The sequence below is a fragment of the Serratia sp. CoH_122_TC_1 genome, assembly GCF_058191755.1.
Genome location: NZ_JBXWLA010000009.1, coordinates 1 through 115343, shown reverse-complemented (window position 1 = coordinate 115343; position 115343 = coordinate 1). Strand labels below are relative to the sequence as shown.

At 53.4% G+C, this 115343-nt stretch carries 106 protein-coding genes, 1 pseudogene and 1 other annotated feature (1 of these 108 running past the window's edge); of the genes and pseudogenes, 36 read left to right on the top strand and 71 right to left on the bottom strand.

Annotated elements, in window-relative coordinates:
- The 5 genes from cra to leuO form a co-directional block, all read right to left on the bottom strand.
- A protein-coding gene (cra, locus tag AC2FC2_RS13405) for a catabolite repressor/activator (protein WP_020825201.1) crosses the window boundary here: on the bottom strand, nt 1-110 show its 5' end (the start). 895 nt of this gene lie to the left of the window's left edge; 110 of the gene's 1005 nt are visible here — the first part of the coding sequence; it begins with the start codon at nt 108-110; its stop codon lies beyond the left edge, outside the window.
- Nucleotides 111-450: 340 nt separating this feature from the next.
- Nucleotides 451-942: an acetolactate synthase small subunit gene (ilvN, locus tag AC2FC2_RS13400; RefSeq protein ID WP_004950121.1), complete on the bottom strand. Its 492-nt coding sequence runs from the start codon at nt 940-942 to the stop codon at nt 451-453.
- 2 nt (nt 943-944) lie between these two features.
- Nucleotides 945-2663, bottom strand: coding sequence for an acetolactate synthase 3 large subunit (gene ilvI / locus AC2FC2_RS13395; protein WP_209635057.1), 1719 nt, complete (start codon nt 2661-2663; stop codon nt 945-947).
- A 322-nt stretch (nt 2664-2985) separates the two neighbouring features.
- Nucleotides 2986-4788 (bottom strand): AMP-dependent synthetase/ligase, encoded by a 1803-nt coding sequence (locus AC2FC2_RS13390; protein WP_490308629.1) that lies wholly within the window; start codon nt 4786-4788, stop codon nt 2986-2988.
- 466 nt (nt 4789-5254) lie between these two features.
- Entirely contained in the window at nt 5255-6202 is a 948-nt protein-coding gene (gene leuO / locus AC2FC2_RS13385; protein ID WP_490308631.1) for a transcriptional regulator LeuO, read from the bottom strand.
- 889 nt (nt 6203-7091) lie between these two features.
- Between leuO and leuA the strand changes: the two genes are divergently transcribed.
- From leuA to leuD, 4 genes are read left to right on the top strand one after another with little or no spacing between them, the layout of a single operon-like run.
- On the top strand, nt 7092-8666 hold the full coding sequence (gene leuA / locus AC2FC2_RS13380) for a 2-isopropylmalate synthase (RefSeq protein WP_209635051.1): 1575 nt from the start codon (nt 7092-7094) through the stop codon (nt 8664-8666).
- A 2-nt stretch (nt 8667-8668) separates the two neighbouring features.
- Nucleotides 8669-9760, top strand: a complete 1092-nt coding sequence (gene leuB / locus AC2FC2_RS13375; RefSeq protein ID WP_209635049.1) for a 3-isopropylmalate dehydrogenase — start codon at nt 8669-8671, stop codon at nt 9758-9760.
- 1 nt (nt 9761) lies between these two features.
- Nucleotides 9762-11162 carry a 3-isopropylmalate dehydratase large subunit gene (gene leuC / locus AC2FC2_RS13370; RefSeq protein ID WP_265555791.1) on the top strand — a complete coding sequence of 467 codons (1401 nt, stop codon included), beginning with the start codon at nt 9762-9764 and terminating at the stop codon, nt 11160-11162.
- Between the two features lie 9 nt (nt 11163-11171).
- Entirely contained in the window at nt 11172-11774 is a 603-nt protein-coding gene (gene leuD, locus AC2FC2_RS13365; RefSeq protein ID WP_037420776.1) for a 3-isopropylmalate dehydratase small subunit, read from the top strand.
- A 111-nt stretch (nt 11775-11885) separates the two neighbouring features.
- Here the strand turns inward: leuD and AC2FC2_RS13360 are convergent, their stop codons facing one another.
- The 3 genes from AC2FC2_RS13360 to sgrT form a co-directional block, all read right to left on the bottom strand.
- Entirely contained in the window at nt 11886-13358 is a 1473-nt protein-coding gene (locus AC2FC2_RS13360; protein WP_209635043.1) for a DASS family sodium-coupled anion symporter, read from the bottom strand.
- A 142-nt stretch (nt 13359-13500) separates the two neighbouring features.
- Entirely contained in the window at nt 13501-14706 is a 1206-nt protein-coding gene (locus AC2FC2_RS13355; RefSeq protein WP_490659378.1) for a sugar efflux transporter, read from the bottom strand.
- A 159-nt stretch (nt 14707-14865) separates the two neighbouring features.
- The gene (gene sgrT / locus AC2FC2_RS13350) at nt 14866-15039 is read right to left on the bottom strand and encodes a glucose uptake inhibitor SgrT (protein ID WP_490659377.1); all 174 of its coding nucleotides are present in this window, start codon (nt 15037-15039) and stop codon (nt 14866-14868) included.
- A gap of 90 nt (nt 15040-15129) precedes the next feature.
- Here sgrT and sgrR point away from each other — a divergent pair, with 90 nt between their 5' ends.
- From sgrR to ilvN (AC2FC2_RS13315), 7 genes are all read left to right on the top strand, one after another.
- The gene (gene sgrR, locus AC2FC2_RS13345; RefSeq protein WP_209635037.1) at nt 15130-16791 is read left to right on the top strand and encodes an HTH-type transcriptional regulator SgrR; all 1662 of its coding nucleotides are present in this window, start codon (nt 15130-15132) and stop codon (nt 16789-16791) included.
- Between the two features lie 317 nt (nt 16792-17108).
- Nucleotides 17109-18095, top strand: coding sequence for a thiamine ABC transporter substrate binding subunit (gene thiB / locus AC2FC2_RS13340; protein ID WP_490308634.1), 987 nt, complete (start codon nt 17109-17111; stop codon nt 18093-18095).
- Nucleotides 18071-19678 carry a thiamine/thiamine pyrophosphate ABC transporter permease ThiP gene (thiP, locus tag AC2FC2_RS13335; protein WP_490659376.1) on the top strand — a complete coding sequence of 536 codons (1608 nt, stop codon included), beginning with the start codon at nt 18071-18073 and terminating at the stop codon, nt 19676-19678. The genes thiB and thiP overlap by 25 nt, the downstream gene beginning before the upstream one ends.
- Nucleotides 19665-20369 (top strand): thiamine ABC transporter ATP-binding protein ThiQ, encoded by a 705-nt coding sequence (gene thiQ, locus AC2FC2_RS13330; RefSeq protein ID WP_490659375.1) that lies wholly within the window; start codon nt 19665-19667, stop codon nt 20367-20369. The genes thiP and thiQ overlap by 14 nt, the downstream gene beginning before the upstream one ends.
- Nucleotides 20370-20457: 88 nt before the next feature.
- Nucleotides 20458-20571 carry an ilvB operon leader peptide IvbL gene (gene ivbL, locus AC2FC2_RS13325; RefSeq protein ID WP_218167600.1) on the top strand — a complete coding sequence of 38 codons (114 nt, stop codon included), beginning with the start codon at nt 20458-20460 and terminating at the stop codon, nt 20569-20571.
- A gap of 111 nt (nt 20572-20682) precedes the next feature.
- Nucleotides 20683-22377, top strand: a complete 1695-nt coding sequence (gene ilvB, locus AC2FC2_RS13320) for an acetolactate synthase large subunit (RefSeq protein WP_490659374.1) — start codon at nt 20683-20685, stop codon at nt 22375-22377.
- 3 nt (nt 22378-22380) lie between these two features.
- A complete protein-coding gene (gene ilvN / locus AC2FC2_RS13315) occupies nt 22381-22674 on the top strand; it encodes an acetolactate synthase small subunit (protein WP_037420755.1) in 294 nt (97 codons plus the stop codon).
- A gap of 27 nt (nt 22675-22701) precedes the next feature.
- Here ilvN (AC2FC2_RS13315) and AC2FC2_RS13310 read toward each other — a convergent pair whose 3' ends face one another.
- Nucleotides 22702-23472 (bottom strand): DedA family protein, encoded by a 771-nt coding sequence (locus AC2FC2_RS13310; RefSeq protein ID WP_209635028.1) that lies wholly within the window; start codon nt 23470-23472, stop codon nt 22702-22704.
- Nucleotides 23473-23656: 184 nt separating this feature from the next.
- On the opposite strand from AC2FC2_RS13310, the gene AC2FC2_RS13305 reads away from it, so the two are divergent.
- From AC2FC2_RS13305 to rluA, 3 genes are all read left to right on the top strand, one after another.
- Nucleotides 23657-26020 (top strand): DNA polymerase II, encoded by a 2364-nt coding sequence (locus tag AC2FC2_RS13305; protein WP_404760398.1) that lies wholly within the window; start codon nt 23657-23659, stop codon nt 26018-26020.
- A 269-nt stretch (nt 26021-26289) separates the two neighbouring features.
- A complete protein-coding gene (gene rapA, locus AC2FC2_RS13300; RefSeq protein WP_209635024.1) occupies nt 26290-29196 on the top strand; it encodes an RNA polymerase-associated protein RapA in 2907 nt (968 codons plus the stop codon).
- Between the two features lie 57 nt (nt 29197-29253).
- Nucleotides 29254-29904 (top strand): bifunctional tRNA pseudouridine(32) synthase/23S rRNA pseudouridine(746) synthase RluA, encoded by a 651-nt coding sequence (rluA, locus tag AC2FC2_RS13295; RefSeq protein WP_209635023.1) that lies wholly within the window; start codon nt 29254-29256, stop codon nt 29902-29904.
- 121 nt (nt 29905-30025) lie between these two features.
- On the opposite strand, the gene djlA is transcribed toward rluA, so the two are convergent.
- Entirely contained in the window at nt 30026-30847 is an 822-nt protein-coding gene (gene djlA, locus AC2FC2_RS13290) for a co-chaperone DjlA (RefSeq protein ID WP_209635021.1), read from the bottom strand.
- A 228-nt stretch (nt 30848-31075) separates the two neighbouring features.
- Here djlA and lptD point away from each other — a divergent pair, with 228 nt between their 5' ends.
- From lptD to apaH, 6 genes are all read left to right on the top strand, one after another.
- On the top strand, nt 31076-33439 hold the full coding sequence (lptD, locus tag AC2FC2_RS13285; protein WP_490659373.1) for an LPS assembly protein LptD: 2364 nt from the start codon (nt 31076-31078) through the stop codon (nt 33437-33439).
- Nucleotides 33440-33504: 65 nt separating this feature from the next.
- Complete coding sequence (gene surA, locus AC2FC2_RS13280; RefSeq protein ID WP_209635017.1) at nt 33505-34803, top strand: peptidylprolyl isomerase SurA; 1299 nt, start codon at nt 33505-33507, stop codon at nt 34801-34803.
- The gene (gene pdxA, locus AC2FC2_RS13275; RefSeq protein WP_490659372.1) at nt 34790-35782 is read left to right on the top strand and encodes a 4-hydroxythreonine-4-phosphate dehydrogenase PdxA; all 993 of its coding nucleotides are present in this window, start codon (nt 34790-34792) and stop codon (nt 35780-35782) included. The genes surA and pdxA overlap by 14 nt, the downstream gene beginning before the upstream one ends.
- Nucleotides 35775-36593, top strand: a complete 819-nt coding sequence (gene rsmA / locus AC2FC2_RS13270; protein WP_037420728.1) for a 16S rRNA (adenine(1518)-N(6)/adenine(1519)-N(6))-dimethyltransferase RsmA — start codon at nt 35775-35777, stop codon at nt 36591-36593. Before pdxA ends, rsmA begins: the two co-directional genes overlap by 8 nt.
- 12 nt (nt 36594-36605) lie before the next feature.
- On the top strand, nt 36606-36983 hold the full coding sequence (gene apaG, locus AC2FC2_RS13265) for a Co2+/Mg2+ efflux protein ApaG (RefSeq protein WP_012005174.1): 378 nt from the start codon (nt 36606-36608) through the stop codon (nt 36981-36983).
- Between the two features lie 4 nt (nt 36984-36987).
- Nucleotides 36988-37839: a bis(5'-nucleosyl)-tetraphosphatase (symmetrical) ApaH gene (gene apaH, locus AC2FC2_RS13260; protein WP_490659371.1), complete on the top strand. Its 852-nt coding sequence runs from the start codon at nt 36988-36990 to the stop codon at nt 37837-37839.
- Nucleotides 37840-37878: 39 nt separating this feature from the next.
- On the opposite strand, the gene AC2FC2_RS13255 is transcribed toward apaH, so the two are convergent.
- The 4 genes from AC2FC2_RS13255 to AC2FC2_RS13240 all read right to left on the bottom strand — a co-directional run bounded on the left by AC2FC2_RS13255 (nt 37879) and on the right by AC2FC2_RS13240 (nt 41851).
- Complete coding sequence (locus tag AC2FC2_RS13255) at nt 37879-39768, bottom strand: PhoX family protein (RefSeq protein ID WP_490659370.1); 1890 nt, start codon at nt 39766-39768, stop codon at nt 37879-37881.
- Between the two features lie 195 nt (nt 39769-39963).
- Nucleotides 39964-40446, bottom strand: coding sequence for a type 3 dihydrofolate reductase (gene folA, locus AC2FC2_RS13250; protein WP_037420718.1), 483 nt, complete (start codon nt 40444-40446; stop codon nt 39964-39966).
- Between the two features lie 143 nt (nt 40447-40589).
- A complete protein-coding gene (locus AC2FC2_RS13245; RefSeq protein ID WP_209635013.1) occupies nt 40590-41054 on the bottom strand; it encodes a threonine/serine exporter in 465 nt (154 codons plus the stop codon).
- The gene (locus AC2FC2_RS13240; RefSeq protein WP_265555800.1) at nt 41051-41851 is read right to left on the bottom strand and encodes a threonine/serine exporter family protein; all 801 of its coding nucleotides are present in this window, start codon (nt 41849-41851) and stop codon (nt 41051-41053) included. Before AC2FC2_RS13240 ends, AC2FC2_RS13245 begins: the two co-directional genes overlap by 4 nt.
- A gap of 174 nt (nt 41852-42025) precedes the next feature.
- Between AC2FC2_RS13240 and AC2FC2_RS13235 the strand changes: the two genes are divergently transcribed.
- Nucleotides 42026-42640 (top strand): LysE family translocator, encoded by a 615-nt coding sequence (locus AC2FC2_RS13235; RefSeq protein WP_209635011.1) that lies wholly within the window; start codon nt 42026-42028, stop codon nt 42638-42640.
- A 138-nt stretch (nt 42641-42778) separates the two neighbouring features.
- Here the strand turns inward: AC2FC2_RS13235 and kefC are convergent, their stop codons facing one another.
- From kefC to pvcA, 8 genes are all read right to left on the bottom strand, one after another.
- Nucleotides 42779-44632: a glutathione-regulated potassium-efflux system protein KefC gene (gene kefC / locus AC2FC2_RS13230; RefSeq protein ID WP_404760394.1), complete on the bottom strand. Its 1854-nt coding sequence runs from the start codon at nt 44630-44632 to the stop codon at nt 42779-42781.
- Complete coding sequence (kefF, locus tag AC2FC2_RS13225; protein ID WP_209635009.1) at nt 44625-45182, bottom strand: glutathione-regulated potassium-efflux system oxidoreductase KefF; 558 nt, start codon at nt 45180-45182, stop codon at nt 44625-44627. Before kefF ends, kefC begins: the two co-directional genes overlap by 8 nt.
- Before the next feature lie 179 nt (nt 45183-45361).
- A complete protein-coding gene (gene carB, locus AC2FC2_RS13220; protein WP_209635007.1) occupies nt 45362-48586 on the bottom strand; it encodes a carbamoyl-phosphate synthase large subunit in 3225 nt (1074 codons plus the stop codon).
- A gap of 14 nt (nt 48587-48600) precedes the next feature.
- Nucleotides 48601-49749 carry a glutamine-hydrolyzing carbamoyl-phosphate synthase small subunit gene (gene carA / locus AC2FC2_RS13215; RefSeq protein ID WP_265555804.1) on the bottom strand — a complete coding sequence of 383 codons (1149 nt, stop codon included), beginning with the start codon at nt 49747-49749 and terminating at the stop codon, nt 48601-48603.
- Between the two features lie 470 nt (nt 49750-50219).
- On the bottom strand, nt 50220-51041 hold the full coding sequence (gene dapB, locus AC2FC2_RS13210) for a 4-hydroxy-tetrahydrodipicolinate reductase (protein WP_265555805.1): 822 nt from the start codon (nt 51039-51041) through the stop codon (nt 50220-50222).
- A 369-nt stretch (nt 51042-51410) separates the two neighbouring features.
- Nucleotides 51411-52670: a glycosyltransferase gene (locus tag AC2FC2_RS13205; RefSeq protein ID WP_265555865.1), complete on the bottom strand. Its 1260-nt coding sequence runs from the start codon at nt 52668-52670 to the stop codon at nt 51411-51413.
- A 21-nt stretch (nt 52671-52691) separates the two neighbouring features.
- Complete coding sequence (locus tag AC2FC2_RS13200) at nt 52692-53555, bottom strand: TauD/TfdA dioxygenase family protein (RefSeq protein ID WP_209635000.1); 864 nt, start codon at nt 53553-53555, stop codon at nt 52692-52694.
- 90 nt (nt 53556-53645) lie between these two features.
- Nucleotides 53646-54611 carry an L-tyrosine isonitrile synthase gene (pvcA, locus tag AC2FC2_RS13195; protein WP_209634998.1) on the bottom strand — a complete coding sequence of 322 codons (966 nt, stop codon included), beginning with the start codon at nt 54609-54611 and terminating at the stop codon, nt 53646-53648.
- 192 nt (nt 54612-54803) lie between these two features.
- On the opposite strand from pvcA, the gene AC2FC2_RS13190 reads away from it, so the two are divergent.
- Nucleotides 54804-55727 (top strand): LysR family transcriptional regulator, encoded by a 924-nt coding sequence (locus tag AC2FC2_RS13190; RefSeq protein WP_209634996.1) that lies wholly within the window; start codon nt 54804-54806, stop codon nt 55725-55727.
- A gap of 307 nt (nt 55728-56034) precedes the next feature.
- Here the strand turns inward: AC2FC2_RS13190 and ispH are convergent, their stop codons facing one another.
- The 5 genes from ispH to ribF all read right to left on the bottom strand — a co-directional run bounded on the left by ispH (nt 56035) and on the right by ribF (nt 61861).
- Complete coding sequence (gene ispH / locus AC2FC2_RS13185; protein WP_209634993.1) at nt 56035-56988, bottom strand: 4-hydroxy-3-methylbut-2-enyl diphosphate reductase; 954 nt, start codon at nt 56986-56988, stop codon at nt 56035-56037.
- A complete protein-coding gene (fkpB, locus tag AC2FC2_RS13180) occupies nt 56969-57439 on the bottom strand; it encodes an FKBP-type peptidyl-prolyl cis-trans isomerase (protein WP_209634992.1) in 471 nt (156 codons plus the stop codon). Before fkpB ends, ispH begins: the two co-directional genes overlap by 20 nt.
- Before the next feature lies 1 nt (nt 57440).
- The gene (gene lspA / locus AC2FC2_RS13175; protein ID WP_209634990.1) at nt 57441-57950 is read right to left on the bottom strand and encodes a signal peptidase II; all 510 of its coding nucleotides are present in this window, start codon (nt 57948-57950) and stop codon (nt 57441-57443) included.
- Nucleotides 57950-60766, bottom strand: coding sequence for an isoleucine--tRNA ligase (gene ileS, locus AC2FC2_RS13170; RefSeq protein ID WP_490659369.1), 2817 nt, complete (start codon nt 60764-60766; stop codon nt 57950-57952). The genes lspA and ileS overlap by 1 nt, the downstream gene beginning before the upstream one ends.
- Before the next feature lie 156 nt (nt 60767-60922).
- On the bottom strand, nt 60923-61861 hold the full coding sequence (gene ribF / locus AC2FC2_RS13165) for a bifunctional riboflavin kinase/FAD synthetase (RefSeq protein WP_061807386.1): 939 nt from the start codon (nt 61859-61861) through the stop codon (nt 60923-60925).
- A gap of 390 nt (nt 61862-62251) precedes the next feature.
- On the opposite strand from ribF, the gene rpsT reads away from it, so the two are divergent.
- Entirely contained in the window at nt 62252-62515 is a 264-nt protein-coding gene (gene rpsT, locus AC2FC2_RS13160; protein ID WP_037420676.1) for a 30S ribosomal protein S20, read from the top strand.
- A 70-nt stretch (nt 62516-62585) separates the two neighbouring features.
- Here rpsT and nhaR read toward each other — a convergent pair whose 3' ends face one another.
- The 5 genes from nhaR to AC2FC2_RS13135 all read right to left on the bottom strand — a co-directional run bounded on the left by nhaR (nt 62586) and on the right by AC2FC2_RS13135 (nt 68495).
- Nucleotides 62586-63485 carry a transcriptional activator NhaR gene (gene nhaR / locus AC2FC2_RS13155; protein ID WP_037420673.1) on the bottom strand — a complete coding sequence of 300 codons (900 nt, stop codon included), beginning with the start codon at nt 63483-63485 and terminating at the stop codon, nt 62586-62588.
- 194 nt (nt 63486-63679) lie between these two features.
- The gene (gene nhaA / locus AC2FC2_RS13150) at nt 63680-64846 is read right to left on the bottom strand and encodes a Na+/H+ antiporter NhaA (RefSeq protein WP_209634986.1); all 1167 of its coding nucleotides are present in this window, start codon (nt 64844-64846) and stop codon (nt 63680-63682) included.
- A gap of 235 nt (nt 64847-65081) precedes the next feature.
- Entirely contained in the window at nt 65082-66212 is a 1131-nt protein-coding gene (gene dnaJ / locus AC2FC2_RS13145; protein WP_037420667.1) for a molecular chaperone DnaJ, read from the bottom strand.
- A gap of 106 nt (nt 66213-66318) precedes the next feature.
- On the bottom strand, nt 66319-68232 hold the full coding sequence (gene dnaK, locus AC2FC2_RS13140) for a molecular chaperone DnaK (protein ID WP_209634985.1): 1914 nt from the start codon (nt 68230-68232) through the stop codon (nt 66319-66321).
- A 92-nt stretch (nt 68233-68324) separates the two neighbouring features.
- Entirely contained in the window at nt 68325-68495 is a 171-nt protein-coding gene (locus tag AC2FC2_RS13135) for a hypothetical protein (RefSeq protein ID WP_209634983.1), read from the bottom strand.
- A gap of 61 nt (nt 68496-68556) precedes the next feature.
- Between AC2FC2_RS13135 and satP the strand changes: the two genes are divergently transcribed.
- Nucleotides 68557-69156, top strand: coding sequence for an acetate uptake transporter (gene satP, locus AC2FC2_RS13130; protein WP_209634981.1), 600 nt, complete (start codon nt 68557-68559; stop codon nt 69154-69156).
- Nucleotides 69157-69205: 49 nt separating this feature from the next.
- Here the strand turns inward: satP and AC2FC2_RS13125 are convergent, their stop codons facing one another.
- The 3 genes from AC2FC2_RS13125 to tal all read right to left on the bottom strand — a co-directional run bounded on the left by AC2FC2_RS13125 (nt 69206) and on the right by tal (nt 72329).
- The gene (locus AC2FC2_RS13125; RefSeq protein ID WP_265555809.1) at nt 69206-70513 is read right to left on the bottom strand and encodes an MFS transporter; all 1308 of its coding nucleotides are present in this window, start codon (nt 70511-70513) and stop codon (nt 69206-69208) included.
- Between the two features lie 124 nt (nt 70514-70637).
- The gene (mog, locus tag AC2FC2_RS13120; protein ID WP_209634977.1) at nt 70638-71225 is read right to left on the bottom strand and encodes a molybdopterin adenylyltransferase; all 588 of its coding nucleotides are present in this window, start codon (nt 71223-71225) and stop codon (nt 70638-70640) included.
- Nucleotides 71226-71375: 150 nt separating this feature from the next.
- Entirely contained in the window at nt 71376-72329 is a 954-nt protein-coding gene (gene tal / locus AC2FC2_RS13115) for a transaldolase (RefSeq protein ID WP_209634976.1), read from the bottom strand.
- A gap of 381 nt (nt 72330-72710) precedes the next feature.
- On the opposite strand from tal, the gene AC2FC2_RS13110 reads away from it, so the two are divergent.
- Together AC2FC2_RS13110 and yaaA are read left to right on the top strand one after the other, a co-directional pair.
- On the top strand, nt 72711-74135 hold the full coding sequence (locus AC2FC2_RS13110; protein ID WP_209634974.1) for an alanine/glycine:cation symporter family protein: 1425 nt from the start codon (nt 72711-72713) through the stop codon (nt 74133-74135).
- A gap of 105 nt (nt 74136-74240) precedes the next feature.
- On the top strand, nt 74241-75014 hold the full coding sequence (gene yaaA / locus AC2FC2_RS13105; RefSeq protein ID WP_265555810.1) for a peroxide stress protein YaaA: 774 nt from the start codon (nt 74241-74243) through the stop codon (nt 75012-75014).
- Between the two features lie 63 nt (nt 75015-75077).
- Here the strand turns inward: yaaA and thrC are convergent, their stop codons facing one another.
- The 5 genes from thrC to AC2FC2_RS13080 form a co-directional block, all read right to left on the bottom strand.
- On the bottom strand, nt 75078-76367 hold the full coding sequence (thrC, locus tag AC2FC2_RS13100) for a threonine synthase (protein ID WP_209634970.1): 1290 nt from the start codon (nt 76365-76367) through the stop codon (nt 75078-75080).
- Between the two features lie 3 nt (nt 76368-76370).
- Entirely contained in the window at nt 76371-77300 is a 930-nt protein-coding gene (thrB, locus tag AC2FC2_RS13095; protein ID WP_265555812.1) for a homoserine kinase, read from the bottom strand.
- Between the two features lies 1 nt (nt 77301).
- Nucleotides 77302-79761, bottom strand: coding sequence for a bifunctional aspartate kinase/homoserine dehydrogenase I (thrA, locus tag AC2FC2_RS13090; protein WP_404760391.1), 2460 nt, complete (start codon nt 79759-79761; stop codon nt 77302-77304).
- A 25-nt stretch (nt 79762-79786) separates the two neighbouring features.
- Nucleotides 79787-79905 (bottom strand) — a sequence feature (Thr leader region).
- Nucleotides 79844-79912 carry a thr operon leader peptide gene (gene thrL / locus AC2FC2_RS13085; protein WP_071998276.1) on the bottom strand — a complete coding sequence of 23 codons (69 nt, stop codon included), beginning with the start codon at nt 79910-79912 and terminating at the stop codon, nt 79844-79846. It overlaps the preceding feature by 62 nt.
- Before the next feature lie 212 nt (nt 79913-80124).
- The gene (locus AC2FC2_RS13080; protein WP_209634963.1) at nt 80125-80811 is read right to left on the bottom strand and encodes a tRNA/rRNA methyltransferase; all 687 of its coding nucleotides are present in this window, start codon (nt 80809-80811) and stop codon (nt 80125-80127) included.
- Between the two features lie 633 nt (nt 80812-81444).
- Here AC2FC2_RS13080 and arcA point away from each other — a divergent pair.
- Nucleotides 81445-82161, top strand: coding sequence for a two-component system response regulator ArcA (gene arcA, locus AC2FC2_RS13075; protein ID WP_004949989.1), 717 nt, complete (start codon nt 81445-81447; stop codon nt 82159-82161).
- 43 nt (nt 82162-82204) lie between these two features.
- Here the strand turns inward: arcA and creA are convergent, their stop codons facing one another.
- On the bottom strand, nt 82205-82684 hold the full coding sequence (gene creA / locus AC2FC2_RS13070) for a protein CreA (protein ID WP_209634961.1): 480 nt from the start codon (nt 82682-82684) through the stop codon (nt 82205-82207).
- A 345-nt stretch (nt 82685-83029) separates the two neighbouring features.
- On the opposite strand from creA, the gene robA reads away from it, so the two are divergent.
- A complete protein-coding gene (gene robA, locus AC2FC2_RS13065; protein ID WP_209634959.1) occupies nt 83030-83899 on the top strand; it encodes an MDR efflux pump AcrAB transcriptional activator RobA in 870 nt (289 codons plus the stop codon).
- Here robA and gpmB read toward each other — a convergent pair.
- Nucleotides 83896-84543, bottom strand: a complete 648-nt coding sequence (gene gpmB, locus AC2FC2_RS13060; protein ID WP_037420628.1) for a 2,3-diphosphoglycerate-dependent phosphoglycerate mutase GpmB — start codon at nt 84541-84543, stop codon at nt 83896-83898. The genes robA and gpmB overlap by 4 nt on opposite strands.
- Before the next feature lie 110 nt (nt 84544-84653).
- On the opposite strand from gpmB, the gene yjjX reads away from it, so the two are divergent.
- Nucleotides 84654-85193, top strand: a complete 540-nt coding sequence (gene yjjX, locus AC2FC2_RS13055) for an inosine/xanthosine triphosphatase (protein ID WP_209634957.1) — start codon at nt 84654-84656, stop codon at nt 85191-85193.
- Between the two features lie 17 nt (nt 85194-85210).
- On the opposite strand, the gene trpR is transcribed toward yjjX, so the two are convergent.
- Together trpR and sltY are read right to left on the bottom strand one after the other, a co-directional pair.
- Nucleotides 85211-85540, bottom strand: coding sequence for a trp operon repressor (trpR, locus tag AC2FC2_RS13050; protein ID WP_209634955.1), 330 nt, complete (start codon nt 85538-85540; stop codon nt 85211-85213).
- A 55-nt stretch (nt 85541-85595) separates the two neighbouring features.
- Nucleotides 85596-87524, bottom strand: a complete 1929-nt coding sequence (sltY, locus tag AC2FC2_RS13045) for a murein transglycosylase (protein WP_265555814.1) — start codon at nt 87522-87524, stop codon at nt 85596-85598.
- 383 nt (nt 87525-87907) lie between these two features.
- Between sltY and AC2FC2_RS13040 the strand changes: the two genes are divergently transcribed.
- From AC2FC2_RS13040 to AC2FC2_RS13015, 6 genes are all read left to right on the top strand, one after another.
- The gene (locus AC2FC2_RS13040) at nt 87908-88282 is read left to right on the top strand and encodes a hypothetical protein (RefSeq protein ID WP_265555815.1); all 375 of its coding nucleotides are present in this window, start codon (nt 87908-87910) and stop codon (nt 88280-88282) included.
- The gene (gene yfiR, locus AC2FC2_RS13035; protein ID WP_490659368.1) at nt 88266-88880 is read left to right on the top strand and encodes a regulatory sequestration protein YfiR; all 615 of its coding nucleotides are present in this window, start codon (nt 88266-88268) and stop codon (nt 88878-88880) included. The genes AC2FC2_RS13040 and yfiR overlap by 17 nt, the downstream gene beginning before the upstream one ends.
- Nucleotides 88877-90124 carry a diguanylate cyclase DgcN/YfiN gene (gene dgcN, locus AC2FC2_RS13030; RefSeq protein WP_209634944.1) on the top strand — a complete coding sequence of 416 codons (1248 nt, stop codon included), beginning with the start codon at nt 88877-88879 and terminating at the stop codon, nt 90122-90124. The genes yfiR and dgcN overlap by 4 nt, the downstream gene beginning before the upstream one ends.
- Nucleotides 90125-90284: 160 nt before the next feature.
- Complete coding sequence (yfiB, locus tag AC2FC2_RS13025; RefSeq protein ID WP_037420612.1) at nt 90285-90782, top strand: outer membrane lipoprotein YfiB; 498 nt, start codon at nt 90285-90287, stop codon at nt 90780-90782.
- Between the two features lie 500 nt (nt 90783-91282).
- Nucleotides 91283-91525 (top strand): DinI family protein, encoded by a 243-nt coding sequence (locus tag AC2FC2_RS13020; RefSeq protein WP_490659367.1) that lies wholly within the window; start codon nt 91283-91285, stop codon nt 91523-91525.
- Between the two features lie 10 nt (nt 91526-91535).
- The gene (locus AC2FC2_RS13015) at nt 91536-91775 is read left to right on the top strand and encodes a DinI-like family protein (protein ID WP_490659366.1); all 240 of its coding nucleotides are present in this window, start codon (nt 91536-91538) and stop codon (nt 91773-91775) included.
- A gap of 32 nt (nt 91776-91807) precedes the next feature.
- Here AC2FC2_RS13015 and AC2FC2_RS13010 read toward each other — a convergent pair.
- From AC2FC2_RS13010 to AC2FC2_RS13000, 3 genes and pseudogenes are all read right to left on the bottom strand, one after another.
- Nucleotides 91808-93160, bottom strand: a pseudogene (locus tag AC2FC2_RS13010) (phage tail fiber protein).
- 23 nt (nt 93161-93183) lie between these two features.
- Nucleotides 93184-93768, bottom strand: a complete 585-nt coding sequence (locus AC2FC2_RS13005; RefSeq protein WP_490659365.1) for a tail fiber assembly protein — start codon at nt 93766-93768, stop codon at nt 93184-93186.
- A gap of 8 nt (nt 93769-93776) precedes the next feature.
- Nucleotides 93777-94691, bottom strand: coding sequence for a phage tail protein (locus AC2FC2_RS13000; protein ID WP_490659364.1), 915 nt, complete (start codon nt 94689-94691; stop codon nt 93777-93779).
- A gap of 250 nt (nt 94692-94941) precedes the next feature.
- Here AC2FC2_RS13000 and AC2FC2_RS12995 point away from each other — a divergent pair, with 250 nt between their 5' ends.
- The gene (locus AC2FC2_RS12995) at nt 94942-95199 is read left to right on the top strand and encodes a hypothetical protein (protein ID WP_490659363.1); all 258 of its coding nucleotides are present in this window, start codon (nt 94942-94944) and stop codon (nt 95197-95199) included.
- Here the strand turns inward: AC2FC2_RS12995 and AC2FC2_RS12990 are convergent.
- The 24 genes from AC2FC2_RS12990 to AC2FC2_RS12875 all read right to left on the bottom strand — a co-directional run bounded on the left by AC2FC2_RS12990 (nt 95196) and on the right by AC2FC2_RS12875 (nt 115230).
- Nucleotides 95196-95477, bottom strand: a complete 282-nt coding sequence (locus tag AC2FC2_RS12990) for a TonB family protein (RefSeq protein ID WP_490659362.1) — start codon at nt 95475-95477, stop codon at nt 95196-95198. The two genes, AC2FC2_RS12995 and AC2FC2_RS12990, sit on opposite strands and share 4 nt — an antisense overlap.
- Nucleotides 95478-95537: 60 nt before the next feature.
- Nucleotides 95538-96185, bottom strand: a complete 648-nt coding sequence (locus AC2FC2_RS12985; protein ID WP_490659361.1) for a hypothetical protein — start codon at nt 96183-96185, stop codon at nt 95538-95540.
- Between the two features lie 330 nt (nt 96186-96515).
- Entirely contained in the window at nt 96516-99701 is a 3186-nt protein-coding gene (locus tag AC2FC2_RS12980; RefSeq protein WP_490659360.1) for a TipJ family phage tail tip protein, read from the bottom strand.
- A gap of 56 nt (nt 99702-99757) precedes the next feature.
- On the bottom strand, nt 99758-100375 hold the full coding sequence (locus tag AC2FC2_RS12975; RefSeq protein WP_490659359.1) for a tail assembly protein: 618 nt from the start codon (nt 100373-100375) through the stop codon (nt 99758-99760).
- Nucleotides 100368-101087, bottom strand: a complete 720-nt coding sequence (locus tag AC2FC2_RS12970) for a C40 family peptidase (protein ID WP_490659358.1) — start codon at nt 101085-101087, stop codon at nt 100368-100370. Before AC2FC2_RS12970 ends, AC2FC2_RS12975 begins: the two co-directional genes overlap by 8 nt.
- 2 nt (nt 101088-101089) lie before the next feature.
- Nucleotides 101090-101827, bottom strand: coding sequence for a phage minor tail protein L (locus AC2FC2_RS12965; RefSeq protein ID WP_490659357.1), 738 nt, complete (start codon nt 101825-101827; stop codon nt 101090-101092).
- Nucleotides 101828-101893: 66 nt separating this feature from the next.
- On the bottom strand, nt 101894-102235 hold the full coding sequence (locus AC2FC2_RS12960) for a phage tail protein (protein WP_490659356.1): 342 nt from the start codon (nt 102233-102235) through the stop codon (nt 101894-101896).
- Between the two features lie 12 nt (nt 102236-102247).
- A complete protein-coding gene (locus AC2FC2_RS12955) occupies nt 102248-105562 on the bottom strand; it encodes a phage tail tape measure protein (protein ID WP_490659355.1) in 3315 nt (1104 codons plus the stop codon).
- A gap of 231 nt (nt 105563-105793) precedes the next feature.
- Nucleotides 105794-106159 (bottom strand): phage tail protein, encoded by a 366-nt coding sequence (locus AC2FC2_RS12950; protein WP_490659354.1) that lies wholly within the window; start codon nt 106157-106159, stop codon nt 105794-105796.
- A 9-nt stretch (nt 106160-106168) separates the two neighbouring features.
- A complete protein-coding gene (locus AC2FC2_RS12945; protein ID WP_490659353.1) occupies nt 106169-106423 on the bottom strand; it encodes an immunoglobulin domain-containing protein in 255 nt (84 codons plus the stop codon).
- Nucleotides 106424-106428: 5 nt separating this feature from the next.
- Nucleotides 106429-106884, bottom strand: a complete 456-nt coding sequence (locus AC2FC2_RS12940) for a phage tail protein (protein ID WP_490307810.1) — start codon at nt 106882-106884, stop codon at nt 106429-106431.
- A gap of 34 nt (nt 106885-106918) precedes the next feature.
- The gene (locus tag AC2FC2_RS12935) at nt 106919-107311 is read right to left on the bottom strand and encodes an HK97-gp10 family putative phage morphogenesis protein (RefSeq protein ID WP_490307808.1); all 393 of its coding nucleotides are present in this window, start codon (nt 107309-107311) and stop codon (nt 106919-106921) included.
- Nucleotides 107308-107697 carry a hypothetical protein gene (locus AC2FC2_RS12930; protein WP_490659352.1) on the bottom strand — a complete coding sequence of 130 codons (390 nt, stop codon included), beginning with the start codon at nt 107695-107697 and terminating at the stop codon, nt 107308-107310. The genes AC2FC2_RS12935 and AC2FC2_RS12930 overlap by 4 nt, the downstream gene beginning before the upstream one ends.
- Nucleotides 107684-108013: a phage head closure protein gene (locus tag AC2FC2_RS12925; protein ID WP_490659351.1), complete on the bottom strand. Its 330-nt coding sequence runs from the start codon at nt 108011-108013 to the stop codon at nt 107684-107686. Before AC2FC2_RS12925 ends, AC2FC2_RS12930 begins: the two co-directional genes overlap by 14 nt.
- Nucleotides 108010-108324 carry a head-tail connector protein gene (locus AC2FC2_RS12920; protein WP_490659350.1) on the bottom strand — a complete coding sequence of 105 codons (315 nt, stop codon included), beginning with the start codon at nt 108322-108324 and terminating at the stop codon, nt 108010-108012. The genes AC2FC2_RS12925 and AC2FC2_RS12920 overlap by 4 nt, the downstream gene beginning before the upstream one ends.
- A gap of 42 nt (nt 108325-108366) precedes the next feature.
- Nucleotides 108367-109584: a phage major capsid protein gene (locus AC2FC2_RS12915; RefSeq protein ID WP_490659349.1), complete on the bottom strand. Its 1218-nt coding sequence runs from the start codon at nt 109582-109584 to the stop codon at nt 108367-108369.
- Between the two features lie 15 nt (nt 109585-109599).
- Nucleotides 109600-110253: an HK97 family phage prohead protease gene (locus AC2FC2_RS12910; protein WP_490659348.1), complete on the bottom strand. Its 654-nt coding sequence runs from the start codon at nt 110251-110253 to the stop codon at nt 109600-109602.
- Nucleotides 110240-111469 carry a phage portal protein gene (locus tag AC2FC2_RS12905; protein WP_490659347.1) on the bottom strand — a complete coding sequence of 410 codons (1230 nt, stop codon included), beginning with the start codon at nt 111467-111469 and terminating at the stop codon, nt 110240-110242. Before AC2FC2_RS12905 ends, AC2FC2_RS12910 begins: the two co-directional genes overlap by 14 nt.
- Nucleotides 111469-111663, bottom strand: coding sequence for a hypothetical protein (locus AC2FC2_RS12900; protein WP_490659346.1), 195 nt, complete (start codon nt 111661-111663; stop codon nt 111469-111471). The genes AC2FC2_RS12905 and AC2FC2_RS12900 overlap by 1 nt, the downstream gene beginning before the upstream one ends.
- Nucleotides 111664-111676: 13 nt before the next feature.
- Nucleotides 111677-113389: a terminase large subunit gene (locus AC2FC2_RS12895; protein WP_490659345.1), complete on the bottom strand. Its 1713-nt coding sequence runs from the start codon at nt 113387-113389 to the stop codon at nt 111677-111679.
- 42 nt (nt 113390-113431) lie between these two features.
- Nucleotides 113432-113929, bottom strand: coding sequence for a phage terminase small subunit P27 family (locus AC2FC2_RS12890; RefSeq protein WP_490659344.1), 498 nt, complete (start codon nt 113927-113929; stop codon nt 113432-113434).
- Between the two features lie 222 nt (nt 113930-114151).
- Nucleotides 114152-114337, bottom strand: coding sequence for a hypothetical protein (locus tag AC2FC2_RS12885; protein ID WP_129543850.1), 186 nt, complete (start codon nt 114335-114337; stop codon nt 114152-114154).
- The gene (locus AC2FC2_RS12880; RefSeq protein WP_490659343.1) at nt 114334-114684 is read right to left on the bottom strand and encodes an HNH endonuclease; all 351 of its coding nucleotides are present in this window, start codon (nt 114682-114684) and stop codon (nt 114334-114336) included. Before AC2FC2_RS12880 ends, AC2FC2_RS12885 begins: the two co-directional genes overlap by 4 nt.
- Nucleotides 114685-114693: 9 nt before the next feature.
- Nucleotides 114694-115230: a hypothetical protein gene (locus AC2FC2_RS12875; protein WP_490659342.1), complete on the bottom strand. Its 537-nt coding sequence runs from the start codon at nt 115228-115230 to the stop codon at nt 114694-114696.
- Nucleotides 115231-115343: the final 113 nt, after the last annotated feature.

Here is a 115343-nt window from a genome sequence, read left to right as displayed (position 1 = left end):
TTTTCGACGGTTTTATCGCTGACACGATACTGCTTCGCCTTGCCGTTGATGACATAACTGGCCGTGGTGCGCGAAACGCCTGCGAGACGCGCGATTTCATCCAGTTTCACGTTAACCCCTTTTGACGCTAAAAATAGAAGTGAAAGCGATACCCGTCATACTTGAAACTGCCCCTGCGTTGACTACGCTCACTTATACGAATCACTTACCACAGTAAGCTCATCGGGATGCGTTCCCTTGCCGCCTTGATGCAGCTCCAATTATCTTGGGTATATACTTGGATTAACCATCGCATCCTGTGCGGGTATTCAATCCAGCCTCTGCGATCTAACAGCAGAAAACACTGCTGAGCAACCGCTTTTGCCGAAAGGTGCCAGCAAACAGGCAAAAAACACCGAAAAACAAAGGGCGCAGCCCGTGCCGCGCCCCTAAATCCTACTACGTCGAACTTCAACGCATGATTTTGTCGCCACGCGACACGCCAACCACACCGGAGCGCGCCACCTCAACGATCTCGGCCACCTCACGCACCGCGTTAAGGAAAGCATCCAGCTTATCGCTGGTACCGGCCAACTGAACGGTGTAAAGCGTGGCGGTGACATCAACGATTTGGCCGCGGAAAATATCAGCGCAGCGCTTCACTTCTTCACGGCCATAACCGCTGGCTTGTAACTTCACCAACATGATTTCACGTTCAACGTGTGCACCCTGCACCAGTTCGCTAACGCGCAGCACGTCGACCAGCTTATGCAGTTGCTTTTCGATCTGCTCTAGCACTTTCTCATCACCGACGGTTTGAATCGTCATGCGTGAGAGCGTGGGATCGTCAGTCGGTGCAACCGTCAGGCTTTCGATGTTGTAACCACGCTGAGAAAACAACCCCACCACACGCGATAACGCACCAGACTCGTTTTCCAGCAATACAGATAAAATACGGCGCATGATCAGGTCCTCTCCGTTTTGCTTAACCACATTTCGTCCATGCTTCCACCACGAATCTGCATTGGATAGACATGTTCGGTTTCATCGACGGTCACATCGACAAATACCAGGCGTTCTTTTTCGGCCAGCGCCTGCGCCAGCTTGCTTTCCAGCTCATCCGGCGTACGAATGGCAATGCCTACGTGGCCGTACGCCTCTGCCAGCTTGACAAAGTCCGGCAGGGAATCCATATAAGATTGAGAGTGGCGGCCGGAGTAAATCATGTCTTGCCACTGTTTCACCATACCCAGATAACGGTTGTTCAGGTTCACTACGATCACCGGCAGGTTGTATTGCAGTGCGGTGGACAGTTCCTGAATGTTCATCTGGATGCTGCCGTCGCCGGTCACGCAGACCACAGTTTCGTCAGGCAACGCCAGTTTTACACCCAGTGCCGCCGGCAGACCAAAGCCCATGGTGCCAAGCCCACCGGAGTTGATCCAACGACGCGGTTTGTCGAATGGATAGTAAAGTGCGGCGAACATCTGGTGCTGACCGACATCGGAGGTCACATAAGCATCCCCTTTTGTCAGCCGGTGCAGGGTTTCGATCACTGCCTGCGGTTTAATGGTACCGCTGTTTTTGTCGTAGCCCAGGCAGTCGCGCGCGCGCCACTGCTCAATTGACTGCCACCAATCACGCAATGCGTCGTGATCCTGCGCTTTGTCTTCCTGCGCCAACAGCTCCAACATCTGGGTCAACACCTGTTTGGCATCGCCGACAATGGGAATATCGGCGTCAACCGTCTTGGATATTGACGTAGGGTCGATGTCGATGTGCAGTACGGTTGCGTCCGGACAGTATTTGGCCAGATTATTGGTAGTACGATCGTCAAAACGCACGCCGACGGCAAAGATCACGTCGGAATTGTGCATGGTTTTGTTGGCTTCATAAGTCCCGTGCATACCGAGCATGCCAACGCTCTGGCGATGCGTACCAGGAAACGCGCCCAACCCCATCAGGGTACAGGTGACCGGCAGACTCAGTTTTTCTGCCAGTTCCAACAGTTCTGCGTCGCAGGCGGAGTTGATCGCGCCACCACCGACATACATGACGGGTTTTTTGGCCGACAAAATGGTGTGCAATGCGCGTTTGATCTGCCCACGATGCCCCTGCACCGTTGGATTATAGGAACGCATACTCACTTCATCCGGGTAAGCATAAGGCATTCTCACCGCAGGGCCCACGATGTCCTTCGGCAGGTCAATCACGACGGGACCAGGACGGCCCGTAGAAGCCAGATAAAAAGCTTTCTTCAGTACGCCGGGAATATCTTCGGTGCGTTTCACCAAGAAGCTGTGCTTTACCACCGGACGGGAAATCCCGACCATGTCACATTCTTGGAAAGCATCGTAACCAATCAGTGAGCTGGGAACCTGGCCGGAAAGCACCACCATAGGGATAGAGTCCATATAGGCAGTCGCAATACCCGTGATCGCATTGGTTGCCCCGGGGCCGGACGTCACCAACACCACCCCCACTTCACCGGTCGCACGTGCATAGCCATCGGCCATATGCACGGCACCTTGCTCATGACGAACCAATATATGATCGATTCCTCCAACCGTATGCAGGGCGTCGTAAATATCGAGCACCGCCCCGCCGGGATAACCGAATACATGCTTAACGCCCTGATCAATCAACGATCGGACGACCATCTCGGCTCCTGACAACATCTCCATGGGTTTGCCTCCAGGCTAACTTATTCTTATCTGGCGCCGGAACGTGACGCCTGCTGTGGGGCAATACCCCAAAATTTTTATGGATTGACTATAACCCATTAACATAACGTCAGAATATGAGGCAGGCAAACGGCAAAATGACGCAACGAGTGAAGGGTTACTGCTACAGGCTGGGGATCGGGGAATTTACAGAAACAATGCACTAGCCACGGGCAAATCAAGCTAGGCATTGTTTCAGTCAGGCGAGGAATTACAGAACTATATCAGGCAAGGATTATGCTGTTTTTTTCGCCGAACAATCCGCCCGGCGACAATAGCGGATCTACTCCTGGTACATAGAATCGATTTCACGCTGATAGCGCTGTGAAATGACCTTGCGGCGCAGTTTCAGCGTTGGCGTCAATTCGCCCAACTCCATAGAGAAAGCGGCAGGCAACAAGGTAAACCTTTTTACCTGTTCAAAACGCGCCAGCTCTTTTTGCATCTCACGCAGGCGGCTTTCAAACATGTCCAGGATATGGCTATTGCGCAACAGCTCGATACGATCCTGATACTTCAGGTTGATGGACTTGGCGTACTCTTCCAGAGACTCAAAGCTGGGCACAATCAAAGCAGAAACAAATTTACGCGCATCGGCGATGATAGCCACCTGTTCGATAAAACGATCCTGTGCCAACGTGCCTTCCAGCATCTGCGGCGCAATATACTTACCGCCAGAGGTTTTCATCAGATCTTTAAGGCGCTCGGTAATGAACAGGTTACCGCCTTCATCAATGGCGCCGGCGTCACCCGTTTTCAGCCAACCGTCTTCAGTAAAGCTGTCAGCCGTTTCCAATGGTTTATTGAAATAACCACGCATCACTATTGGACCACGTACCTGGATTTCATTCTCCTGCCCAATACGCACTTCAATTCCCGGTAAGGGTTTACCAATTGAGCCAAAGCGGAAGTCACTTTCTTCCCAACAGGAAACGGTGGCGCACGTCTCAGTCATGCCATAACCGTACTTGATGTTAACGCCCATCGCCTGAAAGAACAGAATGACGTTGTCGTCAAGTTTGGCACCTGCCGCTGGCAAGAAACGCACCCGCCCGCCAAGAATGCCACGTAGCTTACTCAGCACTAGCTTATCGGCCCAGCGATGGGAAAGATCAAACAGCTTACCTAAAGGTTTACCGGCGCGTTCCTGCAAGAATTTGCGCTCACCGCAGACAATGGCCCAATGGAACAGCGCACGACGCAGCCAAGGCGCACGTGCCACCTTTTCATGCACTGCACTGAAGATTTTTTCATAGAAACGCGGCACGGCGCACATCAGTGTCGGACGCACCGACGCCATGGCTTCACGCACCCAGTCGGTATTGGGCAAAAATACGTTCTGGGCGCCGGAATGCATGATAAAAAAGCTCCAGGCGCGTTCAAACACATGTGACATTGGCAAGAAACTGAGAGAAACATCCTCTTCATTCACCGTCAGTCGCTCATCGTGCAGGTAAAGTTGCGCAGCCAGATTACGATAATCCAGCATGACCCCTTTTGGTTCACCGGTGGTGCCAGAGGTATAGATCAGTGTGAACAGATCGCCCAAATCGCAATCGGCGATACGCTGCTGCCGCTGCGATTCAACAGCGGCAAGGTCAGCTTCACGCTCGAAGGTACTCAGGTGCTGTGCAATTTCACAGCCGTGCAGATCGACAGCGTCATCAAACACAATAATGTGGCTTAGTTGCGGGCATACGCCACGCAATGCAATAGCGGCATCCAATTGGGCCTGCTCACCAACAAACAGAATGCGTACATCAGCATCATTGATGATAAAAGCCGCCTGAGCCGCCGTGTTAGTGGCATACAGCGGCACGCTAACGCCACGCAATTGCAGAATCGCCAAATCAACCAGTGACCAAGCCATGCAGTTGTTGGCAAAAATGGCGATACGTTCCTGTACGTCAATGCCCAATGCCAGTAACGCACTCGCGATGTGACTGATATGCGCGTCGACCTGTCGCCAGGTCAGCTGTGTCTCACCATCAGGTGACCATTGGCGAAAAGCTGTGCGATCGGCACGGTGGGAAACTTGATGCTGTATACGGTGAGTTAAATGGTATTGCAGCAGATTATTGATCATAGCGCTCTAAGCCTGAAATGAATCAAACAGTTAACCTTGGGCAGGACGACATATCCCGCATCTCAGCTTACACGTGTTTACTTTTTTTCGCGCAGTCTACCTACTCTCTGGCAGCGGGAAAAGAGATTTCAGCGTCGAAGTGTGCGCCAAAACCAAGATTAATTTCATCACGTCCATTCATTTGGACAGAAAGAAGGTTAAAAGGTTTGATTCAGGCTACGAAATGCATGTCAGGCAGCAGCACCTTACCAACAGGTAAAAACACCAATCGTAATTAAAATATCAGGATATAATTTCGCATTGAAAAACTTTGCTAAAACTATCGAAAAAATAAAGAAGTGGTTAATGAAAAAGACTTAACTCAAGATATATCTTAGATAAGCCCAAGGTAATTCCTAATAAACAAACAGCAAAAATTATTCCCCCAATCGGGAGATAGCCGCCTTAGGGGGTAATAACCCGTTACTTACTCAGTGGTCTCGGGCTGACTCAGCATGGATTTCAACCATTGATGCCCCTTATCGCGTTCGGCTGATTCATGCCAAGAAAGATAGCATGTTACTTTTTCCTCAATCCAAGGCAAGGGAATACATCTTAACTGTAATTTTTCGGCTTGCTGCTGAGCTAACCAAGCAGGAACAATAGCCACCATGTCTGTATTGGAGACAATGCTCAGTACACTATATAAGTCCGTACACTGCTGGGTGATGACACGCCGCATCGTTTCTTTTATATAGTAAGGTTTACTGAATGAATAGAACCCCTCAAGCGATACTACAGCGTGCTGTTCCGATAAAAGTTGTTCCTGTGTGATGTTAGCGTCAATTCTCGGATGTTTCTGGGCTAAGACTAACGTCAGCTCATCCTCAAAAAGCACAACATTGTTAAACTCTGTAGATTCAAAGTTTGCATAACCAATGACAAACTCCACATCCTGATAACGCAATTGGTTGTCAATGTTACTTGTTATATAAGAATTTATTTTCAAATGTATTTGCGGTGCCATTTCTTTCACGCGGTTGATTATTGCCGCCCCCAAACGCAAATCAAGCGGGCTGCACAATGCAACAGAGAAAATGCGCTCGCTGGTCACAGGCTCAAATTCCGCCCCTGGCAATTCATTTTGCACAAGCTGCAACGCCTGGCGCATCGGGCCAAACAGCTGTTTGGCACGCACTGTGGGCTGAATGCCGCGCCCACATCGCACAAAAAGCTCGTCATTAAACATCAGTTTCAAACGCGCGACAGCGTTACTCACCGCGGGTTGTGACATCCCCAAAAAGCTTGCCGCCCGCGTAATGTTCTGCATTTGCATAACCGCGTCAAACACCGTGAGCAGGTTCAGATCGACGCTACGCAGGTGTATTTCACTCACACATTGATCAATAACAACCTCTGAATTTAATTCCGACATATCTCACTCCACTAAGTCCTATTTAGATAACTCAAACGAATATAATCAAAACAATGATTGAAACATCACTCTCTGAATCACACACGAAAAGTTAGTTGCCCATCGCCCTCTATTTAAAAATTGGCTTGAGCATCATCCCATATAAAAACGTGATTAAAGATTAAATACTGACGTATATCTCGATTATTTTCTTGGTTGCAGACAGAAAAACCGCATTAAAAACCCAACAAACAGTCACAATATAACTCGCAGTTATAACATCACCTGACACACTCACCATTAACTGTTCATACCCAAGAAAATAAAATACAAAAGCATAACCTGTCAAACATCTGATTCTTACCTATTGATAGCCAGATCGTCTAACACATTCACTGGAACAATAAAAAGCACAAACACATTGACAATAGGAATGCAAAAAATCAAAAACACTCTTTTAGTCTCGCGAGAGCGATGGTTACGCACTTTCAATATTAACCAAATGTAAATCAGAAGCAATTACGACAATATATATTCAGTTAATTTATGCTAAGAGGCCCGCAAATCACTCATGATTTTTTCTCTGGCAACATCATTTTTTACCGAATTATCGTCTAAAGCGTTACGCCGTTAACCACGTATGTAAAGACTATCCCCATTTTCAATCAGGTGTTGACAGCGCCAAGCCAATAACGTATCAAATTAGACAACGACATTATTTTGAGAACGTGAACCGCTATGAACCGTACACATCGTCTACTAGGCCTACTACTTAACGCATCTTCTTTGCGCGGTATGCCAGTGGACGAAGTTCAGAGCTGATTCAGCCCACGACATAACAAACCCGCGCTACTGCGCGGGTTTTTTTTTACCCGCTTAGCGTGAAATAAACACGATAAGGAACGCCCTGATGAGCCAACAAGTCATTATTTTCGATACAACGCTGCGTGATGGTGAACAAGCGCTGCAAGCCAGTCTGAGCGTGAAAGAGAAGATTCAGATAGCGATGGCACTGGAAAGAATGGGGGTCGACGTCATGGAAGTCGGTTTCCCAGTCTCTTCACCGGGTGATTTCGAATCGGTGCAAACCATCGCCCGTCAGATCAAAAATAGCCGTGTGTGTGGATTGGCCCGATGCGTCGATAAAGATATCGACGTCGCGGCCGAAGCATTGCGTGTCGCCGAAGCCTTTCGTATTCACGTCTTCCTGGCCACCTCAACCCTGCACATCGAATCAAAGTTGAAGCGTTCGTTCGATGAAGTGCTGGAGATGGCGATTCGGTCAGTGAAACGTGCTCGCAATTACACAGACGACGTAGAGTTCTCTTGTGAAGATGCAGGCCGTACTCCCATCGATAATCTGTGCCGTGTGGTGGAAGCGGCGATTAATGCTGGCGCGACAACGATCAATATCCCGGATACCGTGGGTTACACCACGCCGAACCAGTTTGGCGGCATCATCAGCACCCTGTACAACCGCGTCCCCAATATCGATAAAGCCATTATTTCTGTCCATTGCCATGACGATTTGGGTATGGCAGTCGGCAACTCTATCGCCGCGGTGCAGGCAGGTGCGCGCCAGGTTGAAGGGACGTTGAACGGCATTGGTGAGCGTGCAGGCAACACCTCGTTGGAAGAAGTGATCATGGCGATCAAAGTGCGCCAGGACATCATGAACGTGCACACCAATATCAACCACCAGGAAATTTTCCGCACCAGTCAAATTGTCAGCCAGTTGTGTAACATGCCGATCCCGGCCAACAAGGCGATCGTGGGCTCCAATGCTTTCGCACACTCATCCGGTATCCACCAAGATGGTGTCCTGAAGAACCGTGAAAACTACGAAATCATGTCACCGCAGACCATTGGTCTGAAAGATGTGCAACTGAACCTGACCTCCCGTTCCGGTCGTGCTGCGGTAAAACACCGTATGGAAGAAATGGGCTATAAGGAACAGGACTATAACCTGGACAACCTGTACGCCGCATTCCTGAAGCTGGCCGACAAGAAAGGCCAAGTGTTCGATTACGATCTGGAAGCATTGGCCTTCATTAATAAGCAGCAAGAAGAACCAGAGCATTTCAGCCTGGACTATTTCAGCGTCCAGTCAGGTAGCAGCATCATGGCGACCGCATCGGTGAAATTGATCTGTGGTGAAGAAGAAAAAGCCGAAGCGGCCACAGGCAACGGCCCGGTTGACGCAGTTTACCAAGCTATCAATCGCATTACCGGTTACCCAATCGAGTTGGTGAAATACCAGTTAACGGCCAAAGGTCAAGGCCGTGATGCACTGGGCCAGGTTGATATTGTCGTGTCCTACAACGGTCGTCGCTTCCACGGCGTGGGCCTTGCGACCGACATCGTGGAATCCTCAGCCAAGGCGATGGTTCACGTATTGAATAATATTTGGCGCTCTCAGCAGGTAGAAAAAGAAAAACAGCGTCTGCAGCAAAGCAAACATCAAAATAATCAGGAAACGGTGTGAACATGACGAAGACTTACCACATTGCCGTCTTACCCGGAGACGGAATCGGCCCAGAAGTAATGGCCCAGGCGCGTAAAGTGTTGGACGCAGTGCGTCAGCGCTTTGATATCCGCATCACCGAAGCCGAATATGACGTCGGTGGCATCGCCATCGACCGTCATGGCAGCCCACTGCCCCAGGCTACCCTTGCGGGTTGTGAGCAAGCCGATGCTATTCTGTTTGGCTCCGTGGGTGGCCCGAAATGGGAACACCTGCCCCCCGCCGAACAACCAGAACGCGGCGCGTTACTGCCACTGCGTAAGCACTTCAAGCTGTTTAGTAACCTGCGTCCCGCGCGTTTGTACCAAGGCTTAGAAGAATTCTGCCCACTGCGCGCCGACATCGCCGCCCGGGGATTCGATATTTTGTGCGTGCGCGAACTGACCGGCGGTATTTACTTTGGCCAGCCGAAAGGCCGTGAAGGCCAAGGCATGCAGGAACGTGCTTTCGACACTGAGGTCTATCACCGTTTCGAGATTGAACGCATTGCACGCATCGCCTTTGAATCCGCCCGTAAGCGTCGCAACAAAGTCACCTCTATCGACAAAGCCAACGTCCTGCAAAGCTCAATCCTGTGGCGGGAAGTGGTCAATCAGGTTGCTAAAGATTACCCGGACGTGTCGCTGTCGCACATGTACATCGACAACGCCACCATGCAGCTGATTAAAGATCCGTCCCAATTCGACGTGCTGCTGTGCTCCAACCTGTTCGGCGACATCCTGTCCGACGAATGCGCCATGATCACCGGTTCAATGGGCATGCTGCCATCCGCCAGCCTGAACGAGCAAGGTTTCGGTCTGTATGAGCCGGCTGGCGGTTCTGCGCCAGACATCGCGGGTAAAGGTATCGCTAACCCAATCGCTCAGATTCTGTCGGCCACCCTGCTGTTGCGATACAGCCTGGGTGCCGCCGACGCGGCTGATGCCGTAGAGCGCGCGATAAACCAGGCGCTGGAACAGGGCTACCGCACCGCCGATCTGGCCGGTACAGGTAACGCCATCAGCACCGATGAAATGGGCGACATCATCGCCCGCTTTGTAGCTCAGGGGGCATAACATGGCCAAGACCTTATATCAAAAGCTGTACGATGCCCACGTGGTGTACGAAGCCCCAAACGAAACGCCGCTGTTATACATCGACCGTCATTTGGTGCACGAAGTCACTTCGCCACAGGCGTTTGATGGCCTGCGCGCCATGGGCCGCAAAGTTCGTCAACCGGGCAAAACGTTCGCCACCATGGATCACAACGTCTCGACCCAAACCAAAGACATCAACGCCAGCGGCGAGATGGCACGAATTCAAATGCAGGAGCTGATCAAGAACTGTGCTGAATTCGGTGTCTCCCTGTACGATCTGAACCACCCGTTCCAGGGTATCGTGCACGTCATCGGCCCTGAACAGGGCATGACGCTGCCGGGCATGACCATCGTGTGCGGAGACTCCCACACCGCAACGCACGGCGCCTTTGGCTCGCTGGCATTCGGTATTGGCACCTCGGAAGTCGAACACGTACTGGCGACCCAGACCCTGAAACAGGGTCGCGCCAAGACGATGAAAATTGAAGTCGCCGGCGACGCAGCCGAAGGCATTACCGCCAAGGACATTGTGCTGGCGATCATCGGCAAAACTGGCAGCGCTGGCGGTACAGGTCACGTAGTGGAATTCTGCGGCAAAGCGATTGAAGCGCTGAGCATGGAAGGCCGCATGACCCTGTGCAACATGGCGATTGAAATGGGGGCCAAGGCCGGGCTGGTTGCACCGGACGACACCACCTTTGATTACCTGAAGGGCCGCCAGTTTGCGCCGACCGGCAGCAACTGGGAACAGGCTGTCGCTTACTGGCGTACGATGAAGTCCGATGATGACGCCAAATTCGATACCGTGGTGACCTTACGCGCAGAAGATATTGCGCCACAGGTCACCTGGGGTACTAACCCAGGCCAGGTGATCGCCGTCAATCAGGTGATCCCTGCACCGGAATCCTTTAGCGATCCTGTCGAACGAGCCTCTGCCGAGAAGGCACTGGCCTACATGGATCTCAAACCGGGTATCAAACTGACTGAAGTGCCGATCGACAAAGTGTTTATCGGTTCTTGCACCAATTCGCGCATCGAAGATCTGCGTGCCGCAGCGGCGATCGCCAAGGGACGCAAGGTTGCCAACGGCGTTCAAGCTATCGTGGTGCCCGGCTCCGGCCCAGTAAAGGCGCAGGCAGAGGCTGAAGGCTTGGATAAAATCTTTATTGAAGCCGGTTTTGAATGGCGTCTGCCGGGTTGCTCAATGTGCCTGGCAATGAACAACGACCGTCTGAACCCCGGCGAACGCTGTGCATCCACCAGCAACCGTAACTTTGAAGGGCGTCAGGGCCGTGGTGGCCGTACGCACCTGCTCAGCCCTGCTATGGCTGCTGCGGCTGCCGTTGCCGGTCATTTCGCCGATATCCGTGATATTCACTAAGGGGCTAACGTGTCTAAATTTACTCAGCATATCGGTTTAGTCGTCCCTCTGGACGCGGCTAACGTCGATACCGACGCCATCATCCCAAAACAGTTTTTACAGAAAGTCACGCGCACAGGTTTCGGCCAGCATCTGTTCAACGACTGGCGTTTTCTCGACGATGCCGGTCAACAACCGAACCCAGAGTTCGTGCTGAACAAACCGCGTTACAAGGGGGCCAGTATCCTGCTGGCGCGTGAAAACTTTGGCTGTGGCTCCTCACGTGAGCATGCGCCGTGGGCACTGACCGATTACGGTTTTAAAGTCGTGATTGCACCAAGCTTCGCTGATATCTTCTATGGCAACTCGTTCAACAACCAGTTGTTACCTGTCACACTGAGCGAACAAGAAGTCGATGAATTGTTCAAACTGGTGGCAGACAATGAAGGCGTCGAGTTCGTGGTCGATCTGGAAAATCAGACCGTCAACGCTGGCGGTAAAAGCTATCCATTCGAGATTGACAGCTTCCGCCGCCACTGCATGATCAACGGGCTGGACAGTATTGGTTTGACGCTGCAACACGAGGCCGATATTTCCCGCTACGAAGCGCAGCAGCCTGCGTTTCTGAACTGATCATCGGCTAAGACTCCCAATACGGCAAGGCGCCCCCTGGAGCTGAGTAAACTCAGTGGCAGGGGGCCCCTTACACAACCCAAACAGCGGCAGTTTCAAGTATGACGGGTATCACCAATAACCCAGCCACTTCCACCACGCCCCACCAATCAAAATCCAAATCAACAGGTTAACCACGCTCATCACCCAACCGGCTTTCCACCACTCCCCTAGCGTCACATAGCCAGAGCCGAAAATAATCGGTGCTGTTCCCGTGCCATAGTGAGTCAGTGACATCATCAGTGAAGAAGAGAACGCCAGGATCAGTCCCAGCAATGCAGGCGGGGCACCCAGCGCAACACCAGCAGCAAAGAACGCGGCGAACATGGCAGTGACGTGTGCGGTGGTGCTGGCGAAAAAGTAATGCGAGTACAGATAGATAATGGTCAGCAGTACCGTGCCACCGACCCAGCTCATGCCCATGTGATCGATACCGTTGCCCACCGTTTGCGACAGCCAACTGATCAATCCCAACTTACCAAGGAAACTGGCCATCATCACCAGCGCTGAGAACCACACGACGGTATCCCAAGCGCCCTTGTGTTTCAGCACGTCTTCCCAGCTCAACACCCCCGTAGCCAATAGCACCGCCAGGCCAATCAGCGCCGCAGTGGTTGGGTTTACCGACAAGGCCGGTCCAAAGATCATCGCCGGGATACCTGCCCACATCACCAATAACAAGGCAAACACCGCCAAGGTGATTTTCTCGGGTAATGTGATGTGTCCCAATGCCTGCAGTTTTTCACGGGCGAAAAGTGGTGCATCCGGGGTACTTTTCACGTCCGGTGGATACAACAGGTAAATCACCAATGGCATAACGATAAGCGAGCACAATCCCGGTACCAAAGCCGCAACAGCCCACATAGACCAGGAGAGTTCAAAGTTGCCATGGGTGCCTTTGGCAATCAAACTGACGATCAAGGGGTTAGGTGCCGTAGCGGTAATAAACATCGCAGAAGTGATAGGGTTGATATTGTAATTTACCAATGACAGATAGCGGCCAATTTTACCGGAGGTATTCAACTCGGGTTTGGAGCCAAAGCTATCGGCGATCGATCTCATGATCGGGTGGATAATCCCGCCGCCACGGGCCGTATTGCTTGGCGTTACCGGTGCCAACGTGGTCTCAGCCAGCGTCAATGCATAGGCGATCCCCAGCGTCTTTTTGCCAAACAGCGAAATAAAGTAATAGCCAATACGTGCACCTAACCCGGTTTTGTTCAGGCTAAGAGAAATCATAATCGAGAAACCAATCAGCCAGATCAATTGGTTGGAAAATCCACTCAGCGCGTCATTCAGCGCCGCGCCTGGATTGCCGGGATGGGTAACGCCGGTCACGGCCACCAGCGCAATGGCCACCACTGAAACGGCACCGATCGGCATCGCTTTGCCGATGATGGCAATAATGGTGCCGATAAACAGCGCCAGCAAATGCCAGGCATTGGGCTCTACCCCATCAGGCACAGGGATCACAAACCAAATTAGCAAAGTCGCAGCGAGGGCACACAGAGAAGGGACAGGTTTGAGCGGTGTTAGTTTATCCATAACATACCCACTTTTCTAAACGGATCGGCATCTCAGCAACAAGATGGGCGGGAGCGCAGCAGTCACGCTCCGTGTTCCATTTAGCTTGGGGGGTTGGCGTCATGTTCTCAATGACATGCGTCAATGTTGCTGACGTTAAAACTCACACTTCCGGCACGCGAGCGCTCACCCATAACGCCACTACAGCCAGGACGGTCGCGAACCAATACACCGCATAATGGCCCAGATTTTCCACCAATGCCCCCTGCAGTACACCCGCCAAAATCACACCGGTAGAAATGCTGTTGGTAAACAACGTCGTCGCTGCCCCCGGCCGTCCCGGCATCAGGTCCTGGAAATACAGCATGCCGATGCCAGCGATAATGCCAATAAATATGGCGTTGAATAGCTGTAGCACCATCAGTGCCAGCTTGAATTTAAACATCACCAACCCGGCATAAAACAAAATACCCGCTGCCACAGCAAACAGCATCATGTTGCGCTTGCCGAAGCGTTTGACGTAATAGCCAGCCAGCAGCATTGCCGGGATCTCCAACCCCGCCGCTGTCCCCATCAGCAGACCCGCCAGATTCTCCGGTAGCCCCAAATCCGCGGTAATGTAGAGCGGCATATCGATGATATACATCGTATTGCACGTCCACATCAGCATCGAGGCGATAAACAAGCGCCGCACATCAGGGTTACGCCAGGCACTCACGGGGGCAATAGGGGCAGAGGCCGTATTGGCAAGCGCATCGTCCTGTGCTTGCTGCCCAGCACGCGGCACTGATGGCAAGGTAAACCACACCAATAGTGCACAGACAGCAAAGGTTGTCGCCGCAATCACGAACATCACGGTAAATCCATAAGTCAGCGCCAGCGTAAACGACAGCGGCGGACCAATCACCCATGCCAGCGACAATTGCGCACGCATCACCGAGCTGAACATCACGACTTCACGCGCCGAGCTGTCAGCATATTCTCGCGCCAGCGCGAAAATTTGCGGCATCGCCGTATTGGCAATAGCCGACAACAGCACACCGGCGGTAATCAGCGTCAAATAGTCACGATTGAAGGCAAACAGCAGACAGTTGCCGATCGCCATAACACAGCACATCAGAATCAACTTACGCCGGTCACCCTGCGTATCCGAACGCTTGGCCAACAGAAAACTGACGGCAATACCGACAATGGCATTAACGGTGTAGAACAGGCCAACCCATAACGGTCGTACCTTAACTTCAGTGGTCAGGAACAGGCTCAGCGTCGGCGCCAAGAGTGCCCCGGCAATGCCGGAAAGAAACGCGATCAGCAGGAAAGCGGCAAAGACAGGATTAAAGCGGCGTGGCAGCCAGCGCTGGCGTTTCATATCATCGTTCCCTGGCCCTAAAGCGGAAGACAGAACCTTAGGCTACGGGAGAAAAATTGCAAGAACATCCCCATGGCCCACAATAAAAAAACCAGTGGGTATGACCCCACTGGCTGGTGAACAACACCATTACTCAGAAACACTTTCATTACCGTAGCCTCAGAGGTGCTCGCGGTATTGCTTGTCCGTCATGCTCTTAATGTCCCACTGGGTCAGGTGGGCCAACATGTCCAATCGTGCCTGTTCAGGCACCTGGCCCAGCCAGTCGGCGTGCTGCCGGCGTACCGCACTGAAGTAGCGCTGATAGAACTGTTTTGACAAGAAAACTTTCATCCGTCGCCCTCCCCCTTTCATTGAGGAAAATTATCGGCGTAATATAGGGAAAGATAAATTGATGAGTTGATGCCGGAGCGTTCCTCTTTTATGTCCACCTCCAGATTGCAACAGCAGTTCATTCGCCTGTGGCAACGCTGCCATGGCGAGCCGACAGAGACCACGCTGCAAGAACTGGCCGACGCGCTCACCTGCTCACGTCGTCACGTGCGTTCGCTACTTGGGGCCATGCAGCAGCAAGGCTGGCTGACCTGGCAAGCGGAATCGGGTCGCGGCAAACGTTCGCGGCTCACCTTCCACTATACTGGCCTGGCATTGCAGCAGCAGCGGGCGGAAGACCTGTTGGAACAAGACCGCATCGATCAACTGGTGCAATTGGTCGGCGATAAAAATGTGGTGCGACAGATGCTCCTCTCGCAACTGGGGCGCAGCTTTCGTCAGGGTAAACACATTCTGCGTGTGCTCTACTATCGCCAGTTATACAACCTGTTGCCCGGTTCGGCGTTACGACGTTCGGAAACCCATTTGGCACGGCAGATTTTCAGCGGACTGACGCGTATAAATGAGGAAAACGGGGAACTAGAATCAGATCTCGCGCATCATTGGCAAGCGTTAACACCGCTGCACTGGCGTTTTTATCTACGTCCGGCGATCCATTTTCACCATGGCCGTGAACTGGAAATGGAGGATGTCATCAGCACGCTCAGTCGGTTGACACCGCAGCCCCTGTTTTCCCATATCGAGCGAGTGACGTCACCGACGCCATACGTGATTGACGTGCACCTGCTCAGCCCCGACTACTGGCTCCCCTGGTTGCTGGGCTCTGTGCACGCCATGATCCTCCCACGTGAGTGGCAGAGTCTGCCAGAGTTCTCACGCCATCCAATCGGCACCGGGCCGTACAGTGTGGAACGGAACCACCGCAGTCAGATGAAAATTCACGCCTTCGACGATTACTTTGGTTACCGGGCACTGATCGATGAGGTAAATATCTGGGTATTGCCGGAAGTGACAGAAGAACTGGTACATTCAGGCGTACAACTGCAAGCTGACGATACCGGCAAAAATGAGCTGGAAAGCCGATTGGAAGAAGGCTGCTATTTCCTGTTGTTCGATCAACGTTCCCCATTGGCGGCAGATCCGGCCATTCGCAGTTGGCTGTGTGAGTTGATTAACCCCATTTCACTGCTGAGCAACGCCGGGCCTATCTACCAACGCTATTGGTCTCCCGCCTATGGCATTTTGCCGCGCTGGCATCATAACCGTGCGCTGGCCCTGCAACCCAAACCACCTGGATTAACCGAACTGACGCTGACCTTCTACAGCGAACACTCGGAATTCCATGCCATTCAACAGGCGATCGAACCTTTGCTGGCGCAGCAGGGTATCAAGCTGAAGATTCAGAGCGTCGATTACGACACCTGGCACAAAGGCGATGCGATCAGCGATGTGTGGCTAGGCAGCGCCAACTTCTATCTGCCGCTGGAATTCTCACTGTTCGCCACGCTGTATGAGTTGCCGCTAATGCAGCACTGCATGAATGAAGATCTCGCAGAGGATGCGATGTTATGGCGCGCCAATGCCTTACCGCTGGCCGATTTTGGTCAACGCCTGGTCAGCAGTCATCAGTTGCATCCGCTGTTCCACCACTGGCTACAGCTACACGGTCAACGGAGTATGCGCGGCGTGCGGATGAACACCCTCGGCTGGTTTGATTTTAAATCCGCGTGGTTTGCGCCACCGGAAGCATAAGCATCTTTCACCAGCGCGCGTTAGTCTTTACAATGGCGCCGTCTCAACGGGGTGCAAAAAACGAATTATTGCTGAGATATACCCAAAATAATTGAAGTTGCAGGTAGGCGGCAAACGAGCGAATCCCCAAGAACATAAAATTCCTATGTGACTGGGGAGAGAGAGAAGCCAACACCGCTGCAACGTCAAGTATGAAGGGTATAAACCCGTCGAACCTGATCCGGTCAATACCGGCGGAGGGATTTGAGCCTAGCGAACCGGCAGCCGCCATTCGCCCCCTCAGATACCTTTGCCCCCTAAATGTTCAGGAGTGCAAAGTGGTCAAAAAAAGCCTGCCCTTATTACTGTTGTTGAGCGCCGCACCGGTGTTCGCCAAACCCACGCTGACGGTCTATACCTATGATTCTTTCGCTGCCGACTGGGGCCCTGGCCCGGCAGTCAAAAAGGCCTTTGAGGCCCAGTGCGACTGTGAGCTGAAATTCGTTGCCCTGGAAGACGGTGTCTCACTGCTTAACCGTTTACGCATGGAAGGCAAAAACAGTGCCGCCGACGTGGTTCTGGGATTGGACAACAACCTGCTGCAGGCCGCGCAACAAACCGGTTTATTCGCGCCAAGCGGCGTTAACAGCGCAACCTTGAGTGTGCCTGGCGGCTGGCAGGATAAAACCTTCGTGCCTTACGACTACGGTTACTTTGCCTTTGTTTACAATAAAGAAAAACTGAAGAACCCACCCACAAGCCTGCGAGAACTGGTCGACAGCGATCAAAAATGGAAAGTGATTTACGAAGATCCGCGCACCAGTACTCCGGGCCTGGGCCTGCTGCTGTGGATGCAGAAAGTCTATGGTGACAAAGCCCCCGAAGCTTGGCAGAAACTGGCGAAAAAAACCGTCACCGTGACAAAGGGCTGGAGTGAAGCTTACGGTTTGTTCCTGAAAGGTGAAGGCGATCTGGTGCTCAGCTACACCACCTCCCCTGCCTATCATCTTATTGAAGAGAAGAAAGACAGCTACGCTGCGGCCAATTTTAGCGAAGGCCACTATCTGCAAGTCGAAGTGGCGGGCAAACTCAAAGCCAGCAAACAACCGGCGCTGGCCGAGCGCTTTATGCAATTTATGGTCACTCCGGCGTTCCAGAACACCATTCCAACAGGCAACTGGATGTACCCGGTGATCAAAACCCAATTACCCGCAGGTTTTGAGCAAATGACTGTACCGCAGACAGCGCTGCAATACAGTGCAGAAGACGTGGCTAAACAACGCGGCAACTGGATCCGAGCATGGCAAACCGCCGTCAGCCACTGATCCCGCATTGGCTATGGCCGGGGCTACTGGCCGCCGGTCTGATCCTGACCATCGCCGTATTGGCGATGGGTTCTCTGTGGCGACACGCGCCGGAAAGCGACTGGCGCGGCCTGTGGCAAGACAGCTACCTGTGGCATGTGGTCCGTTTCACCTTCTGGCAGGCGTTGCTGTCTGCACTGATTTCGGTGCTGCCCGCAATCCTATTGGCACGTGCGCTATACCGCCGCCGTTTTCCTGGTCGTCAACTGCTGCTGCGGTTGTGTGCCATGACGCTGGTGCTGCCCGTACTGGTAGCCGTATTCGGCTTGCTCAGTGTGTATGGCCGACAAGGCTGGTTGGCCGCGCTATGCGGCTGGCTCGGCATCGACTACAGTTTCTCCCCTTACGGCCTGCAGGGCATCCTGTTAGCCCACATGTTCTTCAACCTGCCTCTAGCGACCCGGCTACTGTTACAGGCACTGGAAAACATTCCGGTCGAGCAACGCCAACTGGCGGCCCAGCTTGGCATGAGCGGTTGGCAGCAATTCCGCTTTGTCGAGTGGCCAGCGCTGCGTCGTCAAATTCTGCCGAGCGGTGCGCTGATCTTTATGTTGTGCTTCGCCAGCTTCGCCACCGTGCTATCACTGGGAGGCGGGCCGCAAGCCACCACCATCGAACTGGCTATCTATCAGGCACTCAGTTATGACTACGATCTCAGCCGTGCAGCACTGCTGGCTCTTATCCAACTGGCATGCTGTCTGGGCCTGGTGGTGCTCAGTCAGCGTTTGAGTCAGGCGCTGCCCGTTGGCAGCACCCATGCCCACCGTTGGCGCAATCCGGAAGATAGCCTGTGGCGACGCACCAGTGATGTTCTGCTGATTACCGCCGCGCTGCTGTTACTGTTACCCCCGCTGCTGGCCGTCATTACCGACGGGGCCAATCAAACACTGGTCAGCGTTCTACAACAACAGGTGCTCTGGCAGGCGTTGTTCACCTCGCTACGCATCGCGCTCGGTGCAGGCGCACTCTGTGTCATGCTGACGATGATGCTGTTGTGGAGTAGCCGTGAATTAAAGCTGCAACAGCGATTACGCTTTGGCCATACGTTGGAACTGAGCGGCATGGTGATCCTGGCAATGCCGGGTATCGTGCTGGCTACCGGCTTCTTCTTGTTGTTAAGCGATACCCTGGGGCTACCGCAATCGCCCTATGCGCTGGTTATCCTCACCAATGCGTTGATGGCAGTGCCTTATGCGTTGAAAGTGCTGGAAAACCCCATGCGCGACCTCGCTGAACGTTACAACCCGCTGTGTTTGTCACTGGATATCCACGGTTGGCAACGGCTACGCTGGATCGAACTCAAAGCGTTACGCCGCCCACTGGCACAGGCGTTAGCCTTCGCCTGCGTATTGTCACTCGGGGATTTTGGCGTGGTGGCCCTGTTCGGCAACGAGCACTTCCGTACGCTACCTTTTTACCTGTATCAACAGATTGGCGCCTATCGCAGTAATGACGGCGCGGTCACCGCACTGTTGCTGCTACTGTTGTGCTTCCTACTGTTTACCTTGATCGAACGTTTACCAGGCCGCCATGATAGATCTTGAAAAACTGACCTACCTGTATGAACACCTGCCCATGCGCTTTGATCTGCGCATTGAGCCGGGCGAACGTGTCGCGGTGCTTGGCCCCAGCGGGGCAGGAAAAAGCACGCTTCTTAGCCTGATCGCCGGATTCCTGTCTGCCACCTGCGGCAAGCTGCGGCTCAATGGCAGCGACCACACCACTACGCCACCGGCTAAACGCCCCGTCTCTATGCTGTTTCAGGAAAATAACCTGTTCGCCCATTTGACGGTGGCACAGAACATCGGATTAGGTCTGGATCCCGGATTGCGGCTGAAGGAAGAACAGAAGCAACAGTTGGCACACATCGCGCGACAAGTGGGATTGGAAGAACATTTGACGCGCCTGCCGTCACAGCTATCCGGTGGCCAGCGCCAGCGTGCAGCCTTGGCCCGCTGTCTGATCCGTCAACAGCCTATCCTGTTGCTCGACGAGCCTTTCTCAGCGCTCGATCCCGCACTGCGCAATGAAATGTTGCAGCTACTGCAGGAGGTTTGCGACCAGCGATCCCTGACATTACTGATGGTTTCCCACAATCTGGATGATGCCGCGCGGATCGCGCCGCGCACCTTACTCGTGGTTGACGGTCGCATTTATTATGACGGCCCGACGCTGGCGCTACTGGACGGCAGCGCCCCAGAGGCCAAGGTACTCGGCATCGCGAACAAAGCGTGATCTGACGCGCGTTTTTTATGCTGTGAAAATAAACCTGTTGTGCGAATTTTGCGCCTGTGGTTTTATAAAAACCTGACTTTTTTTACTGATGATAAGGTTCCCTGTGATCGCATCCTCGCTGACTTCGACCCTACTAATTACCGCGCTACCAGCCGCGGTGGTCGTCGTGCGTGTGGTGGTGGTCGTCGGCAATGCGCCGTAGGGTCCGAATCAACGCATCGATTCCCAAACCCCGCCGGCGCAAACCGGGCGGGGTTTTTAGTTTTAGCCCCCTGCCCAGAAAAGCGAACCGGCCTTGAGAAAGGATAGGAACATGGCAATTTCGGGCACGCCACATCAAGGTAACCGCTTCACTGGCGCACAGCTGATCGTTCATCTGCTGGAACGGCAGGGTATTACCACCGTCGCCGGCATTCCCGGTGGTGCAGCACTGCCACTGTATGATGCACTGGGCCAAAGCACTCGCATTCACCACGTACTGGCACGCCACGAACAGGGCGCAGGCTTTATGGCACAAGGCATGGCGCGTGCTAACGGCAAAGCGGCGGTGTGCATCGCCTCTAGCGGACCGGGTGCAACCAACCTGGTCACCGCCATCGCCGACGCCAAGCTCGATTCCATTCCGCTGGTATGTATCACCGGCCAAGTGCCTTCCTCGATGATCGGCACCGACGCTTTCCAGGAAGTGGATACCTACGGCATCTCGATCCCTATCACCAAGCACAACCATTTGGTACGCGATATCCGCGAATTGCCGCAAGTGATCTGCGATGCATTCCGTATCGCAGAGTCCGGTCGCCCAGGTCCAGTGTGGATCGACGTGCCTAAAGACGTACAAACTGCGGTTATCGATTTGGATGAGTTGCCCCCGATCGCCATTCCCGATGCGGCTCCCGCCTTTGAAGCCTCCGCGGTGGCTCAGGCTGCGACAATGATCAACCAGGCCAAGCGCCCGGTGCTGTATCTGGGTGGCGGTATCATCTGCGCCAATGCCTACCAACAGGCGGTTGAATTGGCCGAACGCGCCAACTTGCCCACCACCATGACGCTGATGGCACTCGGCGCCATGCCGGTTCAGCATCCGCTGTCGCTGGGTATGCTGGGGATGCATGCGGCACGTAGCACTAACTTTATCCTGCAAGAAGCCGATCTGCTGATCGTACTGGGCGCCCGCTTTGACGATCGGGCGATTGGCAAAACCGAACAGTTTTGCCCGAACGCCAGCATCATCCATGTGGATATCGACCGTGCCGAACTGGGTAAGGTAAAACAGGCCAATATTGCCATTCATGCCGACGTTGGTCAGGTGTTGCAGCAACTGTTACCACTGATTGAGGCACAGCCACGCAGTGAATGGCTGGACACCGTCAACGGCCTGAAGCGCGAGTTCCCGTTCAGTATGCCGAACGCCGAAGACCCGCTGAGCCATTACGGGCTGGTGCTCGCTGCCGCACGCTGTGTAGATGACAGCGCCATTATCACCACCGACGTGGGCCAGCATCAGATGTGGGTAGCACAAGCCTATCCGCTGAGCCGTCCGCGCCAGTGGCTGACCTCTGGTGGACTCGGGACCATGGGCTTTGGCCTACCAGCCGCAATTGGCGCCGCGTTGGCAGAACCACAGCGTAAAGTGCTGTGCTTTTCCGGTGACGGTAGCCTGATGATGAACATTCAGGAAATGGCTACTGCCGTCGAACACAATCTGGACGTGAAAATTATCCTGATGAACAACCAGGCGTTGGGGCTGGTACATCAACAGCAAACCCTGTTTTATCAACAGCGCATTTTTGCCGCCGCCTACCCCAAGCGCACCGACTTTATCAAGATTGCTGCCGGTTTCGGGTTGGACACCTGCGATTTAAACGCCGCGGAAGATCCACAGGCAGCTCTCGCAGAAGCGCTCCAGCGCCCAGGGCCTTGTCTGATCCACGCGCTGATCGATATCAATGAAAAAGTCTTCCCGATGGTGCCGCCGGGTGCCGCTAATATCGACATGATTGGAGAATAAGCCATGTCAGAACAATACAATAACCCGCAGGTGATCCTGGAACTGACGGTTCGTAACCATCCCGGCGTGATGTCGCATGTGTGCGGTCTGTTCGCCCGCCGCGCCTTTAACGTGGAAGGCATTCTGTGTCTGCCGCTGAAAGACGGTAAACAGAGCCGCATCTGGCTATTGGTGGCGGACGATCAACGACTGATGCAGATGATAAGTCAGGTAGAGAAACTCGAAGATGTATTGCAAGTAAAACGCCACAGCGAGGACGTGCGGGTGTTCGAACAGTTAGAGGCATTCTTCCAGTAATGCACAAAGGGGCGTTACGCCCCCTTGTTATTGTCCTGCTAATACCTTCCACAAGAGGTGCCGATAAACCGGCATCAGTGGTTGCAGGGACAGATAATAAAAGGTACCGAGCGCCAGGATCCAACTCAGCACGCAGGCCATCCGCAGGCGCACCGGCGACAGCCAGTTGCTCAAGCGGTCGGCGCTGCGCTTGCCTTCACGCCACCAACGCCAGCTCAGCCAGACGGCAAGCCAAACCAGCATCACCACCGCAAACAGCAACCATTTGAATAACGCACTGTTGGCGCTGGCAGGAATGTCGATCGCCACGCCGGCCAGAATACCCGGGAAAAAATAGACCGGTGGCCAGGTGATGCAGCCGATAATGTTCGGCAATGCGAATTTGTACGGCGGTAAATCCAGCATCCCGGCGACCATCGGCACCAGTGGACGCGTCGGGCCAATAAAACGGCCAATCAGAATGGTCGCCATACTGTGCTGATGTAGCGCATGCTCGGTTTTGTCGAGCATCGCCTTGTTCTTTTTCAGGAATGACCACCGGTGCAACGGCCCCTTGAAGGCACGACCGATAAAGTAAGAGATCCAGTCGCCCAGCAAGCAACCGGCAATGCCTGCCGCCCAGGCGTAATAGAAGTCAACCTGACCACTCCCAATCAAGGCGCCGATACTGGCCATCATCACCGTGCCGGGCAACAACAACCCAACCAACGCCAACGACTCCAAAAACGCGACAAGCATGACGACCATCAGAGTGAAAGCCAAAGACTGGGTAATTAAATGCTGTAAATAGGCTTCCATTAAACCTCTGCTGGTTATCCAAAGCGCGTGGGCGTGGGATTGTCAGGTGCAGCCGGGAACGAGTCAACCGGTGAATTGTAGGGTTTTTTGGCAGGACTGCACGGCAATGGACAATGACTGTATAAAAACCCATACTGTAATTTATGTCCTTCTCCCTTTAGCTTAGCCTCTCAGGAACAGCGTGATGTCACTCCAACAGGGTTTCCTGCTCACCCGCCACTGGCGTGATACGCCGGCTGGCACCGAGGTGGAGTTTTGGCTGGCGACCGACAATGGGCCACAGCAAATTCGCCTGTCGCCGCAGACCTCCGTCGCCTTCATTCCTGTCGAACAGCGCCAACGTGCTGAGCTGTTGCTGCGCGAAGAGCGGCAATGGGAGCTAAAACCCTTACCGCTGACTGATTTTCATCACCGCCCGGTCCTGGGGCTGTACTGCCGCCAACACCGTCAGTTGATCAAACTGGAAAGGCTGCTGAAAGACGGCGGCGTCAATGTCTACGAAGCCGATATTCGCCCGCCGGAACGCTACCTGATGGAACGCTTTATCACCGCGCCGGTGTGGTTCAGTGGCCAACCGAATGGCAGTGGCCCCCTGCTCAACAGTAAAATGAAACCCGCACCAGAATACCGCCCTGTACTGAAGCTGGTCTCGCTGGACATTGAAACCACCGCTCACGGTGAGCTGTACTCTATTGCACTGGAAGGCTGCGGACAGCGCCAGGTCTACATGCTTGGGCCAGCCAACGGTGGCAATGAGACGCTAGATTTTGCTCTGGAGTACTGCGTAAGCCGCCCGCAGATGTTAGAACGCCTGAACCAGTGGCTGGAACAGCACGACCCCGACGCCATCATTGGCTGGAATCTGGTGCAGTTTGATCTACGCGTACTGCAAAAACACGCCGAGCGCTACCAGATCCCATTACGGTTAGGCCGTGGGGGTAACCCGCTCGAGTGGCGTGAACACGGTTTCAAACAAAATCACTTTTTCGCCTCCGCCGCCGGTCGATTGATTATCGATGGCATCGAAGCGTTGAAATCTGCCACCTGGAACTTCCCTTCTTTTAGTCTCGAGCACGTGTCTCAGACACTGCTGGGGGAAGGCAAGTCTATAGACAACCCTTATCAGCGGATGGCCGAAATCGACCGACGCTTCGCCGAAGATAAACCGGCACTGGCACGCTACAACTTAAAAGATTGTGAGCTCGTGACGCGGATTTTTGCCAAAACCGAGTTGCTGACCTTTCTGCTGGAGCGCGCCACGGTCACCGGGTTAGCGGCTGATCGCAGTGGCGGTTCGGTCGCGGCCTTCAGCAATCTGTATATGCCACGCATGCACCGGCTGGGTTTTATCGCCCCCAACCTCGGCGAACAGCCAGAAGAACACAGCCCCGGCGGTTTTGTGATGGATTCACAACCCGGCCTGTATGATTCAGTGCTGGTGCTGGATTACAAAAGTCTGTATCCGTCGATCATCCGCACCTTTCTGATCGATCCGGTCGGGCTGGTGGAAGGCATGCAACACCCGAGCGATGTCGATTCAGTGCCCGGTTTCCGCAACGCGCGCTTCTCACGTAGCAAACACTGCCTGCCGGCGATCGTCGAGCAGATCTGGCAGGGGCGTGAAACGGCAAAACGTCAGCAGAACAAAGCGTTATCCCAGGCATTGAAGATCATCATGAATGCGCTGTATGGCGTATTGGGATCGAGCGGTTGCCGCTTTTTCGATCCCCGCCTGGCCTCGTCGATCACCCTGCGTGGCCACGAGATCATGCGCCAAACGCGTGAACTGATCGAAGCACAGGGGTACCAGGTCATCTACGGCGATACAGATTCCACCTTCGTTTGGCTCAAGCAACCCCATGACGAGCAGCAGGCCGCCCAAATCGGCAGGACGCTGGTTGAGCACGTAAACCAATGGTGGCAACAACATTTACAGGCGCAGTATGGGCTGGATAATGCCTTGGAGCTGGAGTTCGAAACCCATTACTCGCGCTTCCTGATGCCGACCATTCGTGGTGCCGAACAGGGCAGTAAAAAACGCTATGCTGGGCTGATCGCAAGCGCTGATGGCCGTGAAGAGATGGTTTACAAAGGCCTTGAAACCGTGCGCACCGACTGGACACCGCTTGCGCAGCAGTTTCAGCAACTGCTCTACCAACGCATTTTTAAAAGGCAGCCGTATCAGGATTTTGTGCGGGAATACGTGAGCCAAACACTGAACGGCGATTTCGACGATCGGCTCGTTTACCGCAAGCGCCTGCGCAGGAGACTGGACGAATATCAGCGCAACGTACCGCCACATGTCCGTGCTGCACGCATCGCCGACGACTATAATCGTCAGCAGGGCCGGCCGCTTCAATACCAGAATGGCGGCTGGATCAGCTATGTCATGACCGTTGCCGGGCCAGAGCCGCTGGAGACCCAGCAATCGGCAATTGATTACCCCCATTATCTGGAGCGCCAGTTACAACCCGTGGCAGACGCTATACTCCCATTCTTGCACGACGATTTTACCACGCTGGTGACCGGGCAAATGGGGTTGTTTTGACATTCAGCCCGTCCCGCGGGCTTTGGCGAAGGGTTAAGAAAAATCATCAGGTTTTGCAGGTGACGAACGCGTCGCCTTCCATTACCATAGCGCCCTTCCCAAATTCTGGACCACACTTCACCCATGCCGTCTAACGATGTATGCATGGGATGAATAGCTATTGCCCGCCATATAAAAATAAATCGGGATTAGCAGACGTTTGATACGGGTACCGCGGTGTTCTAAACCCGGTAACAAGACTTACTTAAAAAGAATCGAGCCGACAATATATGCCTTTTACACTTGGTCAACGCTGGATCAGCGACACGGAAAGCGAATTAGGATTGGGTACTGTCGTGGCGCTGGATGCGCGCATGATTACCCTGCTTTTCCCCGCAACCGGCGAAAACCGCCTTTATGCCAGAAATGACTCGCCAATCACCCGCGTGATGTTCAACCCAGGCGACACCATCAGCAACCACGAAGGCTGGGAGCTGCAGGTGGAAGAGGTCAAAGAGGATAACGGCCTGCTGACCTATATTGGCACCCGCCTGGACACCCAGGAAAGCGGTGTGGCAATGCGTGAAGTGCTGCTGGACAGTAAGCTGACCTTCAGCAAGCCGCAAGACCGCCTGTTTGCCGGCCAGATCGACCGTATGGATCGCTTCGCGCTGCGTTTCCGCGCCCGTAAATACCAGAGCGAACAGTATCGTCTGCCGTTTGCCGGTCTGCGCGGCATGCGAGCCAGCCTGATCCCTCACCAGTTGCATATTGCCTATGAAGTCGGCCAGCGCCATGCCCCACGCGTTCTGTTAGCAGATGAAGTAGGCCTGGGTAAAACCATTGAAGCCGGTATGATCATCCACCAGCAACTGCTGGCAGGCCGTGCCGAGCGCGTATTGATCGTGGTACCAGAAACGTTGCAGCACCAGTGGCTGGTCGAAATGATGCGCCGCTTCAACCTCTATTTCTCACTATTCGACGACAGCCGTTACTCAGAGGCCAAACTCGACAGCAGCAACCCGTTTGAAACCGAACAGTTGGTCATCTGCTCGCTGGACTTCGTGCGCCGTAATAAGCAGCGCCTGGAAGAACTGGCCGATGCCCAATGGGATCTGCTGGTCGTCGATGAAGCACACCACCTGGCCTGGAGCGAAGACGCACCAAGCCGCGAATACCAGGTGATTGAACAGCTGGCCGAGCATATCCCCGGCGTACTGCTGCTGACCGCAACCCCAGAACAGCTTGGCCAACAGAGCCACTTTGCGCGTTTACGCCTGTTGGATCCGAACCGTTTCCACGACTACCACGAATTCGTCGCAGAACAGCAGAAATACCGCCCGGTGGCGGATGCTGTCACCTTGCTGCTCAGTGGTGAGCGCCTGGCGGATGACAAGCTGAACCTGCTCGGCGAGCTGATCGACGAACAAGACATTGAACCGCTGTTAAAAGCCGCCAACAGCGACAGTGAAAACAGCGAGCAGGCGCGTCAGGAGCTGGTCACCATGCTGATGGACCGCCACGGTACCAGCCGCGTGCTGTTCCGTAACACCCGTAATGGGGTCAAAGGCTTCCCGCACCGTAATCTGCATCAGATCAAGCTGCCGCTGCCAACTCAGTACCAGACCGCCATTAAAGTGTCTGGCATCATGGGTGCAAAGAAAACCGTTGAGGCACGTGCACGCGACATGCTCTATCCAGAGCAAATCTATCAGGAATTTGAAGGCGAAAACGCCACCTGGTGGAACTTCGATCCGCGTGTTGAATGGTTACTGAATTACCTGGTAAGCAACCGCAACGAAAAAGTCCTGGTGATCTGCGCCAAGGCCGCCACTGCACTGCAACTGGAACAGGTGTTGCGCGAGCGAGAAGCTATCCGTGCCGCCGTGTTCCATGAAGGCTTGTCGATTATCGAGCGCGATCGCGCCGCCGCTTACTTCGCCTCAGAGGAAGACGGTGCCCAAGTGCTGCTGTGCTCGGAAATCGGCTCTGAAGGCCGTAACTTCCAGTTCGCCAGCCACCTGGTGATGTTCGATCTGCCGTTTAACCCGGACCTGCTGGAACAACGTATTGGCCGTCTGGACCGTATCGGCCAGATGCATGACATTCAAATCATGGTGCCATACCTGGAAAACACCGCTCAGGCGGTACTGGGCCGTTGGTTCCACGAAGGGCTCGATGCCTTCGAACATACCTGCCCAACCGGCCGTACCATTTATGACAGTGGTTATGAGCAACTGATCGGTTTCCTGGCGTCACCCACCGAGCAGGAAGGCCTGGATGAATTCATTCACACCTGCCGTCAGCAGCACGACCAACTGAAGGTGCAACTGGAGCAGGGCCGCGATCGCCTGCTGGAAATGCACTCCAATGGCGGCGAAAAAGCGCAGGCGTTGGCTGAAGCCATTGCCAATCAGGACAACGACGTCAACCTGGTGGGCTTTGCGCTTAACCTGTTCGACATCGTCGGTATCAACCAGGACGACCGCAGCGATAACCTGATCGTCCTGACACCGTCCGATCATATGCTGGTACCTGACTTCCCGGGCTTGCCACAGGATGGCTGCACCGTCACCTTCGATCGTGAGCAAGCGCTTTCACGTGAAGATGCCCAGTTCGTCAGTTGGGAGCACCCGATTATCCGCAACGGCCTGGATCTGATCCTGTCTGGGGATACCGGTAGCTGTGCCGTTTCTCTGCTGAAAAACAAGGCGCTGCCTGTCGGCACCTTGTTGGTTGAGCTGGTGTACGTGGTTGAGGCGCAAGCGCCGAAGCACCTGCAACTGACCCGCTTCCTGCCACCGACGCCAATCCGTATGTTGATGGACCGCAAAGGTACCAATCTGGCGGCGCAGGTTGAATTCGAAAGCTTCAACCGCCAATTGAACGCAGTTAACCGTCACACCTCCAGCAAGCTGGTCAATGCCGTGCAGCAAGATGTGCATGCCATGCTGCAACAGGCAGAAAGCCTGGTTGAAGAACAGGCCCGTGCCTTGATCGAGCAAGCAAAACAGGAAGCGGATGACAAGCTAAGCACCGAGCTGGCACGTCTGGAAGCCCTGAAGGCCGTCAACCCGAACATCCGTGATGACGAAGTCGAAGCGCTGGAGTTCAACCGTAAGCAGGTGTTGGTTAACCTGAATGAAGCGGGATGGCGTTTGGACGCGATCCGTCTGGTGGTTGTCACTCACCAGTAACCTGGCGCAAGGGGGAGCTGCGGTTCCCCTATTGTGACTTTCAGCGGAGCCAACAAGATGGAACCCTACAATCCCCCACAGGGCCCGATGCATATCCTGTATCAGGATGAGCACATTATCGTGGTCAACAAACCGAGCGGTCTGCTGTCGGTACCCGGCCGTGCGCCGGAAAACAAAGACAGTCTGATGACACGCATTCAGGCAGACTTTCCGGCCGCCGAGTCGGTGCATCGTCTGGATATGGCAACCAGTGGCGTGATTGTGGTGGCGTTAAATAAAGCCGCTGAACGTGAGCTAAAACGCCAGTTCCGCGAGCGTGAGCCGAAAAAGTCCTATATCGCACGGGTCTGGGGTCATCTGGAGCACGATGAAGGTCTGGTGGATTTGCCGCTGATTTGCGACTGGCCTAATCGGCCGTTGCAGAAAGTGTGTTTCGAGACGGGTAAAGCAGCGCAAACGGAGTATCTTGTGCTGTCACGAGATGCCGATGGAAGCACACGCGTAAAACTCATGCCGATCACCGGTCGCTCACACCAGTTGCGCGTTCATATGCTGGCATTGGGCCACCCGATCCTCGGTGACGGTTTTTATGCCACACCAGAAGCCAAGGCCATGGCGCCACGTTTACAGTTGCATGCGCAAGAGCTGCGCATTACCCACCCTGCTTTCCAGACGCCGATGCATTTCCGCGTTGAACCGGATTTCTAACACCATCGGACGGCGATACCCTAAACGGCAACCTTGCTCACCCCAGGAGCCTGGTCAACCAGGTGACCGGGGTGAGCAGGCGCAGCCAACAAAGAGGCAGCTTCAAGTATGACGGGTATCGTTATTTGAAGCCTTTCTCACGCTTGATCAGGTCGTAGGCCGCCTGAATTTCCTGCGCCTTTTGCTTGGCCATTTCCATCATTTGTGGCGGTAAACCTTTCGCCACCAGCTTGTCTGGATGGTGCTCGCTCATCAGCTTGCGGTAAGCACGTTTAATGGTGGTCGCATCGTCGCTGCTGCTGACACCCAGCACTTTACAGGCGTCATCCAAAGTAGGACCACGCTGCGCCTGCTGGTAGCCGCCCTGCGAATGCCCGCCTTGCTGACCGCCGCCAAATTGGCGCCCGCCCTCCATCATGCTGAGGAACTGATCGAACTGCGCACGCGAAATGCCCAATTCTTCTGCGATGACGTACAGCACCTGGCGCTCGTTTGGATGCAACGAACCATCGGCAAACGCCGCCTGAATTTGAATTTCCAGAAACATCCGAATCAGGTCAAAACGGCCAAAACAGATGCTGCGGAACTGCTGCAGCGTTTCTCTCAGTGGGAACTGGCTCTGTTTACCTTCACGAAATGCCTGCTGTGCCGCGGTACGGGCTTCCCCGTGCAGTTGCAGGCGATCCATAAACAGGCTGGCAATCTGGATATCCGCCTCGGTAACACGTCCTTTTGATTTGGTCAGGTGACCCATCACCTGAAAAGTGGTGCGGAAAAACAGCGTTTGCCGCGTTTGCTGGTCGGCGAAAAAACCCCGGCTGCGCTTGTTGCTGCGCGCAGTGTCAATCATATGACCGACAATCAGCCCCAAAACTACACCCCAGAATCCCGCGCCAGCCCAAATGGCCACGATGACCCCGAGCAGTTTTCCCCAATACTGCATATACTCCTCAATTATCATGCCGAAAGCCGACTGCTCCCTTCCGTCTTAGGTAAGGGTTAAGGCGATTTTTCCCAGGATTTCGATTATCATACCTGTCATTTATCTTTGCGCCTATCGACGACGCAAGTAAACGGCCGGATTTAACACTAGCGCAACGCAGATGAGTGATATAGTCTCTGACCGTTTGCCGGACATGACGCCTCTGATGACGGAACACCAAAACCGCGTATGAAAAAAAGTTTCCCAACACTGCTGGCCACACTGATTTGGACGGCACTCTACAGTCAGCACGCGCTGGCTGACCTGGCTGAGCAATGCATGCTCGGCGTACCTGTTTATGACAAACCGCTGGTCAGCGGCGATCCGAACAGCCAACCCGTCACTATTCACGCCGATGACTCCCGCGCCGATTATCCAAAAAGCGCGCTGTTCACCGGTAACGTGAACATTGAGCAAGGCAACAGTACCCTGACTGCCAAACAGGTTGAGCTGAACCAGACGCAAAACCCAGGACAAACTGAGCCGGTACGCACCGTAACGGCGACCGGTGACGTGCACTACAGCGACAATCAGATCAAACTGAAAGGTCCGAAAGCCTGGTCGAACCTGAATAATAAAGACACCGACGTCTACGAAGGCGACTACCAGATGGTAGGCCGTCAGGGCCGTGGCGACGCCGACAAGATGAAGATGCGCGGCGCCAATCGTTACACCATTCTGGAAAACGGCACCTTTACGTCCTGCTTGCCTGGCGACGACAGCTGGAGCGTCGTCGGATCCGAAGTGATCCACGACCGCGAAGAGCAGGTCGCAGAAATCTGGAACGCGCGCTTCAAAATTGGCGGCGTGCCCGTATTCTACAGCCCTTATCTGCAATTGCCGGTGGGTGATAAACGTCGCTCCGGTTTCCTGATCCCGAATGCAAAATATGGCAGCAGCAATGGTTTTGAGTTCTTGCTGCCGTATTACTGGAACATTGCGCCGAACTTCGACGCCACCATCACACCGCACTATATGTCCCGGCGTGGTCTGCAGTTGCAGAACGAATTCCGTTATCTGGTGCAGCCTGGTTTGGGCCTGATGGAATTCGACTGGTTGCCGAACGACAAGGAATACAGCAAGGACAACCCTGACGACAGCAAGCGTTGGTTGTTCTACTGGAACCACAATGGCGTGATGGACCAGGTGTGGCGTTTCAACGTCGACTACACCAAGGTCAGCGACTCCAAATACTTTACCGATTTGGACTCTAAATACGGTTCCACCACCGACGGTTACGCGACGCAGAAATTCAGCGTCGGCTACGCCATTGATAACTGGGACGCCACCTTAAGCTCCAAACAGTTCCAGATCTACGACGATACCGACCGCAGCCAATCAGACTCTTATAAAGTTCAGCCACAGTTGGACCTGAACTACTACAAAGACGATATCGGGCCGTTCGATTTCCACATTTACGGCCAGGCAGCCAAGTTCATTAGCGTTAACCCATACAGCCCTGACGCGACCCGTCTGCATATGGAACCGACGCTAAGCCTGCCGCTGACCAACGGTTGGGGCAGCCTGAACACCGAAGCCAAACTGCTGGCAACCCACTATCAGCAGGATATTCCTGACGGTTTTGCCACCAACTACAAGAACCGCACTGGCAACAACGCCCCAGGCCTGGAAGACTCGGTCAACCGCGTGCTGCCGCAGTTCAAAGTCGACGGCAAGATGGTGTTCGATCGCCCAATGAACTGGTCTGAGGGCTATACGCAAACCCTCGAACCGCGCGTACAGTATTTGTATGTGCCGTATCGTGACCAAAGCAACATCTACACCTACGACACCACGTTGCTGCAAACCGACTACTCAGGCCTGTTCCGTGACCGCACATACAGTGGCCTGGATCGCATCGCGTCACAAAACCGTGTTTCAACCGGTTTGACCTCGCGTATTTATGATGACGCGCTGGTTGAACGTTTTAATGTTTCCGTTGGTCAAATCTACTACTTCAGCCGTTCCCGTACCGGTGACCAGACTACGCGTTACGACAACAATGACGATACCGGCAGCCTGGCTTGGGCTGGCGATAGCTATTGGAAGATTGACGATCGTTGGGGTCTCCGTGGCGGTCTGCAGTACGACACGCGTCTCAATAGCATCTCATTGGGTAATGGCGTACTGGAATACCGTCAGGATTCTGAACGCGTACTGCAGTTGAACTACCGTTACGCTACGCCGGAGTATATTGAGACGGCATTGAATACCACGCAGGTTCCGGCTTATCAGGACGGTATTTCGCAAGTGGGCGTCACCGGCAGTTGGCCGATTGCCGATCGCTGGGCAGTTGTAGGGGCTTATTACTACGACACCCGTGCAAAACAATCAGCCGATCAGCTGCTCGGCGTGAAGTACAACACCTGCTGTTGGGCGGTAACCTTGGGCTATGAGCGCAAGATCACCGACTGGAATAACAGTAACAATACCAGCGTTTATGACAACAAAGTTTCATTCAACGTCGAACTGCGTGGCCTGAGCAGCGATCACAGTCTGGGCTCCGCGGAAATGTTGCGTTCCGGCATTCTGCCTTATCAGCGTGCATTTTGATGCTTTGTAACACTTTGAAAACGAGAACTTTCACCCGCATTTGCGGATTACATAATGGGAAATGTATGAAGAACTGGAGAACGCTTATTCTCGGATTGGTGGTTTGCGCCAATACCGCGTTCGCAGCACCCCAAGAAGTGGATAAAGTCGCCGCCGTCGTGGATAACGGCGTTGTGCTTGAGAGCGACGTAAACACCCTGTTGCAGTCGGTGAAACTTAATGCGCAGCAAGCCGGGCAACAATTGCCGGATGACAAGACACTGCGTCACCAAATCCTTGAACGCCTGATTATGGATAACATCCAGCTGCAGATGGCCAAGAAAATGGGCATTACCGTTTCCGATGCCGATCTGGACAAAGCCATCAGTAACATCGCTGCACAGAACAAAATGAGCATCGATCAGATGCGCAGCCGTCTGGCGTATGAAGGCTTGAACTACAACACTTACCGTTCGCAGATCCGTAAGGAAATGCTGATTTCTGAAGTGCGTAACAACGAAGTTCGCCGACGCGTCACCATCCTGCCTCAGGAAGTGGACTCACTGGCAACGCAGGTTGGCGCTCAGAACGGTAGCGATACTGAAATGAACATCAGTCACATCCTGATCCCGCTGCCGGAAAACCCGTCGCAGGCACAGGTTGACGACGCAGAAGCCTTGGCGAAAAAACTGATGGGTGAAATCAACGGTGGTGCCGACTTCGGCAAGCTGGCGATCGCCTACTCCGCGGACTCCCAGGCGCTGAAAGGCGGCAACATGGGCTGGGGCAAGCTGCAGGAAATCCCTACGCTGTTCGCTGAAAGACTGGTTAACGCCAAAAAAGGCGATGTGGTCGGCCCAATCCGTTCCGGTGTCGGCTTCCACATTCTGAAAGTGAACGATATCCGCGGCGCCAACCAGTCGGTATCCGTCACCGAGGTTCATGCACGCCATATTCTGCTGAAGCCTTCCGTGGTGCTGACCGACGATCAGGCTCGTGCAAAACTGCAAGCCGTTGCTGAAGAAATTAAGAGCGGCCGCGCCAAGTTTGCTGACGAAGCCAAACAGCTTTCTCAGGATCCAGGTTCTGCACTTCAGGGTGGTGATTTGGGCTGGGCTTCTCCAGACATCTACGATCCTGCTTTCCGCGATGCTTTAATGAAACTGAGTAAAGGCGAAATCAGCCAACCAGTGCACTCTTCCTTCGGCTGGCACCTGATTCAGTTGCTGGATACGCGTCAGGTGGATAAAACCGACGCGGCGCAGAAAGACCGTGCTTACCGCATGCTGTTCAACCGCAAGTTTGCAGAAGAAGCGCAAACCTGGATGCAGGAACAACGTGCTCAGGCTTACGTGAAGATCCTTGACGGTAATGCACAACAATAATCGCATCGTAATCACCCCCGGCGAGCCTGCCGGGGTTGGGCCGGATTTAGTGGCAGTGCTGGCACAACAGGATTGGCCTGTTGAACTGGTGGTGTGCGCGGATCCGGCCTTGTTGCTTGAGCGCGCCCGGCAGTTAAACCTGCCGTTGCAACTGCGCGACTATCAAGCTCAACAGCCTGCCCAGCCACAGCGAGCCGGTACGCTGACGGTATTACCCGTCGCGCTCGCTCATGCGGTCGTAGCAGGTGAATTGAACGTGGGCAATAGCGCCTACGTCGTGGAAACGCTGGCACGCGCCTGCGACGGCTGTCTGAATGGCGAATTCGCCGCACTGATCACCGGCCCGGTGAACAAGGGCGTGATCAATGATGCCGGTGTCCCCTTTATTGGCCATACCGAATTCTTTGCCGATCGCAGCGGCTGCGATCGTGTCGTGATGATGCTGGCAACGGAAGAGCTGCGCGTGGCGTTGGCGACCACTCACCTGCCTTTACTGGCTGTGCCTGGCGCTATCACCCAGCAAAGTCTGCATGAAGTCATCCATATTCTCGACCATGACCTGAAAACCAAATTTGGCCTTGCACAACCACAAATTTATGTCTGTGGCTTGAACCCGCATGCCGGAGAAGGTGGCCATATGGGCCGCGAAGAGATCGATACCATTATCCCGGCGCTCGACGCGCTGCGTGCTGAAGGTACCCATCTTATTGGCCCACTGCCGGCAGACACCCTGTTCCAGCCCAAGTATCTGCAACATGCCGATGCTGTGCTGGCGATGTATCACGATCAGGGTCTGCCAGTGCTAAAATACCAAGGGTTCGGCCGGGCGGTAAATATTACCCTCGGTTTGCCTTTTATCCGTACCTCGGTCGACCACGGTACCGCTTTAGAACTTGCAGGCACCGGCACCGCCGATGCAGGCAGTTTCAAAACGGCCTTGAATCTCGCCATTAAAATGATAATTAATTGTAATGAATAATAAAGTCCACCAAGGGCACTTTGCCCGCAAACGCTTTGGACAGAACTTTTTAACCGATCAGTTTGTCATCGATAGCATTGTCTCCGCCATTCATCCCATGCCGGGTGAAGCGGTGGTTGAAATCGGACCCGGCTTGGGTGCATTGACCGAGCCGGTTGGCGCACGCATGGACCGCATGACGGTGATTGAGCTGGACCGCGATCTGGCGGCTCGCCTGGCGAATCACCCACAGCTGAAAGACAAACTGACCATCCACCAGCAAGACGCCATGACGGTGAACTTTGCCGAAATGGCCGAGCAGGCTGGCCAACCGCTGCGCGTGTTTGGTAACCTGCCGTATAACATTTCGACGCCGCTGATGTTCCACCTTTTCAGCTATACTCAGGCCATCCGCGACATGCACTTTATGTTGCAGAAAGAAGTCGTCAATCGTCTTGTTGCTGGGCCAAACAGCAAAGCCTACGGGCGTTTAACCGTAATGGCGCAGTACTACTGCAATGTCATCCCGGTGCTGGAAGTGCCACCGACCTCTTTCACCCCGGCGCCAAAAGTGGATTCCGCTGTGGTACGTCTGGTTCCGCACCTTGTGAACCCGAACCCGGTGGGTGACGTACGTATGCTAAGCCGGATAACAACTCAGGCGTTCAACCAACGCCGGAAGACGGTCCGCAACAGCCTGGGTGATCTGTTCACACCAGAGCAACTGACGGAATTGGGTATCGATCCGGTACTTAGAGCAGAGAATATTTCTGTGGCGCAATACTGTAAGCTGGCTAACTGGCTTTCAGCCAATCCCGCGCCGCAGCAATAAGGAGTAGTGGTCATGATTGATTCGCCCCGTGTATGTATTCAGGTACAAAGTGTCTATGTGGAATCACAATCGATACCTGAGGAAGAACGTTACGTCTTCGCTTATACCATCACCATCCGCAATTTGGGGCGTTTCAACGTGCAACTGCTTGGGCGTTACTGGTTGATTACCAACAGTAATGGCCGTCAGACTGAAGTTCAGGGTGAAGGCGTGGTTGGCGAACAACCCCTCATTCCACCTGGGGGAGAATTCCAATACACCAGCGGCGCTATCCTTGAAACGCCACTGGGTACCATGGAAGGCCATTACGAAATGGTTGATCATCAGGGTCAACCGTTCCAGACCGCTATTCCCGTGTTCCGCTTAGCTATTCCAACACTGATTCACTAATTCTATGTCGACATATCTCATCGGCGATGTTCATGGCTGTTTTGATGAACTGCAGTCGCTATTGGCCCAAGTTGCTTTCGATCCTCTGCATGACCGCCTATGGCTGACCGGCGATTTGGTTGCCCGCGGCCCCGGCTCGTTGGACGTGCTGCGCTACGTACGTTCACTCGGCCCTGCGGTACGTATGGTCCTGGGCAATCACGATCTGCACCTGTTGGCTGTCTATGCCGGCATCAGTCGTAATAAGCCCAAAGACCGCATCACTCAGTTGCTGGAAGCCCCTGACGCTGATGAGCTTATCAACTGGCTACGCCGCCAACCGGTGCTGCAAGTGGATGAGCAACTCAAACTGGTGATGGCACATGCCGGGATCACTCCGCAATGGGACATTGAAACGGCACAAGTCTGCGCCCGTGAAGTCGAGGCCGTATTGAGCAGCGACAGCTATCCGCTGTTCCTCGACGCCATGTACGGTGATATGCCGAACAACTGGAGCCCAGAGCTGAGCGGATTGGCTCGCCTGCGGTTCAGCACCAATGCCCTGACACGCATGCGTTACTGCTTCCCGAACGGCCAGCTTGATATGATCTGCAAAGATGCGCCAGGCACAGCGCCTGCCCCGCTCAAGCCTTGGTTTGAATTACCGCGATTGGTTGATGCCGATTACACCATTATCTTTGGTCACTGGGCATCACTGGAAGGTAAGGGCACACCCGCAGGCGTTATTGGCCTTGATACCGGCTGTTGTTGGGGGGGCGATCTGACCATGCTACGTTGGGAAGATCAGCAGTACTTTACCCAACCGGCTCACCGCCGTGATTCTCAGGACAGCGTGCACCAACAGGTCGCGTCATAATTAGAGTGGGGCGGTTAAAGCCGCCCCACTGTTTTCGCCTTAAGCCCCGATAACACCACCGTCTTCACGCGTAATCATCAATACTGACGAACGCGGGCGCGGACTATTGTTCGGGAAATGGGAATCGCCTTCTTCGCCCGGGTGCTGTACGTTGACAAACATCGTCTTGTAATCCGGAGTGAAGGTAATACCGGTCAATTCGCAGGATTTCGGGCCGACCATAAAGCGACGAATCTCACCACTGAGTGGATCCCCCACCAACATCTGGTTGTTCCCTTGCCCAGCATAGTCGCCCTTATTACTGTATTTACCGTCAGTGAGGATCCACAGGCGACCGGATTTATCAAAGCCCAGGCCATCCGGGCTATTGAAGGTATTTTCCGCAGTAATATTGGGCGTACCACGATTCACCCCTTCCGGGTGCGCAATAGGGTTGCCGCACAATGCATAAATATCCCAGGTGAATGACGCCGCCGTAGCATCGCCACCTTCATCCCAACGGATGATCTGACCGTAGACATTATTCGGGCGCGGGTTCGCCGCGTTCAGCGGCATGCCCTCTTCGCCACGCTTACTGTTATTGGTTAACGTGCAGTAGGCTCGACCATCGTGAGGATTGACCGCGATCCATTCAGGGCGGTCCATTTTGGTTGCCCCAACCTGCGCCGCCGCTTTACGGGCGAAGATCAGCACTTCAGACTCGTCACGGAAGCCATTTTCCGGTGTCAGCCCATTCTTGCCGAACTCCAGGGCAATCCAACGCCCTGTGCCCTTCAACGGCGTACCGGCGGCATCGCCATCAAACTGCGCCACATACAGCGTGCCTTCGTCCAACAGGGTACGATTATTGGCAGGGTTAGCCACGTCAACCACACCCTTGGAAACGTATTTATAAATGTGCTCACCGCGCTCATCGTCCCCCATGTAAACAACCAGGCGGCCATCCTTTGCGACAGTAACGGCAGCATTTTCATGCTTGAAGCGCCCCAGAGCGGTGTGTTTGATCGGTGTCGACGTTGGATTCATTGGGTCAATTTCGACAATCCAACCGTGGCGGTTGAATTCGTTTGGATTTTTCGCCACATCAAAACGCTCGTCATAATCCGGCCAGTTACGCTCCGGTTCGCTCACTTTCAGCGTGTAGCGTTTCTGTTCTGCCGTCGTCTTGTAATCCGCCTGGTGAGTACCAAAATAAGTATCAAAATTCTCTTCGCAGGTCAGGTAAGTGCCCCAGGGCGTTTTCCCGTTAGCACAGTTGCCGAAGGTGCCCAACACCTTGCGTCCGCTAGGATCAGCCGCCGTCTGCAACAACGGGTGGCCGGCAGCCGGGCCGCTGAACTGCATTTCGGTATTGGCCGTGATACGGCGGTTATAGCGTGACGGACGCTCTACTTCCCAGCGTTGGCTATCACCGTCGCGGCGCACCGCAACAATGGAAACACCATGTGCGGCTTGTGATTTACGCACGTCCTCCAGGCTGGTGGCTTTGGTGCCACCGTGGGCAAAGAGATACTGCTCATTAACGTATTCGTTGTTGATGGCCATCACGCCGTGATTGTCATCAATCGGGAAGAAACTCATGCCATCGTTGTTATCACCAAACTGCTTTTCCTGGTCGGCAGCGCTGTTGTTGCCCTGCGGGTCAAAAGCGGCAGCGCCCTCAACCAACGGTTCCCCCCAAGAGATCAGCACCTCCGCGCGATATCCCGGTGCAATCGCCACCTCATCCGCGGTTGAGGCTGCAATGCCCTTGAAACCTAACAGCTTGTTTGGCGGTAAATCTTCTGCCAATGCGTCAGCGGATAGGGTCCAAATACCGCCGCCGAGGAAACCGGCCAGGCCAACGGCACCTGCGCTGCCCAGCAGTAACTTGCGGCGGGTGGGGTCGGTCAGGCGATCGGCATCTAATTGCTCAATTTTAGTCGTCATAGGTTTATTTCCTTTTTTAATATGGCGCCGCGATCAAGATTCACCAGAGTTGCCGGGCGCTCAGAGTTGGGCTTCATACTAATCAGGAAATGTGACGAAAATGTTACAGCTAAAAGTCAGAAAACCTTTTGCCGCAGAAACGACAAAGGACGCAATCTCTTGCGCCCTTTGGAGGATATGGTTAACACCCGGTGATTAGCGGTGTTCTAAAATCTCAAAGCAATAGCTGTGAGAATTCAGCTCGTCAGCATCGTGGAACTCACTGAACGAGGTTTCCCATTCGTCCGGCTCATAGTCCGGGAAATGGGTGTCACCACCGACTTCGGCATCGATATGCGTCAGGTACATGCGGTTGGCGCGTGGCAGGAATTGGGTATAAATACGCCCCCCCCCCATCACCATGACTTCTTCGACATCGCCAGCAGCGGCCAGTGCTTCGTCCAGTGACGTCGCCCAGGTCACCCCGGTTTCACTGCCAGGACGGCTGCTTAAAACGATATTATGGCGCCCCGGCAACGGGCGACCAATGGACTCGAAAGTTTTACGGCCCATAATAACCGGTTTATTCAGCGTGTTACGTTTAAACCACGCTAAATCTGCTGGCAGGTGCCACGGCATGGCGTTTTCCATACCAATAACGCGATCCGCCGCCAAGGCAGCGATCAGGCTGATAATCATTGTTAAACCCTGTGTAGGCAGCAAAATTGCTCACACTATACGTAAAGCCCTATCTGCCGTCGATAGGCTAATCAAGCAATATGAATATATAAGATAGCTCTTATCAGCATAACTAATACCCATATTTTCTTGCCCGTAAATCCTCAGACGCCGGGACGTTTGCGATACAACCAAAGCCCAGGCAATGACAGCCCGATCGATAACGCGCCGACGATAAAACAGGCCTTGAGAAAATTACTCATCATCGTGGCCATCAGCGCCTCGCTATAACCCAAATGCGAAATCTCAACCACTGAGATCATCGCGGTATACGCGGAGATACCGGGGAACATCGGGATCACGGCTGCCACGGTAAACACCTTTGGGTGTGCCAGCAGCCAGCGAGACCAATAAATGCCGATGATGCCAATCAAAATAGCTGCCAGCAGCGACGCCCATTCGATGTTCATTCCTGCGTGCATCATCAGCATACGGGAACCGTGGCCCACCGCGCCCAACAATGCGCAATAACGCAAGGCACGCAGCGGCACGTTGAATACCATGGCAAAGCCCAGCGCCGGCACCGCCGCCAGCAACATGTCCTGCAGTAAGGCCCAAAGCAAACTCATGACCACCCCCGCAGATCCCATAGCGCCATCGCCATCACTACACCGATACAGGTGGCCAACGTCAGCAAGCTCGCCATCGCCCAACGCGCCAAACCAGTATTAATGTGCCCCTTGAACATATCGGCGACCGCGTTAATCAGCGGGAATCCGGGCACCAGCAGCAGTACGCTGGCCGCCATCGCCACCGTGGAGGTTTGACTAAACACCGGCAATCGCAGTAGCAGGCCGGAAACCGATGTAGCGACAAACGCCGTCAGGCAAAAGTTAATCAGCGGATTCATATGACGAGCCGTCAACATTTGGCGCACAGACATCGCCAGGCCACTGGCGATAAAGGTGACTGCAAATGCTTTTTGATCACCACCGTTCAATACGCTGAAGCAGCCGCAAGACAGCGCCACCATCAACACGACCAACCAGCGTGGGTAACGCAGCGGACGGATTTTCTCGAAACGCCGGGCAACGTCATGCGCATCGGCGAGCCGATGCTCCGCCAAAATGACGATGTGTTGTACCTCGGTCACCATCTGCATATTGATGCCGCGGTCAACATTCTTGCGTGTCGTGGTCAGGCATTCACCGTTACTGAGCGTCGTCAGCACGACCGCATTGGCCGAGATCGAACTTTCCACGCTGTCCATCCCCAGCGCCATCCCCAGCCGAGTCGATAACTGCTCCACTACCGTGCTTTCAGCGCCATGTTGTAACAGCAGCAAAGCACACTGAATGCACAGCCGAGTGATTTCACGTTGTTGCCGCTGTGGCGGCGGGATGTCTGTCGTTGTCGGCTGTTGCATAATGTCCCGGGGTTCGCGCTGAGTAGACCCTCTGGCTTTCACTACTGCGGCTTGAAAGACGGCGGGCAGGAATGTTTATCATAGAGTCAAACATTACCTCATTTGGTTGATGCGCATCAGGAGAAGCGGCGTTATTATCAGCGCAATTGGGCCTTTTGTGCAGAGAGTCAAATCATGCTTGAAACTTCGCTGTTCGTTGCCGGTATTGCCGCTTTAGGGATGCTATCGCCAGGTCCGGATTTTTTCCTGGTGATCAAAAACGCGGCCCGTTATCCGCGGCTGGCTGCCATGATGACCGCCTTCGGTGTGTTCTGCGGTGTCGCGACCCATATGTCTTACTGTGTCGCCGGCTTGGCGGTGGTGATCACGACCACACCCTGGTTGTTTAATGTGCTGAAATACGCGGGAGCGGTATACCTGATTTGGGTTGGTATTCAGGCGTTACTGTCACGCGGTGGCAGCAAAATGAATGTCAGTAATCTGCCGCAACAGCAGGTGAGCCTGAAAAACGCCTTTGTACAAGGGTATCTGTGTAATCTGCTTAACCCAAAAGCCACGTTATTCTTCCTGGCGGTCTTCACTCAGGTACTGCAGATCAACTCTGGGCTGGGCGAAAAACTCTGGTACGCGGGGATTATTCTTGGGCTGTCTGCCCTCTGGTGGCCGGCGTTGGTATTCCTGATACAAAGCGGGCCGGTACGCCGTGGGCTGGAAAAGACCCAGAAGATCGTCGACAAAGTACTGGGCGGCATGCTGATTGCCTTGGGTATCAAGGTCGCGCTCAGTTAATTGCCCCTTCTTACCTGTCGCTGCCGCGTTGTTGACGGCATACATTTACCCCGGTCACTTGGCTCACCAAGCTCCCGGGGATTCATGGACTTGCCGCTTAACCGCAACATCCCGTACTTTGGGTCAATATCAGCATGATTATCCCTTGGCTTCTACCACCTCATCCTCCGGTGCCTTACCGTCAATACTGCCACGCCAACCACTTTGCTGTACTCTCGCCAGCCGATTTTGGTCCTGCTCGATAGCAGCGCTGAGCATCTCTTTGGCCCGCTGCAAGCTGGCAATGCGGAATTCTGTATCCTGGTAATTCTCCAGCGTTTCCTCCAGCATTTTCTGGTTATAACGGCGGAAGGTATCGGCTTTCTCACGTGCCTCGTAGGCATCCAGCCCCAGCAGCTCCAGTGCTTCACGACCGATACGCAGTGAACTTTCAAAGGTTTCACGTTCCGGGCTTTCCACCCCCAACTGCCGCAGCTGATACCAGTGATCAACGTCACGTGCACGCGCCACCACCTTCAGATGCGGGAAATGCCGCTTGGCCAGTTCGGTCAGTTGCAAGTTGGCCTCTACGTCGTCGATAGCATTAATCAGCACCTTGGCGTGCTCAGCCCCCGCCGCTTCCAGCAGATCGGCACGGGTGGCATCGCCATAAAATACTTTCGTGTCGAACTTGCGCAGAGTTTCAATATGGTCTGGGTCGTGATCCAACACCACGGTATGCACACCATTGGCCAGCAATAAACGGCCGGCAATCTGGCCGAAGCGACCAAACCCGGCAATGATTACACTGGCATTCTCATCGTCAATCTCATCCGCCGGACGTTCATCTTTCGGCGCGTTCTTCTCAAGCCGGGCGGCCACGACCAACAACAAGGGGGTCATCGCCATCGACAGGGCCACTGACAGCGTCAATGACTTAGCCCATTCTGGCGGCAAGACCCCAGCCAGTTGCGCAGCCGCAAAGATCACAAAAGCAAACTCACTGCCCTGACCTAACAAGATGGCAAACATGCCACGCTGACGTTTTGGCACCCCCAGCCACGGCCCAATCAGCCACAGTAACGCTGCTTTAATCAGCATAAAGCCCAGCAGTAGCGACGCGATCAGCAACGGGTGGTGGAACAGGGTGCCGAAGTCGATAGACATGCCGACACCGATGAAGAACAGCCCGAGTAACAGCCCTTTGAATGGCTGAATATCGCTTTCCAATGCGTGGCGGTATTCAGAACTCGCTAACATCACCCCAGCGAGGAAAGCCCCCATCGCCATCGACAGCCCGGCCATTTCCAGCAGAATGCCAAAACCAAAGACCAGGAACAGTGCTACGGCGCTGAAGACTTCGCGCATACCGGAACGGGCGACAAAATGCAGCAACGGTCGAGTGACATAGCGACCAAGCAGTACCACCGTCGCCAATGCCCCAACCACCTTGGCAGCCGACAGGGCGAATGATGCCAACGTGGTCGCAGTACCGCTGCTGGCCAATAGCGGAATCATCGCGACCAAAGGGATCGCCGCGATATCCTGGAATAACAACGCCGCAAACGCGCTGCGACCAATCGGCGATGGCGTCAGGTTACGCTCACTCATGGCCTGCATGGCAATCGCGGTGGAAGACAATGCCAGAGTCAGACCGATCAGCAGCGCCACCTTCCAGTCCAGTCCGAGGAAATAACAAAACGCGCTCAGCGCCAGCCCGCACGACGCCATCTGAATAATACCGCCGCCAAACACCGATGCCCGCAACGTCCAAAGCCGTTTCGGATCCAACTCCAGGCCGATGATAAACAACATCAGCACCACGCCGATCTCGGCAAAGGTGAGGATCGACTCAGCGTCGGAAACCAGCTTCAGCCCCCAGGGACCAATAATGCAGCCAGCAATCAGGTAGCCCAGCACAGAGCCCAGTCCAAGCCGCACTGCGATCGGCACAAACAATGCGGCCGATCCTAAATAGATCAGCCCCTCAATCATCATCTGGTGATTATCCATTTTCGACTCCCTGCTCAACGGGTTCGCTGTGTTCCATCAGATACGTTATCAGCCTTTGGCGATAGGCTTCCCCAGCGGCCATCAACGCCGGCTCATTGCAGGTAAAGGTGTTATGCACGGCAAAATACGGCAGCCAATTCATGCCGCAATACAATGCGGTCGCCTGCAACGGTTGTGCCAGTGCTGCAAAGTTGGGGTAATCGCCCAGCTCGAAATGGTGTTCATCGCCACCGCTGGTTACTGCCCACAGCACATCTTTACCCACCAAGGCATTGCCTTCATGGCCATAAGCCCAGCCATGTTCCAGCACTTTATCGATCCACAGTTTCAGTAACGGCGGTTGGCTGTACCACTGCATCGGGTGTTGCAACACCACCAGATCGGCGCGCTCCAAGGCTTGCTGCTCGGCATTGATATCGATATTGAAGTCGGGATACAGCTCGTACAACGAGCGCACCTCCACCTCAGGAATATCCTTCACTGCCTGTAGCAGACGGTGATTGGCATGCGAATGCCGGGGATAGGGATGGGCGTAAATAATGAGAATCATGTTGTCGTCGTTCCTTCGTTCCATGCTAATACATCAAGCATATACCAATCACACAGGGTGACAGTTTGCTGAATGATTGATAGCGGAAATTTCTAATTCAAGACAACAAATTCCCTGAACAAGTTAAAAAAATAAGGGCGCTGCAGCTGCAGCGCCCTGAGGCTTACGGCATTATCGAATTACTTGCCGATGCGTGCGTGCAGCTCCTGCACCGACGTCACTTGCTCGGTCGGATCTGCCTTCAGCGCCATCGCAGTGGCAAAGCCGCCGTTCAGGGTTGTGTCGTAATGCACTTTGTACTGCAGTGCGCTGCGGCGAATCAACTTGGAGTCTTCAATCGCCTGACGACCGGCCGTGGTGTTAACGATGTAGGTGTATTCGCCATTCTTGATACGATCCTGAATGTGCGGACGGCCTTCATGCACTTTGTTGACCAGGCGCGGGTTAATTCCCGCCTCGCCCAGCACCACGGCGGTGCCGTGAGTGGCATCCAGCTCGAAGCCCTGTTTCAACAGGCTTGCGGCCAGGTCCACCACGCGGGCTTTATCGCCTTCACGCACAGAGAGCAGTGCGCGGCCCTGTTTTTTCATGCCTGACTGGCTGCCGAGCATCGCTTTGGAGAAAGCTTCTGCGAAGGTGCGGCCAACGCCCATCACTTCCCCGGTAGAGCGCATTTCTGGCCCTAAAATCGGGTCAACGCCTGGGAATTTGTTGAACGGCAGTACCACTTCTTTCACCGAGTAGTACGGCGGGATAACTTCTTCCGTTACGCCCTGCTCAGCCAGTGTTTTACCTGCCATCACACGCGCAGCCACCTTGGCCAGCGGCACGCCAGTAGCCTTGGAGACAAACGGCACGGTACGTGCAGCTCGTGGGTTGACTTCAATCAGGTAGACTTCGTTGTTCTTCACGGCAAACTGCACGTTCATCAGGCCACGAACCTGCAGCTCAAACGCCAGTTTCTCAACCTGTTGACGCATCACGTCCTGAATTTCTTTGCTCAGGGTGTACGCCGGCAGTGAGCAAGCGGAGTCACCGGAGTGTACGCCAGCCTGTTCAATGTGTTCCATAATGCCGCCAATCAGCACCCGCTCGCCGTCGCAAATGGCGTCGACGTCCACTTCTACCGCGTCATCCAGGAAGCGGTCCAGCAGCACCGGGGCGTCGTTGGATACGCTAACCGCGTTTTGGAAGTAGCGACGCAGGTCGATGTCGTCATAGACGATTTCCATCGCACGCCCGCCCAGCACATAGGAAGGACGCACCACCAGCGGATAACCGATACCGGCCGCTTTCTCTACCGCTTGTTCGATAGTGGCAACGGTAGCATTAGCAGGCTGTTTCAGGCCCAGACGGTTCACCGCCTGTTGGAAACGTTCACGGTCTTCGGCACGGTCAATCGCATCCGGGCTGGTGCCGATAATCGGTACACCGGCAGCTTCCAGCTCACGCGCCAACTTCAACGGGGTCTGGCCACCGTACTGCACGATCACGCCTTTAGGCTTCTCGATGCGCACGATTTCCAGCACGTCTTCCAGCGTCACCGGCTCGAAGTACAGGCGGTCGGAGGTGTCGTAGTCGGTAGACACGGTTTCCGGGTTACAGTTGACCATAATGGTTTCGTAACCGTCTTCACGCAGTGCCAGCGAGGCGTGCACGCAGCAGTAGTCGAACTCAATGCCTTGGCCGATACGGTTCGGACCGCCGCCCAGCACCATCACTTTCGGACGGTCATTGGTCGGGTTGGACTCGCACTCTTCTTCATAGGTGGAGTACATATAAGCGGTATCGGTAGCGAACTCCGCTGCGCAGGTATCCACACGTTTGTATACCGGGTGCAGGCCATAACCGTGACGCAGTTTGCGGATTTCGCTTTCGGCGACGCCAGCCAAAGTCGCCAAACGCGCATCAGCGAAGCCTTTACGCTTCAGGGTGCGCAGGAACTCTTGAGTCAGGCCGTTGATGCCGGTTTCGGCAACCTGCTCTTCCAGACGCACCAGCTCTTCAATCTGTACCAGGAACCAGCGGTCAACGTTGGTCAGGTTGAATACGCCATCAACTGACAGGCCGGCACGGAAGGCGTCAGCGATGTACCAGATACGATCGGAGCCAGCATCTTTCAGCTCACGACGAATTTTGGTCAAGGCTTCCGGGTCATCCAGGCTCACTTTCGGGTCAAAACCGGTCGCGCCCACTTCCAGGCCGCGCAGCGCTTTTTGCAGCGACTCTTGCTGGGTGCGGCCAATAGCCATCACTTCGCCGACCGATTTCATTTGGGTGGTCAGGCGGTCATTGGCACCGGCAAATTTCTCGAAGTTGAAACGAGGAATTTTAGTCACAACGTAGTCGATTGACGGTTCAAACGAAGCCGGGGTACGGCCACCGGTGATGTCGTTCATCAGCTCATCGAGGGTGTAGCCCACCGCCAGCTTGGCGGCGATTTTGGCAATCGGGAAGCCGGTGGCTTTTGACGCCAGCGCCGAGGAGCGGGATACGCGCGGGTTCATTTCGATGACGATCAAGCGGCCGGTTTTCGGGTTAACCGAGAACTGCACGTTGGAACCACCGGTTTCGACGCCAATTTCACGCAGCACCGCCATCGAGGCGTTACGCATGATTTGGTATTCTTTGTCGGTCAATGTCTGTGCTGGCGCCACGGTGATGGAGTCGCCGGTATGGATACCCATGGCGTCGAAGTTTTCGATCGAACAGACGATGATGCAGTTATCGTTCTTATCGCGCACCACCTCCATCTCGTACTCTTTCCAGCCGATCAGCGATTCATCAATCAACAGTTCTTTGGTCGGTGACAAGTCCAGACCGCGTTCGCAGATCTCTTCGAACTCTTCGCGGTTATAAGCGATGCCGCCACCGGTGCCACCCATAGTAAAGGAAGGGCGGATGATGCATGGGAAGCCAACGTCAGCGGCAACCGCCAGCGCTTCTTCCATGTTGTGTGCGATGCCTGAACGCGCGGTGTCCAGACCGATTTTCTTCATTGCTACGTCAAAACGGCGACGGTCTTCCGCTTTATCGATCGCATCAGCGGTCGCGCCAATCATGGTCACGCCAAACTCGGCCAGTACGCCTTGACGTTCCAGCTCCAGCGCACAGTTCAGTGCAGTCTGGCCGCCCATGGTCGGCAGCACGGCGTCTGGACGCTCTTTCTCGATAATTTTACGCACCACTTCCCAGTGAATTGGCTCGATGTAGGTCGCATCAGCCATTTCCGGGTCAGTCATGATCGTGGCCGGGTTGGAGTTCACCAGAATGACCCGGTAACCCTCTTCGCGCAGCGCTTTACACGCCTGAGCACCCGAGTAGTCGAACTCACACGCCTGACCGATAACAATCGGGCCAGCGCCGAGGATCAGGATGCTTTTTATATCAGTACGTTTTGGCATTTTTTTGCTCCTGATTATTTGGCGTTAGAACGGTAAGTCTCGATCAATTCGATAAAGTGATCGAACAGCGGCGCGGCATCGTGTGGGCCCGGGCTGGCTTCAGGGTGACCCTGGAAGCTAAACGCTGCTTTATCGGTGCGGTGAATGCCCTGCACCGTGTGGTCAAACAAGGATTTGTGCGTAATGCGCAGTTCGGCCGGCAAGTTATTTTCGTCCACTGCAAAACCGTGGTTCTGGGCGGTAATCATGACGCAGTCGTTATCCAGGTCTTTCACCGGGTGGTTGCCGCCGTGGTGGCCAAGCTTCATCTTCACGGTTTTTGCGCCGCTCGCCAGTGCCAGCAACTGATGGCCGAGGCAGATACCGAACACCGGAATGTCGGTCTCCAGGAACTGTTTAATCGCAGTGATAGCGTAATCACATGGCTCTGGGTCGCCAGGGCCGTTGGACAAGAAAATGCCGTCCGGATTCATCTTCAAGACTTCATCTGCCGGCGTCTGTGCGGGTACTACCGTCAGGCGGCAACCGCGATCCACCAGCATGCGCAGGATGTTACGCTTGGCGCCGTAATCATATGCCACGACGTGGAATGGCAGTTCAGAGGCTGCTTTGGCTTCCGGCAGTTCGCCTTCCAGTGTCCAGCTCCCCTGCTGCCAGCTGTAAGCTTCCTGAGTGGTCACTTCTTTGGCCAGATCCATGCCTTTTAGACCCGGGAAGGCTTTGGCCTTCGCTAATGCCAGAGCGGCATCCGGCGTGTCAGCGGCGATGATGCAACCGTTCTGTGCACCCTTTTCACGCAGCAGGCGAGTCAGCTTGCGGGTATCAATATCGGCAATCGCCACAATGTTATGGCGCTTCAGGTAATCAGACAGACCTTCTTCGTTGCGGTAGTTGCTGGCAATCAGTGGGAGGTCACGAATGACGAGGCCTTGGGCGTGTACTGCGGAGGATTCTTCGTCGGAAGCATTGGTGCCGACATTGCCGATATGGGGATAAGTAAGAGTAACGATCTGGCGGGAGTAGGAAGGATCAGTGAGGATTTCTTGATAACCGGTCATCGACGTATTGAAGACCACTTCCCCCACTGCCGTACCCTCTGCCCCGATGGCCCGACCGTGGAATTGGGTTCCGTCTTCGAGAACCAATAGCGCTGACTTAATCAAAACACCCTCCAAGGAATAATCAATCACAATATTTGCATATTAATTCAGATATCGCGATCTAAATCAATGCAAAAACCGCCCTCAAGGTCAATTTTTGGCAAATTGGGCGCATTTTAATGATGAGTGCTCCGCTTGTCTACCCAAAGCGCCATTTTTTCTCTTATTTTTGCACTTCTCGGCGTTTAATAGCCCCAGCAGCCATAAAAACACCGCTAAACTCGGGCTGGTAAACGGTTGCGGGATGGGATGACAAAAAATTGCACTAGCGACGCTAAAATACGGGGTTTAAAACATCATCAAAGCCTATTATGGATGAAATAACCCATTAAAACACACATAAAAACACATCAAGAACACAGAAATAATCGAAACCATCATTTTCAGTGTTAAAAAAAAGGACAATAAAATTATTGTCCTTTAATCATATAATTATGATTAATACAACCACATCACGATGGTGTATAAATTAATTACAACTGGTCAAGACCCAGTACATCACGCATATCAAACAGGCCTTTATCACGCTTACTTAACCAAATAGCGGCCTTAACTGCTCCACTGGCAAAAGTCATACGACTGGAGGCTTTGTGGGTAATTTCTACCCGCTCGCCAATGTCGGCAAACATGGCAGTGTGTTCACCGACAATGTCGCCAGCGCGGATAGTGGCAAAGCCGATGCTTTTTGGGTCACGTTCGCCGGTATAACCTTCACGTGCATACACGGCGCACTCTTTAAGATCACGCCCCAGCGCACCGGCAATCGCCTCCCCCATCGCCAACGCAGTCCCCGACGGGGCATCCACCTTGTGGCGATGATGCGCTTCAACAATTTCAATGTCGGTATAATCCCCCATCACCTGGGCTGCTTTTTCCAACAGTTTCAGCACCAGATTAACGCCCACGCTGAAGTTAGCGGCAAACACGATGCCAATCTGCTCGCCAGCGGCGCGGATGGCATCTTTGCCCGCATCATCAAAACCGGTGGTGCCTATCACGATAGCTTTTTTGTGTTCGACACAGAAAGCCAGATACGCCAGGGAGCTTTCCGGACGAGTGAAGTCGATCAGAATATCAAAATCACCGACAACGCTTTCCAGGCTGTCGCTCACGGCCACGCCCAACTTGCCTATGCCTGCCAGCTCACCCGCATCAACACCGATCAGACTTGAACCCGGGCGTGAAATCGCCGCACCCAGTACCACGCCAGGCACCTGTTGTACCGCCTGGATCAATTGACGGCCCATGCGGCCGCCGGAACCCGCAATCGCAATGCGGATTTGTGAATCAGTCATACATGCTCTCTTGTCATTGTGATATCAGCACCCGAGATAATTCAGAGCGACACCCAGGCTGCAAAGGCGCGTTTCCCGATGAACGTACTCTTACGGGTGATCGAACGCAGCCAACACAGATGCCACTTCAAATATGATGGGGATATGGGTTCAGGTTAACTGCCACACCTTATCACCACCAGAGGATTCATTTCATAATTAGAAAATTATGATATTCGCTGCTTTTCATCAGTAATGCTGTCAATAGGTTAACATTCGCTGCAATACACGCCAATTCAGGGTTATACATAATCATGCAGTTTTGACCGGTTGAATCTGCATAAAAAAAGGCACCACGAAGGGTGCCTAAAAGGTGATAAGACGGGCTGCTTAACCGGTTAAGGCCGCCACTTCCTCGGCGATTGCCGCCAGCGCATCATGGCGCGCATAGTCGGCCTGGACCAGCGCCGCACGCTGTCGATACAGCGGCTGTGCCAGGATCTGTTGTACGGCCTGCCTCAGCTGTGCTTCATCTGGAGTGCTGGTATGCAGGTTTATCCCACATCCCGCAGCGACCACCCGCGTAGCGGCCTCGAGTTTATCTTCGCCCGTACCGGCTACAATCAAGGGTACGCCGTGATCCAACGCGGCGTTGATCGAACCGTAACCGCCGTTGGTGATCAACAACGCCGCCTGCGGCAACCAGTGATCAAAAGAGATAAACGCCTGCACCCTGGCATTAGCAGGCAAAAGTGCCTGCAAGGCTTCAACTGAACGCCCACCGGTGGTCGCTAAAACTCGCACAGGTAACTGCGCCAGCGCCTTCAACGTTGGGACTATCAACTGGTGCAGATCGACATTCGCCAGCGTGCCCTGCGAGACGATCACCAGCGGACGACGGTCGGCCTCATCCCACAGGTCTGGTGTCTTATCCGCCGCCGCGGCACTGCGCAACGGGCCAATAAAACGCACGCTGTCAGGCAAATCGTCACGGGGATATTCCAGCGCCGGGGTAGCCAGTTGCAAGAATCGATCGCAACCGCCAATCAGTGCATCAGTAAACGCCTGTTGCAGCGGTTTACCGCCGGATTGTGCCATCGCAACATCAAAGCGCTGGTGCACTTCATCGATGAGCAAACGGGTCGCGTCATCCACCAGTTGCTCACGCAGCAAATCGCGTGGCAATAACCCGGGGGGTATTCGCGGCCCGTAGAAGATCGAATCCGTTGAAGAGTACGACAAAGGTGTCACGCCGATGCCGATCACCGGAGGACGGTCCACCCTTTGCAGTAGTGGTAACACGCCATAGAAGCAGTTTTCCACCATCAACAAATCCGTGGCCTCAGCCGCGATCGCGGCGCGCAATTGCTGATCCAACAGCGGGATCGGCGCAGCAAAAAAATCTTTCAGCGCCAACGCCATCTGCGCATTACCCGGGGGCAGCGCAGCGCGCTCTGGAAAGTGCTGCTCAAGATAGCGGTAATCAAAATCTACCCGCTCATCAAAGGCGATAAATTGTGCGCCAGCCGCTTCTGCACGTTCACGAAACAGGGCGCCGGTCATCACCCGAACCTGATGCCCTTGCGCAATCAGGTATCGAGCAATGCTCAGCATCGGATAAACATGACCCGGCGTTGCCACCGCGGTCATCAGAATACGTGCCATAACGGGTTAAGCCTCTGCGTTAGCCGGCTTCAGCGCCAAATTGGCACACACCGGGTTACTCTGAATATGCACGCGCTGCAAATGACGTGCGGAACGGGCAGTGAACCCTTCACGGCCGTGCAATAACGAGAAGTTGTCCGCAATGACGACGTCGCCCTGCTGCCATTGATGGGCATAATAGTGGCGCGGATCGTACAAATGCTGCTGCAGCGTCTGATGGAAAGCCTCTTGTTGATCTTGCGGCACACCGTGGTATTCCAGGGCGTGCTGGTTCAGGAATTTCTTGCCTTCGGTCGGCGGCTCGTTATAGCGCATGATCTGCCCGTGGCCGCTTGGATGCGTCACCACCAGCGGCGAGCACACCTCACCGCCATAATGCACCACCTGCTTAATACGGTAGGAGATCGATACCGTCAGCCACTGGGCCAACAGTGATTCGTCAGCATTGGCCAACAACCGCGTGGTATCCACAAAGGTCGTCCGTCCGCCTTCATCCTGTGAAGGTGCCGCGACGCAGTGGAACAGCTGAAACTCAGGAATGGTCGGTTTGTACATACCATCCCAATGCAGTGGCACATAGCTGCTATCGAAAATGTGGTCCTTGGCGTCCGGGTGTTCTTTCACGTCCAGCACCGCACCGAACGGCCACATCATGATGTCTCCCCACCCCTCGGCATAATGCGTCAGTACCTGTGGATCGGTAAAACCGGAGCCAAAGCCGCGCAACACCAACAGGTGATGCTGCTGCGCCAATGCCCGCAGTGCAGCCACGGGCAGTTCGCTGATGTGTTGCCCAGGGTGCATAGGGGTCAGTACCGCACCAAAGGGGGTATTCAGTTCAATGCGGCAGTTCAGTGTTTGATTGTCCATCAGTAACTCTCCTTGAATCGAATTTGCTGCTCACACGGCAACCGTACCGTTAAAAGACGCCCACCAAGATTGCGGGCGCAATGTGGCCAATTACGCCATTTGAGGTTGTTCGATCAGGTAATGGCTGGGTGTTCCGCGGATCGTCACCAGTTCACCCGCCAACTGCTGGGCATCCTTGCGCTTCATCAGAACAAACTGTCCGTTGATGTTAGCCGCCACCCCGTGCCACGGGGTCAGCCAATCATCTTTGGTCGGCATCATATGAATGCCCATTTTCAGGCTGTCCGCAGGCTGCGGGTGGATAGACAAACGTATCGCCGATGGGAAATGCTGGGCCAACAAATTGCCCCAGGCCCAGCTACGCTGTATCACGCCACAGGCACGCTGTTTGGCATCTTTTTGCAGTGCCGCGTTGGAACCAACGTAATCAGGAAGCTGACTGTCTTCATACAAGAAGCGGGTGATGGCGCGATACAGCTGTAACCCCTGCTCATCCTGCATCAACTGTTGTTTGATCGCCGTTTCCGATTCGGCATAACCGTCGACCAGCAGCTGACGCAGGAGATCGTAATCGCCGGTATGCTCGGCCAGGCCTTCCACATCGCCCAGGTTGAACACGCTCAGGTGAGTTGCCCCCACCTCATGTAACAAGTTTTCGATTTCGCGCTGATAGTGATTAATGGCGTCATCGCTGACGCGGATCAAATCGCCAAAGACATGGCCGTCAGAACAGATGACGATATGCGCCCCTGGCGGGTAATAAAGCTGAATACGCTGGCAGAGAGAATTAAGGAATATCAGTGACAGCCGTTCTGCCATATCGGGCACCGAACCAATTACCTTATTAGTATTAGGTGATTTTGTTGGGAAGGCGGGGAGCACAAATTCAATGCGTTGTTGGTTTTCAATAAATGCCCGGATACGCGGTAATTGTACCTGAGAAACGGCATGTTCTTCCTCAGCGTTTGACGTTTCCATTCCTGGGAATCGACGTCGGTATTGCAATAGCTCATGAAGGATTTTTAACGATATTGTTTCAATACGAGCACTATCCACAATTAACTCCTGTTCAGATGTGGCGCAGGCAATTTATTCGCAAACGCAATAAGACTTATCAAAAATAGAGATGACGATCGGGAAATAAGTCTTACCCTCACGATTTATCTGCTTCAGGCAATATAGAAGAGAAACTGCTATATTATTAGCCCGTATAATTCACAATCTTGGTTAAGTTGAACTTAACAAACTATGAGTAATATTCTAAAACGCATGGCCATTTTTTCTAAAGTTGTCGATTGCGGCGCATTCAGCATGGCAGCCAAAGAATTAGGCATTACTACCTCCGCCGTCAGTCAGCATATCCGCTTGCTGGAAAACGAACTGGGCATTCAATTACTTCTACGTTCTACGCGTTCACTGAGCCTGACCGAGGCCGGGCTGTGTTTTTATGAGGATTGTGTACTGATGATCCATGCAGCCGAACGGGGCCAGCAGCGTATCGCTGCGTTGCGCGGTGAACTGGCTGGGGAATTGCGCGTCGCCACCTCCACGGAATTTGCCACCCATTATCTGGTGCCGGCGCTGCAAAGCTTCCTTGATGATCACCCGCGAATCACACTGAGATTAGAAATTCATGACGAAAAAATCGACCTGATAGGCCAACGCATTGATCTGGCCATCCGCGGTGGCGTATTGGCCGACTCCAGCTACGTATCGACCCGGCTGGCGCGCTTTCGCGAAGTCCTGTGCGCTTCTCCAGTCTACCTTGCCAACCACGGCATACCCGATAGCCCGCAGTCACTGACTCACCACCAATGGGTTACTTTTACCCCCTTGGGCAACCCGCAGTTTGTCCGCCTGCTCCATCAGGACGGCGCAGAGCACAGGTTACGAATGACCGGACGTTTATTTACCAATAACGGCATGGCGATGAAAGAATTGGCACTGGCCGGCAAAGGAATCATCCGGAATTTTTTTGTCAACGTTGAGCGTGAATTACACAACGGTGATTTGGTGGAGGTGTTACCCGAGTGGCGATTACCCGACATTAATTGTTATGCGATTATGCCAAGAAGGGACAGCCAACCATTAAAAGTTCGCCGCTTATTAGAGCATATGAAAATCTATTTACAGAAAAACGAGAAGCATTCCTTAGATCAGTTCAGAACTTAATAAAATAAGAAGTATCCGTAACGTCACTTAATTTAGTTATTTAACTTTTCGGCATATTGCTGACCAGCACCAGAGTTAATTTAGATTGCAGACTAATGATATTATCCTTAATAACTCCCTGACTTTCTATATAAATAATTTCTCATCTTTAATTCAAATTATCAGAACGAATTTGACTTTGAATAACATAAAATTTGAATCAGTTCCCTTTCCCTACCCAAAACTCAATTCCTCTATTTCTTGGCTCTCGCTCCCAAACGAAAAACGGGGAGCCTAGGCTCCCCGTTATCTTATTTGTCGTTGAGGCTTATTCAACCTGCTTGATATCAACCCGCAGCTCTTTCGGCACTTCAAACACAATGTTCTCTTCGCGGCCGCTGACTTCCTGCACGTTGACACCCCCCAGCGCCTTCAGGCGGCTGATCACATCCTGAACCAGTACGTCAGGTGCGGATGCGCCGGCAGTGACACCGATATTACGGGCATCTTTCAGCCAGGCTTCCTGAATGTCAGCCGCAGAGTCGATCAGATATGCCGGCTTGCCGACACGCTGAGCCAGCTCTGCCAACCGGTTAGAGTTAGAGGAGTTTTTCGACCCCACAACCAAAACCACATCTGCATCACCCGCCAGGTTGCGTACCGCTTCCTGGCGGTTAGTGGTGGCATAGCAGATATCGTCCTTACGCGGGCCGATAATGCTCGGGAAGCGCTTGCGCAAAGCATCAATCACGTCAGACGTGTCATCCACCGACAATGTGGTTTGCGTCATAAAGCACAGGTTGCTCTCATCTTTCACCTGCAGCTTCCACACATCATCTGGCGACTCGACCAGGTACATGCCCCCTTTAGGGTTACTGTACTGGCCCATGGTGCCTTCCACTTCTGGATGGCCCGCATGGCCTATCAGGATCGCCTCGGTACCACGGCGGCTGGCTCGCGCCACCTCCATATGCACTTTAGTCACCAGTGGGCAAGTGGCATCAAACAGCATGGTCAAATCACGCGCTTTGGCTTCTGCTCGTACCGCCTGAGAAACACCGTGCGCCGAGAAGATCAAAATCGACCCATCCGGCACTTCAGTAATTTCCTCGATAAATACCGCCCCGCGCTCGCGCAGGCTATCTACCACATAGCGGTTATGCACCACTTCGTGGCGCACATAGATAGGTGCGCCATAAATTTCCAGCGCACGTTCAACGATACTGATCGCACGATCAACCCCAGCACAGAAGCCGCGTGGGTTAGCCAGCAATATTTGCATGCGTCTCCTCCTGCTGCGGATCGATCTCCAGCACTTCGATATCGAAGGTTACCGGATGGCCCGCCAGCGGATGGTTGAAATCAACGGTAATCGAATCTTCCGCCACTTCACGTACCACGCCTGGCATTTCGCTACCGTCAACGGCGGTAAACAGCATAATTGTGCCGACGTCCGGTACCCCGGTTTCCGCGAAATCACGACGTGAGAAGAACTGGACCAGATCCGGGTTCTCTGCACCGAATGCCGCTTCCGGCTGTAAGGTAAAAGCACATTTGTCGCCCGCACTCAAACCAAGCAGTTGTGCTTCCAGCGGTTCGGACAAACTGCCGTCACCCAGACGGAACAGCGCCGGTTTGCCACTGCTGCGGGTAGACTCTGCGGTCGAACCGTCTTCCAGTTTCAGCGTGAAGTGCACCAACACTTCACTGCTGCCGTTAACCTGAGCCGTCATATTACTCACCTTTGCTCTTTGCGCTTTTGTTCGCCGGCGACAAGAAGCCTTCCAGCACTATCATCGCCGCCCCTACGCAAATAAAACTATCTGCAAGGTTGAAGGTCGGGTAATGCCAATCGCCTACGTAGAAGTCGATAAAATCGACGACAAAACCGTGCCATAAGCGATCGAACAGGTTACCGAGCGCACCACCGATGATAAAAGCATAGGCAATGTTGTTCAGCTTCTGCTGCGCCTGACTGCGGTACATCATCACCAGCAGCACCGCCACGATAGCCACCGCAATACCGGCGAAGAACCAACGCTGCCAGCCGCCATGATCGGCCAGGAAACTGAACGCAGCACCGTAGTTACGCGCATAGAACAGATTGAACGACGGGATCAGCGGCTGGGACTGGCCCAGCACAAAGTTACCGAGGATCCACTGCTTGCTGGCAAAATCCAGCACCAACACGACTACTACCAGCCACAGCCAGCGCAGGCCAGTCGAACAGATTGGTTTACTCATTAGGCAAACTTACGCTTTTCGCCGTCGCCGGCTACGTTGATAACACAGCGGCCGCAGAGATCTGCATGCTCCGCCACCAAACCGATATCGGTGGTGTAATGCCAGCAGCGCGGACACTTCTCACCTTCTGCAGTGCTGAAGGCGATTTTCAGGCCCTTCACCAGTTCTGACGTCAGTGCATCCGCTGGCGCATCAGCCAAAGGTGCAACGCGAGCGCCGGAGGTCAGCAACACAAAGCGCAGCTCATCCTGCAGGCTGTTGAGACGTTCAGCCAGTTCGCTATCGGCATACAACGTTACCGCGGCTTCCAACGAGCCACCGAGACGTTTGTCAGCACGTGCCTGTTCCAGCACCTTGTTCACTTCGCCACGCACTTTCAGCAGCTCAGCCCAGAAGGCGTCGTTCATGCCTTCGCCTTCGGCCAGACCGAACAGGCCGTCGTACCACTCTTCAGTGAACACGTACTGCGCGCGTTTGCCCGGCAGGAAAGCCCAGATTTCATCAGCGGTGAACGACATGATCGGTGCCATCCAGCGCACCAATGCCTCTGCGATATGGAACAGCGCAGTCTGGCAGCTGCGGCGGGCGACGCTGTCGCTCTTCGCGGTGTACTGGCGATCTTTGATGATATCCAGGTAGAAGGACCCCATCTCGACAGAACAGAACTGCATCAGGCGTTGTACCACTTCATGGAAATCGTAGTTGGCGTAAGCCTGCTCGATATCCTGTTGTGCCGCCAGAGCACGACCCACGGCCCAGCGATCCAGTACCACCATATCTTCCGGAGCCACACAATCCGTGCTTGGTTCGAACCCGTTCAGGTTCGCCAGCAGGAAGCGCGCGGTGTTACGGATGCGGCGATAAGAATCGGCAGAACGTTTCAAGATCTCGTCAGATACCGCGATCTCACCGGTGTAATCCGTAGAAGCCACCCACAGACGCAGGATGTCACCACCCAGCTTGTTCATCACGTCTTGCGGACTGATGGTGTTGCCGATGGACTTGGACATCTTGCGGCCCTGACCGTCAACGGTGAAACCGTGAGTCAGTACTTCTTTATAGGGTGCTTTGCCCTTCATGGCGGTGGAGATCATCAGTGATGACATGAACCAGCCACGGTGTTGGTCGGAGCCTTCCAAGTACATGTCAGCGCCATGACCATTGAACTCAGGACGAACATCAACCACGGAAGAATGGGTCGAACCGGAGTCGAACCACACGTCCAGGGTATCGGGCACTTTGACATAGTCGACAGCTTCCGCGCCAAGAATGTCAGCGGCGTCCAGATCCCACCATGCCTGAATACCGTCCTGCTCAACACGTTTGGCCACTTCTTCCATCAGCTCTACGCTGCGTGGGTGTAGTTGCTCCGTGTCTTTATGCACAAACAGCGACATTGGCACGCCCCAGGTACGCTGGCGTGAGATACACCAATCCGGGCGGTTAGCGACCATGGTTTCGATGCGTGCCTGGCCCCATTCAGGGATCCACTGTACGCCTTTGATCTCTTCCAGCGACTGCTTGCGCAGGCCTTTTTGATCCATGCTGATGAACCACTGAGGCGTTGCACGGAAGATGATCGGCGTTTTGTGACGCCAGCAGCAGGGATAACTGTGAACCAGTTTCTCCACGTGCAGCAATGCACCTTTCTCACGCAACAGGTCAACGATCAGATCGTTGGCCTTAAACACAAACTTGCCATCCAGCAGTGGATGAGTGCCCGGCAGATAGCAACCGTTCGGCCCCACCGGGTTGGCAATTTCCAAACCGTATTTCTGGCTGATGACAAAGTCATCCGGGCCGTGGCCACCGGCGGTGTGTACCGCACCGGTACCCGCGTCCAGCGTGACGTGCTCACCCATGATCGCCGGTACGTCGAAGCCCATGAACGGGTGTTCAAAACGCATCAGCTCCAGATCGGCACCCTTGCAACTGCCCAGCACGGTCCACGCGCTGATACCGGCGCGTTTCATCACGCTTTCTACCAGTTCAGCCGCCAGGATCAGGCATTGGCCGTCGACCTGCACCAGCTGATAAGCAAATTCCGGGTGCAGAGAGATAGCGCGGTTAGCCGGTAAGGTCCACGGCGTGGTGGTCCAGATAACCAAAGAGACCGGGCCATTGAAGCTGGTGACGCCAAACTTGGCCGCCACGGCAGCCGCGTCAACCGCGTGGAAAGCCACATCGATAGACGGCGACGTCTTGTCGTAATATTCGACTTCCGCTTCCGCCAGTGAAGAGCGGCAATCGGTACACCAGTGCACCGGCTTGGCACCTTTCAACAGGTGACCGTTGTCGATGATTTTACCCAGCGCACGAATGATATTGGCTTCGGTTTTGAAGTCCATGGTCAAGTACGGGTGATCCCAGTCACCCAGCACGCCAAGACGGATGAAGTCTTTTTTCTGGCCTTCAACTTGTTCAGCGGCATACTCACGGCATTTCACACGGAACTCCGCCGCGGTGAGTTTCTCGCCCGGCTTACCGTACAGCTGCTCGACTTTCAGTTCGATCGGCAGACCATGACAGTCCCAACCTGGAACATAAGGCGAATCGAAACCGGACATCCCTTTTGACTTGATAATAATGTCTTTGAGAATCTTGTTAACCGAGTGACCAATGTGAATGCTGCCGTTCGCATACGGAGGGCCGTCATGCAAAATGAAGGATTTTTTGCCCTTTTTGGCAGTACGAATGATCCCGTACAGATCCTGTTCATACCAACGTTGCAGCATGCCAGGTTCACGCTTGGCCAGATCGCCACGCATCGGGAACCCTGTTTCCGGCAAGTTCAGGGTATTCTTGTAGTCACTCATGAGATTCTCGTTTCCGTTTTCGGCTATTTACCCGTCGCACTTCAAGCCACATCTTTGTGGGCCGCCCTTTCTTATCCGAATCACTTGCCTGTGCAAGCCCATCGGGATTCGCGCGGTTGCCGCCGCGATGCGGCTCGAATTACTTAGGGTAAACGATTAAACCAGTGTTTTTAACCCGAAGAACTTCCGGGCCGTCACCACATCATTGGCGATTTGCTGCTTCAGGGCATCGAGCGAAGCAAAACGCTGTTCATTGCGCAATTTCGCGCGGAGCACCACGTCAATATGGCGCCCGTAAAGATCCATTGTGACATCCAACAGATGGACTTCCAGCTGTTGGCGCACGCCGGCAACGGTTGGTCGCGTACCAATATTGGCTACGCCAGGCAGCGGTTCAGGCCCCAGGCCATACACCTCCACCGCATAAACCCCTTTGACCGGAGCAACCAGGCGTTTCAGCGGCAGGTTGGCCGTGGGGAAGCCGATGGTGCGGCCCAGTTCATCACCGTGTACTACTCGGCCTGAAATACTGTACGGATGACCCAACAGCGTTTCAGCCTGTGCCAGATCATCATCGCGCAGTGCATTGCGAATCGCCGTACTGCTGATACGTTGATCGCCTTCACGGAAGGTCGGCGTGCTGATCACTTCAAAGCCGTATTCTATCCCGGCTTTTTGCAATAGCGGAAAATCGCCCTGACGCGTCGCGCCAAAGCGAAAATCATCCCCGACCATCAGGAATTTCACACCCAGTTTTTCCACCAGCAACTCGGCAACGAACGCCTGTGCCGTGTTGGCGGCGAAACGCGGGTCAAACTTGACGCACAGCAGGTAGTCAACGCCCGCCTGCGCCAGATATTTGGCTTTATCACGCAAGCGCGTGAGTCGGGCCGGTGCCTTGTCCGCTGCAAACATTTCCAGCGGTTGCGGCTCAAAGATCATGACCATCACTGGCAGCCCGAGGCGTTGCCCCTCTTGTTTCAGCTGCTCCAGCAACGCTTGGTGACCGCGGTGTACGCCGTCAAAGTTGCCGATGGTGAGCACACAACCATGGTGGCGTGCCCGGATATTGTGAATGCCGCGAATTAGCTCCATAGCTGGCTCAAAACAGTGGAAATCGCCGGATTATACCTTGTACAGCGGTTAAGGTTAACCCGCGATTGGTGCCTTTGTGTAATAGACATACCATACCGGAGATAATCTGCAGGTGAAACGCCCCAACCGCAGTTTATCCGGCAACATGCCGCTGATTATCGACCACGACCAACAGCTTGCAGCCAATACAGCAATTCATTGGCGAATTTTCTCGCGAAACACTGTATTCCCATGACCGAAGCTGGTAAAATCCTGCCCCATCACAACGTAGCAAGTGCCGCCCGTACAAACGGCGCTTATTTGCACAAATCCGTTGACAAACGAAGACTAAAAGGGGATATTCCTCGGCCTTCGAATTGTCCTCAATAGAATATATTTGGGAGTTGGACCTTGGCTAATATCAAATCAGCTAAGAAACGCGCCGTACAGTCTGAGAAACGTCGTAAGCACAACGCTAGCGGCCGCTCTATGATGCGTACCTACATCAAGAAAGTAGAAGTTGCTATCGCAACTGGCGATAAAGAAGCTGCAAAAAACGCATTCCTCGTGATGCAACCAATCGTGGACCGCAAGGCAGCTAAAGGCCTGATCCACAAAAACAAAGCAGCACGCCATAAGTCAAATCTGACTGCGCGTATCAACGCAATGCAATAAGCATTACGTTGTCTGCTTGATAAAAAAACCGGCTCAGGCCGGTTTTTTTACGTCTGCAGTTTTCACCGCGTTAGTAAGTAAACAGCGCGGAAAAATCCTTGTTGCATACCCGTTGTACCGCTGGATGCTGGATCATTCGTTCGGCAAAAATGATGTAGTACTCTTCCTGTACGCTATCAATACGCCCAATCTCCACCACGTCATCATCGTTATAGGTATCCTGCGCATACAGCGTCGGCGCAACGAAGATCGCGTTGTGGTACATGCCAAAGGTCTTCATCAGGGCCGCATCATCGAACTCGCCCAAGATCTCTACCTGAATACCTTGCGTGTTAAACCAGTTAAGCAGCTTACGCCCCAGCATCGAACGCCGGCCTGGAATGAGCAGCTTACGCTGTTCAAGACAAGCGGGAAACGGCAAGTCCGGCGCGGGCTGACGGCAAAAGAAACTGATACCGCATTCACCCAGCTTGAGTGAAAACAACCCTTCCTGCTGACTGGAGTCCACCGGGCAATCTGACAAAATCATGTCGAGCTTATGCTGGCTGAGCTGTTCCAGTAGCATCTCGTGCGTCGACTCAAAGCAGCGCAGATGGATTTGTTCATTATCCACCACCACCGCGGTCTCCAGAACCTGACTCACCAAGCGTTTGGACAGCGCATCCGCGACCCCGACGTCGAACAGCAGGTTAGATTCCTTGCGATAATTGACGATATCCAGCATTTCCTGGCTGAGCATAAACATTTTGTCGGCGTAGCGGAAAACCAGCTGCCCCAATTCAGAAGGCACCAGCCCACGCCCCTGACGCTTGAACAGCTTACCGTCCAAACGTTCTTCCAGCGCTTTGATCTGGCCGGTGATGGTCTGCGGCGTCAGAAACAGTGCTTCAGCGGCGCCGACCACCGAACCTTCCTTGCAGACCTGCCAGAAGTAGTAAAGGTGATTAAAGTTAATATGCGACATCCTCACGAGGTGCTCTCCTTAACATTTCGTCAGGCTAAACGATAGACCCTGACGAGCGACTAATGTCCTTTCCCTGTTTCAGACAACCTGTTGCTGCATTCGTCCCAAACAGAATGGCCGAAGCTGCACATATTTCATACTGCACAGCTCCGACCAGCTATTGTAATCGGTACTTACGAACAGAGGATCCCCTAAAGGGGTTATCTGACCCGTGGCAACGACATGCGCAACAGACCGTATCCAACCACCGCCGCCGTGGTTGACCCAATCAGGATACCCAGCCGCGAATAAGTGCTTAGTACGACATCCGCATCGCCAAACGCCAGCGAAGCGATGAAAATTGACATGGTGAAACCAATACCACAGAGCACAGAAACGGCAAACACCTGTTTGAAACCAATTCCTTCAGGCAGCTTGGCAATGCCCAACTTCACCGCCAGCAGGCTAAAGATGAAGATACCCAACGGCTTACCGATGAACAGACCCGCTGCGATACCGACCGGGAGCAGTGAGGTCAGCCCACTCAGTGACACGCCCTGCAATGAAACACCCGCATTGGCGAAAGCGAACAGCGGCAGTATCAGGAACGCCACCCATGGGTGAAGCTCGTGCTCCAGAGTCTCCGACGGTGACGGGCCTTTCTTCACGTTCAACGGGATCATAAAGCCAATAATTACCCCGGCCAGGGTCGCATGTACCCCGGACTTGAGGATAGCCACCCACAGCACCAGGCCGACAATCATGTAAAGCGACGTTTTGCCCACGCCACGCCAGTTCATAAATGCCAGCACCGCAACAGACGCGGCTGCTACACCTAAAGCCGCCATCGACACTTCGTGGGTATAGAACAGTGCAATAATCACGATCACACCCAGGTCATCGATAATCGCCAGCGCCAGCAGGAACACTTTCAGGCTGGTTGGTACGCGGTTCCCCAACAACGCCATCACCCCAAGGGCAAACGCAATGTCCGTTGCCGCCGGGATCGCCCAGCCCTGACGAGTAACCTCATCGGCACCGTTAAACAGCAGGTAAATAAGTGCCGGTGCCAACATGCCGCCCAACGCAGCAATAGCGGGAAACACCGCCTTATCACGCCCAGCCAGTGAACCCTGCATCAGTTCACGCTTGACCTCCAGCCCGACCACCAAGAAAAAGATCGCCATCAGGCCGTCGTTGATCCACAGCAGGAGCGGCTTGGCAATGTCCAGTGAGGACACTTTCACCATGACCGGTAAATTGAGAAAAGCATGATAAATCCCCTGGGCTGGGGTATTGGCCATGATCAACGCGATAATCGCGGCTACGATCAGGATAATGCCGCCTGCGGCTTCCTGACGTAAAAATTGACGAATGATATTGGTCACAATACGTCTCTCCAGAGATGCGCGAAGTAGAAACAGCTCCGCAAACAAAGTAATGGAATGAGTATAGACGGCGATTTAGCTCGATAAAATACGTTTATAAATGCTTTAATGATCGTAAAAACCGATCTATATACGACAGGTGTCACATTTTTTGTAGGGTTATTAGCCGTCCACGGCCAATAAAAAACCCCGGTTTTGACGCCGGGGTTATGCAGTACGCTAACAGAACAACAGCTTAACGCGTCAGGTCATCAAAAAACTTTTTCACACCGTCGAAGAAGCTCTTCGAACGTGGGCTGTTTTTATCACCAGAAGGGCCACCCAGGCTCTCTTCCAGTTCCTTCAGCAATTGCTTCTGCTTGTCGTTCAGGTTAACCGGGGTTTCCACCACCACGCGGCACAGCAGATCACCCTGGCTGCCACCACGCACCGATTTAACACCCTTGCCGCGCATGCGGAACAGTTTGCCCGTCTGGGTTTCTGACGGGACTTTCAGCTTCACGCGGCCATCCAGCGTTGGCACTTCAATTTCACCGCCCAATGCTGCCATCGCGAAGTTGATCGGCACTTCACAGTACAGGTTATTCCCTTCGCGTTCGAAGATCGGGTGCGCTTTCACCTGAACCTGAACGTACAGATCGCCTGCTGGTGCGCCATGTTCACCGGCTTCCCCCTCACCCGCTAAGCGGATGCGGTCGCCAGTATCAACGCCGGCCGGGATTTTCACCGACAGCGTTTTGGCTTTCTCTACCCGGCCGTGGCCATGGCAGCTGTTGCACGGGTCTTTGATAATTTGGCCGCGGCCATGGCAATGCGGACAGGCCTGCTGCACGGTAAAGAAGCCCTGGCGCATTTGCACCTGGCCTTGGCCGTGACAGGTTGGGCAAGTCACTGGCGAGCTGCCTGGTTTTGCACCGCTACCGTGGCAAACGCCACACTCTTCCAGCGTCGGGATACGGATCTCTTTGGTTACGCCACGAACCGCTTCCTCAAGGGACAGCTCCATGTTGTAACGTAGATCAGAACCGCGGCTGGCACGCTGACGGCGGCCACCACCAAAGATATCGCCGAAAACGTCGCCAAAGATGTCGCTGAAATCGGCACCGCCGCCGCCAAACCCACCGCCACCACCCATACCGCCTTGTTCAAAAGCGGCGTGGCCGTACTGATCGTAAGCTGCACGCTTTTGATCGTCGGTCAGGACTTCGTACGCTTCCTTGATCTCTTTAAACTTGGCTTCGGCGTCTTGATCCTGGTTACGGTCAGGATGGTATTTCATCGCCAGGCGCTTATACGCCTTTTTTATGTCACGCTCTTCCGCCGTCTTGGAGACGCCGAGAATCTCGTAATAGTCTTTCTTCGCCATTATTTCTGTAACCCTTAACATGCGTGCACGGGCGCAGAGTTGCCTCGACGCCCGTGCTGGTTTCCAGTAACGGCCTCTCGGCCGTTACGTGCCCGCTTAAGGGCGATTATTTTTTGTCTTTAACTTCTTCGAACTCAGCGTCAACCACGTCGTCGTCTTTCTGCGCCGCGTTGTCAGCACCAGCATCAGCACCTTGCTGTGCCTGCTGCGCCTGAGCCATTTCCAGCAGTTTGCCAGAAACCTGCACCAGAGCCTGGGTCTTCGCTTCGATATCGGCTTTATCTTCGCCTTTAACCGCGGTTTCCAGATCTTTCAGCGCCGCTTCGATAGCCGTTTTGTCTTCTGCTGGCAGTTTGTCGCCCGCTTCTTCCAACTGCTTACGGGTGCCGTGGATCAGGTGGTCAGCCTGGTTACGGGTCTGCACCAGCTCTTCGAACTTACGGTCCGCTTCGGCGTTCAGTTCAGCATCACGCACCATTTTCTGGATTTCTTCTTCGTTCAGACCAGAAGAAGCCTTGATGGTGATTTTCTGCTCACGGCCAGTATTCTTGTCTTTAGCAGACACATGCAGAATACCGTCGGCGTCGATGTCGAAGGTCACTTCGATCTGCGCCATACCGCGTGGAGCAGCCTGGATACCGTCCAAATTGAACTGACCCAGTGACTTGTTATCGTTAGCGCGTTTACGCTCACCCTGCAGCACGTGGATGGTTACCGCAGACTGGTTGTCTTCAGCGGTAGAGAACACCTGGCTGTGCTTGGTCGGGATCGTGGTGTTTTTGGTGATCAGCGGAGTCATCACGCTGCCCATGGTTTCGATACCCAGCGACAGCGGGGTAACGTCCAGCAGCAGAACGTCCTTCACATCACCGGCCAACACGCCGCCCTGTACCGCAGCACCCACCGCAACGGCTTCGTCCGGGTTAACGTCTTTACGTGGTTCTTTACCGAAGAAGTCAGCAACTTTCTTCTGAACCATTGGCATACGGGTCTGGCCGCCCACCAGGATCACGTCCTGGATGTCGGAAACCGACAGGCCTGCGTCTTTCAGTGCCACTTTCAGCGGCTCGATAGAACGCGCTACCAGATCTTCAACCAGCGACTCGAGTTTTGCACGGGTCACTTTGATGTTCATGTGTTTTGGACCGCTCGCATCTGCAGTGATGTACGGCAGGTTAACGTCGGTCTGCTGAGCGGAAGACAGTTCGATCTTCGCTTTCTCAGCGGCTTCTTTCAGACGCTGCATCGCCAACGGATCGTTGCGCAGATCGAAACCTTGTTCTTTCTTGAACTCTTCCACCAGGTAGTTGATCAGGCGGCTGTCGAAGTCTTCACCACCCAAGTGGGTATCGCCGTTGGTTGCCAGAACTTCGAAGGTTTTTTCGCCGTCAACTTCGTCGATTTCGATAATAGAGATATCGAAAGTACCGCCACCCAGGTCATAAACCGCGATGGTACGGTTGCCAACTTCTTTGTCCAGGCCGTAAGCCAGGGCAGCAGCAGTCGGTTCGTTGATGATACGTTTTACTTCCAGGCCTGCGATACGACCGGCGTCTTTAGTTGCCTGACGCTGTGCGTCGTTGAAGTATGCAGGAACAGTGATAACCGCTTCAGTTACCGGTTCGCCCAGGTAATCTTCCGCCGTTTTCTTCATTTTCTTCAGCACTTCAGCAGAGATCTGCGGTGGTGCTACACGCTGGCCTTTCACTTCAACCCATGCGTCGCCGTTATCAGCAGCCACAATTTTGTACGGCATGATGTCTTTATCACGCTGTGCTTCTTCATCCTGGAAGCGACGGCCAATCAGGCGCTTGATCGCAAACAGGGTGTTTTGTGGGTTAGTAACAGCCTGACGCTTAGCAGGCTGGCCAACCAGAATTTCACCATCCTGGGTATATGCGATGATCGAAGGTGTAGTACGGTCGCCTTCGCTGTTCTCCAGCACGCGCGCTTTACCACCATCCATAATAGCTACACAAGAGTTGGTAGTACCCAGGTCGATACCAATAATTTTGCCCATCTAAACGTCTCCACTAATAAATTCATATTCGGTCAGGTTGCTAACCTATATGCGGGCAAATTTTTGTTTTTCAACTGCCCAACATTTCAGTCTTAGCCGCGGTCAGCAACTGCGGTTGCAAATAAGATGGGGCCATCCAACTCAGCATCAAGGGGCAAGGCGAAAAAAATTTCTTTTTTATCGTCACTCAGATCATTGTTTCCTGTTCCGGGGATCATTATGATGCCGCGCACTCTGATGGAAGTTATCGATTTTTCGGCCATTCAGAACATTTATGTATTTACTTCGCTATTTCCGTTAATTTTCTGTTATTGCAGAGGACTTATGCACACCAACAAGTTGGCGAATCCCGGCCCTCTCGGCCTGATGGGCTTCGGGATGACCACCGTCTTGCTGAACCTGCACAACGCGGGCTTTTTCCCATTGAATTCCGCCATTATCAGCATGGGGATTTTCTTCGGTGGGTTGGCCCAAATTATGGCCGGCCTGCTGGAATACAAGAAGGGAAACACCTTCGGCATGACTGCCTTTATCTCTTATGGCAGCTTCTGGCTGAGCCTGGTGGGCCTGCTGCTGCTGCCGCGCCTGGGTCTGGCAGAACCGACCGACGCCAGCGTACTGGGTATTTATCTGGCGCTGTGGGGTGTCTTCACTCTGTTCATGTTCTTCGGCACGTTGCGCGCTAACCGCGTGCTGCAGTTTGTGTTCGGCAGCCTGACGCTGCTGTTCGCCTTGCTGGCGATCGGCAATATCACGGGCAATCATGCCCTGCTGAACGTTGCTGGTTATGAAGGCATTATCTGCGGTGCCAGTGCCATTTACCTGGCAATGGCAGAAGTGCTCAACGAGCAATTTGGCCGTAAGGTTCTGCCGATTGGCGAACCCGACGTCAACAATGTAGAACCCATTCGGGCAGCGGCATAATCACCGCCGTCTGAAACAAAAAGCCCTGCACTTATTGCAGGGCTTTTTTTTAGCTGTAAGAGCGGGCACGCTGCGCCTTGGTCTCACTGTTCAGGTCACGGTGCAGGTACATTCCCAGCAGCAACCCGATACCTGACAGCGCCAGTACATAGTAAGCAGGCGCTAACGGGGTTAACTTCATGATCAACGTCACAAATACTGGGGTTAAACCCCCGAAAATAGCGTATGCAACATTATATGAGAACGAAATCCCGGTAAACCGCACTTCCGCTGGGAAAGCCCGCACCATGACATAGGGTACAGCCCCGACGACACCCACGCTGAAACCTACCAGCGCATAGCAGGCGAACAGCATTTCCGGGTGCTCTCCCACCGTCCGATAAAACAGCCAGCTGCAGCCAGCCAACAGCAAGCTGCCAACGATAAAGGTTTTGCTAGCGCCGAAACGATCCGCCGACAACCCCGCAATAATACAACCGGCAATCAGCATAATGGTGGCGATACTGTTAGCTTGCAGTGACAGCGCCGGGGCGATGCCGAACTGTTTTTGCAAATAGGTCGGCGTCATCAGGATCACCACCACAATGCCGGCGGACAACAGCCAGGTCAGCAGCATTGACACCACAACCTCTTTGCGATGGTTAAGTACCACCGATTTCAGCGGCAGCTCCTCCGCCAAGGCTTTCCGCGCCTGCATCTCGATAAATATTGGCGTTTCCTGTAACCAACGGCGCAGATACATTGCCACCAGACCGAAAATACCGCCCAGCAGGAACGGCAGACGCCAGCCGCCGTCAATAATGGTCTGTTGACTGAGCGTGGTATTGATTACCGTCGCCACCAACGACCCCAGCAAAATACCGACGGTCAGACCGGCAGTCAGCGTACCGCAGGCAAAACCAATACGGCGGCGCGGCACGTGCTCGGCAACAAACACCCATGCGCCGGGGACCTCACCACCGATAGCCGCCCCTTGCAGTACGCGCATCAGCAGCAGCAGCAGTGGTGCGGCAATGCCAATACTGGCGTAGGTCGGTAACAGACCCATGCCCAACGTAGGCAACGCCATCAGTAAAATACTCAGGCTGAACATTTTTTTGCGGCCGACCCGATCGCCAAAGTGCGCCATCACGATGCCACCCAGCGGGCGCGCCAGATAGCCTGCGGCAAAGATGCCGAAGGTCTGTACCTGGCGTAGCCATTCCGGCATATCTGCCGGGAAGAATAGCTCACCCATAACCGCGGCAAAGAAGACAAAAATGATGAAGTCATAGAACTCTAACGCACCGCCCAAGGCGGCTAACGTCAGAGTTTTGTAGTCTTGCCGGTTTAACCGGCGATTATTATCGAGAGGCATAGAGTACCGTCGGAGGAGACTGTTAAAATAAAAGCCAGAGGCTTTCTGTAAACGAATCCTTACTATAACGGCAAATTTATTTCACACCAGATCGGCTGGGATTTATCCCACATATCGCTGAAATTTAGAGGTTTATCTCGCGACGCGCATTCTTAGGACGAAATGCTGCTACCACCGCGGCATGCGTTTCCACATAAGGTCCTTCAAGCAGCTGTATGCAGTACGGCACGCTGGCGAAAATACCGTGCACAACCACCTTACCCTGCTCATCCTTAACCCCTTCCAGCGTTTCCTTGATCGACTTGGGTTGCCCCGGCAGATTGATGATCAACGCCTGCTTGCGGATCGCCCCCACCTGACGCGAAAGAATTGCCGTTGGCACATAGTGTAGGCTGATTTGACGCATTTGCTCGCCGAAGCCGGGCATCACGCGATCGGCAATCGCCAACGTGGCATCGGGGGTCACATCACGGCGTGCCGGGCCGGTACCGCCGGTCGTCAGCACCAAATGGCAGCCCATTTCATCCACCAGCTCACACAGGGTTTGTTCGATCAACGTTTGCTCATCGGGGATCAGCCTGGTTTCCACTTTGAACGGCGTCGCCAGCGCTGTGGCCAGCCATTCTTCCAGCGCCGGTATGCCTTTATCCTGATAAACGCCGCCAGAAGCGCGGTCAGAAACGGAAACCAAACCAATACGTAATATGTCCATGCGTAACCTCTACAGCCTGATGGGGTTCGGGCGGGTTCATTTCCTGCCCTGTTATGAATCCAGAGAGTATAAAGTGTCTGCCCGCTACCGGGATCTGCGGGCATAAAAAAAGGCGGCCTAAGCCACCTTTTTCTGCGCTGATTGCGAAAATTACAGCAGATCGGCGATCATTTTTTCGAGCTTACCCTGGTCTACAGCAAACTTGCGGATACCGTCGGTCAGTTTCTCAACGGCCATTGGATCCTGGTTGTGCTGCCAGTAGAACTCAGGCTCAGTCAACGCTGTAGGACGCGCTTTCACTTCGCCCGTGTAGGACAGTTTACGCTCCAGCGTGCCTTCGCTTTCTGCCAGCTCTTTCAGCAGCGCAGGGGCGATGGTCAGACGGTCACAGCCAGCCAGTTCGATGATTTCGCCGACGTTACGGAAGCTCGCGCCCATCACCACGGTTTTGTAACCGTGCTCTTTGTAATACTGGTAAATCTCAGTAACGGAAACCACACCTGGATCTTCGTTTGGCGCGAACTCTTTCTTGTCGCCATTCGCTTTGTACCAGTCGAGGATACGGCCAACAAACGGAGAAATCAGGAACACGCCAGCTTCAGCACAGGCACGCGCCTGAGCGAAGGAGAACAGCAGTGTCAGGTTACAGTTGATGCCTGCTTTTTCCAGCTGCTCCGCGGCGCGGATGCCCTGCCAGGTAGAAGCCAGTTTGATCAAGATACGATCGTTGCTGATGCCGGCATCGTTGTACAGTTTGATCAGTCGCTTGGCTTTGGCAACGCTGGCTTCAGTGTCGTAAGACAAACGCGCGTCCACTTCAGTGGAGATACGGCCCGGCACCAGTTTCAGGATCTCCAGACCGATGTTGACTGCCAGCTTGTCGGCGGCATCGGCAATCTGCTGTTCGCGATCGCTGCTCTGCTCACGTGCCCAAGCAATGGCTTCGTCAATCAGTTTGCGGTATTCAGGAATTTGGGCTGCATTGAGGATCAGCGAAGGGTTGGTCGTAGCATCTTGCGGTTGATACAGCTTCATTGCCGCGATATCGCCCGTATCTGCAACCACGGTAGTCAGTTGGCGCAGGGAAGTTAATTTATCGGTCATGTTGGCATTATCTCATCGTGTGTGCATGAACTTTTGGCATCGTTCAACCATGCCCTGCCCTGATAATAACATGCGCAAGGCCCGGTGCAAGGCTGGAAAATCACGGCCTGGCGACGCCCGTTTTATCCTTGAGCGAGCAACCGTTTACGCCACTATCTTTCGCCATTCCCGAGCTGATGAAAAGGCAATAACGTGCTATCGATTGAATAAATTATGTTAAATTCGCGAAAATTAGTGCAATGGGTGACAAAATCTGAGAAAAATCTCAATTGCTCAGACTCCGGCTGATCTCAGCTAAGCTCTTGTAAAAATTCAATCAATGTCTTTTCACCCGCGGTGGATGCGGCGTGGTGCGCAACAAATTTCAACAAGGAGGGATCCGTGACGGACCTAATGAATTTTATCAATAATATCTTGTGGGGTTCGGTACTGATTTATTTGCTGTTGGGTACAGGCATTTATTTCACGCTGCGCACCCGCTTTATTCAGGTCCGCCATTTCAGCCACATGTTCTCGATACTGAAACACAGCAACAAGAGCGACAGTGCTGGCATTTCCTCCTTTCAAGCGCTCTGTACCACCCTCGCGGCCCGTGTTGGCACCGGTAACCTGACGGGAGTAGCGATCGCCCTCACCGCCGGTGGCCCTGGTGCCATCTTCTGGATGTGGGTTGTGGCATTTATCGGCATGGCCACGTCCTTTGTAGAAAGTAGCCTGGCGCAGCTCTACAAAACCAAAGACGACCAGGGTAACTACCGTGGCGGTCCGGCTTATTATATGGAGAAAGGTCTGGGCATGCGCTGGATGGGCGTATTGTTCTCAATCTTTTTGATCATTGCCTTTGGCCTGGTATTCAACGCCGTGCAAGCCAACTCCATCGCTCAGGCTTCCGCCGTCGCCTTCCATATAGAACCTCTGTATGTCGGTATCGGCCTGGTGATCCTGAGCGGCGCAGTGATCTTTGGCGGCATCCGTTCCGTCGCCCGCGTGGCTGAGTTGATCGTCCCCTTGATGGCGGCCGCTTACCTGCTGCTGGCGTTCTGGGTGATTGGTCATAACATTGAGCATATGCCGGCTATCCTGTCACTGGTGGTCAAAAGCGCTTTCGGGCTACAGGAAGCGGCAGCAGGTGCCGTCGGTTACGGTATTTCGCAGGCAATGACTCAGGGCGTTCAGCGCGGCCTGTTTTCCAACGAGGCCGGCATGGGTTCTGCCCCCAATGCGGCGGCTTCCGCTTCCCCCTATCCTCCGCACCCTGCTTCTCAGGGCTATGTACAAATGCTCGGGGTATTTATTGATACCATCGTGATTTGCAGCGCGACCGCCGCAATCATTCTGTCCTCTGGCGTATTGGACCAACCGGTAGCCAATATCAGTGGTATCGACATGACACAGCGGGCACTCTCCGCCGCCGTCGGCAGTTGGGGCTCGCCGTTTGTGGCCATCGCCATTTTCTTTTTCGCCTTTACCTCTATTATTGCCAACTATGCCTATGCCGAGAGCAATCTGGTTTTTCTGGAACGCAATCATCCGGCGGGTCTGCTGATTTTCCGTTGCGCCGCGCTAGGCATGGTGATGTTTGGCGCGCTGGCAGAACTGCCTGTGGTATGGAAAATGGCAGATACCTCAATGGCGTTGATGGCCATTACCAACCTGACAGCAATCTTGCTGCTGTCACGGGTAGCGCTGAAGCTGGCGAATGATTACCACCGTCAGCGAACGCTGGGGCAATTGCCCACGTTCGACGCCAATCGCTTCCCCGAACTGAAATCCCAGCTTGAACCGGGCGTGTGGGACAAGCATTAATTTTTTGCGGGCGCGTCTGGCACGCGCCCTGCCTATCACACCCATTGCCCCTTTTTTCCGCGCTTTTTGCTACAGTACTCGTTCTTGGATAAACAGGATCTGGCCATGCTCGTTATTATTTCACCTGCAAAAACTCTTGATTACGAAAGCCCGCTGGCGACAGAACGCTTCACACAGCCGGAGCTGCTGGATAAATCTAAGCAGTTGATCAAAATCTGCCGTGACCTCACGCCGGTACAAATTTCTACGTTGATGGGCATCAGCGACAAACTGGCCGGGCTGAACGCCGCTCGCTTTGGTGACTGGCAGCCAAAATTTACCCCCGACAATGCCCGCCAGGCACTGCTGGCTTTTAAAGGCGATGTCTATACTGGCTTGCACGCACAAGACTTTAGCGAAGACGACTTTGATTTTGCCCAACAGCATCTGCGCATGCTGTCCGGGCTGTACGGCGTGCTGCGTCCGCTCGACCTGATGATGCCTTACCGTCTGGAGATGGGCATCAAGCTGGAAAACGCCAAGGGCAAAGATCTGTACAGTTTCTGGGGCGAGCAAATTACTAAAAAGCTCAACGAGGCATTGGAACAACAGGGGGACGACGTGGTAGTCAACCTGGCGTCAGACGAATACTTCAAATCCGTGAAACCAGCCAAACTGCACGGCACACTGATTAAACCGGTGTTCCTCGACGAGAAGAACGGCAAATACAAAGTGATCAGCTTCTACGCCAAGAAGGCGCGTGGGTTGATGAGCCGCTATATCATCAAAAACCGCCTGACCCAGCGCGAACAGCTACTTGGCTTCAACCTCGAAGGCTACGCCTTTGATGAAGCCGGCTCCAAGGGCAACGAACTGGTGTTCAAACGCCCAGAGCAGTAATAAACCTCGCCCACAAAAAAGCCGTCGTAATGACGGCTTTTTGATTTTATGAGCCCATCAGAATCAGGCTGGTAAGGCCATCAGGAACTTACGCAGTTCGCTGAACCCAGCTGGCAGGTTATGAGACAGCAACGGCAAATCGGCACGCAGTGCCAATGCTTTTGGCAATGGCAGTTCCTGACCCAGAATCTCCTCTACGCTCTCTTTAAACTTGGCTGGATGCGCGGTCCCCAGGAACAGACCAAACTCACCGTCCTGCAACTGGTCGCGCAATGCGCGGTACGCAATTGCCGCATGAGGTTCGGAGAGATAGCCCAATTGCGCCAGCTCACGCATGCTGTCCTTGGTGGTCTCGTCACTGACCGTTGCGTGACCCAGCTCTTTCAGTTGCCAGATCTTACGACGGAACAGTTCCTCTACCCGCGGCCAGTTGTTCGGCTGGCTAACATCCATCGCATTCGACAGCGTCGCCACGGTGGCGTGCGGCTGCCACTGCCCGTGAGTCAGGAAACGCGGCACAGTATCATTGGCATTGGTCGCTGCGATAAAACGCTTCACCGGCAGGCCCAACGATTTTGCCAGCAAACCGGCAGTCAAATCACCGAAGTTGCCGCTAGGCACCGAGACAACCAACTGATTGCGTGCTTCTTGCGGCAGTTGCGCTACCGCTTCGAAGTAATAACAAATCTGCGCCAGCAGCCGGCTGATATTAATAGAGTTAGCCGAGTTCAAATGCAGAGCGTCTTTCAATTCCTGATCGTCAAATGCCTGCTTCACCAGTGCCTGGCAAGCATCGAAGTCGCCGTCGATCGCCACGGTATGGATGTTGCCACCCAGGGTACAGAACAACTTTTCCTGCAGCGGGCTGATTTTGCCCTGCGGATACAGAATCACTACGCGCACATTCTTCAGGCCATAGAACGCATGCGCTACCGCGGCCCCCGTATCGCCAGACGTCGCGGTCAAAATAGTCACAGGCTGATCGCCCGCGACTTCCGCCAACATTTGCGCCATAAAGCGGCCGCCGAAGTCTTTGAACGCCAGCGTTGGGCCATGGAACAGTTCCAGACAGGCAATGTCATCTTCGACTTGCGCGACCGGCGCTGGGAACTCAAAGGCCGCCGCCACACGCTTATGCAATGCTTCTTCAGAAACTTCATCACCAATAAACGCCGACAGAATACGGCTGCTGCGCGTGACAAAATCCTGTTCCAGCAACTGGTCGATTTCCGTCAGCTCAAATTCCGGCAGCTCCAGCGGGAAAAACAGCCCTTGCTGTTTACCCAGGCCCTGTTTGATCGCCTGTGCGAAGCTGACCTGCTCGTTGTGATCCTTAAGGTTGTACAGTTTCATGCGTTATCCCAGTAGTCGTGCGCCTGCGGTATCCAGACGGCAAATATGAACAAAACCTTCGTCGTTTTGCAGATAGTGATGAGTCAGCCAGTCGGCCATGCGTTGCGCGGTCGCGCTGTCGTTGCAAACGGCAAACAGCGTCGGGCCTGAGCCGGAAATACCGCAGGCCAACGCGCCGATATCCTGCGCAGCCTTGCGCGCCTCGGCAAAGCCCGGCAACAGGCGGGTGCGATACGGTTCGGCAATCACATCCTGCATCAGTTTGGCGGCCAGCTGCGGTTGTTGGGTGTGGCAGGCATGGATAAAACCCGCCAGATAACGGCCGTGGCTGATGCAGTCCTGACGACGATACTGCGCGGGCAAGATCGCACGCGCTTCGGCGGTGGATACCTTGATGCCTGGATAGGCCATCACCCACAGCCAGTCTTTAAAGCATGGCACTTCCTGGCTGATGAAGCCTTCTTCTTCCAGCATCAACTGCAGGCCGCCAAGGTAGCAAGGCGCCACATTATCGTAATGCACGCTGCCGGAGATACGGCCTTCCAGCTCGCCCATCAGGCCCAGCAGGGTCATTCTATCCAATGGGCGGTTGCAGAATTCGTTCATCGCCATCAATCCTGCAACCACTGAGCAGGCACTTGAGCCCAACCCGGAACCTATCGGCATATTCTTCTCAAGTCGCATCGCCACCGGGATCTGTTGACCCATCTCCTGGCAGAAACGCTCCCAGCATTGGTAAACGATATTCTCTTTCGGGTCGTCCGGCAGCTTGCTGACGAAACGGCCGGCATTCTGCAAACTGAACGTTTCGGCGGCCTCTACGCTGACGCAATCGCCCAGCAAAGTCCCGTCGATCGGGGATACCGCGGCGCCCAGGACGTCGAAACCGACGCTCACGTTGCCAATTGAGGCCGGCGCATACACCTTAACCATATTAAACTCCCAACTTCCATGACAGTGTGCGCAGCAAGTCAGCAAAGACACCCGCTGCGGTCACATCGTTACCGGCGCCATAGCCACGCAGCACCAACGGCAACGGCTGATAGTAACGGCTGTAGAAAGCCAAGGCGTTCTCGCCGTTCTTCACTTTATACAACGGATCGTTGCCGTCTACCGCATCTATACGTACCTGACAGCGGCCATTTTCGATCACGCCGACATAGCGCAATACCTTGCCCTGTTCGGTGGCATTGGCCACGTTGCGAGCGTACTCGTTATCCAACTCCGGCAGGCGCGCCATAAAGGCATCTACATCGCCAGAAGCGTCAAAGGACGGCGGCAACACCGACTCTACGTCGATATCCGCCAACTCCAGTTTGTAGCCCGCTTCGCGCGCCAGGATCAACAACTTGCGCGCGACATCCATACCGGACAGATCATCCCGCGGATCCGGTTCGGTGTACCCTTTTTCCTTAGCCTGTTGAGTCGCCGCCGATAACGACATCCCTTCATCCAACTTACCAAAAATAAAGGACAGCGAACCGGAGAGAATACCGGAGAAACGCGTCAGCTCGTCACCCGCGTTCAACAGGTTCTGCAAGTTCTCGATCACCGGCAGGCCCGCACCGACGTTGGTATCGTACAGGAACTTGCGGCGCGAACCGGCTGCGGCGGTGCGCAATTGCTGGTAGTAGTTCATCGACGAGGTATTGGCCTTTTTGTTCGGCGTCACTACGTGGAAACCGTCGGCGAGGAAATCCGCATATTGATCGGCAACCGCCTGGCTGGAGGTACAGTCAACAATCACCGGGTTCAGCAGGTGATACTCCTTCACCAGACGAATCAAACGGCCAAGATTGAACGGCTCCTGTGCACCGGCCAGCTCGTCGCGCCAGCTTTCCAAAGCGATGCCGTGTACGTTGGTTAACATGGCGCGGGAATTGGCGATCCCGCACACGCGCAGATCGATATGCTTTTGTTTTAACCACGGCTGCTGGCGGTAAATCTGCTCGATCAATGCGCCACCCACGCCACCGACACCGATGACAAAGACCTCAATCACCTGATCGGTGTTGAACAACATCTGGTGGCAGACACGAACACCGGTCGTCGCGGAATCATTGCTCACCACAACTGAAATAGAACGCTCTGAAGAGCCTTGGGCAATAGCGACAATGTTAATATTGGCGCGCGCCAGTGCCGAGAAGAAACTGGCCGAAATCCCCCGGAGAGTACGCATGCCATCGCCGACTACCGAAATAATCGCCAGTTTCTCCATGACGTCCAGCGGCTCCAGCAGCCCATCTTTCAGTTCAAGATAGAACTCGTCTTCCAGTGCACGACGCGCACGCTGCAGTTCATTTTGCGGCACACAGAAGCTGATGCTGTATTCGGAAGAGGACTGGGTAATCAGCACCACCGAAATACCTGCACGCGACATCACGGCGAACACCCGCGCAGCCATGCCGACCATGCCCTTCATCCCTGGCCCGGAAACGTTGATCATCGCCATGTTGTTCAGATTGGTGATGCCTTTAACCGGGGTATCTGTATCCAGATTTTCACCGCCGATTAACGTGCCCGGGGCTTGCGGGTTGGCAGTATTTTTAATCAGACAAGGAATTTGGAACTGGGCAATCGGGGCGATAGTGCGGGGGTGAAGTACGCTGGCGCCGAAGTAGGAAAGCTCCATCGCTTCCTGATACGACATCGACTTCAATAACCTGGCGTCCGGCACGGTGCGTGGATCGCAGGTGTAGACACCATCGACGTCAGTCCAGATCTCACAACAGTCGGCACGCAGACAAGCAGCCAGCACCGCAGCAGAGTAATCAGAACCGTTACGGCCAAGCACCACCAGTTCACCTTTATCATTACCGGCGGTGAAACCGGCCATCAGCACAATGTGATCCGCAGGAATCGCCGACGCCGCAATGCGCAGTGTGGATTCGGCGATGTCCACCGTAGATTCCAGATAGTGCCCCTGGGCCAGCAATTTCTCTACCGGGTTGATCACCGTGACCGGGAAACCTTTGGCACGAAAAACGCCTTCCATGATAGCGATGGAGAGCTTCTCACCGCGGCAGATGATAGCCGCATTCACGCTGTCCGGACATTGTCCGAGCAGTGCAACGCCGTGCAGTACCTGCTTGAGTTGAGCGAACTCATGATCGACCAAGGTCTTGAGACGATCATATTCAAAGCCAGGTAATGCCTGTGTCAAACCGCTCAGCAAGTCAGCGAAAATGCGTTCTGCATCGCTCATATTTGGCAGAATGTCTTGCCCTGCTACCGTTTTGTCAATCATCGCCACCAAGTGGTTGGTGATTTTAGCCGGAGCGGACAATACCGTGGCCACCTGTCCCTGACGTGCGTTACTTTCCATGATGTCGGCGACGCGCAGAAAACGTTCTGCATTCGCTACCGAGGTTCCGCCAAATTTCAGCACTCGCATTTCTTATCTCTCCCGAATTTAAGCCGAAAAAAAAGCCCGCACTGGTTAGGTGCGGGCTTTTTTCTTTTGTTTCCTGTACGCGTCAGCCCGCCCCGTTACCTGTGGTATCGGTGGTGGTAATAATTGTTGTGTTCAGGCTGATGTTTCGCATTTTTTCTGTCTGTCTCATTAAATACTCTGTCCCCTCTATTGGTTAAAGCAATCGCTATCCCAAGTCAAATTATTTCTTATTTTTGCTTATTTATTCCCCAAAGGGGCCATTGAGCAATGAGAGAGCTGAAAAGCCAAATGACAGAATAAAAACACAGACAGCAAGCAATTTTGCAGTGGATCACACTGCATAATAAGCCATGTTTGTGGGTATCACTTTGTCAGTTTTTTTTCGATGTCGTGCAACAACGTATGCAGCATCGCCGTGTCCCGCTGCTGCAAAGCACCGAGCCGTTGATGCAGCCAGTCTCGCAATTTTTGGTCATCACTGACCCCTAATGCGCCAAGTAAACCTTCGGCACGCTGACGCAGCGCCTTAAGTTGGCCTTCGTTAGCCACCGGCTCCTGCGGTGCACTAACGTCCATCAGCGCTGACAGTTGGTAGCAATACACCATCACCGCCTGGCCAAGATTCAAGGAGGGGTAATCCGCCTTCATTGGCACACCGGTGAGCAGATCGGCCAATTCCAATTCTTCGTTGGTCAAACCGGAATCTTCACGACCAAACACCAGCGCAGCCTGGCCTACCCACTCACGGCGTTCGTCCAACTGACCCAGTAACTGCTGGGGCGTACAGTAATAGTGGAAGCGTGCGCGGCTGCGAGCGGTGGTCGCTACCGTGAAATCAACATCCGCCAGCGCCTGCTCCAGCGTTGAAAAAGTTTGCACGCCGTCAAGGATATCCCCTGCCCCATGGGCGACCCAGCGCGCCGCCGGCTGCAAGTGCGCGTCGCTATCGACAATACGTAACGAAGTAAAGCCCATGGTTTTCATCGCCCGCGCCGCAGCGCCGACGTTTTCCGGCCGTGCCGGAGCCACTAAAACAATATGAAGCTGCATCAATACTCCACAGAATGAGGGATTGCGAGTTTTTGACTGTTCAGGATAGTCTGATTATATTTACAAGCGTGCAACAATAATCCCGACAGCCACGATAGATAGGGTTAAATGCGTTATTGGCCTGATAAAGAGAGCGTAATACATATTATTGCTGCTTATGATTTACTACCATTATAAATCAAAGTGTTAAAAGTCCCCCTTTATCAATAAGCCGATAATTCTACCCCATTAGACGCGACAATGCTGAATCGTACACAGAATTTATGCTTCTGTGACTTAAACTGGCATTTCTGTAAGTGTTTTTCACAAAACTGTTAACGTGCTACAATTGAATTTGATATATGTCAACAAAGCTTAGTTTTGTTGGGTGATGAATTCGGTACGCACTGTTATATTGCTGTTAATAGGGTTAGGATATGCGCCGTTTTGGCACCTTTGGGGTTGTAGGGAATAGCACCCCCACCAAGCTAGCGATCTTGTTGACATGAGATGGAAAGTGCATCAAGAACGAGTTTACGTACTGTAGTCATTTGTTAAGAGGGAACGTGAGCGCTAATCTCTGCCCTCCGCCAAGAAAACAAAGACTTCTGTACTTCCTATTTTCTATTTTGTTGGCAATTTTAGGTAGCAAATATGCAGACCCCGCACATTCTGATTGTCGAAGACGAGTTAGTCACTCGTAACACCCTGAAGAGCATTTTCGAGGCGGAAGGCTACGTTGTTCATGAAGCCAATGATGGTGCAGAAATGCACAACATCCTGTCTGAAAATGATATCAATCTGGTTATCATGGACATCAATCTGCCAGGCAAAAACGGCCTGCTGCTGGCGCGCGAACTGCGTGAACAGGCTAGCGTCGCGCTGATGTTCCTGACCGGCCGTGATAACGAAGTTGATAAGATCCTCGGATTGGAAATCGGCGCTGATGACTATATCACCAAGCCGTTCAACCCGCGTGAACTGACCATTCGCGCACGCAACCTGCTGTCTCGTACCATGAACCTGGGCAGCGTCGGCGAAGAACGCCGCCTGGTTGAAAGCTATAAATTCAACGGTTGGGAGCTGGACATCAATAGCCGCTCACTGATCAGCCCAGCTGGCGAACAGTACAAACTGCCGCGCAGTGAATTCCGCGCCATGCTGCACTTCTGCGAAAACCCGGGCAAGATCCAATCCCGTGGCGAACTGCTGAAGAAAATGACCGGCCGTGAGCTGAAGCCGCATGACCGTACCGTGGACGTGACCATCCGTCGCATCCGCAAGCACTTCGAATCAACGCCTGACACACCAGAAATTATCGCCACCATTCACGGTGAAGGTTACCGTTTCTGCGGCGATCTGGAAGAGTAAGTCTCCCGCGTTAAATAGTTGGGGTTCCCTCGAACCCCAAATCTTATTTTGCCTCACCCCAAGGGATGATCGGCACCGCACTCAACGCGTTCTTCGGTGAACCATCCACCACTCGGTCTGAATAGCTCAGATAAATCAACGCATTGCGTGTCGCATCGTAGAAACGCACGACCTGCAGCTTCTTAAACACCAACGATGTTCGTTTCTGGAACACGACGGTACCTTCCGCCTTGCCATTCTTAATTTTATCGTTCAGCTCAATGGGCCCAACCTGCTGGCAAGAAATGGCCGCATCCGCAGTGTCTTCCGCTAATCCCAGCCCGCCTTTAATGCCACCGGTTTTTGCCCGGCTGATATAACAAGTTACATTTTTGACATCAGGATCGTCGAACGCTTCCACGACAATTTTGTGGTCTGGACCAAAGAGTTTGAATACCGTGTCGACTGACCCAACCTGTTCAGCCTGCGCCGTATTTACTGTTGCGCAAACTAAACCAAACAAAAATATCCATCCTTTTTTCATTCACTTAACTCCAATAGCCAGAACCTAAAGAAATAGGCGCTGGCAATCAATATTGTTTATGTTTTAGGTCACAGAATAGGTTTTCTTCTGGTCCGCACCGATCTTTTTAGCACAGAGCGTGAAAAAAATCTTTGGGAGTCTCGGAGGAAAAAAATTGCTATTATGCGGCGTCGTTATTTCTTTTCGCCCGTTTAAGGTGTGCCCCTATCCAACTCTTGCGCAACCCGCAGCAAGAGGTAAAGAGTGCTACGCAAAATGGCTCATGGATTGGTCTGATAGCGCAAAGCACCAGCGTAATGAATAAACAGTTCGGGTCCTTACCCTAAAGCTCTACGAGGAAGATCTATGGATCAAGCCGGTATCATTCGTGATCTGCTTAGCTGGCTGGAAAGCCATCTGGACCAACCCTTGTCGCTAGACAACGTGGCGGCTAAAGCGGGTTACTCCAAGTGGCATTTACAACGGATGTTCAAAGATATTACCGGTAACGCCATCGGCGCTTATATCCGGGCAAGGAGATTATCCAAAGCTGCGGTGGCGCTGCGTTTAACCAGCCGACCTATTCTGGATATCGCCTTACAGTATCGCTTCGACTCGCAGCAGACATTCACACGCGCATTTAAAAAACAGTTTGCGCAAACGCCAGCGCTATATCGCCGTGCAGAAGACTGGAGCGCATTCGGCATTTGCCCGCCAATTCGCCTGGGTGCCTTTACCCTGCCGCAGCCTGAGTTTATCTCTCTGCCGGAACAGCATCTGATTGGCCTGACGCAAAGCTATTCCTGCACACTTGAGCAAATATCCAACTTCCGTACCGAGCTGCGTTCCCAGTTCTGGCGCCAATATCTGGGCGAAGCAGACACGCTGCCACCGGTGTTGTACGGGTTGCATCATTCGCGCCCAAGCCAGGAAAAGGATGACGAGCAGGAAGTGCTGTACACCACAGCGCTGGAGCCTGATCACGTGCCGGCAAAAATACAGGCAGGCCAGCCGCTCGTACTGCAAGGCGGCGAATATGCCATGTTCAGCTACGAAGGCCCGGCTTCAGGCCTACAAGACTTTATTCTGACCCTGTATGGCACCTGCCTGCCAGCACTCAAACTCACGCGCCGTAAAGGGCACGACATTGAGCGCTTTTATCCAAAAGGTGACCGTAGGCCACCTCAACCGCCAACCGAGATCAACTGCGACTACTTGATCCCGATCCGTCGTTAGCGTTGCAGTTCGTCCAACGCGGGCATGTCCAAATGCGTGACATCGCCCGCGGTTTCAACGATCCAGCCAGAAGCCAGCCATGGGCTCTGCTGATAGTCGACACGCGACAGCGAACAGTTACGCAGGCGCAGGCGGCGTTCAGCATAAGCAGGCAATCCGAGCACGGTGCTGATCAAACACCCCAAAGCGATACCGTGGCTGACGATCAGCGGTTTGCTGCCCTCAGGCAACATCAGGCAGCTTTCCAATGCCGCACGCATACGTTCGCCCAACTCACTCATGGATTCGCCTTGAGGGATGCGCCCGTCCGCAGTACCATCGACCATCTGCTTGCGCCACTGTTCTTCCTGCGGCGTCAGGCTGTCGATCAAGCGCTCTTCCAGCACCCCCATATGCAACTCACGCAAACGTGGATCGTTAATCACCTCGCAGCCGCAAGCCTCTGCGATGATTTGTGCAGTGCGTCGGGTGCGCCCGAGATCGCTGGTAATCACATGCGTAATGCCTTGTTTGCTGACACGCTGGGCAACCAGACGAGCCTGATGTTCACCGTTGGCGGTTAACGGGCTGTCGGACTGGCCTTGGATACGGCGAGCCGCATTCCATTCCGTTTCGCCGTGGCGAACGAGGTATACCTGTAACATTTTGCTTTTCCGTTATACTGCGTGAAACCTGAGTTTATCTTCGTCAGAAACCGCTTTCGCACATGCCTGACGTTTGAATAGGCTCTTAGCTTAAGGATGCCAAACCCGTTATGTATCATGTTGTCGCTGCCACTACCAACCCGGCAAAGATCAAGGCTATTCAGTTGGCTTTTGATGACACCTTTGGCGCAGGCCAATGCCGTATTGAATCAGTCGACGTCGCCAGCGGCGTCTCACTGCAACCCATAGGTAATCTCGAAACCCGCACCGGGGCACGCCAGCGTGTAATGGAAGCGCGGCAAGTACGCCCAGAAGCCGACTTTTGGGTCGGCGTGGAAGCAGGTATCGAAGAGAATATGACTTTCGCCTGGATGACGGTCGAAAACCCACACACCCGCGGCGAATCGCGCTCAGCCAGCCTGATGTTACCAGAGACAATTTTACAGGGAATTCGCGCTGGTCGCGAATTGGGGAGCGAGATGGCGGCCATCACCGGCAATGCTGAAGTGAAACGCCAGGGCGGCGCTATCGGCATCTTTACCGATGGGCGGTTAAGCCGCACCAGCGTTTACCATCAGGCGCTGTTGCTGGCGTTGGTGCCCTTCCACAATTCAATCTACCAAAACCACAATAACGCGCCGCAGAAGTAGCCCTGTTGGGCGTTACGCTACTGCGTATCGCCCAACAGCTGCTGTTCCAGCCATTGCTTCAGCGCCGGTGTCGCCGCCTTCAGGCTGTTCGAACCCCGGGTGATAGTGGCAATGCCTGCCCCCAGTTCATTTTTCAGCTCACGCTGGCTCATCTCACCGCGCATCAGTTCCTGGATGATCCGTACCCGCGTGCCTAACGCCGTGCGTTCATCTGGCGTCAGCAGCAGTTGCATCAGAGGCTGATGCAGTTCTTGTGCAAACGCGTTTTGCAGCAGCGCAACAAAGCGCAGCCAATCCTCATTACCTTGTTCTGAAAGAGCCGGGTCGTTAAGTGATAATTGCGTCATGGCAAGCCACCATACTATTTAACTAGTACAGCAGCATACCATAGCGCCGTCAAAATCAATAACGCCTCTGCCACTCCGCATCGGTCAGCACTTTGGCTGGTCGGTGCATGAGATAGCGATAAAATGCATCGTAAGCCAACACGTTCTTCACGTAAGAACGGGTTTCCGAGAACGGGATGCTTTCGACAAACGCCACCGCATCGACTCGCCCTTCACTGTTGCCCAACCAGGTGTTTACGCGGGATGGGCCAGCGTTATAAGCCGCCGACGACAGAATACGGTTTCGCCCAAACTGCTGGTAAACGTACTCCAGATAACTGGTGCCGATGGTAATGTTGACCCGCGGGTCAAGTAATTGGCTTGGGCTTGAGTAACCCGGAATATTGTACATTTCAACGGTATGCTGCGCGGTTCGCGGCATAACCTGCATCAGGCCGCTCGCCCCCACCGGGGATTGCGCTTTTGGGTTCCAGGCGCTCTCTTGGCGGGCAATCGCCATGGCATAGCTCGGCGTTATCCCCTTGTCGTCGGTCGCAGCACGGAACTCTTGCGGCCAGGCCACCGGGAAACGCTCTTCCAGGTGATCCCACAACTTACCGACGATGGTCGCCTGCACGCTAAGATCGGCCCATTTCTGCTCGAAAGCATAACGCGCCAGCGCTTCCTGTTCTGGACGACTGCGACTGGCCACAAAGGAAGTCCACTCGCTGCGCGCCAGATTGTCCATATTCCAATACATCAACTCACGCACACGGGCAATTTCCGGCCCGTCCACCAGCGACGCGCGAGGTTTCGCCGCCACAGCGACCATAACCGGGTAAGTCGTATTCAGCTTTTGCGCCGCTACCATGGGATAAAAGCCGCGTTCAGTCATCAGGCGACGCAGGATCTCTTCACCTTCACTGCGTTTGCCCTCGTCCAGCAAAATACTCGCACGCCAATAGCGCCATTCATCTTTATTACGTGACTCTTCTGGCAGGCGAGCCAACCAGGTCGTTACGCCTTGGCGATCGCCATTACCCAGCGCCATGCGCACACGGCGTTCCAGTAGCGTGGGGGATTGGCTGCGCAGGATCACCTTATCGCGCCATTGTGTTTGTTCAAAGGTAGCGTCACTGCCCATCAGACGCCACGCCACCGCTTCTTCCAACCCCAGTCGTTCGCTGTCACTCATTTTTTGCAGGCGAGCGAGCGTAGGGATCATCGCGCGGGCGTTTTCGACATCCTGACGCGCCAGACGTTCGAAAGCGATGCTGGTCGCCGCCCGGGTAAAGTCAGTCGGCCCCACGCTGCGAGCAAAGGACTCCACCGTCGTCGGATCATTTTGCAGCCGTACCAGTGCGTCGCCCATTGTCTGATAATCTGAGGGTAACTGGCGGTAAAGGCTGTTCACCAATCCGCTGTTCCCTTCTTTCAGTGCCAGCTTCATACGCTCCAGGATAAGCGACGGCGTTTGCTTACCCGCCCCCTGCCAAACGCTGAACAGCTTGTCACAGGCGCCCGGCAACGATTTGCCGCTCATCCAAACGTCGCTTGCACCACTCCAGGCCGCCTGCTGATCGCCCGTGGCCCATTTGGCGTAGTAATAATTACAACGCGCAGCAATAGGTTTCGGCGCCTGTGGACTGAAAGCCAACAGACTGCGCCAGTCTTCACGCCGTGCCAGCTCATTAACAAAGCGCGGAGCTAACGATTTGGCAGGCGGCAGTGTCGGGTGCTGCTTAATAAAGTCATTCACCTCAGAGAACCCCGCCTGGCTGAGATCTTGCGTCAGCTCGCGGTACTCCAGGTAAGGGTAAAGTGGATAATCGCGCAACGTCGGCATCAGTTGTGCCACGACACCCATTTGATTACTGTCCCACGCCTGCTTAATCTGCAGGTAACGTTGACGCTGGGCATCCAGGGAATCCGCCAATGTCGCGCCCGAAAATGCCGTCAGACACAGGCCCACAGCCCAAAACCGCCACTTGTCTACCTTGACCATACTGACTCTTTCCTCGCTAATGCTTATGTGTTGCCAGAGACGACGCCCCCCGTTGCCGCGCTACGCCAGCAGTCAACGGACGGGGAAATCGGCTCTCCGAGTGTTTCACGTCCTGTCGTGGAAAATCACCGTCATCACGCCAGAACAAAAGGGTGCGCTAAGCGACCGGCTCAGCCATCTATCATAGACAGCACGATTGCTTATCCATTCACTACTGTAGAAGAAGTTTATCGTCACGATGGGCTATAGGTAAAAAAGGTTTACCGTCGCTGACAAATAAAATAAAGCTGGCGGCAATTTCTGCCGTATTAATCATTTTGGCCAGGTGTTATCACTGAAAAATGACGCGCTCAGCCATTATTAATGACGACGTCGATAATAAGATGAAGTCATTTGAAATTATTAGCCACCATAGAATTCCACTGTCGGAACAACGAAAGAACGATGTTGCGCAAACCGCTGAATCCCTGACCTGCTGCACCAACTTTGCTGAAAACGCCTGGCAAACTCGGGTGCACGTTTTTATACTGTTAAAAAAAGATAAGATAATTCCGAGAAAACGGCACATAAAGCGCGCAACCGAGATATCTTATAATACAATCCGCGCCAATTATGGGTTAGATAGTGTTCATCAGGCAGTGCGATTGACAGTTTTCAGTAAGATAATTATCCCTTCAACCGGGTCAGGCTTCTCATTGTTACGTTGCCGCAACAGTGCGCGGACGTGGGCAGGAATGGCAGATGAAGATGGCGAATAATGCCGCGTTATTGGCAACCTGCGCAAAAAACTCATTTATGAGTTTCATTTGCGCACGTCTAAATTATGGTCGCTTATTGTCGCTGTTTCTTGCCACACTGCTGGTCTTTCCCAGTTTAGCCAGCCCCGAGACGGCCGATCCCTATAAAAATCGCACCCATGCTGTTACCACCGTGGTCGTTGGCATTATCAGCTACGCACGCTGGAACAGTGAACCCAACCCGATACGGTTATGCGTGACGGCGCCAACCCAGTATGACAAGGGCCTGTTCGATCCCATTCTACTGAGCGCCCCTCGGCCAATCAAAACTGAGCGTATTCCCTTCGATAGTCCACTGCTGAGCACCGGCTGTGATGTGATCTATCTGGGTAATGTCAGCGCCAGCCAAAAACAGAACTTTATGCAACGCATTAGCGGACGTTCCATTCTCAGCATCAGTGAGAACGACGGTGAATGTTCTGCCGGCAGCGCGTTTTGCCTGCAGATCGAAGGTGACACCGCCAGCTTTAAAGTGAACCTTGACGCACTGGCACGCAGCGGCGTACGTGTTCACCCTAACGTGCTTCAACTGGCACGCAAACAGGCGCCTCCGTTATGAAGTGGTTGCGCAAGAACAGATCGGGTCAATCACGACCTACGCTGGGCGGGGTGTTGCAACGCGTACATCTTGCACTGGCATTGATTGCTGTCGGCACCGCCGGGATTTTCCTGACGTTGGTCGCGCTGTTTGCGCTACGTGCCTATGCCAACCACAACTTGCACCTGATCGCGCGCTCCATCAGCTATACCGTCGAAGCTGCTGTCGTGTTTGAAGACCGCACCGCCGCACGCGAAGCGCTGGTGCTGATCGCCTCCAATGAGGAAGTGTCAGAAGCAAAAATCCTGAACAATAACGGCAAGGTGCTCGCCAGTTGGCGTCATCCTAAAGACGGTCCTTTACACGGTATGGAGCAAGTCGTCGCTCACTGGGCGCTACCGGAACCTGTGATCCTGCCGATTACACATGAAGGCAAAGTGGTCGGTAAAGTGTGGCTTAGCGGGCATGGGGGTAGCCTACTGCGCTTCCTGCTGCGCGGTATGGTGGGGATGCTCGCCTGTCTGGTGCTCAGTACGCTGTGCTCATTGGTTCTTTCCCGCCGCATGTTGTTAGGGATTGTCAGCTCATTGGACGATATTGCCAACGTGGCACATGCGGTGCGACGCGATCGTACATTTGGTCTGCGGGTGCCTTCTGCCCCCATTGCCGAACTGCATGAGTTGAGCAGTGACTTTAACGGCCTGCTCGACGAGCTGGAAGCCTGGCAAGCGCATCTGAAACAGGAAAATGACTCACTGACGCACCGGGCGACCCATGACAGCCTTACCGGTTTGCCAAACCGCGCGTTCTTTGAAGGCCGACTGAGCCGTGCGTTAGGAGACATTAAGCCAAAAGAAAAACTGGCGGTGCTGTTTATAGACGGCGACCGCTTCAAGGAAGTTAACGACAGCTACGGGCACGCCGCCGGCGACGTAGTACTGACCACCATTGCCGGGCGTATTCGCGCGCAACTGCGTGAAAGCGATCTGGTGGCACGTTTAGGAGGTGATGAGTTCGCCGTATTGTTGGCGCCGGTCCACACTACGGAAGATGTGCTGCAAATTGCCGATAACATTATCGACTGCATGACCCAACCGGTAATTTTGCCGAACAACGAGACGGTGATTTCCTCTCTGAGTATCGGTATTGCGCTTTACCCTGAACATGCGGTAACGCCTCAGGGGCTCTTGCACGAAGCTGACGATGCCATGTACCAGGCAAAACATCGTTATAACGGAGGCTGGCGGCTAGCAATACAGAAATAAAGCCCCGGCGATACCCAACATCATTGGCGTTGCATCAAGGCGGCCAGAACGTCAGACCCAAAGCACTGACTGAAGTCAGTGACTGGGGCGAGCGCTCGCAGCCAACACAGATGCAGCATCAAGAATGACGGGTATATAAAATAAAACTAGGGATTTGATTATGATACAGCAAACACTAAAACGCCGTTTTTCACTGCTGACGATGATGTTTATCGCCTTGTTAGCCCTTGCCGGCTGCCAGAGCAAACCGCAGGGCTTAACCCCTGAGCAAATTGCGCTGTTGCAGTCACAGGGATTCAAACTGACGGATAACGGCTGGGAATTTGGCCTGTCCGACAAAGTACTGTTTGGTAATAACGTCGGCAAGCTGAACCCGGAAAGCACCGAAACGGTACAAAAAATGGGTCGCGCACTGATGAGCGTTGGCATCACCCAATTCCGTCTGGACGGGCATACCGACAATTACGGTGAAGACAGCTATAACGATCAGCTGTCGCTGCGCCGTGCCGATGCCGTCGCCGACTTGCTGGCCAGCGTAGGCATTCCTCGCGCCAATATTGAAACGCGGGGTATGGGCAAGCGCGATCCTGTGGCCGATAACCGCACTTCCAGCGGTCGTGCGGAAAACCGCCGCGTCGCGATCGTCGTCACGCCTTAAGCAACCAATATGCGCCTTCACGGGCGCATAAAGAGTTATACTTGGCGATCGCGGAGTGATGTCTGGGATCCGCTTTCGAAACGGGCTACACTCCGCAGCCAGACATCCTATCTACCCCAAATAATTGGCGTTGCATCGCGACGGCAACTAAATGCATCCCCGGAGCGTACGCGTAGTCCGTGACAGGGGTAAATGCAGGCAGCCAACTAAGATGCAGCACCAAGTATGACGGGTATAAAAACTGATATAGAGAGGCTAGAGCAACGTGGCTCAATACGTCTATACCGTAATGAGCCTCTTTTTGTCACACCTGCCCAACACTGCTTATGTTATGTTTTTACTAGGTTTTTTATCTTTCTTGAAAAACTTACTCCAGCTCAGAAACACCCATTTTTGCACTATCCATGCCCCATTTATGCCCCATTAGCTCACTGAGCATTGAAAAAATCACTCACCCGAATATACTGTATAAAATTACAGTTAAATTTAGGGGCGTATAAATGTTCGTAGAGCTCGTGTTTGATAAACGAAATGTGGCAGAGCTACCTGGCGCAACAGAGATGATTAAGACCGAACTGACCAAACGGGTGCACGGTATCTTTCCTGCTGCTGACGTTCGTGTGAAGCCGATGCAGGCCAACAGCCTGAATACCGACGCCAGCAAAAGTGACAAAGAAAAACTGAACCGGATGCTGGAAGAAATGTTTGAAGAATCTGATCAATGGCTGGTAAGCGACAACTGAGGGGGCAATCATGCTTTACGTTGAAGTGACTATCGACAAGAAAAAACAACTACCCGCCGGCGCCGCTTCCGCATTGGCGGTCGAGCTAAACAAGCGGCTGCAGCGTAAATATCCTGATGCTGAAGCCACCGTTCGCATGGCCAGTATGGATGGGCTTTCAGTGCGTAACGGCACCACTGCCGACAGAGAAGTGATCGAAGAGATACTGCAGGAAACATGGGAAAGTGCGGATGACTGGTTTCAACCATGACTTAAGAGCCGGGCTATCCCGGCATCTTAAAGTTACGCTTCATCAGCAGTCGCTACTGGGTTGTCAAATTCTTCAAAAACCTCCAGCACCGGCATTTCAAGACGCAGGTCAATCCAGCGACCATCAGGGATGTCCATTGGGTCGCCAGCCACGATAGCAGCCGTATCAACATCAAAGCGGCGTTTGCTGACCTTCACATAGATTGTGCCATCCTTACCTGTGCTGGTTTCTACAAAGCATAGACGGTTGCCGTTAACGTCCTGGGGCACCTAAATGTTCCAGCCTTCCTCAGCGAAGCCCAACGATCCGGTAACCTTGTAGACACCGACAGAAACCCGCTCAGCGGTTACTCCATCAGCCTCACCGTTCACAGCCACACAGCCGGAAAGAGTGAAACCGTTCAGGTAATCATCTGGCATTTTTTCAGGTTCCCCGGAAAGCCTGGCGATCGGGGATGCAGCTTTCAGGAAGCCGTTACCATCCACCGTTACGTTATAATCAGTAAAGACCCGGCTTTCTTTAACTGTAGTGAGTCCACTTGGACCTGTTTTCTGCCATGTCGTACCCTTCACAATATCAATGCCAAACATTGCAGTTGGCGAACTACTAGCAAGGATTGTTATCGATGGCATGCTGTAAGCAGGCCCAACCATCCATAACTCCCAACGCGCTATATCTGAATTGTATATCGCGCCAAATCTCACGTCTGAGCCACCAGGGCCAATACCAGCAACCATCAGACCACGGGCATCAAGTGCCGATGCTGTAGCATTACGCGCTGAAAATTGGACCAGTTTTATATCCAGCCCGGGATTTCCATATGTTCTGCCAGCAGCTATTAACAAATGCACACCGGATACACCCGTTGTTGTCGCTGCAAGAGTAGCTAATTTTAGATACCCTTGGGCGCTACCGATCGTATTCACAACAGCAGGAATTACGACAGCTCGTGAACTTTCTTTAACAGCTCCCGCCAATGTTGCTGCTGCGTTATTCTCGCTTTGCTTTGCCGCCATAGCTGACGCAGCTGATTTGTCAGCAGACGCTGCTGCCTCCAAGCGCATGCGATCAACAGTTTGCACAATCTCCGGTGTGATGTCGCTTTCACCAGGGCGGCGCAGGAAGTCATTGAGCGTGCCGGGAAGGGAATCGGTATAAACTTCTATTGTGCCTACCCGTTCAGGCTGAGAACCATAAACAGACACAATGACTTCATATGCGCCAGGCTCCACGTTTAACGAATACAGGCCGCTGTCATTCGTCACGGACTGTGATTTTGCCAGGTTAAGCACCGTTGACGAGGTTTTAATTGATCGCATCGTAATGGTTACACCAGTACGAGGATCGCCATAAGGTCCTTTTAATACACCGCTGATTAACACCATTGTTTATTTCTCCATTAAAATAACTAAGCAGGAAGTGAAGGCCAATCAATATCAGGCGCGTTTGATACTTCTACCCTACTAAGATAAACACTGTAGGCCTCCCATTGATTAAGCTTTTCCTTTTCCTTATCCGTGGCAATACCAAGTTTTATAGCCCTGGACAGCATGACTATTTTAGATTCTGCATTAACAGCCAGTTCTTCTTTATTTTCCCTTGCTGTATTAATGGCATTTTCTTTCACAAGAGCCTCGTTAGTTACCCAAGAGTTACCGTCCCACTCATCAAATTTTGTTACCGGCATTTTAAATGTGTAGATATCGTCAAGTTCACCGAGAGTTTCAATAATAAACTCGCTTCCTGTTTCCTTTTCGTATGCACTCTTTCCACGAAAGTCGGCCACATACCCCCAGCCACTCAGCAAGCGAACAATCGCACACCCATCTTTTTCTTTAAGTGGTTCATCAATATATGAGTTAGCAGGTAATCCGCAATGAATTTGCACATTAACCTGTAACTGTCCAATTAGCTCTCTGGTATCAGGTGAACAAACATAAGCAGAGACCACACCTGATTCCGTAGCAAAACCGTTTTCATCAAAACTAACCATTATTAACCTCACGCAGCTCGAATAATGAAGTTAACAGCTATACTCTTTGGTGCTGTTTCCTCATCTTGATTATCGTTATATGTAGTTGCCATGTATGGCCAGCTTGAATTAAAAACATCACCCCAATCATAATATGAAGTATGAGCGAAGCCATTACCGATTATCGGGAATGTTTCTTTTTCACCAACAAAAGAATCCCCTGCTGGAGTATCTCTAATAAATGCCTTTCCAAACATATGTTTATGTTTCTTCAACCTATCATTAACGTATTGCAAAAGTGCCTGAGTTGGGTTTAACCCACGCCCCCGGTCATGCCCGCGCGGGAATACGCCCCTAAAATCAGGAAGCACGCCATTGGTAAATATCTTCGCCAACTTTGGGTAGACACTTTTATCAAATGCACTGCCATCACAAATTTTAAATCCGTCAGGTGGCGTTGCCAGCGGCCACATGCTGATAATACCCAGGGGGACATCTATCAAATCAACCTTACCAACCAACTTATCGTTTACGTTAGTCAAGCGCTCACTCAGCGCATTCCACGCAGGTCCTGTATATGTGCTGTTGTCGGGAAGTGTTATCGTTACATCACCGGTACCGCTGAATACCTGCTGCCAGTTGCGCTTATCCAACAGCAGTCCCCGCAAGGCCTCAGAGGTATAGGCGTGCGTCTGCGCAGTGATAGATACCATCGCCCCATAGGGGACCGGCGTCCAGGCCAGACCGTTGGCAGATGGACCGTCGAAGTTACGCACCAAGGTAAGCGCCGTGTTCGACTCCACCGACTTAACCCCAAGGGTGTAAACGGTCTGGCCTACTGTCACCACAATGAAGTCGTTGGCCTTGAGTTCGGTACTGAACGAAGTGCCGCTACCAGTAACCGCCGCCGAATTGTTTTTTAGGGTTATTGTGCCTGCTGGCATGGTGTTCTCCTGAATTTTGGCGACAAAAAACCCGGCGCGGTGGCCGGGTCATTTGGCATTGATGGACTGCTATTTATCGCAGGTGGTGATGGTGACGTGATTTTTTTAATCCAGTGTAATACAAGCGAGCCGCTTGCTTAATTATTCATTCCATTGATTTATCAAGGTTTCACAAACAGAATAAATGGTAAAAAGTATTTCGCCATGTTAAATTTATTTAATTGTGACCACAACACGGAAGGAGTGTGCTATGTCAAACCATTTCGAAATTATCGATAACTTCACGCTTGAAACTTCATGCGATGACGTAGAGTCTGTGGCTAGTGAGGTAACCGCATTGAAAATGGCAGTCGGTCTTTTTTTTCGCTCCCTACCAGATGAACACAAAATTGCTCATCTAAATACACTTGAAAGCTTTGACCACGAAGATATGAGAAGACTCGCTACATTCCTGCGGCAATTTATGAACACTCAAAAATCTGCAAGTGCCACAGACTCTATTAATTAGCGATTTTCACCTTTGAACACAATCTTGAGGGGCACATCTTTCTTTGCCTCTCCTTTCATAAATTTCCAGTTTTTCACCTGACTGTCTACAGACCTGTCGAATACATATTTTGGCTCTGACTTTATGATTCTTATATGTTCAACAACTCCTGAATCGCTAATGTCATATATTATTTCCACAAAGCCTGAAAAGTTAAGATCTAAAGCTCTTTTTGGATATTCAATTTTATTTTCCACACTATTAGATGCAGTCGATATCAGAAGGAGTGTGAGAATCATAATGAACCTCATAATTTTCAACCTTTAGTTTTAAGTTAAAATTCAAAAAAAACAATCATATCACTCTAGATTAGGAAGCACTGCATACGGAATTCTCAAACCATACGGGCGCATTGTTTTCTCCCAAGCGTTCTGGTTTTTACTTATCCATTGGCATGATAAAGCACCACCGATAAACCGGAAGAAAAGCCCGCTATATCCTGTAACTTCTCCATCGTAGGAAATATTACCAGGCGCATTACTTGCCAGTAACCATGTGTTTTCACCAATTACTTGTGTATATGCGTTGTTATCCAGATCAAAATTTTTTGGAATGTCAAAGAAGCCAATAATTCGTGGTATTTTTGCCGCATGTACGACAGACCAAACCAAATCACCAGCGGCATTGAATACATCCCTGTAACCACTTTCTACTGGCATATCGCTACGTGTTCTAGCCATCCTACCTGGATTTACAGTCATCAGATCCGTATCGCCGAAAATCATTTTTGCACCACTATTTGGCTTGAACCATCGGAGGCTATCGTTTATAGGAAAACGATTGGATACATATCCCATATCCGAACTATTACCGATTGTTGTTGATATTTGATAAAAACCAACGTCTGAGATACCACTATATATCATACTATCTTGATAATAAGTCCCCTTATAGTTTGAATCAATCATAAGGGCACCATGTTCATTCCAATACTGAAAACCACTCACCTATCCCTCCTTACAGAAAACTGAACACGTCTATAGTTACCGTTACAGCCTGATAGAATCCGGGGTCTATACAGTACAGCCGCACACCACCATCATATGCACGAGTCATGTAACGGTCCGGGGGTTGGGAAGTATTGCTGGTTGATATAATAACTCCAAATGAACCACTTTCAGTGGCCCCCGGATAAGGGGCTGTTGTTTGAAAGGATTGTGCAGGCATGGATATCTGCACCCTTCCAATATAACGAGTATTATAGTCTCCGAGATCTACAATTAATTTTCCGTTTGCATCCCAGCACTGAATTCCACCCGCCATAATCTCACCTCACCTCACCAAAGCCCAGAGCGCATACGAAGCGTGCCATTAGAATCAAAAATTTGCTCAAGCGTATTAGTGATAACTTTTCTACCGGCGCCATTACTACCGTTAATTTCAAAAACACCGGATTTATTGAGTTGCCATCCCATTCTGCCAGCAACATAGTCATTAGACTGAATGTAATCGCCAATCATCGCGTTCTGTATCCAGCCCTTGCCGATAAACGCTTGGCTGATAAGCACCTGCCCATCCTTGATGATGAACGGCGAGTAATAGCTACCGTTGCTGCCACTGATCACCACAAACTGGTTAGCGTTAACGGCTACGCGTGTAACAACCTGCGTACCGTTGACTGTCACGGCAACCGCCAGACCGGCATCGTAGTTCGTTCCGTTATACTTGATACCCGTCTTCAACGTCCAAATCGCCGAGCCGCCGGAAGCGTCGGTATAGGCCGTCATTTTTTCCTGTATCGCAGCTTCCTGCTCGTTAAATTTGGACGTAACGTCAGTTTCTAACTGCGCAACCGAGCTTTCAGCGTCGGCGGCCACTTTCTGCGCCTGGATGATCCCGGCCCGGTTCTCGCCGTAGTTGGCCCACTGCTGGTTAGCGGTACCGTATTCCGCCAGCACGTTCTGCAAAATGGCTTCCGGGTTGGTTTTCAGCGGATCAAGCAGCGCCTTGCCGTCCTCCGAGTTCAGGTAATCATCAACCACAGAGCCGATCAGCTCGTCAGCATCAACGTTGGACATGCCCGCGACAAATGGCGTCCAGTCGCCCTTGTTGCCGATGCGATCCACTAGCCGGGCTCGATACCAACGGCGCACGCCCGCCGGCATTGGGCCATGCTGATAGCTCACCCCCGGGTAGGGAACATTGGCCAGCAACAGTGGGTTCTGGCCATCGGCGGTGGTCGCCTGCTCTATCTCGGTGTAGGCTGTATCGCCAGCACCAGAGGGGAATCCCCAGGTAACATCAATCGCCCAGACGACGTTATCACTGGCCATAAGATTAACCGGCGTGCCGGGTTTACCCACTTTACCGCTGAGTGTGGTTGAATCAGCATACCCCCAGGGAGAAGAGACATTGACCGCATTCATGGCGCGTACGCGCACGTCGTACACCCCAGAGTAAATCCCCTGGACTGTAAAACCCTGCGCACTGGTGCGCCCTATGTTCACCCAGTCGCCCTTATCCTTGCGCCACTGGGCCAGATAATCGATAGCGCCCTCAACACGCTCCCAGGTCACCTGCATTGAGGCCACCGTCAGCCCTTGCGCCTGATGATCAACTTCGGCGATAACGATATTCTTAGGTGCTGACATAACGTTAGGTGGCGTGACCGAAATCGGCGGCGGGTCGATGCGCACACCGTCATCGATATAGCGGTACTTGTTGGGGTCATGCTGAACACCGGCGATCGTGAATGTGCCGTCATCGTTTGCTGAGATCGACGTCACGCGGAAATACTGGATCGCCAATTTGTCACTGTCGATACACCACACCGCGCCCGCTACAGGAGTTTGCCGGTATGCCGTTGCGACGGTTACCGTCTTTTTGTCAGCGCTGATCGCGCTGATTGTGCGACTTTGGGCGGTACCATCGGGAAGGTTTACCACCAGGCGATCGCCAACGGCATAGTCAGCCGGACGGTCAACGGTAATTTTCAGTCCAGCAACCCGGCTGATACGGCCACCATTCTCTTTTCCCGCACGGAAGGGGTCGGCAACACCAATGATTTCTGCCGGCAGCGGGATATAACCATCCAGTCCAACACCAAATGAAATCGAGCCGTCTTTGGCATTGGACAAAATAGCCCATCGCCCTCTGCGGTGCGCCTCACTTTGCGAAGTGCAACCGATCGCTGTCAGCTGCATCTGATTCGCGTTGTAACGTTCCACAAGCTCTGAATCGTATACAGACTCAATCGTATCCGAATAATGATTGATGGGGTCCGAGTAGGAAACATTGCAAGAGGTAAACCGGTTTTTATACGAGCCGCCAGCATAGGTGAAATCACCGTTAACGACATTTGAAACGTGGTAGACATAATCAACATCATCTTGCGGCACATCGGCATTAACATAAATCTGGTCATTCCCCCAGAAAGTGATGCCGCGAAATACCGCCGCGAGGTCACGCAATACGGTGTATGCGTCCTGCTGATTTTGGATAAAAACATTACAGACAAAGCGCGGTTCTTTCCCACCGGCACCGTTAGACACCATTTCATCGCAGTATGCGGCGATGCTGTATAGCTGCCATTTGTCGATCATGCTGGCATCGACGCGCCCACCCATACCGTAAATTTCATCCAACACCAGATCGTAAAAAATCCAGGCAGGATTGTTGCTGTAGGCCAGCTTGAAATCGCCGAGCCACGCCCCGCTGTATGTCCTTGTACTCGGGTTATAATTGTCCGGCACGCGGATTAATTTGCCCTTTGGCTTGCAGGTTGTCTTCGGCACGCTGCCGTTAAACTGGCTGGAATCGAGCTCGACATACAACAATGCAGTGTTGGGGTAACGCAGTTTGCTGTCGATGACCTCCGCGAATGAAGCTATCTTGAACGCGTTGATGAGTTTTGTCGAAGTTGAATCAGGCGTAATGCGGCGGACGCGAATGGCCCAACCCGTCGTGGATTTTGGCAAATCAATACGGTGATCGCGTTGATACTCTGACGTAGTTTTACCATCAAACTTACCATTAACGACGTTCTGATATGCGTCGCCATCCGTTGATAGGTCGATCGCGTATTCGGTGACAGTGCCGACCATATCCCCATTATCCTTGTACTGATACTGGATAGGCAGACTGAGTTTAATGCGTACAGCATCCAGGCTGAGATTTGAGAAGTTCCTTACCCAAGGGGCGTTTTCCTTAACCTCAATGCCTACCGTCGATTCATTGTCTATTTCCGGCAAGCCCTGGATATACGCTTGATCCTGAGTGCCTTTGCGAAACTCCCATTTAACGCCGGTAAAGTTATAATTTCCTGCATCGTCAGCAAGTGGCGTATTGTTTAGATAGATTTGCTGCGCCGTGAGGTCACCTTGAATTTCTCCCTCAGACAGGGCGATAACCATTTTCAGCTTGGCAACTGACAGCAAGTCATCGGGTTGTTCTACCGGAGTATGTGGGCTTCCACCGCCACCTTTACGGCCGCTGATAACCGTTTGCCTTTCAAGTAGTCTCATTTTTCACCCATAAAAAAAGCTGCCAAGAGGCAGCCATAAACCATTTCAACCCGTGGTTACTGTTGATCGCTAGAGAAAATACCGGCACTGATAATGGCGCCGCCGATCTCCCGTTCGCCATAAAGCAGTGGTACCGGGTAACCCATTGCAACGGTATTCACCGGCGCACCAAAAGCATAGTTAGGCTTATTGTCCGTACTGGAGGATGCGCCTATATTCATGCTTGGCTGCGGCGTCAGAAGTTGTACAACGCCCCCAAGCATCATGCTGATACCTATCCCCGTTAATACCGATGTCGCTGAAATTGTGGCGGCTGACATTGCGGCCCCCCACGCTGCCAACGATGCGCCTGCAGTGAAGAACGCAGCGACCAGGGCAACAGCGCCGATGACAACTTGCAGCATCCCACCACGCTTAGCGCCTTCGATTATGGGCGTGATCACGAATTCACCCGCACCTTTTGCCATATCAAATTCTTCAATGCCGATATTTTCCCGACCACTGAAAAAAGCGAACCGAATGCCATCGAGATGCGCTGTTGACATGTATTTTTTAAACCCTGGAATAGTGGCGCACATGGCCCGCAACGCCTCTCGCAAATCCGTAACAGCATACTCATGGTGACGGCCAAACTTCTTTCCCATCGATCCTCTGAGCGTGATTTTTTTACGCATGGAAGAGCTCCTTATGTCGAACAATCCGAACGGTGCGATCACGATAATATTTACCGTAATGCACCCTCGCCGAAAGGTTGCCGAAATTGTGGTGCAGGATGGTATTATCTCCGAGATAAATAGCTGCATGATTGGTCACCGGTGCGCTGATCTGCATCATGACCATATCCCCGGGGCGAATGGCATCGCGGGAGACTTCAATAAACCCTTCGGCCTGCCAGTTGTCGTCATAGATGTTTTCTTTGCCGTCGATCCACCATTCGCGCGGCACAGAGTAATTTTTCAAGGTGATGCCGTGATGTTGGCGGAAATAATCCATGATTAGCGTCCAGCAGTCGGCATAACCCAACACCCAACGACGGCCGACAAGCTCGCGCTCACCTCGCGGTGATACCGTGCAAAAATCACCGTCTGGCCAGGACATAATCCCCCACTCAATACCCGAATGATCGCACTGTATCCGGTCAAATTCTGACGGGATCAGCTGTACGACATCCGGGTGAGAATGCACAATCATTATGATTTCGCCTTGCTCTTCAGCTACAGCATAATCAGCAGGCGAAAGCGTAAAGTTCTCGGTAGGTTTTTCTGAGATATTGCGGCATGGGATATAACGCTGGTTTCGCCCGGTATCAATGATGACTCCGCAAGCCTCATTCGGATACTCCGCGCCAACATGTTGCCGTATGGCATCCGTCAATTTTTTTCGCATGATTACTTCCCTTGCAAATTTGCTGCGGGGAACCCCCCGTAGGGCAGCGGGTTCTCTTTGCCATGCCTGTCTTCACAGTCCCTCATGCGACCGCCGCAAACATCCTTCGAAGGATCATCCGTCGGTGTGCCGTCTTTCAGGAAATACCGCGTGCCGTTGTAATCGCACCCCGTACCTGTGCGGTACCAACCACGCATACACCAGGTACAAACCGGGGTGATCTGCCGCGTTGGCAATTGCAAATTCTGAATATCGAAAGGGGTACACAGCTCGAAATCAACCTGGCCACGCGTCTCTGCTTTTTTGGCGTTAATGTAGTAAAGCTGCACCCGTTCTTCAGTCGGCATTGCGCCTGGGTTGCCTGCTTTCCAGTTGGCGGCATCGAGATACTTCGCCATCGTGGTACGGATACGCACCTTTGCTTGCACCATATCGTCGTAGGCCAGGCATAGCGATGTAACGTAGTTGCCGACGTTGCCGATCGACAGCGTTGGTGTCGGCTGTGAGCCGGTACTCGTCAACTCGGCCCCCTTATACTCATACGGGTGCGGGTCGTATTCGTTCCCCTGCCAGATAATCGATGGCATATTTTCGGCCGCAAACGACGCCCAGCCATCAGCCGGAATATTATGTGCATGGAATCGCAGGACACGATCCATACCAAAAGCAGTGCCATCGACTTCGATTAACTGGATTAACTCGCCGGGCTCCAAAGACTGCAAATCTTGCGTTAAGCTCATATTCCCCCCACAAAAAAACCACCTCTCGGTGGCTTCTCTATTTTTGGTGATGCAGTTAGAGCACTATTAAGGTGCAAAAGCCTGTTCAAACGTAAATGTAATATCAACGAACATGCCATTAATAAACTTGGGTTTTATAGAATCAGACTTCACTCGGTAAAGTTTTTTCTCACCCCACGGATTCGTCCACCAAAAAGACTGAATAGCATGGGATTTTAAAAAATCTCTCACAACTGAAATATTGATACTTTCACCATTACAGGATAATGACCATGTTTCCACCGCCGCATTTAGCCCGGAACTGGCCACTTGCTTATAACCATCACCAAACTGAACCTGGATTATTGAAATATTAATATCTTCACTGGCTTGAAGCCTCACAGGCCAATTAAACGTATCAATAGTCATGCGTCACCATTATTAACGATAGAGTAACCCACCGGGCGATATTTCCTTTTTAAGACGTTCTGAAATTGTTGTTTGGATAATTGACTGTAATAACCTTGCCGTGTTCCCTGTATTGGCGTTGTTAGTGTCGCCGGATGAAACCTCCTGTGTAATCGATACCGGCGCATTAACTTCTATGGTCGTCGTTCCAGAGCGAGAAGACTCAGACGGTAAAGCACGCACACCCAGTGAACCGTCTGCGCCTCGTTTGAGTGGCATGATGGCTTCCGGTCCCGCTTCGCCCATCAAGCCAGCCCCTTTGGCAAACGCAAACGTTGTGGGTTGGCTTACCACCTGGCCGCTGTAGGCACTCAGGGAGGGCGAGGAATAAACGCCGCCTTTGGCATTCGCGAACATTGGAACGGTCCCAGGATTGTTGCCGCCACCTGCTGTGCCCCCGCCAAAACTCATAAATGACGAGAGAATAGTTTTTGTCAGTAGCGCCTGAACCGCCATCTCAATCAGGTTTTGAACAATGGACTGCGTGAGGGAGGAAAACAGCCCCACCATGCTGTCTTTAAAGGTTTGGGTACCGGTAAGCAATCCGGTCAGCATGTTGGTGGAGCGTTCCCGCATCGTGTCCACCAGCCCGAGTTGCAGCTTATTAAGCTGGCTCTGCCCGGCATACAGGTTCATTGCCTGCTGATATTGTGCGTCAGTTGATTCCCGTGTTGCCGCCTGCATCAACTGCTCATAACGCTGCTTGTCGATGTACCCTTGCTGGTAGTACGCCTGATATTGCGCCTGCTGCTGCGCCAATTGGTTGCTCAACTGAACAGAGGGATCAACGTCCCCGGCGATGTTCTGCCGTGGTGCCGCAATGGCATCCGCCTCTGCCTTTAACCTCTCGCGGGCCATATCTTGCTGCAGGGTGTGCCGGGCGACCAGGTAATCACGTTCCGTCAGCAAACGTGCGTCATACAGCGCTTTCAGCTCTCTGCTGGTTTCCTGCTCCTTACGTACTGTCGCCTGACCCGGCGCATACTGCTCAGCCAGCTCTAACCGTTGTCGCTGGTAGTTCTCGGCATTCAGAGACATGACGCGTTGTACATCTGCCTGACTGGCGCCGGCAGCTTTAGCCGTGGCGATCAGTTTGGCCTGTGAGTTCCGTTCTTCCAGGTCAATTTTGGCAAGGCTGGTTGAGTGGGCAACCTCAATTTCCTGACGCAGTTGCTGATATTGCTTCAGCGTCTGCTGACCTTTTTTATCTGCCTTGGCCGGGTCTTCACCACCCCATGGGCTTTCAACCGACGAACCTGCTGCTCCCACCCTCGCAATGGCATTGTTAACCACGTTAGCGTCAGCAATACCACTCAGCATCATCTCGCTGAACCCAGATTTAACATAGTCCTGAGCGGCTTTAACTCGACCCATAGAGTCAGTCAGCGTTACGAGCCCTGCCTGAGCATTCTCCAAATCTGCAACCGCTCGTTTACGGTTGCCTTCAACACCTTGCGCTTGCCCGAAAGGGTCAAATCCTTTGAGGCTACTCAGCCGACTGTCTGCGTCAATGATTTCCTTTTTCAGCTGGTTAACCTGGGTAACCTGGTTTTTGTACTGATCATCCAAATCGAGCGCTTTAACATCCAACTGCTTTGACGACATCGCCACAAGCGCCTGTGTTGTTTCCTGAACGGCATCTTTAAGGTTCAAGGCAGACTGTCGAGCCAGCTTGTTCTGCTCATGGAAATACAGTATTGCAGAACCAGCCAGCATCGCTGCCCCGAAAGGCCCACCAATCAACCCCAATGCGCCACGGGCAAGCCCGGTAGCCACCGATGCTGCACGGGCTGACACTGACAGGCGTTTATTTGCCGCATCCAGTTGATTCTTGCCAACCGTGGCCGCGCGCGTCGCCTCGGTTTCTTCCCTGATCAACCGGTTATAATCAGCGGTATAACTGACGTTCAGGCCGTATTGCTTGGCCGTTTTTTCCATCGCACGAACGCGGCCGAATTCGGCGTTGTTTTGCAGCAAGGTGGCGTTGGCACTGTCAATCGTCTTCTGTGCCATACGGGCCTGATCCAGCGCAGCAGATTTAACAGCGGCCTGCTGATCGCGCCATGCCCCGATGCTTTCACGGATACCGGCGGTTAGCTTGGTGGACATCACCGGGATCAGCGTATACAACGCCACGCTGGCCACCATGTTGAAGTTATCCGCCAGGCCGTTAATAGCCTCGGTCACACTCTGTACGCCGGTACGCAATGGGCCGCCGCTGGCTTGCCCGACTTTGATGATCAACCCTTCAAAAGCACTGGTCAGCCCCATCAGATCGCCGTTCAGGTTGTTGACGCGCGTCGCGGCCTGTTCGTGCGCTGTCTGGGTACCGGTCAGGGACTTTGTCAGGTCATCCAGCTTGCTGCGGTTACTCACCAGAATCGACGCGGCGTTAATATTCTCCAGGCCAAACAGCTTGACCGCCTGCGCCGTGGAGAGGTTTTTCTTCGACAGGTTTTCCAGCGCGGTGCTTAGCCCCACAACGGAAGGTTTGAGCGTTTTATCCGTGCCTTTTTCAAGGTTGAGGATAACGTTACGCAACCCGGTGCCTGCCTCACCGCCTTTAATTTCACGCTCTGCCAATACCTGGATCGCTGCGTTCAACTGCTCAAAGCCGATCCCGGCCTGCGCCGCTGCCACACCACCATTCTTTATCGCGGCTGCCGTATCGGCAATTTCAGACGAGCCATACTTAGCCCCAGCGGCCAAAACGTTAATGTAGCGGTCAGCCTGGCTGGCGCTGGCGCCAAACTGGTTAAGCGAAAGGGCCAACGTCTTTGTCGCATCCGGCAACGTGGTACCCGCCGCCTGTGCCAAAATCAGCGCACTGTTGGTCGCAGTAGTCAGCCCGTCCGCCATTTTCAGCAGTTCCGGCTTGGCACTGGCCATCAGCTTTAACGCTTCCGCCGCCTGGCTGGCACTGTACTCGGTGGTGCGCCCCATCTGCTGCGCGGCTTCATCGAATTGTTTCAGCTGCGCACCGGTAGCACCGGTGATCGCGGAAAGGTCAGACAGTGCCTGACCATACTGCCGTGTGGTGGTAATAATGCTTCCCAGCGAGAACCCCAGGCCTGCAACGCCAGCCAAACCCGCCAGCGTCCCTTTCAGGCTGCTGACCGTTTGGCCGACACGCTGATAAGCCTCATCGGTCTTTTTCGCATCCTGCTGGGCTTGGCGGTTAAACTTGCCGGATTGATCGCCGGCAGTGCGGTACGCCGCCACCAGCTTGTTTCTAAAATTGGCGTCATTCAGGTACAACCCGACCGCCAACGATGCTACATCAGCCATTTCCAAGCACTCGCATAACGTCAGCACACTGCGCATCAAGGGTACTTTGCACAGGCTGAGCGGGTTGAAGAACAGGAGCATCCTCCGCAGGGTCGGCAGTAATGCCCTGCAGCTTGAAGTATGCCCGCCAATGATTCAGAACTTGCGCCGGCAACGCGGCGATTTTGCGAGGGTCAGACTCACCCCAACGGTCAGCCAGTTGAAAAATCAGCATCAGCCAGGGTGAGTCAGTCAGTTTTTTTCCGCGTCTTCCAGCGTGCCGACGGCATGACGTTTGACAGTGCTGATGGCTTCAACCAGAGTTGGGTTGTCGTGGGCCTTCAACAGTTCATCCACGCTGGGTAACGCACTAGCTGGAATGCGCTTACCGTCCGGCGTCATAAAACAGGACAGCAGCAATTCAACATTGAGGCGGGCGGCCTTATTCATATCACCGGCCTCGATAGCGTCTTTCATGCCATCTTCATTATCCTGCAGCTCGGATGCCTTCAGGCGGCGGATGAAGGTTTTAGCACCAAACATCGGCACTTCAAGCACGTGGTCGTCAGATTTCAGCAGTGCTGCCTTGAGCGCCTTCAGATCGTATTTCTCGGTCATCGATTTTCCTTACTTAACGGTTACGGTAGCTGCTGCGCTGTTGAGGGTGTCAGCACGTTCTGCGGACAGCTCCACACGATATGTACCGGCATCAGCCGCCACAACAGAGTTTTTGGTATAGGTGGCAGCGGTGGCGCCGCTAATGTTGGTACCGTTCTTCTGCCATTGGAATTTAACGGGCTTGCCGTTACTGGAGGTAGCCGCAACAGTCAGGGACAAATTGCCCCCGACCGCCAAATCAGCGTTTTTCGGCTGGGTAGTCACGCTGATCACACCTTTGGGGCTACGGCTCCCCATGTGTTGTTGTTCTGCTTGCCTTGCACCGTGATCTGAATGACCTCGCTCGCTGGCGCGGTGATCTCATTCATTTTCCAGCCAGACAGCGAAAGGATGGAGGTTGAGGTGCGTCCGTTCGGCAGCTCAACATAGAACTGCACGGTTTCGCGATTGTCCGCAGCAGTCAGGAACGCCGCAAAATCGGTATTGCTTGGATCGTCAATAAACCCAATGGATTTTTCAGCCCCTTCGGGCAGATCGGAAATAAATTGCTTGGTCGTGTCGATCAGCGTGGTGCAATCGACAAAACTGCCTGTTTGCCCCATCTCACCGACCGCCTTACAGTTGGTCAGCGCTTTCATGGCAGCAGCGGCCGCTCCAATGGGTCCCCATTTCACAATAGTGCCCGCCGGCAGCATGGCGTACTCTGGCGAAGTTTTATCAGCCATAATGTCTCTCTCTTAATGATTGTGGCAGCGGTCGCTACCGGTTTTCGATGCCGTAGCGGATTTCTGCCGCCAGGATGCGTAATACTTGGGTTTTGTTGTAGTCCAATGCAGGGCGGATAAACGGATCGGCAACTTGTTTCACCGTGCCGAATTCCTGCGCCAGCGCCTTCATTTGGTGTGCCTTGCTGGGGCCGACACGCAGTGTGACTTGTGCGCGGCCTCGGGTGGTCGAGCGGATAGTAATGCTGTCACGCATATGCGGGCCGGAGGCCGTTTCGTCATATCCAGCGTGCTGCTGCATATCCTCCAACACCGGCACCAGGGCGGCGCGACCTGCATCACGCAGAATTTTTGTTGAGACGTCCCGGCCCAGCGCTTCCAACTGACGCGCCAATTCATCCATACCCGTGATATTGATACCTATCATGCGGCGTCCTCCGGGTAACAGATGATGTAATCGCGTACCAGTCGGTACTGGATGCTGTTGTTGGTCAGCGTGGTCGCACCTTGCAACATGGTGCCGCGTGTCACCGTCTGAACCGGCCAGCGGCCAATGTGCCCATGCTGGATGCCTTCCCAATCGACGCAGATAGCCTTATCCAACTCAAGCAGGCGGGCGTAATCGTCGATCACGTACAGCGAAACCTGGAAGCGGCCTTGCACCAGCGCGGTGCTGGCCAGCCCGGTATCAAATTTAGGGTCGGTGATTTTTTGGTATGTCACCCCTTCCTGCTCTGGATCGGGCAACAATAGCGGGTACGCAGGCAGGCTGGTTAATACCTCCAGCGCCGCTTTGATTTCATACTCGATCATGACGAATATCAGCCTCCGCCGTAATTAACAGCCGGTCTCGCTGTGAACGGTCAGGGGCTCGCACGGTAAAAATTCGCTTTTGAAAAACCACCTGCCAGTCAACGGTGATTTCATCACGCGGGCGGAGCGTGAACAGCATGGTTTCCACCACCTGCCCTTGCTCACCGGTACGAATTTTCCGGTTGGAGATCGGCTCCGCATCCGCCCAAACTTCGGCGACAAACTCGTAGGATTTTACCGAGCCGCCGGTGCGATCGTCCCGGACAACGATCGGGCGCAACAACCTGATGCGGTTATTTAGTTTTCCTGCCTTCATGTTCCCGGCCTCTTTCGCTTTCCCTTCAACAAGTCGTAGAACCCCAGCGGCGCCTGATACAGTTTCTCTTCAGAGGTTGTTTCGCGATTTTCATACCAGTGACCAACCGCCAGCATGATCGCCAGCTTGACCTTACCGGCAATCACAACGCCCTCATCAACATCTTCCGGGACGCGTTCGTCAAACAGCGGCAGATTTAAGTATTCCTGCGCAAGGTCCTTCGCCGCATCGGCATAAATGGTCAGCAGTCCATCTTCTGTATCGCTGTCAATTCGGCATTGAAGGCGCAGCTCATCAAGTGATGGCGTCATATTGACCTCACAAAAAAGGCGGCCGGAGCCGCCTGATATCGCTTATTTGCCTGCCGGCGCCGCCCCCATCTTGAGCAGCTTCACCGAGTTGCTGTCCACCATCATCGACCCTACACGCTTGGTGGTGTAGAACCCCACAAACGGCTTTTTGGTGTACGGGTCGCGCAGCATGCGCACGCCGATACGATCCAGAATGGTGAAGCAACGTTTGAAGTTGCCAAAACCGATTGGCGTCCCGTCACCGGCGATATCCGGGAACTGCTCATTCTCGGCAATGCCGTAGCTCAGCAGCGAAGACGGCTGGCCGAGCTGCAGGCCTGGCTGCCATAGATAGTTGCCCTGGCTGTCTTTCAGCGTGCGGACGGTGAACAGCGTGCTGTTGTTCATCATCCAGCGAGCGCCCGAGCGGTAAGGCTTACGCAAGGTATAAACCAACTTCACGATTTCATCGGCAGTGATCGCGTCTGGCTTGCCGGCCAGCAGGTGCTGCAGCTTGCCCCAATCGCGCTCCTTGTCGTCTTTGATGTCACTGCCATAGGCCAGCAGCCCTTTCGGCTTTTTGTCTCCGTCGCCGTTGGTGAAGGCGATTTCTTCCTGCTCGGAAAACTCCTGAGTCAGCTCAGAGACAATGAAGTTTTCCACATCGAAAAACGCATCATCCAGCATTGTCTGCGTGGCCATTGGGTTACCGTAGATTTCACCCCATACCGGCTCAATAACTGCCAGCTTGGAGGTCTTGGTTTCCGGGCGCGCGTCGGTTTCACCCACCCAGCCGCTGTTAGTGCCGCCCTGGTTCACCAGTTTTTTATAGTTCGGCGTGCCCATAGTAATAACGGTACACTCGGCACGCATGACCACCTCATCTTTCAGCGCGCTGATAATGTTGCGGTCCAGCTCCTCCGGCACCGCGTAACCACCATCCGGATCGGTGGTCGTCTGCATGGCTTTCTGTTCAAGTTCCGCCAGCCCATCATCCTTGCCTTTGCGGACGAACTGAAGCCAGCCGGCCTTGTGTTCCGTCGCGGCTTTGGAGTCTTTGCCACCGCCGGGACGTTTGACGGCCGCCAGCTCTTCTTCCAACTGAGATTTCAGATTATCCAGTTCGGACAATTTCCCGTTCAGGGTGTCCACGGTTTCGGACAGCTTGCCCTTTTCCGCTTCGATCGCGTCCAGGCGCTTATCGTTCTTTTTGGTGAACTCTTCAAAGTTACCTTTCAGTTCCTGCGCGACCTGTTCAACGTCTTTAATATCAACGGCCATAGTATTTCTCCAGATTCAGAATGTTATTGATTTCAAAATGGTTAAAGCAGCACCCACATCACCAGCATCACGCTGAGACAAGGCGCCGTATCCCTCGGCCATAAACGCTTTGGCCTGAGAGCGAGAAAGCCCAACATCGCGCAGGACTCTTTCAATACTTTTCGGGGACGGGGTTTCCCCACGGGCAAACGCAGATTTCACATCGCTGATGCGGGCCTCGTCGTTGGCGGGGAACGTCACGAGACTGACCTCCCAGAGATCCAGCTCTTTGAGCATCCAGGCCTCTTTTGCCCTGTCGTATTCCCAATCCTTCAGCATGTACCCAATAGAAAGGCCGGTTATGGAACCGGCCTTCATGTGGGCATGAGCGCGTTTGGCGAGAGGGTCATCATCGATCAGCAACCGACCTTTGATGTATAAACCCACATCATCTTCCTGCATTTCGGCATAGACGCCGATCGGCTCATCCATCTTGTGCTGCCACAGCATGGCAGGCCAGGCGCCCTTTTCTTTCCATTGAGCCAGTGAATTGCTGAACGCACCGGGCACCACGATATCGTCATAACTGTCTTTCACACCGAAAACCGAGCCATAGCCTTCAAACTCGCCAGACTCACTGACAGACTTGATTTTCAATGGAATATCCAGCCGCTGCTTAGTCATCGGCATTGTTGCTTTCCTCAGTTGGCTTTTTCTTGTCACTGGCCGGCGGCTTGGTGGTCATATTCATCGGCGTCAGATAAATATCGCCCCCCTCTCTTGGGTTAAGTTCTTCCAGGTCGCGGCACTCATTGGGGGAATAAATACCCCAGTTAATCCCCGTGGCGTATGCCTCAAACCGTGATTGCATATCCCCGCGCAGCAATGCGCCGGCGTTGAATTTTGCGTAAAAACGGCCCTGCGAGGTGGGCTTTACCAGGCCAACGTTAATTCGCTGTTCGATACGCGTAAGATACGGGACCAGGGAGTAGTTGATGAAACCGATCCCCAGGTTCTCAATATTGTTAAAAGTCGCCCGGTCGGTGTTTTGCACCATATGAAGCGGCACGCGGTAAATGCGGCAAATCTCTTCCAGTTGGAATTTACGAGTTTCGAGAAACTGCGCGTCTTCTGCGCTGAGGCTGATTGAGTTCCATTTCAACCCCATCTCAAGGATCATGGGGCGATGGGCATTGGCCAGTCCTTGATGCCGTGATTCAAAATCATTTTTCAAGCGATTAAATGCATCGTCACTTAATGCATTATCCGTTTGAAGCACACCGCTAGTGACCGCACCATTGCCGAACAGACGGGAACCATGTTCCTCGGTCGCCATCCCCAGCCCGATCGCCTGCCGGGCATAGGCGATCGGACTTAATCCGTTCAAGCCATCCAGCGTAAAGATACGCACATGCCAGATATCATCCTGGGTCAGCGTGTCGCTGGTGCCGTCAGGAAAGGTAACCTGATAAACCGGGTTCCAATCGGAACCCAGTCGGGGGACAACGCTGCCAGGATCAAGCGGCAATAATTCGACCACTTCACCTAACGCCTTGACCTTATAGGCATAAAAGTTACCACGCAGGCACAGACACCCAACCAGCATCTCCCAGAACTCCTGAGGGGTCATGTAGCCATTGGGTTTAACTGACAGTAGTTTATGCAGACGCTCTTTCACCGCGCGCCGATTTCCCCGATCGAGCTGCTCAAAGAGACCGCAGGGCAACATGCCCACCGATTCCGCCAGCACGCGAACGCAACTGAAAACGGAGGTCAGCTGCATTGACAGTTGCGGACTGATACGCCGGCCGGTGTAAGTGTCGTAGGACAACCCGACCATTTCAGCTATGTCTTGCGAAGTAACCGGCTTATCCCCCGACTTTTGAAACATTCCGGGAAAAAACATCAGTCCTCCTTATCCGGCTTTACCGGATTGCGTCCTATCATGCTGGACACAAGCCAGGACCAAAGGAGGCATAGCAGCCCGGCGGTCATGAAGCCTGCCGGCGGATAGATGAGCCAAACGCCGTAGGTGAGCAACACGGCGCCGGCCACACCCACCAGCACCGACAACACGCTGATAAAATGCAAAACCCGCATGGGGCGACCTCCATTAAAGTGAGCGCAGACCGTGAGTTTCGATATGCGTTGAAAGGCTTTCTTTGGCATCACCACCGTTAACAAGCAGCCGGCTCATCGCAATAAACATGGCGACAGGTCCGTCAATTTTGTTTTCTGGGGTGGATTTATTGGGGAAGATATTTTCATTTTTATCCGGTTTGACCGTGATGTTTGACATCATCCAGGTCATAACCGGGTTGCCGTCATGGTGCAGGCGGCCTGCGTACACTTTCGCCTCAGCTTCTTTCATGGCCTCAGAAAGATTTTTCACTGTCTGAGCCACTTCTACGACCGGAGCACCTTCAGCCGCAACCGACAACCCGAACTGAGTCGCGCTCCACGGGTCATATGCCAGTTCGTTCATCGAGTCACCACCAGCCCAGGCTAAGGTTTCCTCTTTGATTAACGCATGGTCAACAACATCCCCGTCGGTAAACTCCAGGTAACCGGCCTCATTCCACTTTTTATACAACTCAGCCTGCTGCCTGGAACAGGCCTCCAGGCGGCCTTCTGGGATCCAAAAGCGTGATTTGGTATAGATATCGCCGTTTGGCGCAAGCCAGACCTTAACCGCGGCTGAAATGTCGATTTTGTTAGCCAGGTCAACACCAAGCCACATTGGCCAACTCGCTGAATACGAACTTTCCCATGCGTCACGGCATTTTTCCCAACGCGCCATATCCATCCACGCCTGCTCACCCTGCACCCAGATATTGAGGTGCTTGGTGAAGAAGTTAACGCGAGCGGACACCTGCTCCTTCGCCTTTTTAGCCAGGCGGCGCATGTCGTCCCAGCGCTTGCAGACACCCAGACCGGGGTTCGCTTTTGGCCAGTTGGCTTCATCAAAGGGATCGTCGTCCTTGTCGAGGGTGTAAATCAGGGCGAAATAGCTGTCATCCTTGATGGATAGGGGGTCTGGATTATCAAAATTCTGCAATACCTTGATCGCATAATCCCGTTGCTCGTAGCAAATACCCTCTTTGTTAAAACCTGCCGTAGTGATAGCGAATATCAGCGACTGCAAGCGGGCGCCGGTCGCCGTTTCCAGCACGTCCCAAACGTCACGGGTTTTATGAGCGTGCAGCTCATCAACGATCCCGCAGTGAATGTTCAGGCCGTCCAGGTTGTTCGCATCGCTGGCCACCGGCTCGAATTTAGAGCCAGAACGTTCCTGGTGGATGTTCAACTTGTTGCTGCCGAACAACCGCCCTAGCGTTTTTGCCGCCAGCTTGATCATCCGTTTGGCATCATCAAACACGATACGGGCCTGATCGCGCGTTGTCGCAGCGGAATAAACTTCCGCACCGCCCTCACTGTCAGCGCCGGTCATATAGAGACCAATGCCAGAGGATAGGGTTGATTTGGCGTTTTTACGTGCCACCTCGTCATAGGCGGTGCGGTACCGGCGCACGTATACCGGATCGCCGTCATCGTCCAGAACGGTCTCAGACGTCAATTCGTCTATCAGCGGAATAACAAAACCGAAGAGGTTTATCAGAATAAAAATATGCCAATCCATCAGGTCGATCGGCTTGCCGGTCAAGTGTCCCTTCACATGCGGCACGAAATTATAAAAATCGAGAATGTGCTGAGCGCGGCTTTCATCGAAGTAAACACCGCGCTCAGGGCCGTGCTCTATATCATGAAGAAACCGCCGGCACGCCAGGCGCACCAGTTCGCCAGCAACTATTTCGCCAGATACCACGCGCTCGGCGTAGCGGAATCCATCTGCAACGGTTGCCTTTCATCATTTGCGCTTTTTAAGGAATTCTTCCAGTGGGTCAACCTCAACCGGGCCTTTGGCACCGACTTTGGAGCGGCTTGAAGGGGTCATACCAAACTCTGACAGCATGGCGCGAATTCTCTTCCAGGCGTCAGCCTTCATCACGGCAGCGGGGTGCGGCTTAATCATTCTGATTTCCCGCTCTTTCCCTTCGTCAGGATCATCCTCGCTGTAAACCGCGTAGGTGTAGCCCTCGCGGTCGAGCGTGTCGCAGTGGTGCCGGTACTCAACATAGGCCTCGATCAACAATTCGAGCGCCTTGGCATCCAGCGTGGTCATCACGCCGACGGCATCAAGTTCCTCGCCAATCCGCTTAAACCAATACTTGCCCTGCTTATCAAAATGCTTCGGCGTTGGGGGTACCCCAGACGGTGGTTTTGGTTCGTTTTTATTGATCGCCCGTTTGGATGGGTTCCCCTTCACTAAAGTCAGGTGTGTCGGGGTTTTCGGTGGTCCAGGCATAATCGAAAACTCCTATTAATGACCGCATGGGGGCACCCAAAAAAAGGTTTGCTAACCTGCGGCGGTGTGAAAAGAGGTAAGGCGGCGGTACTTTAGGCCGAGAGGGGTAGAGATTTGATCCCCCCCTCCCCTTGCTGATGAGAACCTATATCATTTGATAGTGAATGATTCAAATTGCAATCAAATAACAGTTAAATGATATTCATTTCCATTTAATGCCATTCATCCTGCCTGCTGTTGCAACTCTGCACCGACCAGCCCAATAGCAACCATCGCCTCACCGCCTGGGTAATCACTGAGTAGCTTTCGAATGGCATCAATGCATTGCTTCACACTTTGCTGTTGATCTTCAGGCATAGAGGCTATCAGCCCCTTGAACAGCAATACCGTTTCATCGTCTCGTGTCATCTCGTTCTCTCCGTTGCCGTCTTGCGGCGGTGACAGGGCCAGCACAGACCTTCAAGGTTCGAATCATCATCGGTACCCCCATGTGCTTTTGCCTTGATGTGGTCAACCGTGGTGGCCGCTACTGCTCGACCGTTGCGCAAGCATTCCTGACACAGGTGATTGTCACGCGTCAGGATGCGTGCCCGTCTGATTGTCCAGTCATTGCCGTAACCGCGCTGGTGCCGGCTCTTACCCTGCTGGTGATTCTCCCAGCCTGTGTTCTGGTGGTCAGCGCAGTAACCAGAGCGATCGGTTGTTGTCTTGCTACATCCATGCTTACGGCATGCGCGGGGGATTTTGGCTGGCATGAGTTACCTTCAGAGCATAGCCCTATGGATCTTACCGCCAGGTTGCAGTTCCCTTTCGATTGTCATCTGAGCCTCTTTCCTTGCCTGTCGGCTTACTTGTTTGATGAGGTCAGCCTGTAGAATGGCGCCGTCTTTAATCTGAGCCTCAGCGAGGAACACCTGACCTGCACTTATTGTGTAGGTCGATTGGCCCACATACTCGGCAGACTCGCCAAGGTACTGAGTCTTCTGTATGCGCTCACAAAGGTCGGCAATGCGGGTAAGCTGGCTCTCCAGCGCAGTCAGGGACGCGCTATCAACATTGATGCCGAGGCTCATAGTGCCGATGCTCTCGGCTGGCTTAGCCTGGTCGAGTTCGAAGGCAGGAGTAAAACCACCTTTTACCGACAGCGTGATCGGGAAGTATTCAGGGATACCGTTTACCATAGTGCGCACGCCATGAAGGTCATAACGCGCAGTGCCGGCTGGGTTACTTAACTCATAACCGTCATCGGTGACGGTTATGCCGAGATTGCGCATCACTTCTCGCAGGGGTAACTGTTTCATTCCGTTTCTCCAAATAGAAAAGCCACCAGCCTTCCGATGCGCTGGGTGCGCGGTAGGTGCAGGGTGATGGCTTTGGTTATTGTGCATTATCGATGGTACTCAGCGAATACCAT

What these genes read in the sequence shown, in the direction of transcription:
- ilvN (WP_004950121.1), bottom strand. Translation starts at nt 942, where the DNA reads ATGCGCCGTATTTTATCTGTATTGCTGGAAAACGAGTCTGGTGCGTTA.
- ilvI (WP_209635057.1), bottom strand. Translation starts at nt 2,663, where the DNA reads ATGGAGATGTTGTCAGGAGCCGAGATGGTCGTCCGATCGTTGATTGAT.
- AC2FC2_RS13390 (WP_490308629.1), bottom strand. Translation starts at nt 4,788, where the DNA reads ATGATCAATAATCTGCTGCAATACCATTTAACTCACCGTATACAGCAT.
- leuO (WP_490308631.1), bottom strand. Translation starts at nt 6,202, where the DNA reads ATGTCGGAATTAAATTCAGAGGTTGTTATTGATCAATGTGTGAGTGAA.
- leuA (WP_209635051.1), top strand. Translation starts at nt 7,092, where the DNA reads ATGAGCCAACAAGTCATTATTTTCGATACAACGCTGCGTGATGGTGAA.
- leuB (WP_209635049.1), top strand. Translation starts at nt 8,669, where the DNA reads ATGACGAAGACTTACCACATTGCCGTCTTACCCGGAGACGGAATCGGC.
- leuC (WP_265555791.1), top strand. Translation starts at nt 9,762, where the DNA reads ATGGCCAAGACCTTATATCAAAAGCTGTACGATGCCCACGTGGTGTAC.
- AC2FC2_RS13360 (WP_209635043.1), bottom strand. Translation starts at nt 13,358, where the DNA reads ATGGATAAACTAACACCGCTCAAACCTGTCCCTTCTCTGTGTGCCCTC.
- AC2FC2_RS13355 (WP_490659378.1), bottom strand. Translation starts at nt 14,706, where the DNA reads ATGAAACGCCAGCGCTGGCTGCCACGCCGCTTTAATCCTGTCTTTGCC.
- sgrT (WP_490659377.1), bottom strand. Translation starts at nt 15,039, where the DNA reads ATGAAAGTTTTCTTGTCAAAACAGTTCTATCAGCGCTACTTCAGTGCG.
- sgrR (WP_209635037.1), top strand. Translation starts at nt 15,130, where the DNA reads ATGTCCACCTCCAGATTGCAACAGCAGTTCATTCGCCTGTGGCAACGC.
- thiP (WP_490659376.1), top strand. Translation starts at nt 18,071, where the DNA reads ATGGCAAACCGCCGTCAGCCACTGATCCCGCATTGGCTATGGCCGGGG.
- thiQ (WP_490659375.1), top strand. Translation starts at nt 19,665, where the DNA reads ATGATAGATCTTGAAAAACTGACCTACCTGTATGAACACCTGCCCATG.
- ivbL (WP_218167600.1), top strand. Translation starts at nt 20,458, where the DNA reads ATGATAAGGTTCCCTGTGATCGCATCCTCGCTGACTTCGACCCTACTA.
- ilvB (WP_490659374.1), top strand. Translation starts at nt 20,683, where the DNA reads ATGGCAATTTCGGGCACGCCACATCAAGGTAACCGCTTCACTGGCGCA.
- ilvN (WP_037420755.1), top strand. Translation starts at nt 22,381, where the DNA reads ATGTCAGAACAATACAATAACCCGCAGGTGATCCTGGAACTGACGGTT.
- AC2FC2_RS13310 (WP_209635028.1), bottom strand. Translation starts at nt 23,472, where the DNA reads ATGGAAGCCTATTTACAGCATTTAATTACCCAGTCTTTGGCTTTCACT.
- AC2FC2_RS13305 (WP_404760398.1), top strand. Translation starts at nt 23,657, where the DNA reads ATGTCACTCCAACAGGGTTTCCTGCTCACCCGCCACTGGCGTGATACG.
- rapA (WP_209635024.1), top strand. Translation starts at nt 26,290, where the DNA reads ATGCCTTTTACACTTGGTCAACGCTGGATCAGCGACACGGAAAGCGAA.
- rluA (WP_209635023.1), top strand. Translation starts at nt 29,254, where the DNA reads ATGGAACCCTACAATCCCCCACAGGGCCCGATGCATATCCTGTATCAG.
- djlA (WP_209635021.1), bottom strand. Translation starts at nt 30,847, where the DNA reads ATGCAGTATTGGGGAAAACTGCTCGGGGTCATCGTGGCCATTTGGGCT.
- lptD (WP_490659373.1), top strand. Translation starts at nt 31,076, where the DNA reads ATGAAAAAAAGTTTCCCAACACTGCTGGCCACACTGATTTGGACGGCA.
- surA (WP_209635017.1), top strand. Translation starts at nt 33,505, where the DNA reads ATGAAGAACTGGAGAACGCTTATTCTCGGATTGGTGGTTTGCGCCAAT.
- pdxA (WP_490659372.1), top strand. Translation starts at nt 34,790, where the DNA reads ATGCACAACAATAATCGCATCGTAATCACCCCCGGCGAGCCTGCCGGG.
- rsmA (WP_037420728.1), top strand. Translation starts at nt 35,775, where the DNA reads ATGAATAATAAAGTCCACCAAGGGCACTTTGCCCGCAAACGCTTTGGA.
- apaG (WP_012005174.1), top strand. Translation starts at nt 36,606, where the DNA reads ATGATTGATTCGCCCCGTGTATGTATTCAGGTACAAAGTGTCTATGTG.
- apaH (WP_490659371.1), top strand. Translation starts at nt 36,988, where the DNA reads ATGTCGACATATCTCATCGGCGATGTTCATGGCTGTTTTGATGAACTG.
- AC2FC2_RS13255 (WP_490659370.1), bottom strand. Translation starts at nt 39,768, where the DNA reads ATGACGACTAAAATTGAGCAATTAGATGCCGATCGCCTGACCGACCCC.
- folA (WP_037420718.1), bottom strand. Translation starts at nt 40,446, where the DNA reads ATGATTATCAGCCTGATCGCTGCCTTGGCGGCGGATCGCGTTATTGGT.
- AC2FC2_RS13245 (WP_209635013.1), bottom strand. Translation starts at nt 41,054, where the DNA reads ATGAGTTTGCTTTGGGCCTTACTGCAGGACATGTTGCTGGCGGCGGTG.
- AC2FC2_RS13240 (WP_265555800.1), bottom strand. Translation starts at nt 41,851, where the DNA reads ATGCAACAGCCGACAACGACAGACATCCCGCCGCCACAGCGGCAACAA.
- AC2FC2_RS13235 (WP_209635011.1), top strand. Translation starts at nt 42,026, where the DNA reads ATGCTTGAAACTTCGCTGTTCGTTGCCGGTATTGCCGCTTTAGGGATG.
- kefC (WP_404760394.1), bottom strand. Translation starts at nt 44,632, where the DNA reads ATGGATAATCACCAGATGATGATTGAGGGGCTGATCTATTTAGGATCG.
- kefF (WP_209635009.1), bottom strand. Translation starts at nt 45,182, where the DNA reads ATGATTCTCATTATTTACGCCCATCCCTATCCCCGGCATTCGCATGCC.
- carB (WP_209635007.1), bottom strand. Translation starts at nt 48,586, where the DNA reads ATGCCAAAACGTACTGATATAAAAAGCATCCTGATCCTCGGCGCTGGC.
- dapB (WP_265555805.1), bottom strand. Translation starts at nt 51,041, where the DNA reads ATGACTGATTCACAAATCCGCATTGCGATTGCGGGTTCCGGCGGCCGC.
- AC2FC2_RS13205 (WP_265555865.1), bottom strand. Translation starts at nt 52,670, where the DNA reads ATGACCGCGGTGGCAACGCCGGGTCATGTTTATCCGATGCTGAGCATT.
- AC2FC2_RS13200 (WP_209635000.1), bottom strand. Translation starts at nt 53,555, where the DNA reads ATGGACAATCAAACACTGAACTGCCGCATTGAACTGAATACCCCCTTT.
- AC2FC2_RS13190 (WP_209634996.1), top strand. Translation starts at nt 54,804, where the DNA reads ATGAGTAATATTCTAAAACGCATGGCCATTTTTTCTAAAGTTGTCGAT.
- ispH (WP_209634993.1), bottom strand. Translation starts at nt 56,988, where the DNA reads ATGCAAATATTGCTGGCTAACCCACGCGGCTTCTGTGCTGGGGTTGAT.
- fkpB (WP_209634992.1), bottom strand. Translation starts at nt 57,439, where the DNA reads ATGACGGCTCAGGTTAACGGCAGCAGTGAAGTGTTGGTGCACTTCACG.
- lspA (WP_209634990.1), bottom strand. Translation starts at nt 57,950, where the DNA reads ATGAGTAAACCAATCTGTTCGACTGGCCTGCGCTGGCTGTGGCTGGTA.
- ileS (WP_490659369.1), bottom strand. Translation starts at nt 60,766, where the DNA reads ATGAGTGACTACAAGAATACCCTGAACTTGCCGGAAACAGGGTTCCCG.
- ribF (WP_061807386.1), bottom strand. Translation starts at nt 61,861, where the DNA reads ATGGAGCTAATTCGCGGCATTCACAATATCCGGGCACGCCACCATGGT.
- dnaJ (WP_037420667.1), bottom strand. Translation starts at nt 66,212, where the DNA reads ATGGCGAAGAAAGACTATTACGAGATTCTCGGCGTCTCCAAGACGGCG.
- dnaK (WP_209634985.1), bottom strand. Translation starts at nt 68,232, where the DNA reads ATGGGCAAAATTATTGGTATCGACCTGGGTACTACCAACTCTTGTGTA.
- AC2FC2_RS13135 (WP_209634983.1), bottom strand. Translation starts at nt 68,495, where the DNA reads ATGGCCGAAAAATCGATAACTTCCATCAGAGTGCGCGGCATCATAATG.
- satP (WP_209634981.1), top strand. Translation starts at nt 68,557, where the DNA reads ATGCACACCAACAAGTTGGCGAATCCCGGCCCTCTCGGCCTGATGGGC.
- AC2FC2_RS13125 (WP_265555809.1), bottom strand. Translation starts at nt 70,513, where the DNA reads ATGCCTCTCGATAATAATCGCCGGTTAAACCGGCAAGACTACAAAACT.
- mog (WP_209634977.1), bottom strand. Translation starts at nt 71,225, where the DNA reads ATGGACATATTACGTATTGGTTTGGTTTCCGTTTCTGACCGCGCTTCT.
- tal (WP_209634976.1), bottom strand. Translation starts at nt 72,329, where the DNA reads ATGACCGATAAATTAACTTCCCTGCGCCAACTGACTACCGTGGTTGCA.
- yaaA (WP_265555810.1), top strand. Translation starts at nt 74,241, where the DNA reads ATGCTCGTTATTATTTCACCTGCAAAAACTCTTGATTACGAAAGCCCG.
- thrC (WP_209634970.1), bottom strand. Translation starts at nt 76,367, where the DNA reads ATGAAACTGTACAACCTTAAGGATCACAACGAGCAGGTCAGCTTCGCA.
- thrB (WP_265555812.1), bottom strand. Translation starts at nt 77,300, where the DNA reads ATGGTTAAGGTGTATGCGCCGGCCTCAATTGGCAACGTGAGCGTCGGT.
- thrA (WP_404760391.1), bottom strand. Translation starts at nt 79,761, where the DNA reads ATGCGAGTGCTGAAATTTGGCGGAACCTCGGTAGCGAATGCAGAACGT.
- AC2FC2_RS13080 (WP_209634963.1), bottom strand. Translation starts at nt 80,811, where the DNA reads ATGCAGCTTCATATTGTTTTAGTGGCTCCGGCACGGCCGGAAAACGTC.
- arcA (WP_004949989.1), top strand. Translation starts at nt 81,445, where the DNA reads ATGCAGACCCCGCACATTCTGATTGTCGAAGACGAGTTAGTCACTCGT.
- creA (WP_209634961.1), bottom strand. Translation starts at nt 82,684, where the DNA reads ATGAAAAAAGGATGGATATTTTTGTTTGGTTTAGTTTGCGCAACAGTA.
- robA (WP_209634959.1), top strand. Translation starts at nt 83,030, where the DNA reads ATGGATCAAGCCGGTATCATTCGTGATCTGCTTAGCTGGCTGGAAAGC.
- gpmB (WP_037420628.1), bottom strand. Translation starts at nt 84,543, where the DNA reads ATGTTACAGGTATACCTCGTTCGCCACGGCGAAACGGAATGGAATGCG.
- yjjX (WP_209634957.1), top strand. Translation starts at nt 84,654, where the DNA reads ATGTATCATGTTGTCGCTGCCACTACCAACCCGGCAAAGATCAAGGCT.
- trpR (WP_209634955.1), bottom strand. Translation starts at nt 85,540, where the DNA reads ATGACGCAATTATCACTTAACGACCCGGCTCTTTCAGAACAAGGTAAT.
- sltY (WP_265555814.1), bottom strand. Translation starts at nt 87,524, where the DNA reads ATGGTCAAGGTAGACAAGTGGCGGTTTTGGGCTGTGGGCCTGTGTCTG.
- AC2FC2_RS13040 (WP_265555815.1), top strand. Translation starts at nt 87,908, where the DNA reads ATGAAGTCATTTGAAATTATTAGCCACCATAGAATTCCACTGTCGGAA.
- yfiR (WP_490659368.1), top strand. Translation starts at nt 88,266, where the DNA reads ATGAAGATGGCGAATAATGCCGCGTTATTGGCAACCTGCGCAAAAAAC.
- dgcN (WP_209634944.1), top strand. Translation starts at nt 88,877, where the DNA reads ATGAAGTGGTTGCGCAAGAACAGATCGGGTCAATCACGACCTACGCTG.
- yfiB (WP_037420612.1), top strand. Translation starts at nt 90,285, where the DNA reads ATGATACAGCAAACACTAAAACGCCGTTTTTCACTGCTGACGATGATG.
- AC2FC2_RS13020 (WP_490659367.1), top strand. Translation starts at nt 91,283, where the DNA reads ATGTTCGTAGAGCTCGTGTTTGATAAACGAAATGTGGCAGAGCTACCT.
- AC2FC2_RS13015 (WP_490659366.1), top strand. Translation starts at nt 91,536, where the DNA reads ATGCTTTACGTTGAAGTGACTATCGACAAGAAAAAACAACTACCCGCC.
- AC2FC2_RS13005 (WP_490659365.1), bottom strand. Translation starts at nt 93,768, where the DNA reads ATGGTTAGTTTTGATGAAAACGGTTTTGCTACGGAATCAGGTGTGGTC.
- AC2FC2_RS13000 (WP_490659364.1), bottom strand. Translation starts at nt 94,691, where the DNA reads ATGCCAGCAGGCACAATAACCCTAAAAAACAATTCGGCGGCGGTTACT.
- AC2FC2_RS12995 (WP_490659363.1), top strand. Translation starts at nt 94,942, where the DNA reads ATGTCAAACCATTTCGAAATTATCGATAACTTCACGCTTGAAACTTCA.
- AC2FC2_RS12990 (WP_490659362.1), bottom strand. Translation starts at nt 95,477, where the DNA reads ATGATTCTCACACTCCTTCTGATATCGACTGCATCTAATAGTGTGGAA.
- AC2FC2_RS12980 (WP_490659360.1), bottom strand. Translation starts at nt 99,701, where the DNA reads ATGAGACTACTTGAAAGGCAAACGGTTATCAGCGGCCGTAAAGGTGGC.
- AC2FC2_RS12975 (WP_490659359.1), bottom strand. Translation starts at nt 100,375, where the DNA reads ATGCGTAAAAAAATCACGCTCAGAGGATCGATGGGAAAGAAGTTTGGC.
- AC2FC2_RS12970 (WP_490659358.1), bottom strand. Translation starts at nt 101,087, where the DNA reads ATGCGAAAAAAATTGACGGATGCCATACGGCAACATGTTGGCGCGGAG.
- AC2FC2_RS12965 (WP_490659357.1), bottom strand. Translation starts at nt 101,827, where the DNA reads ATGAGCTTAACGCAAGATTTGCAGTCTTTGGAGCCCGGCGAGTTAATC.
- AC2FC2_RS12960 (WP_490659356.1), bottom strand. Translation starts at nt 102,235, where the DNA reads ATGACTATTGATACGTTTAATTGGCCTGTGAGGCTTCAAGCCAGTGAA.
- AC2FC2_RS12955 (WP_490659355.1), bottom strand. Translation starts at nt 105,562, where the DNA reads ATGGCTGATGTAGCATCGTTGGCGGTCGGGTTGTACCTGAATGACGCC.
- AC2FC2_RS12950 (WP_490659354.1), bottom strand. Translation starts at nt 106,159, where the DNA reads ATGACCGAGAAATACGATCTGAAGGCGCTCAAGGCAGCACTGCTGAAA.
- AC2FC2_RS12940 (WP_490307810.1), bottom strand. Translation starts at nt 106,884, where the DNA reads ATGGCTGATAAAACTTCGCCAGAGTACGCCATGCTGCCGGCGGGCACT.
- AC2FC2_RS12935 (WP_490307808.1), bottom strand. Translation starts at nt 107,311, where the DNA reads ATGATAGGTATCAATATCACGGGTATGGATGAATTGGCGCGTCAGTTG.
- AC2FC2_RS12930 (WP_490659352.1), bottom strand. Translation starts at nt 107,697, where the DNA reads ATGATCGAGTATGAAATCAAAGCGGCGCTGGAGGTATTAACCAGCCTG.
- AC2FC2_RS12925 (WP_490659351.1), bottom strand. Translation starts at nt 108,013, where the DNA reads ATGAAGGCAGGAAAACTAAATAACCGCATCAGGTTGTTGCGCCCGATC.
- AC2FC2_RS12920 (WP_490659350.1), bottom strand. Translation starts at nt 108,324, where the DNA reads ATGACGCCATCACTTGATGAGCTGCGCCTTCAATGCCGAATTGACAGC.
- AC2FC2_RS12915 (WP_490659349.1), bottom strand. Translation starts at nt 109,584, where the DNA reads ATGGCCGTTGATATTAAAGACGTTGAACAGGTCGCGCAGGAACTGAAA.
- AC2FC2_RS12910 (WP_490659348.1), bottom strand. Translation starts at nt 110,253, where the DNA reads ATGCCGATGACTAAGCAGCGGCTGGATATTCCATTGAAAATCAAGTCT.
- AC2FC2_RS12905 (WP_490659347.1), bottom strand. Translation starts at nt 111,469, where the DNA reads ATGTTTTTTCCCGGAATGTTTCAAAAGTCGGGGGATAAGCCGGTTACT.
- AC2FC2_RS12900 (WP_490659346.1), bottom strand. Translation starts at nt 111,663, where the DNA reads ATGCGGGTTTTGCATTTTATCAGCGTGTTGTCGGTGCTGGTGGGTGTG.
- AC2FC2_RS12890 (WP_490659344.1), bottom strand. Translation starts at nt 113,929, where the DNA reads ATGCCTGGACCACCGAAAACCCCGACACACCTGACTTTAGTGAAGGGG.
- AC2FC2_RS12885 (WP_129543850.1), bottom strand. Translation starts at nt 114,337, where the DNA reads ATGACACGAGACGATGAAACGGTATTGCTGTTCAAGGGGCTGATAGCC.
- AC2FC2_RS12880 (WP_490659343.1), bottom strand. Translation starts at nt 114,684, where the DNA reads ATGCCAGCCAAAATCCCCCGCGCATGCCGTAAGCATGGATGTAGCAAG.
- AC2FC2_RS12875 (WP_490659342.1), bottom strand. Translation starts at nt 115,230, where the DNA reads ATGAAACAGTTACCCCTGCGAGAAGTGATGCGCAATCTCGGCATAACC.